Consider the following 115,343-nt stretch of genomic DNA (forward strand, 5'->3'; position numbering starts at 1 on the left):
ATCAGGTTGATAGGTCTGAGGTGGAAGCGTGGTGACACGTGGAGCTGACAGATACTAATAGATCGAGGACTTAACCTATATTCTAATGTGAAGCATGAACATTGTTATCTAGTTTTGAGAGAACATTTTTAAAATATCTCTTGATTTATTTTCAATACATAGTATAATATCTTTTGTCACTAAATTGTCTGGTGATGATGGCGAAGAGGTCACACCCGTTCCCATGCCGAACACGGAAGTTAAGCTCTTCAGCGCCGATGGTAGTTGGGGGTCTCCCCCTGTGAGAGTAGGACATCGCCAGGCTTTCTTCATTCCGCAGTAGCTCAGTGGTAGAGCTATCGGCTGTTAACCGATCGGTCGTAGGTTCGAATCCTACCTGCGGAGCCAATTTGGAGAGCTGTCCGAGTGGCCGAAGGAGCACGATTGGAAATCGTGTAGGCGGTAACCCCGTCTCAAGGGTTCGAATCCCTTGCTCTCCGCCACAATTTACATAATAAAGGGCCCGTTGGTCAAGCGGTTAAGACACCGCCCTTTCACGGCGGTAACACGGGTTCGAATCCCGTACGGGTCACCATTTTATAGAATATACACCAGTATTTTTATTCGGAGGATTAGCTCAGCTGGGAGAGCATCTGCCTTACAAGCAGAGGGTCGGCGGTTCGAGCCCGTCATCCTCCACCATATCTTTTATATCGTCGCGGGGTGGAGCAGTTCGGTAGCTCGTCGGGCTCATAACCCGAAGGTCGCAGGTTCAAATCCTGCCCCCGCAACCAAAATGGTCCGGTAGTTCAGTTGGTTAGAATGCCTGCCTGTCACGCAGGAGGTCGCGGGTTCGAGTCCCGTCCGGACCGCCATTTTTAAAAAGAATACTTGGCTCGGTAGCTCAGTTGGTAGAGCAACGGACTGAAAATCCGTGTGTCGGCGGTTCGATTCCGTCCCGAGCCACCACTATTTGCCGGTGTAGCTCAATTGGTAGAGCAACTGACTTGTAATCAGTAGGTTGGGGGTTCAAGTCCTCTTGCCGGCACTGTTTTTCAAATGTGGAGGGGTAGCGAAGTGGCTAAACGCGGCGGACTGTAAATCCGCTCCCTCCGGGTTCGGCGGTTCGAATCCGCCCCCCTCCACCATTTTTGTTTTCATAGGGGCATAGTTTAAAGGTAGAACAGAGGTCTCCAAAACCTCCGGTGTGGGTTCGATTCCTACTGCCCCTGCCAATTTTCTTAATATGATTCATAACATCTATGGCGGTTGTGGCGAAGTGGTTAACGCACCAGATTGTGGCTCTGGCACTCGTGGGTTCGATTCCCATCAATCGCCCCATTTTATTATTGGGCTATAGCCAAGCGGTAAGGCAACGGACTTTGACTCCGTCATGCGTTGGTTCGAATCCAGCTAGCCCAGTTGATTTGCGGAAGTAGTTCAGTGGTAGAACACCACCTTGCCAAGGTGGGGGTCGCGGGTTCGAATCCCGTCTTCCGCTCCAATAATGGCGGCATAGCCAAGTGGTAAGGCAGAGGTCTGCAAAACCTTTATCCCCGGTTCAAATCCGGGTGTCGCCTTTTTTGAAAAGACTGCCGGGGTGGTGGAATTGGCAGACACACAGGACTTAAAATCCTGCGGTAGGTGACTACCGTGCCGGTTCAAGTCCGGCCCTCGGCACCATTATTTTTTATCATAAGTTGCGTTCTTTAATGATCATGCCGGTGTGGCGGAATTGGCAGACGCGCACGACTCAAAATCGTGTTCCTCACGGAGTGCCGGTTCGACCCCGGCCACCGGTATCTATTAAAAGTTTCATGATCGGTTTTTACCGTCAACCTAACGTTTCACCACAATGGTGAAACGTTTTTTTGTGGTTAAAACGAGTTATTTAGATGAAAATATAAACTTATTAGAAAATTTTGCAACAGCAGTTAGGCGTTATACCACTCTTATCAAGCAGATCGTGTAGCTGCCTCCCTTGAAATAAGAAGGACCAATAGAATATGCTAAATGCTGAAGGAAATGAATTCGCCTAGGATTATCTCGATTTTGAACATGGCTTGTGTTTAGATGACTACGGGGAGACATTCTCAGCAGCTGAAAGCGTGTATTATGTTGAAGATCGTTGGGAGAACTACGATAAAATCAAAAAAGTGATTCAAAAGCGTTATATAGATTGGGTGAATCAACGTTAAGGAATCTAGTTTTGTTTCAATAAATAAGAGCTTCTCATCTTTGTACTGTTTCATGTGGACGTTACAATTGGCTATAGGAGATAAATAGAATGAATTTAGAGGGGCGGAGTTGTTATCTTGCAAACGAAGACGATATTACAGACCATCATTGAAGACGAGGGATCACGAGATTATCCGCTTTTTAGACAGTACTGTGAGAGAAAAGAGCAGGGTCTGCGTAAAGATGCGCTTAAAGTTCTTCAGTCCTTTATTGCGGAGATGAAGGAGAACGAGGTTGAAGCAAAGCGTGTATTTGTTGCTTGGCTGTTTGAGTGGATTGAACGGTTTGAGGATGGTCATCATTTGCTTGTGTTTCCATTGGTAAATGAGGTGATTCAGCCCGTTCTGCAAGAGTGGGAGAATGTTGATCCAATGGATGTGAGACCATATCGCTGGCAAGGCTTGTTCGTGCATCAGGGAGAAGGGCTGCCTTACTTATTGAAGGCACTAGAGCTTGGAGGCAGCAAGGAGCAGCGTGTGATAGTTCAAATTTGTGAAACCTATCTATCGGCCTTATGGTATTCGTTTCATCATATACATGAAGATCTTTATTTAAGCACCTATGAGAAAGATGAAGAGCGAATTCAGGGCATTGAAGATGTCATGACACTGATTGAAGATAAGAGGATTCGTACCAATGTTGAAAAACATTCGGTCTACTATAACCAGCTTTTATCGGATTGGAAGGAATTTCAGCAGACGGAGACAAGAGGCTTTATGAAATGGTGTGCGGAGCGTAAGAAGCCCTATGAGTGGGTAGAGGCATTTTATTATCATCAATAGATGAGGAAACGGCAGAATTCATTCTGCCGTTTTTTTACTTATGCCATATTCGCTCTATTTCTACATGATCTGGTCTAAAATATTGCAGAACATAGACATCTGGATTGCTTAGCTGATCCCACTCCTTGAATCCAATCGTGGGATCGGCGTGTTTTAGAAGCAGGCTCATAATATTGCCATGTGTGGCGAATAAGGTATGATCTTTTCCTAATTTTATTTGTTCATAGAGTGCCTCTACAATACGGTTCATCGCTTCTTGGCTCGATTCTCCGCCTTCACAGGTCATATGTAAGTCCGAAAAACTGAGCTTTAGTTTCTCATACCAATCGTCCATTGGTTTGCTGCTTAACACACGTTCAGAAAGACGCTGATCAATTTGTACCTCGAGCTGTTTCACATGAGCAAGGGGCTCAGTGGTTTGGATCGCTCGTTTATAAGGACTTGAGATGATCTGATTGAGGTGGATACCGGAAAAGAACTGTGCTAGTTCGTGAGATTGTGCGATGCCTTGAGGCGTTAAAGACGCATCCTCGGATTGTCCATTTGCTTGGCAATGTCTGACGATATAATATGTTTTCATGGGGCACACCTCTCATCGAGTATAAAAAAATCATCCAGGATTGGATGAGGATTCATGAAGGTCTAGGTTCATTTGTTCGGATCTGTTTCTTTATAGGGATCTGTTAGCTTCGAGGTTAGGTCTAAGTTGAACAAAAAATCGTCTACGGTGTCTGTGCCAAAGGGAAGTGTGGAGAAGTTGATTGGGATGCTGCCTTCTTGCTTTTCTGAAGTGACCTGCTGTTTAGGCTGCTTTTTTCTCCAGTACTTAAACAAGCGCATGTAAAGCCCCCTTTTCTATGAAAAAGATGGATTTATACATAATATACGGGGAGAGTTGTCCAGGCGTCAAATGTTTTCTTAGAGAACGATGAAAAGAGCCACAGGAAAGTGCAGCTCTTTTTGTACATTTACATAGCACGACGTAATGCTTTCAGCACTTTACGTTCGCATTTTAAGTTATATCGCTTGTGATGGAGTTTATCCGTGTTACATCTGCCAATGACTTGTCTGACATCTGGATGATAAATGATGAGATTCCTGAAAGTTGGATCATTTAATAACGTGTGAAACCAGCTGAATTTTTTGAGATGCGCTGCATTTCTAGAGATATCCTCTTCATCTACCTGTAGAAAAGGGATATACACAGCAAGTGAAAAGATATCGAAAATGAATCCCATTTTGGTTCCTCCCCCCATATTATTTCCTACGCTTAGAAGAAGGAAAGGTTTCATTCAATAAACCTTTAAAAACAATCCCAGTGCATCAACCATTCTTTTTTGTCTTTGTCGTAATAGAAATACATCGTGCCGTTATCACCAATCATAAACCGAGGTTTTTCTTCTGGGGCGATTTGCAGCATGAATTCTCCTGGTTGATGACGGGGTGGGGATTGAATATATGCGCCATATCCATCGATTTTTGTGAATGAATAATTTGTGTATTGCTTAAAGAAGTGTTCTGTCGCTTCCTCACTTTCATTTACTTCTGATAAATCAACATATGACCACGCTTTTTCCCAGCAAGGGAAGTCCTTTTGCTCACTTTCATTCCATTGAATTTGAAAGGGTTTGAGTCCTCTCACTTCTTCTGGAGTCTCAACTACTTCGAATCCTTCCATAGTTGCGTATTCAATAAGCTTCCAGCCTTCGCCGTTTTTGGTGATATCAATCGGAAGTGCTTTCTGATTAAGAAAGATTTGAATCATCTTACATTCATTGAATCCGTTCATTCCTCCTGGCACTTCAGGTAAATAAATTTGTAAGATCGGAATCATGACACCATCTTGATCTGCTGGCCAGCCTTGATCGGGGTGGATGAAGAAATGACCGGCAAACCAGCTGTGTGCTGCTGGATCAGGACGAAAACCGCCAATCTTAGCCACGATGGGTGTTTTTCCTAGTTGTTCTAATTCGTGAAAAGCCTTTATCTCCATTACTTATCCCTCAATCTTTAGCCAGCAATGTGGGCATCTTGAAACGTGCCATTGATATTGCCTGAGACAATGATGACATGTCCCCAAAATAAATCACCGTCATGACAGTACACTTCAAACTCTCCATCTGGGTAAGCATGAAGGCTTTCGAGTGAGATGCGGCTCATAAATTGATCCAGTGTGAGCTCTTCTTGTTTTTCAGCGGAGTCATCTTGTGCCTGCCAGTCTTTAGCTAGTTCAATCAGTTGATTTGCTGCAAATGATTTAATGGAAGAGTTCCATGTGGTCTGCTCTTCCATGAGTTGTCTAGCGGTTCGAAGAGAGTCGTTTACTTTTTCATCTTCTTCGAGGTTGAAGTAGAGCAGGCAATCTTGATTGCTCCATTGGATCGTTGTTTCAAATAAGTCTAGTCCTTTCACTAATTCAAAGGTGCCCAGCATGTCATCATGGTAAAAGACAGGTTTTTGAGCTTCTTCTCGTATCTCTTGAAGCTCTTGATCCTGTGTATCTGTATCGATGAGTGATACAAGCATGAACTCACCTTCACCTTTTCGGACCTGAAGTGTCACGATTGATTCTTTATGTAATTGTGCCTGCTTTTCCCGCAAGCCCTCTTCATCTGTTAACCAGCAGAGCCTTATGTTTTCGGTTGTGATGAGGTCTTTTTCCTTCCATGCAATCAGTGGAATAGAAGCGGTCCAAAGAGATTCCTGTCCGGTTTTTCCTGCGCCTACTCCTGAAGGTCCTGTGACAGCAATGATGTGATCTATTTCTTCTGAAAATCTTTCTTTAAATGCGCTTATTTGTTTGTTATTCTTCATGTGATGTCCTCCAGCCTGCTTTTTGAAAATCTATATCTTTATCACACCGCACATCAGGAGGAGAAATCAAGCTTTTTTTTGCTTAAAACTTTTTTAGATTGACAGAGGGAGAGAAAATACATGGATTGCTGGAGGGTGAGTCACAATAAAAAACAAATGGATTATGTATCGAATTTTGTATAAATTTAGGTGAAAGAGTCGAAAGGCCTAGGTGATTCTTCCTTTTCTTTATAATTACTTTGACACGAATAGATGAAAAAAGTAAAGTAGTACTGAGTGATTTACAAACCCTTCTTCATCCACTAAAACATGAAGTGTGTGTAAATGAAGTGTAAATGGATATTTTTCCTTTTATTTACTCGTATTTTTTTTGAAACCTTTGAAGCTTCTCATACGTTATATTAAAGGAGCACATATATCCGGCGGAAACAGAGCATCGGAATGCTTGGTGAAGAAGATTTACATTTGCAAAATCAATGTAAATTTTTTATGATTTCATTTAAATCAGAACGATAACTAAGAAAGAAGAGGTTTTATGAAAAAAATATTTGCGAACAAATATAGCTTTTTTGTATTGGCTGTCCTTTTATTTTGGGCGAAATCGTACGCTGCCTACAAAATGGACTTTAATTTAGGAGTGAAAGGTTCTTTTCAAGAGGGGCTTCTCTTATTAAATCCATTTAGTTCAGCCATTGTGTTTTTGGGACTGGCTCTCTTTTTGAAGGGTCGTAAATCTGCCATTGTTTTAATTGTTATTGACTTTATTATGACCGCACTTTTATATGCGAATGTAGCGTACTACCGTTTCTTTGATGACTTTTTGACTTTCTCCACAATGAAGCAAGCAGGCAATCTTGGAGGAGGCATGACTGGCGGTGTATTATCTAGTATTAAGCCGCATGACCTTTTGTATTTCCTTGATATCATTATCTTGATTGCGATTGTGATTTGGAGACCAGAAGTGAAGAAATTCCAAATGAAAAAGACATTTGCACTGCTGATTGTGGCTGCAGGTGTAGGACTGTTTTTTGTAAACCTTCATTTAGCTGAAAAGGACCGTCCAGAATTATTAACAAGAACATTTGATCACAAATATGTTGTCAAATACTTAGGTGTTTATAATTATACGATTTATGACGGAGTACAATCAGCACAAAATGCAACACAGGTAGCAAATGCGAGCAGTGAAGATTTAACGGATGTTGTAAACTATACGGCTTCTCACTATGCGAAGCCAAACGCAGAGTATTTTGGTAAAGCAAAAGGGAAAAACATCATTAAAATCCATTTAGAAAGCTTCCAGTCTTTCTTAATTGACTACAAACTAAATGGAGAAGAAGTGACGCCGTTTTTAAACAAACTAGCTCATGGTAAAGAGGATTTTACGTATTTCGACAACTTCTTCCATCAGACAGGTCAAGGAAAGACAGCTGATGCTGAGCTAATGATGGATAATAGTATGTTCGGCTTGCCAGAGGGAGCAGCGTTTGTGACAAAAGGTGAAAATACTTACCAATCACTCCCTGCCATCCTAGATCAAAAAGCAGGCTATACGAGCGCAGTGCTTCACGGGGACTATAAATCTTTCTGGAACCGTGACACGATTTATAAGCATATGGGATATGATCAATTCTTCGATGCTTCATATTACAACATGGATGAAGAAAATCTTGTGAATATGGGTCTGAAGGATAAACCATTCTTCAAAGAATCAATCCCGATGCTACAATCAATGAAAAAGCCATTTTATGCACATTTAATGACATTGACTAATCACTATCCATTTAATTTAGATGAAAAAGATGCGACAATTGCTAAGGCAACAACTGGTGACAAAACAGTAGATAACTACTTCCAAACAGCAAGATATCTAGATGAGTCATTAGAGCAATTCTTTAAAGACTTGAAAAAATCAGGTATGTATAAAGACTCTGTCATTTTATTATATGGTGATCACAACGGTATTTCTGAAAACCATAACCGTGCAATGAGCGAAATTCAAGGGAAAGAAATTACACCTTATCAAAACGCACAAAACCAGCGTGTACCACTCATGATTCGTATTCCTGGCAAACAGGGCGGCGTGAACCATACGTATGGTGGTGAAGTAGACGTGATGCCTACGCTTCTTCACTTACAAGGTATTGATTCAAATGAGTATGTGAATTTTGGAACAGATCTATTCTCTAAGAAGCATGATCAAACTGTTGCATTCCGTAACGGAAACTATGTGACACCAAAATATACACTCGTAGATAACACTGTCTACGATACAAAAACAGGTAAAGTTGTGAAACAAAATAAAAAGACAGAGGCGATTAAAGCCCGTGTCGATAATCAGTTAAGCCTTTCAGATAAAGTGCTTTATAGGGATCTTCTTCGATTCCATAAGCTGTCTGACTTTAAACCAGTGAATCCATCTGATTATTTCTATGGTAAATCAAAAGAAAAAGAAGAGGATTCTTCTGCTAAGTAACTGAGTTTTGGGCAAGCACAGAAGGGTGCTTGCCTTTTTCTCTCTCACCGCTTGATTTGTTGGCAAAATATGTTTATATTTAGGGTGATACAAGCGTGATGCTGGCGTGCAGCTGGCGGAACTCATTTCGTCCTAGGGGATTTCAGGAGGAGCTTATGACAACAAATACAAAAACACAAAAAAAGAAATCAGAAGTATGGGGCTGGCTCAAAGCGATCTTAATCGCATTCATCGCTGTTTTTATCATTCGTAACTTTTTATTCGCACCGTATATTGTAAAAGGGACCTCTATGGATCCAACATTGCATAATACAGAGCGGGTTTTTGTGAATAAAACGGTTGATTACTTCGGCGATTACAAACGGGGACAGATCATTGTTCTTGATGGGGAAGATCGCAGCACTCATTATGTAAAACGATTAATTGGTTTACCCGGTGATAAAATTGAAATGAAAAATGACCAGCTATATGTCAATGGACAAAAAGTGGCGGAGCCTTACTTAGCGTCAAACAAAAAGAAAGCAGCCGCAGATGGGACCTTGCTGACACCTGATTTTGGTCCTCTTACTGTTCCAAAAGGAAAGTATTTTGTCATGGGTGACAATCGTCAAAACTCAATGGACAGCCGCAATGGCTTAGGTCTTTTTACAAAGAGTGATATTCAAGGAACCACTTCATTTGTGTTTTACCCTTTCCAAGACATTCGACTTCTCAATGATTAATGACTCATAAAAAAAGCACACAGAGGTGTGCTTTTTCTATTTCATTCAGCATGGCTTTTTGTGATCGCCTGTTCAAGATCTGCAAGGATGTCTTCAATCGCTTCTGTTCCAACAGATAAACGAATGAGTTCTGGTGTGACGCCTGTCGCTTTTTGTTCTGCTTCACTTAATTGTTGATGTGTTGTGCTGGCAGGATGAATGATCAGTGATTTAGAATCGCCGACATTTGCGAGGTGTGAGAAAAGCTTAACGGAATCAATGAGCTTTTTACCAGCAGCTCGCCCACCTTTAATACCGAATGTGAGAATGGCGCCTTGTCCTTTTGGCAAATAGGTTTGAGCAAGCTCATAAGATTCATGGCTTTCAAGACCTGGGTAGCTTACCCAATCTACAAGAGGGTGATCTTGTAAAAATTGCGCTGTTTTTAACGCATTTTCACTATGACGCTCGAGACGCAAATGCAAAGTTTCTAGGCCTTGCAGAAGTAAAAATGAGTTGAAAGGTGACAAGGCTGCTCCTAAATCCCGTAAGAGCTGCACACGTGCTTTTGTGATATAAGCGGCTTCTCCAATTGCTTCGGTATACGTCAGGCCGTGGTAACTTGGATCTGGTTCAGTCAGCCCTTTGAACTTATCACTGTCAGCCCAAGGAAACTGGCCGCTATCGACAATGACACCGCCGATTGATGTACCATGACCGCCAATGAATTTCGTAGCGGAATGGACGACAATGTCTGCACCAAACTCGATCGGTCTTAATAAATAGGGGCTTGCGAGCGTATTGTCCACAATAAGCGGAATATGGTGCTTGTGTGCAATGGCTGAGACGGCTTCAATATGTAGAATGTCGCCTTTAGGATTCCCAATGCTTTCTGCATACACTGCCTTCGTTTTGTCTGTAATCGCTGCTTCGAGTTCTTCCAAGTTGGATGAATCAACAAATTTCACTGTAATGCCGAGCTTTTTGAGTGTATGGGCAAATAAATTGTACGTGCCTCCATAAAGGCTGCTGGAGGATACAATTTCGTCACCAGCTCCTGCAATGTTTAAAATAGAATAAGTTGTCGCTGCTTGTCCAGAAGAGACAGCAAGTGCACCAATGCCGCCCTCAAGCTCAGCGATCCGTTTTTCAAAGACGTCATTTGTAGGGTTCATAATGCGAGAATAAATATTTCCGGGTTCCTGCAGTCCAAATAAATTCGCCGCATGCTCACTATCTCTAAAACCGAAAGAGCTTGTTTGGTAAATAGGCACGGCTCTTGAATAGGTTGCTGAATCAAGCTCCTGACCTGCGTGAATGGCTTTTGTTTCTAAACGGAATGGACGTTCTTCTGACATGTGTGTATCCTCCTTTTGTTAGATAAAACCAACTACTTTGATAAGAAATATTTAATAAGACTATAAATCTTGTTTCATGCCTGGTCAATCATTTTTTAGATAAATCTGAAAAAATAATCAATAAAGTTGATGAACTTTTTTATTTCAATTGGAAGGGTGTATATGTTGGTGAAAAGAGAGATTGTTTCCTTAGAGAGTGCGGATCAGTTTTTTTAGAAAGCAGCAAATCATTCAAGTGTTGTTTGAAAAGATCATGCTCGCCATCGTTTTAGATGAATTCTATAAGCGATTAATCTAATTTGAAGCACAAAGAATGCCAGCTGGTGGAATCATGGGGAAAGCCTATGCTGTAGGTTGCTTTTTCATAGAAAGGAGCGTGTCATATGTTGGATGTTACTCAAGAAGGCAAGGGCTTTTTTCCCAATGATCTCTCTTGTATATACATATTTTAAGTGACAAGAGAAGAAGGAAAATATGCTCACTTTTTTGTCGGAATTATCAGTAAATATTTCATAAATGGAGTTATAACGACATATAATCAGGACTTTTATATCTGATATATCGGGGGAATTCTTTCTATCTCACAAAAAAGAAAGAATATATAAAGGAGATGATAAAAATGGCCTATTTCAAAAAAAGAAGAAAAAAGAGGGTTTAATTGCCATTATATGGGTTTGGTGGTTCTTATGGAGTGAAAAAACCTAGTTAATAAGAGAGGGGTTATACACTTAAAAGTGAATAATTGAATAAAAAGTCACATTTTACCCAAAAGTATGTTCGGTCAAAAATGGGATCTTCTGTTGATGTTTGGAGAGTGACGCCTATGATACGATCATCATAAGCTGGGAGGTGAAAAGTATGACTTATGCAGCGCCGCAAGTTGACTATTCCACTATGGAACCTGCTATTATGGACCAAGCTTGGTTCTTAGTATTTGTTGCTGTCCTTCTTGGATTGGGAGCAACAGTTGTTCTAGGAGCAGCAGTTTGGTGTTTAGCAAACGGCAAGGGTAGCTTTACAGGAGCCGTTCAGTGGGAAAGTGGCTTAAAAGTCCAAATTGAATGTAAGTAGCTATACTTAGGATTCATCTTTTTACTTCTATGAAATGACACCAGGGCTAAACCGTCTGTGGCGGGCGGTTTAGCCTGATCTGTTTTTAAAGAATATGCAGACACTTGGAGGTTATATGTTTACGATCGAGAATTTAACTAAGACGTATAAAAATAACGTGACTGCTGTCAATGATTTTCATCTACAGATCGACCCTCATCAAATCGTTGCTGTTGCTGGACCGAATGGTTCCGGTAAAACAACGATGATTAACTGTATACTCGGCATCATTAAGCATACAGAAGGAACGATTCTCTTGCAGGACGTCACAAATGACGAACCATCCTTTAAAAAACAAGTAGCCTATGTTCCAGATGATCTGCTACTCCCTGAAGCTTTGACTGGTGCTGAATATTTAGATTTTGTTTCTTCTATGTATGAATGTAAAACAATTCATAGAAGAAATCAACTAATTGAACTGTTTGATATGGACTCGGCTTTATCAAGACCGATCGAAACCTATTCACATGGTATGAAAAAAAAGACACAGCTGATTGCCGCCTTTATGCTTGATAGTCAATTGGTGATCATGGATGAGCCCTTTAGAGGACTTGATATTGAAGCGGTTATAAACACAAAGAAACTGATGAAGCGTTATGCCGAGCACCATGGTGCGATCTTGCTTTCAACGCATGATATGCTTTCAGCGGAAGAGCTGTGCCACAAAATCGCCATTATTTCTAAGGGAAATAAAATGGATGAAGGAACGGTCTCAGCCTTAAAGGAGAAGTATCAATCAAGCACATTGGAACAGGTGTTTCTGAAAGCTTCAATGTTAAGTGATAGGGGTGCACATTTTGATGAAATCATTAATCATTTCTAGAATGATGCTTAAAATGTGGCAGCAGGAGATGTATAAGCTCTTTGATACTCAGACGAAGCGGATCATTGTGATCTTATTCTTTTTGTTTGCCGTCACAATGGGCGCCATCATCGGATACAGTTTTACGGGTGTCTTTATGAAGGCTTTCTTAAATGGAGATGAACGTTCACTTGGATTACTCGTTGTGTCAATGGCGATCAATGCATCCATATTTACAAGCTTGTTATTCATTTTGATCAAGGTCAGAACGCCTGAGCAAGACCGTTTTTCTATGCAGCTCAGCTGGTTCCCGCTTTCTACCTTTCAGAAAAGCCTTGGATACTTTATTCCGATGGTGACAGTGGTGGCAGGACTTGTGTTATTTTTTATCGGTATCCTGCTTTTACCTAACTTTATTGCCCAGGGAATAGGTATTTTCTTTATCTTTACGTTCTTTTTAATGGTGATTTTGCAATCGCTTTTTGTCTTAATGCTTCTGCAACTCATTTATAATATTACCTATTTGGTCGTTCTGAAATTAAAATTACCGTTGCAAAAATTTGCAGCGATCTTTGTTTTATTAGCACTGGTTGTGGCGTATGGAATGACGCATTTTGATATCAGTCAAATTCAGCAATCATATATACAGTTTGATTATCATTTGATGTATTTTACAGCACCGTTTTTCTTAGCGGCTCAAGGAATGTCTCCTGAAGGGGTAAATTATGCAATCTTGATCCTGTTCATCCTTTTATCGGCGGGCGGCGCATTTCTTTCTCTTGCGATGATGCCAATTATGGCAGAGAAAAAAGCGTTAACCTTTTTAAACAAACTGCCGTTCTCTTCTTCAAAAAAATGGTCACTTATTGTAAAGGAAATGAAATCACAGGTGCGAAATGAAGAAAACATTTTAAACTTTCTCATTCTCCTCATTGTGATCTTATTCGTCCGTTATCAGTTTGGATTCCGCTTTGAAGAAGAAGCGTTTTTTGTTCTCTGCGCTCTTGCTGGATTAACCGCCTTCAATTCATTTGGCAATGATAAACGAATGCTGGGGATGTACAAAACATTTGGTCTAAGATCGTGGGAAGTGGCTCTGTATAAGTTTATCGGGCTTTTGCTTGTTGGTATACTGCAAATTGCGTTATTCATGCTGACAACGCTGACGCTTCCTGATCAGATTTGGAACGTATTGATTGGGGCTGCTGTTTTATGCAATGCCACTGCGCTTTTTTATGTGGTAGGTATTTTACTTCCGCTTGACCGAAACAATCCCTACACAGGTATTTTTTCATTTGGAGCACTTATTTTACTCATGATTCCGATTGTTTTTATTGGAAACTATGTCATAGGGGAGTCGAGTCAAACACTTCAGTGGCTGCTTGTAGCTGCATTTGAAGGTCTGCTCATCTTTGCCATATACAAAGGTTTTTCATGGAGGTATTCACATGATTCAACTTCTTAACAATAAGCTAAAGATTGAGCGGGTACCGGCACTCGCGCCGTATGTGACCTTACAAAAGAGGCATCTCACTGATACGCAGTATGGAAGCACACTCCCGATTAATGAAAGTGCCTATCATATGTTAACGAAAGTAGATGGCAAAAGGACAGAAGCAAGTATTACCGCAGAGCTCGCCGATTTGTTTCAGGTCGATGAATCTGTGATTTCTCGTGACTTTTATCAACTGATAATGGGGTTAAATCAGCATCACTTGCTGTCTATTCATTATCAATCACCATATCGGATTGTGACAGCCTGTTGTCAATTTTTCAAACAGTATCAAGTGAAAATGAAGGAACGATTTGATTGCACTGGTCACTCGTTCCTGCACATTTTGGGGACGGCTTTGCTCATGGTGACGCGTAAAATCATCTTTTTCTGGATGCTTTTTATGGTCATGGCAGGGATCGCTTTTTTATTCATTCCTGATCAGTCGATTGCAGCCATTGCGATTTATTTTACTATTATTTATTTTGGATTAATTACCGGGACCGCCTTACATGAGGCAGCACACGGCTATGCGCATCGGAAATTTGCGGGACGGGATGGTCCTCAAGGCTTTTTTGCGAGTGATATGATGTCTGTGAAATTTGTGAGACCTGTATTAGATCCGTTTCAGAAAAAGCAAGTATGGATTACTCTGCTTGGGCCGCTTGTCCCGGGTGTGATCGGGGCAGCAGGGATCATTGTGACCGTATTATTTCTGAAAGAAAATCCAATTTCGACAGGTTTCTTTATTTTTTCAATCACGTATTTTATTCAATTACTCTATCTTCTTCCATTTATGGGGGATGGTAAATCCATTATGAAGCAGCTATTGCTTGGGGGAATGGGAGGACAACGATCATGAACGTACAGGCGATGAAACAAGGCGCTATTGTTGGTGGCTTTCTAGGATTTTTAGGCTTTCCGATGCTGACAATTGGTGTATTGTTCTATCATTTATTTCAATCAAAAACGAATGATGCCTTATTATTTAACAGTCTCGCTTTTGAGATGGAAGGTTCATCCGCATTTACTTTTCAGATCAAGCCAAACTTTTTTATTTATATGATTGTGATTTTTGCCGCGAGTTTTCTCATTGTGGCTTTCTTATCAGCAATGAAGCAGAAAAAAGCAAAAGATTAGGAGAATCCTCCTAATCTTTTTTTGTATAATCAACCAAATTTTAGTATAATAGAAAATGAAAAACAACATTAAAGGGGATCTCAATGTTAAAAAAATGGAGTGTTCTTATATTCACTGTTTTTCTATTAGCAGGATGCGGCGAGAAGGCCGAAGAAACCACGACAACCGAGAAGATGGTATCTACAATAAACACGGAGTCTGCTACTAAGAAGCAAGTAATCATCGAACAAATGAAACTAACAAAAAAAGAAAAGAACTTACTAGAAGCATCAACCACTAATGAAATGGTGGCTTTGACAATAAAAGGATTAACGAAGAAGGATCAGAGTATTACGTTTATCGGGAGTCATTACAAAAATGGTCGATTAGCTAATCAGGAAGCATCATCTGCAACCTTTACTTTACATCAGGATGGAACCGACCAAACGATGAATGTGCTCTTGCAATTAAAGCATGAGAAAGATACATATGAATCACAATTTAGTATTTGGTCAGATAAAAAGAATGATGGGATGACGAAAGCGACATCAAGCTTCCCGTTCAAAGTAAGTGACTATGTTTTTTCTGCACAATCTGAAACTGTCAAAGTCTCTTCTGGAGGGAAGGCATTGATTGCGTATACAGCGGCAATGGGGAAAGACGGGAATTCACCTATGCTTGAAGTGATTGAGAAGAATCCAAAGCAAGCGCTGAAGAATAAGTCACAAGCATACTTATTTTATATCCAGCTAGATAAATAACTATCGTAATATATACGGAGAATATGAAGTTTTTTGACGAAAAATCTTCATATTCTCTTGACGAATTGTTAAGAAAGTTGTAACATAATAAAAGTCAACGCGATGACGTTGCTTTTTAAAAATTGATGCGGGTGTAGTTTAGTGGTAAAACCTCAGCCTTCCAAGCTGATGTCGTGAGTTCGATTCTCATCACCCGCTCCAATACATAATTTTGTTTATAACGCAGTATTTCGTTTCATAGATAAACGAAGTGTTGCGTTTTTTATTATGTCAGTATAATGTGAAAAAGCACTGTCAAGCTACAGTGCTTTTTCAATAAGTTCATATTTACTTTCTCCACCATGTATTTGTACAAACATCTTCGTCAAGGATTGGATTAGAGCTTCACTCTTTTCCCGGGAAATAGATGGCGGAAAGAGGATGATTTGCAGAATGTTTTTTGTGTCTTGAGAAATTTGTGCTTTACTTGCATGAGAAAATAATCCCTTAAGTCCCGCGTCGTCCTGCCATTCAATGTGGCCAGTCTCATGTTTTGCTAGTGAAAGCGGCTCTTCTATGCGATCAGCATCGAATGTCAGGATGGGCAAGAAATATTTTAAAGAGAAAAATATCGACAAATCCTGTACGGAATTGGTCGAGTCAATAAATTGTTCCTTTTGGATATCAGCAAGAATTGGCAGGAAAGGAACGTCTTTTAAAAGATCCGTCCATTCTTTGATTGCTGGTACTTCTTCTAAGACTTTATCTTCGTATTCAAAGAATAAAGATTCTTGAAACAGGCGTAGTCGGCCTTTTAACATTTGAGGGGATGTATCAACTTCAATATGCGAATATTCAATCTGTCCAACATGGATAGACGGGTTGTCAGGATGAGAAATTTCCATATGTATCTTCACAGTGACTCACTCCAATCGGTCATGATACACTCGTATTATACTGAAAACAACAGAAGAAACAAAGAAAGGAGGTTTGCAAGGTGATTCATGTTGGAGAATTAAAAGAAGAATTGATTCAATATGCGAAAGAAATTGGTGTCGATAAAATCCGATTTGCAAGTGCTGATACATTTGATTCATTAAAGGACCGCCTCATCTTACATGAATCGTTAGGGTATTTGTCAGGCTTTGAAGAGCCTGACATCGAAAAACGAACAAACCCTTCTTTGCTGCTTCCGAAGGCCAAATCAATTGTTGCGATAGCGCTCGCGTATCCTTCCAAAATGAAAGATGCTCCTCGAAGTACAAAGGATGCAAGAAGAGGGATCTTTTGCCGGGCTTCTTGGGGAACGGACTATCATGTTGTGCTGAAAAAAAAGCTCGATATGCTCGAGGAATTCTTGCGAAGCAAACATATCGATATACGGACAAAATCAATGGTGGATACAGGGGAACTGTCTGATCGTGCAGTAGCGGAACGCGCTGGCATAGGTTTTAGTGCAAAGAACTGTATGATTATCACGCCGGAGTTTGGATCTTATGTGTATTTGGCTGAAATGATCACAAATGTCCCATTTGAACCGGATGAAAAAATTGAAGACCAGTGCGGAACGTGCAATAAATGTGTAGATTCGTGCCCAACTGGTGCACTTGTGAATCCAGGACAGCTGAATTCTCAACGATGTATTTCATTTTTAACGCAGACAAAAGGATTTTTGCCTGACGAATTTCGTTCGAAAATAGGAAATCGATTGTATGGGTGTGATACGTGCCAAATCGTCTGCCCGATCAATAAAGGAAAAGACTTTCATTTGCATCCTGAAATGGAGCCGGACCCTGAAATTGCGAAGCCGCTCTTAAAGCCGCTTCTTACGATCAGTAATCGTGAGTTTAAGGAAAAATACGGTCATGTTTCAGGTTCTTGGCGGGGGAAAAAGCCGATTCAGCGAAATGCGATTTTGGCACTTGCTCACTTTAAAGATACATCTGCCTTACCAGTGTTGATTGATTTGATGCACAAGGATCCACGGCCTGTTATTCGAGGCACGGCTGCTTGGGCAATAGGGAAAATTGGCGACGAGCAGCTGCTCCCAGAGTTGGAAAAAGCTCTTGAGCGGGAAAGTGATGAGGAAGCGAAACAAGAAATTGTCAAAGGGATTGAGTTTTTACAGACACCTTTAAATACTAAATAACATCCCTATGAACATAGAATGAACCAAACAGAGATTTTAAAAAAAGTTTGGTGGTGTCTGTGTGAAACAATTATTAGAGCAAACATTAGAAGACAGGCTTGGTTATTTATTAAATGGGAGTGCAATTAAACAGCCGCAGCTCATGTCTGATGTGGAAGCAGTTGAACGGAAAAAAGAGCTTTTTGCTAGAAGACAGGTGGAGATTGTCAAGGCGAAAGCCAAAGCAAAACTTCTTGATTCATCGATTCAGGATGACGGGGCTCAGCATGTGCAGTATCTCGCTCATCTCACTTATGTATGCAAGGATGCAGACGACTCTTTTTATTTAGAGGAGCAGGTAGAAAAAAGAGAAGCGTTCCTTTACAACGACATGCTTGTCAAAGATCGGATGATGCTAGAAAAACGGCAAATGGAAGAGCAGGTGGATGAGCGCTTTCACACCGAAGAACAGTTTGGGAGAGCCTTTCACTATGACCGGCGGGCAGCTGTGCAATATGCGGAGACGTACTGGAATAAACGAAATCCCGCCTATAAAAATTTTGAAGATAACTGCACAAATTTTATTTCACAATGCTTGAAAGCAGGGAATGCACCAACGAGAGGGTATCCGAACCGCGGATCTGGCTGGTGGGTGCGTCCTCATACGTGGAGCTATAGCTGGACGGTGGCTCATTCGATGAAAAATTATTTAGCGAATTCAAAAGCGGGTTTAAGAGCAAAGAAACTCAAAGAAGCGCAGGAGCTTCAAATTGGTGATGTCATTTGCTACGATTTTGAGGGAGATGGCAGGTATAATCATACAACCATTGTCGTCGATCATGATAAAGGCGGAATGCCTCTTGTGAATGCACAGACATATGACAGCCGTATGCGTTATTGGTCGTATGAGGATTCGACCGCCTATACACCTGCTATTCGTTATACGTTTTTTCACATTTTGGACGATGCCGCGAAGGATAGTTAATGGTATAATGTTGAGCGGAAAAGAAAATTAGAGGTGAACTTTTTTGGGACTTCATGTCGTTTTATATCAACCAGAGATTCCAGCTAATACTGGAAATATTGCGCGTACATGTGCAGCAACAAATACAACTCTTCATCTGATTCGTCCGCTTGGTTTTTCGACAGATGACAAAATGCTGAAGCGTGCAGGACTCGATTATTGGAAATATGCCAATGTGGTCTATCATGACTCGCTTGATGAATTGTTTGAGGCTCATCCGAAGGGACAATTCTTCTATATCACAAAATTTGGCCAAAAGCCGCATACGACATTTGATTACTCTCAGTTAGATGAAGACTACTTCTTCGTTTTTGGCAGAGAGACAAGTGGATTGCCGAAAGATTTGATCGAACAGAATATGGACCGCTGCCTTCGTTTACCGATGACAGAGCATGTTCGTTCTCTGAATCTATCGAATACGGCAGCAATTCTTGTGTATGAGGCACTTCGCCAGCAGCAATACCGAGATCTGATTTAAGGTCATAATGAAAGCCGGGATACCTATCTTGGCTTTTTTTATATGAGATAAGAAATATAAAGAAGGAAAATACGACTTTTTTTATACTTTTTTTACATGTAAAAAAATAGGTAGTATGATAGATTGTAATCGCGTTTTCAAAAAATAATGAATCCATTAAATGAGATGAAAAAGCTACTGATCACTAGTGCCATTAGCTCTGCTATTTTAATGGGGACGATTCCAGTCAGTATCCCAGGTCTCTCTCAGACGCAGGAAATAGAAGCAGCGCAATTATCGAAAGGTATCGGCGGGCGTACTTATATCAATAGCAATGGATCAATATTGGTCACAAAGATTCAACTCCCTCCCGCAATGAGTGTGTCAAATGGGACAGCTTATATTTATTCTGGATTCACAGGTTTAAAAGAAGCAGACATCGGTCTTCAATACAGTCCAACCTATAATGTGTGGAAACCTACGATGAAAGTAGGAACAAATAATCAAGAGACATATATCGAAGGAAAAAATGATTTTACGTATACAAATGGATTTAAGCCTGGAAGTACTGTGCAAATGACCATTTATAAAAACTTGAATGGACATACAAGAGCGACGTTCTGGGGGACAAATAATGTTGGTTATACCGGGCGTATCATCACAGAAATTCAAAACTCAAACATTGGCTCTGTGACTAAGTGGAAATTACTGTCGACAGTAGCAGTGACTGACGATATCTACCGGAAAGATATTCGGGCAAACTTCTCTACTCGTTTTACTGACATCACATTAGACAGTCGTGCCGTCACACCTGTGATTGATACGCAAGACTTTACGTCCATTCATGTATCAGGGAATACAGTGAATATGCAGGTGCTAAAAACAACGAATTAAATGAAAAAAGGATGTTCCGCTAATGGAACATCCTTTTTTTCATTTACCAGGCTTGCCTTCGTAGCCAGCTGTGAAAATGGATACTAAAAACGTAATGATGACGCCCATCATAATGACCGTTCTCATATAAGCTTCCCCCTTATCCCTTTGTTTCTATCGCTGCCTGTTTCATATGGTGTGAAGTTCGCCTTGAAAAGCAAGAGAAGAAGATCATTTTTCTCCTGTTTTTCCTTTATTATGAAGGGTCTTGCGGATGGTTGTCAATTCAGTTTGCCAATTCGTCATTTTGAAGAACGAAAGCATGTAATAGGACGCCTCCGCATAGATTGTAAAACAGTATCTGATTACTTGCTTCAATCTTGAAAGAGGAGGTTCATATGGATATTTTAAAGAAAATCGAACAGCACAGAGAAGAAGAGCAGCGTCTCAAATGGGAAGGCACATTCAGCGATTATTTAGACATTATAAAGGAAAATCCACTTGTCGCTCAATCTGCTCATTCTCGCGTTTATCATATGATTAAAGACAGCGGGATTGAAGAGGAGAATGGGGTCAGAACGTACAAATTTTTTGATCAGGAACTTTTTGGGTTAGAGGAATCATTGGAAAGATTAGTAGAGGAATATTTTCACCCTGCTGCCAAGCGGCTCGATGTGAGGAAGCGTATTTTGTTATTGATGGGACCAGTAAGCGGCGGGAAATCTACGCTTGTTACTAGGCTGAAAAGAGGACTAGAAGAATATTCACTGACAGATCATGGCGCAGTCTATGCGATCAAAGGCTGCCCGATGCATGAAGACCCGCTTCATCTTATTCCGCAAAATCTGCGGGAGGATTTCTATAGAGAATATGGCATTCGTGTGCAGGGGAATTTGTCCCCTCTGAATATGATGAGGCTAGAAGAGGAATATGGCGGACGAATTGAGGATGTAAGGGTTGAACGGATCTTTTTCTCAGAGGATAAACGAACTGGTATTGGTACCTTTAGTCCATCTGATCCGAAATCTCAGGACATTGCTGATTTAACAGGAAGCATCGATTTTTCAACCATTGCTGAATTTGGATCAGAGTCAGATCCAAGGGCCTACCGCTTTGATGGAGAACTCAATAAAGCAAACCGAGGGATGATGGAGTTTCAGGAGATGTTAAAGTGTGATGAGAAATTTCTATGGCACCTTCTGTCATTAACGCAGGAAGGAAATTTTAAAGCAGGCCGTTTTGCCTTGATTAGTGCAGATGAATTGATTGTCGCTCATACGAATGAAACCGAGTACCGGTCGTTTATTTCAAATAAAAAGAACGAGGCCTTGCACTCAAGAATTATTGTGATGCCGATTCCTTATAACTTGAAGGTGACAGAGGAGGAACGCATTTATCATAAAATGATTTCAGAAAGTGATGTTTCTGATGTGCATATTGCCCCGCATACGCTGAAGGTGGCAGCGATGTTCTCCATTTTGACAAGACTCAAAGAGCCGAAGCGTTCTGATATTGATTTGGTGAAAAAAATGCGTCTGTATGATGGAGAGAGTGTCGAAGGCTTCCAATCTGCTGATATTGATGAGATGAAAAAGGAATTTCATGATGAAGGGATGAGCGGAATTGATCCGCGGTATGTGATTAACCGAATTTCCTCCACTATTATTCGAAAGAATATGGAATCGATCAATGCGCTGGATGTCCTTCGTTCGTTAAAAGAAGGACTCGATCAGCATCCGTCTATCTCCAGCGAGGACCGGGAGCGCTATTTGAATTTTATTTCTGTTGCGCGAAAAGAGTACGACGATATTGCGAAGAAGGAAGTTCAAAAGGCATTTGTGTATTCCTATGAGGAGTCTGCGAAAACACTGATGGATAATTACTTAGATAATGTCGAGGCGTACTGTAATAAAAACAAGCTGCGTGATCCGTTAACTGGTGAAGAAATGAATCCTGATGAAAAGCTTATGCGTTCAATTGAGGAGCAGATCGGTATTTCTGAAAATGCCAAAAAGGCATTCAGAGAAGAAATTCTGATTCGTATTTCGGCTTATGCGAGAAAGGGCAAACGCTTTGATTATAATTCTCATGAGAGATTGCGAGAGGCGATTCAGAAGAAGCTGTTTGCTGATCTAAAAGATGTGGTGAAAATTACGACGTCAACGAAGACACCGGATGAACAGCAGCTGAAGAAGGTCAATGAAGTAGTGGCTAGATTGATTGATGAACATGGCTATAATTCAACAAGTGCAAATGAACTTTTAAAATATGTAGGCAGTCTTCTCAATCGTTAATAAATGAAGGAGGCATTATTGGCGCACCTGCACCGGTAATGTCTTTTTTAGAAATGATCGTCAACTTGGGTGACGAGCAGCATAGGATAAAGGAATCGGTAGTTAGAAGAATTGTGCAAACAGGTGAGGAGGGGGATGGATGTCCCGGCAAGAAAAAAGTCAGTTTATTGTATCTCAGGAAGACTGGTCCCTCCATCGAAAAGGCTATGACGACCAGCAGCGTCATCAGAAAAAAATCAAAGAAGCGATTAAAAATAATTTGCCGGATCTTGTCACAGAAGAAAGCATCATCATGTCTAATGGAAAAGATGTTGTCAAAATTCCGATTCGTTCGTTAGATGAATATAAAATTCGGTATAATTACGACAAAAATAAGCATGTGGGTCAAGGCGATGGAGACAGCGAGGTTGGAGATATTGTCGCGCGCGATGGATCAGACAGTAAGCAAGGGCAAGGAAAGGGGCAGGGCGCTGGAGATCAGGCTGGTGAGGATTATTACGAAGCAGAGGTCTCATTAATCGATCTTGAGGAAGCGCTGTTTCGGGAGCTAAAGCTGCCAAACCTTAAACAAAAGGAGCTTGACGACATCATTGTCGAGCAAATTGAGTTTAACGATATTCGCAAAACCGGGTTAACAGGCAATATCCATAAAAAACGAACGATGCTGTCGGCATTTAAACGAAATGCGATGACAGGCAGTCCTTCCTTTTATCCAATCTACCCAGAGGATATCAAATATAAGACGTGGAATGAAGTGACCAAACCAGAGTCGAAAGCCGTCGTTTTGGCGATGATGGATACGAGCGGAAGTATGGGGCTTTGGGAAAAATATATGGCGAGAAGTTTTTTCTTTTGGATGACACGTTTCTTACGGACAAAGTATGAGACGGTCGATATTGAATTTATTGCCCACCATACGGAGGCGAAGGTTGTAGATGAAGAGCATTTCTTCTCGCGGGGCGAGAGCGGAGGGACCATTTGCTCTTCTGTCTATCGAAAGGCACTAGAGCTCATAGACGAACGATACCCGCCGTCGCAATATAATATTTATCCTTTTCATTTTTCTGATGGAGACAATTTGACCTCAGACAATGCACGGTGCGTGAAGCTTGTTTCTGAAATTATGAAAAAAGCCAATTTATTCTGTTATGGTGAAGTGAATCAATACAACCGGCATTCTACATTAATGTCAGCATATAAGCATATACAGGATGAGAAATTTAAGCATTATATTTTGAAGCAAAAATCAGATGTTTTTCTCGCACTAAAAAAATTTTTTCAGCAGGAAGAAGTTCTTTCGTAAATAGCACATTTGAAAAAACCTTTCAGCATAAGGGCTGAAGGGTTTTTTGTATGGAGAAGGAAGGGATCACCAGAAAAAAAGTAAAACTTTCTCTTTGACATTTCAATTTTCATTTATTAATATTTAATCTTGTTAAATATAAGTTTTTCAAAAAAGATGCCGATCGTCTTTTCTTCTTTTTCTACTCTTTGCTCATGAGTGAACAATAAGTATAAATGGGCTGCACACCATTTTTCAGGCGGAGTAGATGAAGGAGAAATAACAGCTTTATGAGCTTGTTTCATATTCTGTCAGATGATGGGCATTCTAAGTTTGCTAAAGCAGATGACACTATATTTTTATACATGAAAGGAGAAACAAAACATGAACAGAGGGCGTTTATTGCTAACGAACATTATTGGCCTTATTGTGATTCTTGCCATTATTGCCGGAGGTGCTTATTACTACTACGAAAGCACAAATTTTGTCAAAACTGACGAGGCGAAAGTGACAGGTGACATGTATCAAATCACAGCACCAGCAGCTGGACAAATCAAAGGCTGGGATATCAATGAAGGTGACGAAGTGCAAAAAGACAGCACAGTTGCAAAAGTTGAAGGAGAAACAAAAACAAACATTAAATCAGTGGCTGATGGCACATTAGTCAAAAAAGAAGTACAAAACAATCAACAAGTGCAGCCTGGTACAGTTCTTGGTGAAACCATTGATTTAAGCAAGCTTTACATCACAGCGAATATCAAAGAAACAGATATTAAAAGTATTGAAAAAGGCGACAAAGTCGACATCGTGGTAGATGGTGATCCTGATACAACATTTGAAGGAACAGTTGAACAAATTGGTTATGCGACAAACTCAACATTCAATATGCTGCCAGCAACAAATTCAAGTGGTAACTATACAAAAGTCACACAAAAAGTAGCAGTGAAAATTTCAATTAAAAATCCATCAGACAAAGTACTTCCTGGTATGAATGCTTCTGTCAAAATTTCATCTTAATGATGTTTGATATCAAAAAATGAAAGGAGGTTGTCTGAGATGGCAAATCAACCTGCAGCAACAAAACAGGGAGCAGGCTCCTTGTCTTTACTGATCATTTTAATGGCCGGCTTGTTCGTAGCGATTTTGAACCAAACGCTTCTGAACGTAGCCATGCCCCATTTAATGACTGAATTTAATGTGAGTGCAACGACGATTCAGTGGCTTACAACAGGTTATATGCTTGTCAACGGTGTGCTGATTCCGTTATCTGCGTTTTTAATCACACGCTTTGGACAGCGCAGCTTATTTCTAGTCGCCATGATCTCGTTTACACTAGGGACCTTTATTTGCGGGATTGCGCCGAACTTTTCAACGATGCTCATCGGTCGTTTGATTCAGGCAATCGGCGGCGGTATCCTGCAGCCGCTCGTGATGACAACAATCCTTTTTATTTTCCCTCCGGAAAACAGAGGGAAAGGAATGGGGATTTTCGGTCTTGCGATGATGTTTGCTCCTGCGGTAGGACCAACATTATCTGGTTATATTATTGAACATTATTCTTGGCGTATTATGTTTTATGGACTTGTACCAATCGGAGCGATTGTCATTATCGCGGCTTTCTTTATGTTTAGAAATATTGTAGAGCCTAAAAAAATCAAGCTGGACAGCCTTGGTGCGATTCTTTCCATCGTTGGTTTTGCTTCGCTTCTATACGGAGTGAGTGAAGCGGGAAGTGATGGCTGGACAGATCCGATCGTCTTATCGACGATTATTGTTGGTGCGATTGCGATCATTCTCTTTATTTTCCAACAGCTGAAAGCTGATAATCCGATGCTTGATTTCCGCGTGTTTAAATACAGCATCTTCTCATTATCAAGTGTCATTAATATTATTATTACAGTTGCCTTATACACTGGGATGTTCTTACTTCCGATTTATCTGCAGAACCTCGTTGGGTTTACGGCATTGCAATCCGGGCTATTAATGCTTCCAGGGGCACTTGCGATGCTGATTATGTCCCCGATTTCAGGGATTTTGTTTGATAAATTTGGACCTCGTCCGCTTGCGATTGTGGGGATGCTCATTACCGTTGTCACCACATTCGAGTTTACAAGGCTGACCATTGATACATCGTATAGTCACATTGTGCTCATGTATGCAGTTCGTGCATTCGGTATGTCACTCCTTATGATGCCGGTGATGACAGCTGGGATGAACCAATTACCACAGCACTTAAACAGCCATGGTACAGCGATGTCTAATACATTAAGACAAATTAGCGGTTCGATCGGTACGAGTTTGATCACAACGATTTATACGAATCGGACAACATTCCATTATTCCAATATGGCGGATCAAACAAATACAGCGGACCCGTTCTTTATGAATTCATTCCAGGCGGCTGTGTCGAATGTGATGCATCATATGGGCATGACAGCTGAAGCTGCTCAAAAATATGTATCCACCCAGCTCTTTACGAAAGCACAGGTCGATTCAAACGTAATGGGCATCAATGATGCTTACATGTGGGTAACGTTATTCTGTGCCGCTGGTGTCATTCTCAGCTTGTTCCTGCGTGATGTACGTAAGGATAAAAAGCGAAAAGATCAGCAGCATAAAAAACAAGAAATGACACTGCTTCCAGCACCTAAGGAAGCAAACCAAGATGCAAGATAAGTGTGGAGGGACCGTACATGAAAATTTATGTCGTATACGATAGTGAAGGTGACCATACAAAAGCACTGGCAGAAGCAATTGCAGCAGGCGCAGGTGAAACAGAGCAAGCTGAAGTATTCGTCGATCACGTGAAAGATGCGGATATTCGCAAGCTGGATCAAATGGATGCGATCATTTGGGGCTGCCCTGGTCACTTTGGTACCATTAGTTCTGGGTTAAAGACATGGATTGACCGTCTTGGCTACCTATGGGCAGAGGGAAAACTGATCGATAAAGTCGGTGCCGTTTTCTGTACAACTGCTACAACGCACGGCGGTTTAGAAATGACGATGCATAATTTGATTACACCAATGTTCCATCAAGGGATGCTTGTCGTTGGCCTTCCTGGAAATGTGCCAGAGAATGCTTTATACGGCTCTTACTATGGAGCAGGTGTGACATGTCCGATTGATTCTGATGAAGTGATTTCTACAGAAGGCATTGAACTCGGCAAAGCATTAGGAAGACGTGTAGCATCAGTCACTGCGTCATTTAAGCGATAAGGAGAGGGTTCTTTTGGCGACGATTATTGTAGCGTTAGTAGCTGCTGTTCTAGTCATTATCGGATTAGTAGCGTTCAATGTCAGACACGCTTCGGTCGAGAAGAAAGAGATCAAAGAAGATGTGCCCAATCAGCCTGACGTGCCACACAGCGAGTCAGAAGTTGCGGCGAGACCTGTAGAGCCTGAAGAAGAAGAGGAAGCGTCAAAGCCTTCTCAAACGGATGAACGAGTGTCTGGCGATGATTTTTATAGACAGGCGCTTCAAAAGTTTAAGCAGCCAGAACCACCTGTCAAAGAAGAAGAACCAGAGACAAAAATGAATGATGATATGTATCGTTCTGCTTTACAGAAGCTAAAGCAGAAGGACAAATAAAAAAGAGAACCTCTCGTCAGGTTCTCTTTTTTTTATGGCACAAAAAAACCGCCGGCAGAAGCCGGACGGTTTTCCTTCACTCTATAAAGTGCTAAAGAGCAGATGCTCTTAAATTACGCTTTGTTAACGTTAGCAGCTTGTGGTCCACGGTTACCTTCAACGATTTCGAAAGAAACTGCTTGACCTTCTTCTAAAGTTTTGAAGCCTTCGCCTTGGATAGCAGAGAAGTGAACGAATACATCGTCTTGACCTTCTACTTCGATGAATCCGAAACCTTTTTCAGAGTTGAACCATTTTACTTTACCTTCTAACATGAAATTTCCTCCTAAAGCGATCTTAACGCTTAAATTCACTATTCTTGCTCTTACACAAACTTCAAAGACGAAAACTCTTTCAAAACTTTCTTCTTAAAGATGATACGAACAAAAATAATTACCTTTACTTTACCAGTGTTTGCGGGAAAAAACAACTGTTATCCGAAAACTTTTTTAAAAATAATTAGCGCTAACAAATTGAGGAAAAAGCCTATATTAATTGGCCTCTTTTTCTCTCTGAGAAGCTCACTTGATTTCGGCCAGACTGCTTCGCTTTATAGAGCTCCTGATCAGCCATAATCGGTAATTGTTTGATGTCTGCACTTGTTCCGGGGTAATAAGCACACCCAAGTGATACTGTGATATGAATGGACATGCCATTTTGTAAATAAATCGGCTGATCTGCTATTTTTCTCCGTAAGCGTTCTGCAATCTGCCATGTTTTTTCAACTGTACAATTTGGTAGAAGGACAGCAAATTCCTCACCGCCGATCCGGCCAATATAATCAGAGCTTCTTGTGTTTTTCATCAGCCTTTTTCCGATTTCTTTTAAAACCATATCTCCCTCATGATGTCCATATTGGTCATTGATGGATTTGAAGTAATCGATGTCTAAGTAAATAAGGGACATTTGATGGATAGGCTGCTTAAATTTCATAGAAAAAGCATCACTTAAGACCTCATCGAACTTCCGTTTATTTAAAACACCTGTTAAAAAGTCATAATGAGCTTGGAATTTATACAAATTTAACAGCTGATATGCTTTTGTTTGATGCTCAATGACGTAAAAGTTAAACAGTCCTGCAACATATGAGAACATCCAATAGGCAGAATGGACTTCAATAGAGGTCTCATGTGCAATCGTAATAAACAAAAAAGTTGCAATCACATTGCTGATCGTAATGGACAAAAGCATTTTCGCAACTTGATTCATATGGCGCTCAGCAATTAAAAAAGAGGCTGTTGCAATGATCATCATGGAAAAAATATTGATGAAAGAACCGACGTTGGCATCAATTAATAATCGGCCAATGATCACAACACAGGCTGCAATGATGGTTTGGACGATGCCTCCATAAAAGGCCGTTAAAATAAGGGGGATATGTCTTAAATCGATGATGGCTGGACCTGCTTTGATAGAGAAGAACATTAAAAGGACACCGAGTAATCCAGAAAGAATGCCTTTGCATAGCTGTCTGAGCAGGGTATCTTCTTTCTTCAGAAAATTCTCTTTAAACACAAGCATAAATAAATAATGGAAAGTGACAAGAATTGTTAAATTAATAAAGAGGTCTCTTAGCAAAATAAAATCACCTTTTTAAAATTACTAAAATTTGTTGCAAAAGAAAAGGGGAAAAAGGATAATTAATAAAAATTTCACTTATGAGGGGATCGAAACACATGCGAGGAAAACGCTTCCCAGATGAAACGGACTGGCTTTCTTTTTTTGAAACGGAGCCTGATGAAAGGTTCGAGAGAGGTATGCCTATTGAATATCAAAACCTAAAGAGCTCTTAATCATAGTAGAAGCTTATGACGATTTTATCACAACAGTTGAAATCACCTTTTTACCTTTCTTCTCTGTGATGGTGAAAGAACATTTTTCAGGAGAATAAACAGGAGCCTCTATGTATGAAGGCTCCTGTTTTCTTATTTGTGCTCGATGTCATTGATTACTTGCTGGATTGATTCATCATCCATCACATTCATGACACTTTCATCAATATGGAGAGACTGTGCATAAGACTCTCTTGGCTGATGGTTTCTTGATGTCGATTGGTGCTGATTCGTATGATTTGGCTGTACAGCAGTGAATGCCTGCTTCATCATTTGTCCGATTTCCGCAGTTCCCTTTGATTCATTCTGTGCGTGTGACTCGTGACGAGATGAGTCATGGTGCTGATGGCTTTTTCCTTTCATCATTGAAGACATATTCATTTGCGTCATGCTTTTCAGCCTTCTTCGTAAAACCGGAGAAAATAATGCAATGATGGCTGTTGATACTGCAATCATTGCGCCAGTGCTCATGCCTTTTCTTTTCTTAAACAAACGAATCCCTCCATTTGATCATGATGATACTTCTTCATCATGTTTAGGATGACCAAAGCAGGCTGAATTATGAATTCATTTTATGAAATAGAAATGTGTGCATAAAAAGCCGGCTGGATGAAAAACCTATGAGCAAAAGGAGGGAATAATTGATGAATAAGAAATGGATGCTATCTTTACTACTCGTTCCAACATTGATCACCACTGGATGTGGCATGAACAACCAGGGCGATGAGCGAAGAGGAACAATGAAACGACAGTATGAAAATGTCACATATAAGAATGACAATATGAGACAGGACGAACCAAATGTTCAAACACCTCAGAAGGTCAAAGTGGCAGATAAAGCGTCAGAGCTTGTAGCCAACATGTCTGAAGTGAAAACAGCGAACGTGCTTGTCACAGGAAAAAATGCATTTGTTGCCGTTATGCTTGAAGGCGATAAAAGCGGTAATGTGACGGACGATCTGAAAAAGAAAATTTCAGACAAAGTCAAATCAACGGATCAACAAATCGACAACGTGTATGTATCTGCGAATCCAGACTTTATCGATCGTATGGAAGGATACGGAAAACGTATTAGAAGCGGAGAGCCAATTTCAGGATTTTTCGATGAATTTACTGAAACGGTTCGGCGTGTCTTCCCTGAATCAAAATAGCTACGACAAAAGCCGTATGTCATATGCGGCTTTTTTGTTTGGAACCGCACCTTGCACACCTGACTGCATAAAGTAAAAAATATATCACCTCTTGTTGATCTTTGTTTCTTCATAGAAAGAGAAAGAGGCTGCAGGATGAATTCAGGTGGGGAGCAAATGAAAGCCAAGCCGTCATTGATTCATAAAAAGCTTGTAGGCGGAATGATTGCAGCAGGTCTCATTTTTTATGCTTTCACCGCGTACTTGATTTATGTTGCGTTTCAGCTGACAGGACAATATTTAGAGCAGCAGTCTTCTCCTAAAACCATATTAACGGAGGGACTCAATAAGCAAGTTTATGAACATATTAGAATATACTATGCAGAGGAAGAGGACGCTTTTGTTGACCTGACAATCGAGGCCATGGATCAGGCAAAGAAGAGGACAGCGTCAGTGTTTCAGTTTGAAACTGACAAACCTTTAGACATTATTTATTTTGATGATAAAGAGACGATCGAGCAATTTGCCGGAATCAAGCATATTACGGGTTTTTACTCCGATCATGATCAAATGATTGGATTATATCCAGATAAACGGGAAGCATTATTGAAGAAAGAGACACTGCCTTTATACTTTTTCAACACGTTATTTATTCATGAATATGCTCACTTTGTTTTCTATGAAAAAGCTCATTCTTATGAAGTGTCTCCAGTGATCTTTCCGCTTTGGTTCCATGAAGGAACAGCAGAATGGACGGCCTATGACGTGTTAAATGCCACGTCTGAACGGTTCGACGTCATTCCCTTTCAATCTCTTCATTCCGATCAAGATTGGCAGGACGCCCGGATGACGTATGAGACAGATGTCTATTTGCAAAGCTACTATATGGTCTATGAGCTGGTGCAGCTTTACGGACGAGACATCATACATGAGATCATGCAGGAAACGGCGAAAACAGGTCAATTTGCTAAAGGCTTTGAACAGGCGACAGGGGAGCGGCTCGCAGATTTTGAAGATCAGTTTAACAAGATGTATCAAAGAAAAAACGGCTGACCAGAGAAAAGGGGTCAGCCGTTTTTTTAATGAAGGGGCTTTTGCTGATTGGCTTTGCTTGGCGGCATTTGAACCTGCCCCTGAAGCGGCGCGAAAGCTGACGTCATGGCTGTCATGTCTTGTCTGGAAAGCTGGGGAACTTGATAGTAGCCATGCTTGTTTTGATACAAGAAAATTTCATACGCCATTTCAATAAAGTTCGGGATTTGCGCAGCAAGCACACGTCTGACAACTGGATTTGTTACTTCTAATGCAGACATGGAAAGTAATCCAGCATGTGATTTGACCAGGCTGAGCATATGCCCTGTGATGCCCAAGTCTTTTACATCCTGTAATGACTGATTCGGCTTCTTCGGCTGAGAAGGCTTGATCCCATACGTCACTTGTGTGTGCTCTTTCATCATATAAGTAGCGGTTTCTTCACTAGGCTTTTGTCCAGTAGAAAAACAATCTACAGTGACATTGTACTGAGATAAAACGAATTGGTATTGTCGATCCAAGATGTCGGATAATGCAGGATCTTGAATAAACTGCCGCAGGATCATATACTGATCCAAAATATTAATCGTGCCGGCTAAAATTTCATGTAAATCGAATAACTCATGTCCGCCATGATTGAGCTCGGGCTGGGGAGCGCTTCCTTGAAACATTGGTTGCTGATCGTTTTGCATTGAGATTCCTCCTTCTGTTTATACAATCTGTTTTAATGTGAGGATGTTTTCCTTCTTTCATGCAAAAACATTATTTACAATTAGAGGGTTTTCTTCCTTTTTGTCGAAAAAAAGTATCAGACGAATGAACATGGGGGTACCAGATGCAGGACAAAATCATTAATCGTTTGATAGAAGACGAACATGTGCAGGCACCAGTGATTGGCATCGGTGTTTCGCCGTTTGAACAGCATCATCTTGAGGCTTTTTTTCAATCATTTCCACATGAATTAAATGCCTCTTTTATTGTTGTGCAAAATCATGTGACGGACGATTGTATAACTGATTTGGAAGCACTTGTTTTACCGATTGGCTACCGGGCAAAAACGATTAAACATGGTGAGAAAGTCATGAAGAAGACGATTTATTTTTGTCCACAGCATGCGGTTGTGACGTTAACAGAAGATCAGCGGCTGCACCTATCAGAGCAGCTGCCGGCGTGCATGGCTTGCTCTGTGGACTTGCTTTTTCAGTCTCTTGCCAGCGTTCAAAAGGAAGAGGCTTTTGCGATTTTCTTTCAAAAAGGTCATTGTGTGGGAAGTGGCTTGCTTCAGTTGGTTGAGCAAGGCGGTACAGCTTTATCGTGCAGTGAGGTAGAAAGCGGTTTTGACACCTTGTATCAACAAACATTCAAAGACCCTTCAACCCTTGCGGCATATATCGCCAATATCATCAACGTCCCGCATGTCGATGAGGCAGATCCTGTTTTACTGAGAATTATTGAACGTCTTGAAATGTATAAAGGCATTGCCTTTTCAACCTATCAAAAGAAAAGGCTGCTATCTGTCATTCAAAAACGAATGAGGATTGCAAAAAAACGGATTTCATTATTATCAGAGTACGACTGCTTATTAGAAAGAGAACCAGATGAGCTTGATCGCCTGCACGCGCAGCTTTTAAGCGGCATGACGTCTTTTTTTAGGGATATGGAGGCTTTTCGTGTATGTGAACATCAGATCATTCCGTCGATCATTGAAAATGCGGTGAAAAACGGGAAATCTCGATGCCGTATTTGGATTGCGGGATGTTCGACAGGAGAGGAGGCCTATTCTTTTACGATCTTATTTTTAGAAGAAATGAAGCGAAGACAAGTGACCATTGAACTTCAAGTATTTGCAACAGATATCAACCGGAAAGCCATTCAAACAGCTAGTAAAGGTCTTTACTCAGTAGAGTCTATGGCAAGGATGCCGGAAAAATGGCGGGCGCGATATTTCGAAAGGAAAGGTGACGCTTTTATTGTGAAGCAGTCGCTTAGAAAACATATTGTCTTTGCACCTCACAATTTATTGATCGATTCACCTTTTATCCACCTCGATTTTATCAGCTGCCGAAATGTTCTGATGTACTTCCAGCCTGAAGTGCAAAAACGAATATTGTCCCGATTCCAATATGCTTTAAAAGATCAAGGGATGTTGATATTAGGGCCAAATGAAACTGTACCCAATATCCCTCGTTTGTTTCATTTGTTCAATGAAAAATGGAACATTTACACCCATTCAAACGTTTCTAAACCACATGTCCCTTGGGCACCAGACGCTCGTGATATCGAGTTGAAAGCGCGAGCCGCACAATATATGCAAGAAGTAAGCGAGGATTATGATGCATGTATGATTATCAACGATAGTGACGAAATCCTGGCATTATCAAATGGTGCGTATTCTTTTTTAGACCATACAGAAGTGTCAGATCAAGCATGTGAATATGTAACACCTGATTATATGAAAGAGATGTTGAGTCAAACCTTTCAAAAGGTGTGGACAGACGAGACAGAGGTTGTGTTTCAACATGTTCTCATTTCGGAAAAAGGTAGCAAGCAGTATGCAGATTTTACCGTGAAAAGTTTTGACCGCCGTTTTAAGGGAGTTTACGTCATTCTCATTCGAATGAATGAGAGAGGAAAAAATCAAAATAACGGCAGGGGCAAAGGAATGTCAGATCAGAATTCAGTCTATCAACAGCGTATTGTCGATTTAGAAAATGAACTCAATGAAGTCAAACAAAAGGAGCAGGAGGCAAGGGCTCAATTAAAAGCGAAACACACGCAATTAGAGGAGTTTGAGAAAAAACACGAGCATTTTATTAATATCATAAACAACTTAAGGGTGACAAGAGAAAAACTGTACAGACCCTCTGTCAAGCCGGAGCTTGCGACGTTGTTTGTGGACAGGGACATGAATATTCGCTATTACACTCCTACAGCTGCCTCTTTATTTACTTCAGCGAAAACCAGGCATCAGCAATCCTTTCAGTCGATGGCTAAAAAGCTTACGCAGGAAACGCTCTATCATGATATCCAATCCGTCATTTCGGATAGGCGCGCGATCGAACGTGAAATTGAAACGAACGAAGGAGAGCAATTCACCGTTCACATCACACCTATCTTTGATCAAGAGCATGAAGGAGCGGTGATGACTTGGATTAAAATGACCGAAGTAACGAAAATCAAACAGTCGCTTCATCTAGCGGTGACGGCGCTTGATAACAGCCACATTCATATTGTTGTTGCAACTGAGGAAGGGGTCATCCAATGCGTGAATCAGCGTTTCTGTCAGTTCGTCCAGCAGCATGAATATGACCTGATCGGCAAAGATATTTTTTCTGTCTACCATTCGCTATGTCAATGTGATGATTTAGAGAAGCAATGGAAGGTTTGTTTAAAAGAGGGCAGCTGGACAGGTGAGCTGTACTTTCAAGATTTATCTGGGTGCGAACGATGGGAGAGAGTCTCTTTACATCGAATCGATGATCCTGACAAAATGCAGTCAACCGTGATGCGGATTTCAGAGGATATCACCAATCAAAAGCAGTCAGAGAAGATGCTGATGAAATCAGAGATGCTGTCGGCAGTAGGGCAGCTTGCAGCAGGTATCGCTCATGAGATACGGAACCCGCTGACATCGTTAAAAGGATTTTTACAGCTGATGATTCAAAGTAAGAAGTATCAGAAAGATTATGCAGATGTGATGATGTCAGAGTTTAATCGGCTCGAGTCAATTATTAATGAATTCCTTGTTCTTTCTAGAAGCAAATCGGTGAAATTTGAACCGGTACATGTCAATCTTCTGCTCGAAGAAGTGATCATGGTTGTTGAATCCCAGGCGGTCTTAAAAGGCGTGTCCATTCAGAAAAATCTGTCTCCATCTCTCCCTAACATTCAAGGCATTCCGAATGAATTAAAACAAGTCTTCCTGAACATCCTTAAAAACGGAATTGAAGCGATGGATGGTGTGACAGGTGTCATCAAGGTGACCTCTCTCATGAAAGATCATCAAATGATGTTGATATTTGAAGACCAAGGAAAGGGAATACCAGAGGACGAAATAGGGAAGCTCGGTGAACCTTTTTATACTACAAAAGAAAAGGGGACAGGCCTTGGTTTAATGATGACCATTAAAATCATTGAAAGCCATGGCGGCACCATTCGTTTTGAAAGTAAAAGCTTTGAGGGAACACGTGTGATTATTACCTTTCCGATGAGTTAAAAAAGACAAGTTTTACATGAAATCCATTCAACATCAATATTTACTTTGTACACTATGAGAGATGAAGCGCAAAGGGGAGAGGTCTAATGAAACGAATGCTATCTATTCGAATGATTTGTTGTTTGGTTTTGATGATCTTTAGTCTGCAATCCTTACTGCCTGGCATGATCACAGGAGGCGAGGTCAGTGCATCTGAAAAGAAGGAAATGGTGTGGAAGCAAAAAAAGATCGTGCAGATCAAAAAAGCCCTTCAGCTAATAGGAGAGACCGTGACGGTGAGCGGAATTGTGACAGCAGATCAATCCGCTGTAGGCAATGGGAAATTGTCCACATACATTCAAGACAAATCAGCTGGAATCAATATTTATTCAGCGCAGCCCAATCACTTCCCGGAACTAAAAGCAGGCATGAAGGTGACAGTGACTGGTAAGATCACGTCTTATAAAGGAATGATTGAAATTGTGCCAGATCAAGGCCGCCTGAAGATAGATGCTGTGAATCAAACCTTGCCAAAGGCGAAGCGAGTGTCCGTTAAACAACTAGAAACGGATCAAGCCGGTAAACATGAAGGAAGACTAGTGAAGATTAAAGGCTATGTTGAGGCAAAACCAGCGCAGCCGGCTGGCGGTGGATACAATGTGGAGATCATTGATAAAAAATACCACAGCACCATCCTGAGAGTGATGGTCGATACAAATGCTATTGATAAAGTAAAGACAGGGAAATGGTACGAGTTTACAGGGGTGTTAAGCAGGTATGATACGCTGCAGGTGCTTCCAAGACATAAGGATGATATCAAACTGCTGAAACGCCAGCCAAAGCCGCCAAAGATGAAGAAGGAATACAAAGCAACGGTTGACCGTGTGGTGGATGGAGATACGATTCATCTAAAGAAGCCTGTTCTAGGTACAACAAAGGTGCGTTTTGTGAATATGGACACACCGGAAACGTATCATAAGCCAAAAAATGAATTAGACCAAAACCAATTGCGTTTTGGACAGCAGGCGACTGACTATTTAAAAACACTTCTTTCGAGCGGTGACCAAGTCACATTAAAGATTGGTCCTGAAGCGAAGGACAGCTATGGACGTCTTTTAGCTCAAGTGAAAACCAAAAAAGGGCTAAATACAAATCTAGAGCTTGTGAAAAAAGGATATGCCCCTACTTACTTCATCTGGCCAGTTGGAGATGATAAGGACTATCATACGTTTCAAAAAGCAGTAAAAGAAGCAAAAGAAAAAGGACAGGGCATATGGAACGAAGCGGACCCTCTGCTGGAACAGCCGTTTGAATTTAGAGCACGTGAGCAGAAAAAAGGACTGGCACGTTATGTTGGCGACTCAGCTGTAAAAACCTACGTCTCCCCTGACAACTGGAAAGAAATCGATGTGGAAAAACGGATCTTTTTTGCTTCCAAAGAAGAAGCAGAGCAGGCTGGCTATCAGCCGGCAAAGGATGCAAGCGAAGTACCATTAACGATTTTAAGTATGAATGATTTACACGGTAAAATTGATCAAGAATACGAGCTGGATCTCAAAGGTGATGGCAATAAAGGCATGTACGGCCGGATGGATTATGTCGCCGCCTATATGAAACAAAAACAAGCAGCGCACAAAAATACGATCACGGTCCATGCTGGAGATATGATTGGCGGGAGCTCTCCAATATCTTCTCTACTGCAAGATGAACCAACCGTTGAACTCATGGAGAACATTGGCTTTGATGTGGGCACGGTCGGCAACCATGAATTTGATGAAGGGGTAGACGAGCTATTGCGTATCTTAAATGGCGGAGAACATCCTAAAGGCACAAAGGGGTATGACGGACAGAACTTCCCGCTCGTTTGTGCGAACTGTGAATACAAGGATACAGGTAAGCCACTTTTACCGGCTTATGAAATCATCGATGTCCAAGGAATCCCAGTCGCATTTATCGGTGTTGTGACCAAGTCAGCCGCAGGAATGGTCATGCCAGAAGGGATTAAAGACATTCAGTTTACAGATGAAGTCAAAGCCGTGAATGAAGCCGCGAAGGAACTAAAACAAAAAGGGGTTAAAGCCATTGCGGTTTTAGCTCATATGACAGCCTCTCAAAATGGCGATACGATCACTGGAGAGAGTGCAAAGCTTGCCAAAGAAGGTGATGATGAAATTGACGTCATCTTTGCAGGGCATAATCACGAAGTGGTCAATGGAGAGGTCAATGGGAAATTAATTGTGCAAGCCTTTGAATATGGGAAGGCGATTGGCGAAGTCAATGTGACACTTGACCGCAAAACGAAGGATATCGTCAAAAAGAGTGCAAATATCCAGTATGTAGATCAAGCTGGTATAGAAAAGGACAAGGAAGCAGCAGACATCTTGGCTCATTACGGGAAAGAAGTGGAGCCGATTATTAGTGAGGTTGTTGGAGAAGCTGGGGTTAAAATGGAAGGCGGCTATTCAAATGATGGGGACACGCCGCTCGGTAATTTGATTGCGGATGGTATGAGATATTCAATGAAAAGTGACTTTGCCATGATGAATGGAGGGGGCATTAGGCAAAACCTTGAGAAAGGGCCGATAACGTGGGGAGATCTGTTTAATATTCAGCCATTCGGCAACGTTTTAGTCAAACTGGAGATCAAGGGGAAAGACTTGGTTGAAATCATAGAAGCTCAAATTTCTCCACAATTTGGACCAGATTATAGCATTTCAGGCTTTTCATATTCCTATGATCCGGTAACATATAAAGTAGTCGACTTGAAGCTGACGGATGGTTCAGCCGTAGCTTTCGATCAAACGTATACACTCACTGTGAATAACTTCATGGCAACTGCAACTGGCAGTAAATATGCACCAATAGGCAGGCTTGGTAAAAACCCTGAAACAGGTCCAGAAGACTTAGAAGCCACTGTCGATTTTGTCAAAAGCTTTGAGGGAGCTTCCATTGTGTATCAAAAAGAGGGGCGAATTCAAAAAGCAAAACAAGAAGAAAAAGCAGCAAGCTAAAGAGCGAATCATCTAAGAGAAATGTAACAGGCAAAGGAGTTTAAGCATGAAAAAGTGGCTTGCATTGACTGTGATGACAGCCGGGATTGTTCTGCTCGGCTGGGGAATTTGGCAAATCGCCTCTACTCATCTTCAAACAGCCCAATCATTAGACGAAGCGAAGAAGGCCGTAGCGGACGATCAAGGGATGTCCAAGAAGCAGTTTGCTCCAGTAGTGGGGAAAGCTTCTGGCATCCTGACGATTCCAAAATTAAAAGCAGACCTTCCCATTGTCGAAGGGACGGATGCGGATGACCTTGCAAAGGGAGTAGGACACTACAAAGGCAGTTATTATCCTGATCAGAATGGACAAATCGTCCTATCTGGCCACCGTGACACGGTGTTTCGCCGGACAGGTGAACTGGATATTGGAGATCAACTGAGAATCACTGTGCCATATGGTGAGTTTGTGTATGAAATCACGCATACGAAAATTGTCGATCAGCATGATACATCCATTATTACGTTGCAGAATGAAAAGGAAGAGCTGGTGTTAACCACATGCTATCCTTTTCATTTTGTCGGCAATGCACCAGAGCGGTACATTATTTATGCAAAAAGAGCGTCTGTCTAAAGAAAAAGAGCCTGCTGATCATATGCAGGCTCCCAGCGTGTAGACAAACCCTTGCATTCGTTGTCAGATCTGCGTTCCGGTGCTCGTCCTTCCTAGAACTGCAAAGGTTTTCTATCACGCTGAAAAGAAGAAAGGGCTAAAATAAGATTATTTTAGCCCTTTGTCAACAATCTGAGATCCTGCTAATCAAATGCAGGCTCTTTATTTTAATGGATGATTTTATTCATGAGCTGGTCCATATCAGGTGGTAGAGGTGCTTCTATGATCAGATGCTCGCCTGTAAAAGGGTGTTTCATGTCTACTTGCTTGGCGTGAAGAGCACACCTGTTGATGTAATCATGAACTCCGTCATATAAAGTATCCCCAGCTAGTGGATGCCCGAGACTGCTAAGGTGGACACGAATTTGATGTGTTCTACCCGTCTCTAATTGCAGTTTAACGGCTGTCATTTGCAGACGTTTATTCATGTCTATGACCTGAAAATGAGTCACAGCTTTTTGTCCAGTAGGGGAGATTCTTCGTCTGACTGCATGGTGTTTGTCACGCCCGATTGCTGCATCAATGGTGCCTTTCTTTTTTTTGAAAAGCCCCTCTGCGATGGCGATGTATGTGCGTCTGATTGTTTTTTTAGAAAGCATTTGATCAAGAGCCGCATGGGCTAATCTATGCTTTGCAAAAATGACGGTGCCGCTTGTGTCTTGATCAAGCCTGTGGATATGTCTCACCCGTTTTTCTTCTCCATTTGCTTGAAAATGGAAGGCCACAAGGTTAGCCAGTGTGCCTGTTTGCCCTTTTTCATTCGGATGAGTTGGCCGTCCGGCAGGTTTTTGCACAATTAATAAATGCTCGTCCTCAAAGAGCACCTCTAATTCACCGTATTCCGGTGTCACATCACTTTCTTCTGTTTCAAATAAATCAATGATGATCTGGTCGCCTTTACTGACTTTAGCCGCGTGATGGGCAAGCTTTTGATTTAAACGAACTTTTTGATGCTCCATCCAAAAATGGATAATCGGTTTTGATGCAGATACGGCTGTTTTTAAAAAATGACTGAGTGAAGTGTTATGGTGATGCTCGTCTACTTTAAGTGAGAGCGTGTGTCCTTTTATGATCATGATATCCGTTCCTCTCTTTGGGTATATATAGGAAACACTTACCTTGGCGAACGCCTTTTTTTCTGTGCTATTCTGAATGGAGAAATAACGACAGAGAGGTAGATGTCACGTGAGATTAATGAAAGCTGCTACAGACCTGCAAGAGCAGGCAATTGAAGAAATATCAAAGGAAGTTGAAGATCTTCTTACTCATGCTGTCAATGGAAAGCAGCTGGATATGCGTCAAAAAGACCGATCCCTTACCTTTATTGATGGAGTATATAACGGGACGATGGATGATGCTTTTCGTATTTTATCGGGTCTTCAGCTATTACATACCATAATTGTAAAACCGAAACGTCATATCACCAAACGGGATCGTGAGCTATTCGAGCGAAACCGTGAGCAGGTCAATGCCTGCGGCTTTTCTTTTCCGTTTGATCTAGATGATTTTGTCAGCCGTCACCTTCAAAATGCGTAAAAGATGGTGTGAACTTCCTTTTTAACTTACAAGGCCCTCGCACATACTATTTTTAAGGGAACGGAGAAACCTTTAAGGTCTGTAATACCAAACCCGCTCTTTTTCAACATTGCCTATTTCTCCACGAATCGGAGCGCTTGGATCTCTTGCAGAATAAACCGAACACGGGTAGGAGCCTGACAAAATGGTGCAGGCTCCTTTTATACATAATCATTTTAGCAGACATTCATCTTTGAAAGTCAATTTTATTCACGATATGATAGCATGGAGTATATGTTTAAGACTTTTGTAAAAAAAGGAGTGGCCTCGTTGGTAAAGGCGATTATATTTGATTTTGACGGATTAATTTTAGATACAGAAACACATGAATATGAGGTTTTACAAGAAATGTTTGCGGAGCATGAGTCAGATCTGCCTCTTTCCGTATGGGGCAAGGTCATTGGCACGCAGGCAGGCTTTAAGCCATTTGAATATTTGGAAAAACAGCTAGGGAAGACGCTGGATCATGAGACACTCACAGCAGATCGGCGTTCTCGTTTTCAAAAAAGAATGAAGGACGAATCAGCAAGACCTGGCGTAGAAGCTTATTTAGAAGCAGCAAAGGAGCTCGGGATCAAGATTGGACTTGCTTCCAGCTCAGACTATAAATGGGTGTCAGATCACCTAAAGCAGATTGGTCTTTTCGACTACTTTGAATGTATCCGCACGTCAGATGATGTGGAAGAAGTCAAACCAAATCCAGAGCTCTATTTGCAAACCGCACGCTGCTTAGGGGTAGAGCCAAAAGATTGCGTGGCATTTGAGGATTCTGTGAATGGATCAGTAGCTGCCAAACGGGCAGGTATGAAATGTGTCATCGTCCCAAACAAAGTGACGAGCACGCTGCAATTTGAAGAATATGATGTCAGATTAGAATCCATGGCTGAAATCGAATTGCTCCAGCTATTCCATCAGCTTGAAAAAGAGGATCAGTAAGGGGGCAAAAACATCATGGCAGAAAAACTAGACTTAACGCGGTTTGAAAAAAGAATGGTGATCCGTAATATCCGTGAAGAGGATATTGACCGAATCATTGCCTTGCAAGAGGTATGCTTTCCAGGCATGGACCCTTGGAAACGAGAGCATCTTGAAAGCCACCTTGAGCATTTCCCAGAAGGACAGTTTTGTGCTGAATTCGAGGGAGAAATCATTGGCTCTTGTTCAAGTTTATTAATTAACTTTGATGAATACGATGATCGCCACACGTGGCAGGACATTACAGATGATGGGTACATCACAAACCATAATCCTGATGGGATGAATATGTACGGAATCGAAGTCATGGTGGGTCCTGAGTACCGCCGCATGAAAATTGGGCATCGTTTGTATGAAGCAAGAAAAGACTTAGCGAGAAGATTAAATTTAAAAAGCATCATCATTGGCGGACGCATTCCGAATTATCATAAATACCAAGAGGAAATGACGCCTCGCCAGTATGTGGAGCAGGTGATGCTTCACCAAATCTATGATCCCGTTTTATCTTTTCAGCTGTTAAATGAATTTAGTCTCATGCGGATCAATCCGAATTACCTGCCGGATGATAAAGCATCCAGCACATATGCGACGTTAATGGAATGGAACAATGTCGACTATCGCCCGCAATCGAAAAGATATTATAAATCGGCGTTCCCCGTTCGAATTTGTGTGATTCAATATGCGATGAAACAAATTCATTCCTTTGAGGAATTTATGAATCAGGTGGAGTATTATGTGGATGTCGCATCAGATGCATCAGCTGACTTTGCCGTATTCCCAGAAATTTTTACGACGCAGCTCATGTCTTATTTAGAAGAGCGTTCACCAAGTCTTGCCGTACAGCGGATTACGGAATATACCGAGGACTACATTAATTTGTTCACAGACCTTTCTGTGAAATATAACATTAATATCATCGGCGGGTCCCACTTTGTAGAAGAGGAAGGGAAAATCTACAATATCGCCTATTTATTTAGACGTGATGGAACGATTGAAAAGCAATATAAACTTCACATCACGCCGAATGAAAGAAAATGGTGGGGGATTTCAGCTGGTGACCAGGTCCGGGTATTTGATACAGACTGCGGCAAAATTGCGATCCAAATTTGCTACGATATTGAATTTCCTGAGCTTGCACGGATCGCGGCTGACAAAGGAGCGAAAATTATTTTCACTCCGTTCTGTACAGAAGACCGCCAAGGCTATTTAAGAGTACGTTACTGTGCACAGGCGAGAGCGGTTGAAAATCAGATTTATACCGTCATCTCGGGAACAGTTGGCAACCTTCCGCAAACCGAAAATATGGATGTTCAATATGCACAATCGGCTATATTTGCCCCATCAGACTTTGAATTTGCAAGAGATGGGATTGTAGGAGAGTGTAATCCAAACATTGAGATGGTTGTCGTTGGTGATGTCGATTTAGAAATTTTAAGAAGACAAAGGCAAGACGGGACCGTACGTCAGCTGAAAGACCGAAGAAGAGACGTGTACCATATTGAATATAAGAAATAATGAAAGGAAGCGCCTATTGTTGAGGCGCTTCTTTTTGATGACATTTTTTAAAGAGACAATGTGGCGCCATGAGCGATCGCTTTCACTGCTAAAAAAGGGACATCTGATTGGATAAGATTTTTTCGATTGACAAAGGGATGCTGGAGCAAAAGCAGAATATACTGAAAGGAGATCATGTGTTCAAAAAGGAGAGGAATATGGGGCGACAATCTAAACATCTGTATATCAATTTGCCGGTAAAGCACGTGAAGGAATCTATCGCTTTTTTTGAGCAGCTGGGTTTTGACTTTGAGCAGCAGTTCACGAATGATCAGGCGGCCTGTTTGGTCATTGATGACACGATCACCGTCATGCTGTTATCTCTTAGGCATTTTCAATCCATCTCAGAGAAACAATTAGTGGACGCAAAAGAGGCATCAGAGGTGATTATCTCTATTCGTGTCAATTCACGAGAAGAGGTCGATGAGCTTGTCGAGCAGGCAATGGCAGCAGGCGGTTCACCGTTTAAGGAGAAGCAGGATCATGAGTTCATGTATGGATGGAGCTTTCAGGATCTTGATGGTCATTTGTGGGAAGTGTTTTATATGGATGAGGAAAGAAGCGGCCTTTCATAAGGGTGCTTCTTTTTTATTGTTTATCAGTGGTATGATAATGAGGAAGCAGAAGGAATCTGGAATTCAACTAGAGAAAAGTAGGTGCAGCATGGAGTTTTTACTTGTCTTACTGCCAGTGTTCGGCATATTTCTGATTGGGTATATCGGGCAGAAGGCGATTGGTTTTGACATACATACGCTCTCATCAATGTCTTTATATTTAATGTCACCATTTCTTGCGTTTGAAACCTTTTATCAAAACAAAGTGTCGATGGACTATGTGTATTTATCCATTTTTGTTGTCGGGCTTTGTCTTGCACTTATTTTATGTGTCTTTAATTTATCTCGTATCTATGGGTATTCGAATGAAACGTATTGTGCCATGATTCTGTCGTCAGCCTTTATGAACAATGGAAACTACGGCACGCCCGTTGTGCTGCTTGTCTTCGGAGCAGCAGGTTTGGATATTGCGATCGTATTGATGGTGCTGCAGCAGCTTGTCATGAGTACAATCGGTATGTATTATGCAGCAAAGGGCGGAGAGGATGCGGGAGATGGAAAGGTCGTGCTGAAAAAAGTGCTTCGTATGCCGGTTGCTTACGGGGCGCTCATCGGTCTATTATTTCAGCTGATTGACCTTTCATTACCTAAAGAGCTGATGACGGGTATTCAGCTTGTAGGGAATGCTGCCATACCGACGATTATGCTTATTTTAGGTATGCAGCTTGCCGTGATCTCTTTTAAGCAAGTGGATTATCGAAATATTTCTTATGCTGTATTGCTGAAGCTGTTTATCTCCCCACTCATCGCATTTGGCTTTACGGTTATTTTACCGGTAGATGATATGGTGAAACAAATTATGATCTTAGTGGCAGCCATGCCGACAGCAGCAAATACCACGCTGATGGCTGTACAATTTCGAACGAAGCCTGAGTTTGTCTCAAGCACGACATTTCTCAGTACAATCTTAAGTATCGTGACATTACCAGTTTTATTATGGATTTTATCCATGCACCCTCTGGGATAGGGGATAGGCGGCAAACAAAGGGGGACATATGAATGAATGTAGATGTTCATTTCCAAGTGAGTGACGTGTTGAAAACGAAGCATTTTGCGCATGCAAAAGTGTTAGCAGGGGAAAAAGGATTGTTTCGGCAGGTCAAATGGATCCATGTGTTAGAAGTGCCTGATGTAGAGGATTTGTTAAATGGAGGCGAGCTTATATTAACGACAGCCGCAGGCTTCCATGATCAACTGGATGTGTTTCAAGCGTTTTTACGGCAGCTGATTGATTCAGGGGCAGCCGGCTTGTGTATTGAATTTGTTCCGCTAAGATTCGATGTGCCGGAAGAATTGCTGACCTATGCAGAAGAAAGAGATTTTCCGCTTATTCTGTTTACAAAAGAAGTGAAGTTCGTCAACATCACGCAGCATCTTCATACAATGATGATCGAGCGTCAGTATCAAATGATGGCAGATTTAGAAGCACTATCATCAAAGCTGAATGAGCTTTTACTGACCCCGCATCCGCAGATGGATATTTTGGATCAAGTGTATCAGCACGTAAGGGGGATTCTTTTACTCCTCCCTGTTCAGGGCGAGCCGATTATTTTATGTGATTCTTCCAAACCAACCGAAGAACTGGTCATGAATTATTTGCAGTTTGCTTCCGTGCCAAAAGGATACGAAGTGACGCAAAAACAAGTGCTTGCACTCAAACAAACATTTGCAGATCTTGTGCTCATTCATCAAGCGGACACGCTCTCTGAATTTGAACTGCTCGTGATGGATAAAGGAGCGAATGCTCTTGCCCAGCAAACATTAAGAGAGCTTTATACAGAAGAGCTGAAGAAAACAAAAGAGAATGAATGGCTGCAAAAATGGTTCCAAGAAGAGCATACAGAACGAGAGATCATAGAGCGCCTTGAAGAAACAGAAGGGTTGAAAAAGCCAACTGGCTGCGTAGTCTTGCTCTTTCAAAAACATCATCAAATCGAAGAAATCGCAGGAAATCTTTACTTTCTTGTATCTTGCCGCTCCATTTTTCAGCGTGCGGGTTTCCATCTGATTGCATATGAGCATCAAGGACAAACCTTGTTTATTTTATTAAACACGAGAAAGAAAGAGGACTGGAAAGAGCGTGCAGAAAAGGCTGCAAACGACATCAAACAATTGTATGACCGGGAGCAGCCCCGAGGGGCCGAGATCAATTTTGGTATCGGTCAATATTGTGAACAGTTTCAGCACATGAGAAAAAGCTTTCAAGCAGCCAAAGAAGTGCTGCATTTAAAAAAAGTGATGCCTCAGCGGGTGGAAAGTCCATTTTACCAAGATCTACATATGCTTCGTCTCATGCCTATGATGAAGGAAAGCGGTCTGCTTGAATGCATGGTGAAAGAGTATTTAGAGCCCGTGATTGTATACGATAATCAAAATAGCGGGAGACTCTATCAAACGCTGAATATCTTTTTACAGACAAACGGTTCTAAAAAAGAAACCGCAAGCCAGCTCTATATTGTTAGGCAAACCCTTTATCATAGACTGGATAAACTGCATGCCTTACTTGGTGAGGATATGATGCAAGCGCCGAAACGCCAGGCACTTGAATTTGCGATTCTTGCTTATGAATTCCTGCAAGGAAATCGACGTTAGCGGAGTGTGTTCAATTTGCCAAGGCATCAAGAAAAGTGTCTTATGATGGTGTTCAATCAGTTGACGATCTGTCTAATGTAATCGGCCTGCCCCCTTTTTTATAATGAAAGAAACTGTCAAGTTCCAGTTTCATATGCCTCACGTTTCATCCATATAATGAATGGAGAGGCAATGTGCTGCTTGAACTGGTCTAAGCTTTTTTAATGATGAAAACGGATACATGGGGGCGGGAAGATGAAAATACATGAGCAGGCGCAAAATCTTCAGGCGAAAGATGATCAGTTGATCTGGCATCATATGAAAGGGACAAACAAGGAAAATGAAAGTATGGTTATTCACGAGGCAGAAGGCGCATGGGTGACAGATATTCATGGAAATCGCTATTTAGACGGGATGTCAGGCCTTTGGTGTGTAAATGCCGGATATGGCCGCAAAGAGCTTGCAGAAGCGGCGTATAAGCAATTAAAGACAATGCCTTACTATCCGCTTACACAAAGCCACGTGCCGGCGATTCAGCTGGCTGAAAAGCTAAATGAGTGGCTTGGCGGGGACTATGTCATCTTCTTTTCTAACAGCGGTTCTGAAGCCAATGAAGCCGCATTTAAAATTGTCAAACAATATCATGCGCAAAAAGGAGAGAGTACAAGGACAAAGTTCATCTCCCGGTACCGGTCGTATCACGGCAATACAGCAGCTGCTCTTGCCGCAACCGGTCAAGCGCAGCGTAAATATAAATATGAACCATTAGGTCAGGGCTTTATCCACGTTGCACCTCCTGATGTGTATCGTCATCCTGAGGACCAAGAGAATTTGGCGAGTGCTGCGGCGATTGATCAGGCTATGACGTGGGAACTAAGCGAGACCATTGCTGGGGTCATTATGGAGCCGATCATTACGGGCGGAGGTATCTTAATGCCGCCAAAAGGGTATTTGAAGAAGGTCAAAGACATCTGTGAAGCTCATGGGGCGCTTCTTATCGTAGATGAAGTCATCTGCGGCTTTGGCCGGACAGGGAAGCGGTTTGGTTTTATGCATGAGGAAGTAAAACCGGATATTATCACCATGGCAAAAGGGATTACAAGCGGCTATTTACCGCTTTCTGCAACGTGCGTGAAACGAGAAATCTATGAAGCTTATGCAGGGGAAGATACGTATGACCGGCTGCGCCATGTGAATACATTTGGCGGTCACCCTGCTTCCTGTGCGGTGGCACTTGCCAACCTAGAGATTATGGAAAACGAGCAATTAGTGGAACGGTCAGATGCGCTGGGGCGAGATATGCTTGAACGTTTGCAAGAGTTAAAAGAGCACCCATTTGTCGGAGATGTCAGAGGAAAAGGCTTGCTGTTTGGCATTGAGCTTGTTCAGGATCAGCAGTCCAAAAAACCAGCTGAGCTACATGTTGTCGGTCAATTGATCGCAGAATGTAAAAAACGCGGGCTGATCATCGGGAAAAATGGTGATACAGTTGCCGGCTATAATAACGTTGCCCAGCTTGCACCGCCGCTTAATATCACAGATGATGACGCCTCATTTATCATCAATACCTTAAAAGAAAGCATGGCACAGCTATAGCAGAGAGACTTCTCTGCTTTTTTCTATGGAATAAAAGCATGCTTTCCAGCATTGATGATGTGAGGTGAAATCGGTATTGGACATACTAGGTGTATTGAAAAATAGAAGAGTTTCTATTACTGTTAGGAGAAGACTGATCCAATACACTTTTGAAGGAGACGGCATATGAGTTTTCATGATCAACCTATTCTACCTGCTGTTCGCAATATGAAGCAATTTGAGGAATTTTTAAAAAGTCCATTTACATATGGTGTCTTACTTGATGTTCACTTAGGCCGGCTAAAGGGCATCATGAATGAGGCAAATGCTCATCACAAAAAAATGTTTGTACATGTCGATCTCATTCACGGGATTAAACATGATGAGTATGGAACGGAATTTATTTGTCAGGAAATGAAGCCTGCAGGAATTATTTCTACTAGGTCTTCTGTCATAGTAAAAGCTAAGCAAAAAAAGGTATATGCCATTCAGCGAATGTTTTTACTTGATACGAGTGCCATGGAAAAAAGCATGGAGTTCGTCGGGAAACATCGTCCAGATTTTATTGAAGTGTTGCCGGGAGTCGTACCAGATTTAATTACAGAAGTGCGCGAGCGAGCTGGGATCCCAATATTTGCAGGCGGATTTATCCGTACAAAAGAAGATGTAGAAAGAGCGCTTGAAGCAGGGGCTACAGCTGTGACGACCTCGAATACCACCCTTTGGAAAGCGTTCCAAAAGTGAAGAAGAGAAAATGTGAATATTTATTGACAACGTTTTCATCCTCTGATACTATTGCACTAAGTTAATATCATGTGATGGAGAAACGGAGATCCACAACAGCGCTTTACTAGGTGACAAATGACCCTGATGTAAAGTATGTTTGTTGTGGATCTTTTTCTTTATCTTTTCTACACATTCATAGGGGATGGCAACTGAACCAGAGGAGGAATTTTTCATGACACCATTTTGGGGAGAAGTCGTAGGTACAATGCTGCTCATCATTTTTGGAGGCGGTGTGTGTGCGGCAGTTAATTTAAAGAAATCGCTCGCATATCAATCCGGATGGATTGTAATCGCTTTCGGATGGGGATTTGCAGTGGCCATTGCAGCATATGCAACGGGTGGAATCAGTGGAGCGCATTTAAATCCCGCACTAACAATTGGGCTTGCGCTAGAAGGAAGTTTTCCTTGGGCTGATGTTCCAATGTATATTATTGGTCAAATGCTTGGCGCATTAATAGGGGCTATTATCGTCTTTTTACATTACTTACCGCACTGGAAAGCAACAGATGATCCAGGTGCAAAGCTAGGTGTATTCTCAACTGGTCCTGCGATTCCGCATACTTTTGCAAACGTACTTAGTGAAGTCATCGGTACATTTGTATTGGTTCTAGGAATCTTAGCGATTGGTGCAAATAAATTTGCAGACGGAGTCAATCCGCTGATTGTTGGTTTCTTAATTGTTGCAATTGGTCTTTCTTTAGGTGGAACAACTGGTTATGCAATTAACCCTGCACGTGATTTAGGTCCGAGAATTGCACATGCGATCCTGCCGATTCCAGGGAAAGGCCCATCGAATTGGAAGTATGCTTGGGTGCCAGTTATTGGTCCAATTTTAGGCGGCGCATTTGGCGGTGTTTTCTACAATGCAGCTTTTAAAGCGAACGTCACTCCAGCCTTTTGGATTGTAAGCGTTATTTTAGTTGTGGTATTGTTAGGACTCTATGTCTCTACGAAAAACCAAACAAATGCTGTAAATGAAAGTATGTAAGGGGAGGAAAACATCATGACAAAAGAAAAATATATTCTTGCATTAGATCAAGGGACCACAAGCTCAAGAGCGATCTTATTTGATCAAGAAGGCAAAATTGTACATACAGCTCAGAAGGAATTTAATCAATATTTTCCGAACCCAGGCTGGGTAGAACACAATGCAAATGAAATTTGGAGCTCTGTTCTATCGGTCATTTCAACAGCTTTAATTGAATCAGGAATTGAAGCAGACCAAATCGCTGGTATCGGAATTACGAACCAGCGTGAGACAGCTGTTGTTTGGGATAAACATACAGGCGCACCTATTTACAATGCAATTGTTTGGCAGTCAAGACAAACGTCTGGCATTTGTGAAGATTTAAAAGCGCAAGGACACAATGAAACATTTAGAAATAAAACAGGTCTTCTCATCGATGCTTATTTCTCAGGTACAAAGGTCAAATGGATTTTAGACAATGTAGAAGGTGCCCGTGAGAAAGCAGAAAATGGCGACTTACTGTTTGGCACAATCGATACTTGGCTTATTTGGAAGATGACAGGCGGTAAATCACACGTCACAGATTATTCCAATGCGTCAAGAACGTTAATGTTCAACATTTACGATCTGAAATGGGATGAAGAATTACTTGATATCCTTGGCGTACCTGCATCTATGCTTCCGGAGGTGAAACCATCTTCACACATTTATGGTGAAACAACAGACTATCACTTCTTCGGCAGAAATATTCCGATAGCAGGAGCGGCGGGAGATCAGCAGGCTGCTTTATTCGGTCAGGCTTGCTTTGAAGAAGGAATGGCGAAGAACACATATGGTACAGGATGTTTCATGTTGATGAATACAGGGGAAAAAGCCATTAAGTCGGATCATGGTTTATTAACGACGATTGCATGGGGCATTGACGGCAAAGTTGAATATGCTTTAGAAGGAAGTATTTTCGTTGCTGGCTCAGCGATTCAGTGGCTGCGTGACGGACTGAGAATGTTTAAAGACTCGAAAGACAGCGAAGCATATGCAGAGCGCGTTGAGTCAACAGAGGGCGTATATGTCGTTCCGGCATTCGTTGGTCTAGGCACACCATACTGGGATAGTGATGTCAGAGGCGCTGTTTTCGGGTTAACACGCGGTACTTCTAAAGAGCACTTTGTCCGAGCAACGTTAGAATCACTTGCTTATCAAACGAAAGATGTGTTAGATGCGATGGAAAAGGATTCAAACATTTCATTAAAAACATTGCGTGTTGATGGCGGAGCTGTGAAGAATGATTTCTTAATGGGCTTCCAAAGTGATCTGTTGGATGTGCCTGTAGAGCGTCCAGAAATTAATGAAACGACGGCACTCGGTGCGGCCTATCTTGCGGGAATAGCAGTTGGCTTCTGGAACGACCGTTCAGACATTGCAAAACAATGGAACCTTGACAAGCGCTTTGACCCTAAGATGGAAGAGGACAGCCGTGACTCGTTATACAGCGGGTGGAAAAAGGCTGTAAAAGCAGCTCAAGCTTTCAAATAAACCAAAAGTATGGTATACTTCAAGTAAGTTAATAGAACGGTTGGAGAACTGGAGAGACCGCAGGCACCGAAGTGTAGAAATACGCTTTGGGTGTTTGCGGTCTCTTTTTCTTTACCGTACAACATGGGAGGAACAAGAGATGACTTTTTCTAGCTTAGAAAGGGAACAAATGCTGCAGGAAATGACAAAAAAACCATATGATGTGTTTATCATTGGCGGGGGTATTACAGGCGCTGGTACAGCACTTGATGCGGCTTCACGCGGGATGCGCGTTGGTCTTGCAGAAATGCAGGATTTCGCAGCAGGTACGTCTAGCCGCTCAACGAAACTAGTGCACGGTGGACTTCGTTATTTAAAACAATTCGAAGTGAAGATGGTCGCAGAGGTCGGTAAAGAGCGTGCCATTGTATACGAAAACGGTCCTCATGTGACAACACCAGAATGGATGCTTCTTCCGATGCATAAAGGCGGGACATTCGGTAAGTTTTCAACATCCATTGGGCTTAGAGTGTATGACTTTTTAGCTGGTGTAAAGCATAGCGAACGCAGAAGCATGCTAAGTGCGAAGGAAACACTTGCAAAAGAACCGCTTGTTAAAAAGGACGGCTTAAAAGGCGGCGGCTACTATGTTGAATACCGTACAGATGATGCACGCCTGACAATCGAAGTCATGAAAGAAGCTGTGAAATTCGGGGCAGAAGCGGTCAACTATGCGAAAGTAAAAGAATTTATTTATGATAAAGGCAAAGTTGTCGGTGTTGTCATTGAAGATGTCATGACGCAGAAAACCTACGATGTGTATGCGAAGAAAATCGTCAATGCGACAGGTCCATGGGTCGATCAGCTAAGAGACAAGGATCACTCAAAAGAAGGGAAGCACTTACAGCATACAAAAGGTATTCACTTAGTATTCGACCAATCAGTCTTCCCATTAAAACAAGCGATCTACTTTGACACACCTGATAAACGTATGGTCTTTGCGATTCCAAGAGAAGGCAAAACGTACGTTGGAACAACAGATACAGTGTACAAAAAGCAGCTGGAACATCCGCGTATGACAAAAGCAGATCGTGATTATGTCATCAAAGCGATTCAATACATGTTCCCTGATCTCAATATTACAGAAAAAGATGTTGAATCTAACTGGGCTGGTCTTCGTCCACTCATTCATGAAGAGGGCAAAGACCCTTCAGAAATTTCTCGTAAGGATGAAGTATGGACATCATCTTCAGGCTTAATTACCATTGCTGGCGGTAAATTAACAGGCTACCGCAAAATGGCTGAGCACATTGTGAATCTCGTACGTGATGGACTGAAAGAAGAAACGGGCAAAGACTTCGGGCCATGTAAAACAAAGCATATGCCAATTTCAGGCGGTCATGTAGGCGGGTCTAAAAATATGGCATCCTTTGTCCAAGCGAAAACAGCAGAAGGAGTATCTGTTGGTTTAACAGAACCGATTGCTCAAAAACTCGCTGAAAAATATGGCTCAAACGTCAGCAGTCTCTTCAAGCGTGTAGAGCAGCTTCAAGGTGAAGCAGACAAACGAAACATTCCAGCGTATGTACTGGCAGAGCTTGTCTATGCAATCGAAGAAGAATTAGCTGTTACCCCTGTTGATTTCTTCTTAAGAAGAACAGGAAGCCTATTATTTAATATCAACTGGGCGAAAAAATATGCACAGCCTGTCGTTGACTATATGGCAGAGCGTTTTGGCTGGGATGAAGCAGCAAAACAGAAACATCAAACAGAATTAGATCAACTATTCCATGAAGCAGTTGTACCACTTGATGCTGAATAAAAGAAAAGCCGATCATGTATCGGCTTTTTTATTTGTTCAGCATTTTCTTCATCTGCCAATGATATAGCATGACATAAAGGATGATTCCATATAAAATAACAGTAGATGTATTTTATTGATGATAAGAGCTGGGAGGACGACCATGAGTTGGAAGACGAATTATGAGCGATGGATCAATGAGAAGCACCTGGATACTGAGCTAAGGGAATGGCTGGAGGCACATCAAGATGATCAATTAGCACTTGAAGACTGTTTCTACAAAAACCTTGAGTTCGGCACTGGAGGAATGCGCGGAGAGATTGGTGCCGGCACGAACCGAATGAATGTGTACACGGTTCGTAAAGCATCTGCAGGCCTTGCTGCGTATATTGCGAAACATGGAGAGGATGCAAAAAGAAGAGGCGTCGCCATTGCATATGATTCACGCCATAAATCGCCTGAATTTGCGATGGAAGCAGCCAAAACTCTTGCTTCACAGGGCATTCAAACATACGTATTTGACGAACTGCGTCCAACACCAGAGCTCTCCTTTGCTGTTCGAGAGCTGAATGCATTTGCTGGGATTGTCGTGACAGCAAGTCATAATCCACCAGAATATAATGGCTATAAAGTATATGGAGAAGACGGCGGACAGCTGCCTCCACTTCAAGCAGATCAAGTCATTCAAGAAGTAGATGCAATAGAAAATGAACTGTCGATTTCAGTTGATTCAGAAGAAACGTTAAAACAACAAGGGCTGATCAAGATGATCGGAGAAGAAATCGATCATGCGTATATTGAAAAATTAAAAACCATCATTGTCCACCCTGAGCTGGCAGGTGAGGTCGATGTCAAAGTCGTTTTTACCCCGCTTCATGGTACGGCCAACCAGCCTGTCCGAAAAGGGCTTCAGGCTTTAGGCTATCAGCATGTGACCGTTGTGCCTGAACAGGAAAAACCAGATCCGCAATTTTCAACAGTGACATCGCCAAATCCAGAGGAGCATGCAGCATTTGAGTATGCCATCAAGCTTGGCGAAAAGCAGAATGCTGATATCCTCATTGCAACAGACCCAGATGCGGATAGGTTAGGCATTGCGGTCAGAGATCATGATGGAGAGTTTACCGTCTTAACAGGCAACCAAACAGGAGCCCTGCTGCTCCATTATTTATTGTCTGAAAAACAAAAGCTTGGTCAGCTGCCGCCTCGTCCCGTTGTGATGAAAACGATTGTCACAAGTGAGCTTGGGCGTGCTGTTGCTTCAGCATTTGGTGCCCATACAATTGACACGCTTACTGGTTTTAAATTTATTGGAGAAAAAATCAAGCAATTCGAAGAGAGCGGAGAATACACGTTTCAATTCGGGTACGAAGAAAGCTATGGCTATTTGATCGGTGACTTTGCCCGAGATAAAGATGCGGTGCAAGCGGCGCTGTTAGCTGTCGAAGTCGCTGCTTTCTATAAAAAACAAGGCAAGTCCTTGTACGACGCGCTTGTCGATATGTTCAAGGAGTTTGGATTTTACCGGGAAGGGTTAAAGTCGTTAACCTTAAAAGGAAAAGAAGGAGCAGAGCAAATTTCAGCGATCCTTCATACCTTTAGAACAAATCCACCAGCTGCTATCGCGGGTCAGCGCATCACTGTCATCGAGGATTACCAATCAAGTCAAAGACACCTCGTTGCCGAAAAGAAAGAAGAAACCATTCACCTGCCAGCTTCAAACGTGCTGAAATATTTCCTTGAGGATGGCTCGTGGTTCTGCTTAAGACCTTCCGGCACTGAGCCTAAAGTGAAATTTTATATTGCAGTCAAAGGTACATCTTTAACAGATAGCGAAGAAAAGCTGAAGCATCTGTCAGAAGAAGTGATGAAAGTCGTTTATGAGATTGTGGAAGAAACAGCTAAATAAACAAACAAGGCCATCGTGTGAATGCATGATGGCTTTTTCTCAGTCAAAAGGATGAGAAAAAATCATCCTTTTAGCGAAAGAACCGGCAGAATGCTCATGATATAATGAGCGTAATGAAAAGAGAAGGCAGCAAATGCCGGGGGTAAACAGTATGGGAGAATATCAAGAGAAGGTTGAAACATTAAAAACGTTAAAAGAAATTGCTGAAAAGCTAAATGAAGGCACGGAAATGAAAGATACGCTTCATGAAGTGCTCCATATGCTGATGGATGTCACAGGCTTTCATTCAGCATGGATTTATTTTATAGAAAAAGACGGTTCGTACGAATTGATGGCAGAGGTCTCCTTACCCGAAGCGCTGGCAAAGCATCAAAAACAGCTCATGTGCCAAAACGATTGCTATTGCATCAATCGATACACAAAAGGTTCACTTCAATCTGCCACAAACATTATGAATTGTAAACGCATCGAAACGGCGATGAAAAAGCAGCTTGGGGATACTGAAGGAATTACGCATCATGCGACGGTTCCCCTCAAAGCATGTAAGCGTACGTTCGGATTATTGAATGTGGCGGCAAAAGGAAAAGTCACATTTACGCAAGAAGAATTGAACTTGCTTGAAAGCATTGCGCTTCAAATTGGTACCGCCATTCAACGGATGAAGCTTGTGCAAAACGAACATCAACATGCTCTTTTGGAAGAAAGAAACCGGCTTGCACAGGATTTACATGATTCCGTCAACCAGATGCTATTTTCAGTCAGTCTGACTGCTAAAGCTGCTCGTCAAATGACTAATGATCAAAATCTAGGGGAAATGATTGATTTTATTCAGCATTTGTCACAAGATGCACTGGTTGAAATGCGGTCACTCATTTGGCAGCTAAGGCCAAGAGGACTTGAAAAAGGATTCACTACAGGAATTCAAGAGTATGCAAAGCTTTTAGGATTACGCTGTACATTATCGTTATCAGGCTGTATGGAGATGGATCATTCGCAGCATGAAACGTTGTTTCGGGTATGCCAAGAAGCGCTGAATAATTGTCAAAAACATGCGGGAGTAGAGGAAGTCAAGGTCCAGCTTGAACAATCAAAAGACACGTTTGAGATGAAAATCATTGACCGCGGAAAAGGGTTTCAGTATGACGAGCAAATGAGCCTCCCTTCACTTGGTCTGAAAGGCATGTCTGACCGTATCAAAAGAGCTGGTGGAACATTTTGTATAGAGTCTGAGCTCGGTAAAGGAACCACCATTCAAGTGAAGGTGCCATTTTCTCAAGAAAGGAAGGGGTCGTCATGAGAGTCGTGATTGCAGATGATCATCATATTGTAAGAAAAGGGCTTGTGTTTTTCTTGCAGACACAGCCTGACGTCGAAATCGTTGGTGAGGCTTCTAATGGAGAAGAAGCATTAGAAGTTGTCAGACAAACGCGGCCTGACATCGTTCTAATGGATCTATCGATGCCTGTGATGAATGGTATTGAAGCCACGAAACAAATGATGCTGGAAATGCCCGATACCCGCATTGTGATTCTGACAAGCTATGCGGATAAAGATTATGTTATTCCCGCTATTCAAGCAGGGGCAAAAGCCTATCAGCTCAAGGATGTAGCGCCAGAAAAGCTCCTTACGACAATGATTGACGTACAAAAGGGCACCTATCAATTAGATGCTCATATCACCAACTTTCTTGTGCAGCATTTGACTGAGCCAAAAGAGCAAAAATGGAAGTTAATGAAAGAGCTGACCAATAGAGAGCGAGATGTCTTATTCGAAATTGCAAAGGGGAAAAGCAATAAAGAAATTGCCTCATCACTGTTTATTTCTGAAAAGACTGTCAAAACACACGTATCTCATGTATTATCAAAACTAGAGCTGGCAGATCGTACACAAGCGGCTCTGTATGCAGTGGATTATCAAAAAAATCAGCCGAAAGAGCTGCTATGACAGAAGGGAATTTAGTCGTTATGCTAAAACTTTTAAGCGCACATTCAATTCAATGAATTGAATAAAAAAGAGCACAGATGTTGGTTTATTTGACGTGCCCTTTTGCGTAAAAAGAGAAGCATGTCCAGTCTAATTTCTAATAATGAAACGATAAAAGGCTTGATGAGTATATGCTCATCAAGTCTTTTTTTATTTTGAGGGAGGTGATGAACCGGCTGACTAAAGGTGAATTTAAAAAAGGAGGGAACAAAGTGGAGACATATGAATTAGTGAATGGTTATCGCCATGATGACAAATTGAAAGAAAGCTTTAATGCGTTAGCGATCAATACATTTGATTTGGATTTTAGTGACTGGTATAAAAGAGGGTACTGGGATGAAAAATATATTCCTTATTCCTTTGTCCATCACGGGAAAGTGATCTCAAACGCTTCCGTCTACCTCATGTCCCTGATCATTGATGGCCAAACGTATCGAGCTGTTCAAATTGGAACGGTGATGACGGATCAAGCCTACCGCCATAAAGGATTAGCGACAAAGTTAATGCAGCATATTATGGATACGTACGAAAATGACTATGATATGATTTTTCTTTTTGCCAATGAAACTGTACTGGATTTTTATCCAAGATTCGGCTTTACCCGTTACCACGAAAGCGAATTTAGTCTAAATATCGGCAAAAGCGCCATTCAAATGAAAAAGGACATGCGCAAAAAGCAGCTGACGTTGGAACATGACTTGCCATTACTTGAACAGTTCGCAGAAAAACGTCAAACGGGATCAATGAAATTAGATGCTGAGGACCATGGCAGCTTATTGATGTTTTATTTTACATTCGTTTGGCCGGATGCCATTTTCTATATTGAAGCGTTGGATACCATTGTCCTGATGAATGAAGAAAATGAAACCATACATGTCTTTGATATCATTTCTCTCCAGCCGCAAAATATAGAAGAAGTTGTTGCACATATTGTGAATGAAACGACGGAAAAAGTGATATTCTATTTTACACCTGATACGTCAATTGACGGCTTACATGTGGTTATGGCGCCAAATGACGAGGATGCGCTGTTTATTTATACAAAAAAAGAATGGGTAAAAGACCACTTTATGCTTCCAATCACTGCGCACTGCTAAGTGTATGTAAAAAGGCTGATAATCAGCCTTTTTCTTTATGTGTACATCGGTTGTGAATAAACTTCAGAAGCAGCAGCCTCTGAAGCATGGTCAATGTACTGCAGGAGCCCATATAAACATTTTTCAACATCAGCATCGTTCCGGTTAAATTGATACGCGTGTAAGAAATGCTCAATACGTTTCGAGAGCAAGTCATCTTGCGTACGTACCATAAGAATAAGTAAATTATCCCATTGCGAGCGATGCGTATAATAAAGTGCTTTATCATAATCCGCCACATTCATCAAACCTTCTCCTTTCCCTTGAGAAGTCCTCATTAGTTTGCTCGGAACATATCGACATTTTCAGGGGAAAAGTTGGTGTCCGCATTAATCATGTACCGGGAATTTTAGGCTGAATAAATGCTTCATGTATGAAAAAGGATCGACCAGCAAAACATAAACAAAATATACATGAAAGTGAGATCAATGATATTATGCAGCCGAAATGGTGGATGCCTTTTGCAGCAGGAATGGTTTTGTATGGCATTTTCATGATCCATCCTGCAGCAAATGCAGCGATGCAGCCTGTTGAAAATTGGGAAAGACTTGCGTACACAGCGTTGCAAGAGGAATTTGAAGGCGCCGCTTTAAACGATTATCAATATATCGGGCGTACACAAGTAAATGAAGATCAGACAAAAGATGTGTTTCGCGTCACCGTGAAGGAAGGCTCAACGCTTTTTGCCGCACATGCAGAAATCTATTTTCACCCGGTGACCGGTCATTTGATTAGTATTAACGTATTCCGGCTATAAAAAAAGCACCTCTAATAAAGAGGTGCTCCAGCGTGTAGACAAACCCTCGCATTCGGTGTCAGTCCTTGCGTGCCGGTGCTCACGAATGTCAAATTCGCTCCGCACCAGTACTCGTCCTTCCTAGACTGCAAAGGTTTTCTATCACGCTGAAAAGAAGACAAAGGGCCAAAATAAAGCTCATTTTAGCCCTTTGTCAATCTGAAGCACCTCTAATAAAGAGGTGCTCATTACGGATCAATTATTTCATGCTTCCTTGAAGGTATGAGCGAATATCCACACCAAGTGAATCGGCTAATCGTTGTCCGTAGTCTTCGTCTGCACGATAGAAGTTGCAGATCGCAAGTAATTTTGTTTTGTCATTTACATCTTTCAGGTCAGCTGTTAGGTTTTTGATCAATGCTTGCTTCTCTTCTTCAGAGTAGCTTCGATATTTTTCCCCAGCTTGTTTGAAATCGTTCGGTTTTTCAATTTTTTGTCTCACCATACGGTCACCATGAAGAACTTGCTCACTTTCTTTGTAGTGAGGATTTTCTTTTGGCTGATCATCGTAACGGTTTGGTTCATAGTTAATATGACCGCTTGGACGAGTCGTTGTCATAAAGCCATCCTGCTGATTATTGTGTACTGGTGCATAAGGACAGTTCACCGGAATGCGCATGTAGTTTGCACCAAGACGATGACGCTGCGTATCAGGATATGAGAACAGACGGCCTTGAAGCAGTTTATCTTCAGATGCTTCGATTCCTGGAACAAGTGCACTTGGCGTGAAAGCAGATTGCTCTGTTTCAGCAAAGAAGTTCTCAGGATTGCGGTTGAGTGTCATGCGTCCTACTTTTTGAAGCGGATAATCTTCCTCGCTCCATGTCTTTGTTGGATCACATGGATCATAGTCAAGGTCATCATAATCGCTAAGAGGCATCAGCTGGACATATAAGTCCCATGCTGGGTAATGGCCATTTTCAATGCGGTCATATAAGTCTCTTGTCGCATGCTGGAAATCATTCGCTTGGATTTCTGCTGCTTCTTCCATAGATAAATTGCGAATACCTTCTGAAGGTCTCCAGTGATATTTCACATATTTTGTTTCTCCATATTTGTTGACCCATCTAAATGTATGCACACCAGAACCGCGCATTTCAGCGTAACTCGCAGGGATTCCTTCATCAGAGAAGAGCCATGTGAGCATATGAGTGGATTCAGGTGTTAAGGTCATAAAATCCCAATAACGGTCAGGATCTTGGATATTGGTTACAGGATCTGGCTTGAGAGAGTGAACCATATCAGGGAATTTCAATGCATCACGTATAAAGAAGATCGGCAAGTTGTTACCAACTAGATCATAGTTACCTTCTTCTGTGTAAAATTTGACAGCAAAGCCGCGCGGGTCACGCAATGTTTCAGGTGAACCTTTAGGATGAATAACTGTTGAGAAGCGAACAAAAACGTCTGTCTGTTTTCCTTCTTCACTTAAGAAGTCAGCTTTTGTATGTTTCTCCATGCTATTTTCAACTTCAAACACACCATAAGCGCCGGCGCCTCTTGCATGAACGACACGCTCTGGAATACGTTCACGATCGAAGTGTGCAAGTTTTTCAATCAAATGGTAATCATCAAGAAATGTAGGTCCGCGGTGACCAGCTGTTCTTGAGTTTTGGTTATCGCCAACAGGCACGCCTTGATTCGTTGTCAAATTTTTATGATTTGAATTTGTCATTCTTTTCTCCTCCTGTAAACAAAAAAATGATTTCTAGTAATCTATATACCCTAATTATATTAAATCAAACCTGATAGTCAATATTTATTTATAATAATTTTAAATTAATTATTATTACAAGAAGGTAAAGAAAAAGACGAAAGAAAAGAATTCTTTCGCCTAAAGGAGGAGCTCTCTAAGAGCATCTTTGTTTTGAGTTAAATCTTTTAATGTGTATTGATCAAGAACGCGTAAGTAAGCAGTAAGTGCTTCATGAAGTACATGCTTTAATGAACAAATCGGAGAGATGATACAGCTGTTTTTCTTTGAATCAAAGCATTCAACCATGACTAAATCATCCTCAGTATAACGGACAACTTCTCCAATATTAATGCTTTCTGGGCTTTTCCCAAGCCTAATCCCGCCATTTCTTCCACGGATCGTTTCCACATACCCGCGTTTTCCAAGATGATAAATCACCTTAGTCAGATGATTTTTAGAAATGCCATAAACATCGGCGATCTGCTGAATATTTGACAGTTCATTGTTTTCTCTTGATGCTAAATAAATGAGTACTCTTAATGAGAAATCTGTATAATTCGTTAGTTTCATTTTGACGACCTCTAAACCTGATAGAGTTTTGTATCATCGTAACACATTTTAGACAAAAACTGTTCGAGAAAGTGTTAAATGTGACAACATTTAAAACATGTATTATAAATATTGCTTTTATAAGCTGTCATCTATTACGATAAAGATGTATTTAAAATACACCTTTTTGAAAGAAGGAATGACGATGTTATCTAAAGATCAAATGAATGCCATTAAACAATCAGCCCCTCTATTAAAAGCTGAGGGAACCAAACTTGTGACTGTTTTTTATCAAAATATGATTCGGCAGCACCCAGAACTACTCAATCAATTTAATAAAACAAACCTCATGAACGGAAGTCAGCCAGAGGCGCTTGCTGCGACACTATATCAAGCAGCATTGCACATCGATCGATTAGAAGAATTACTTCCTGCGGTCAAACAGATTGCCCATAAGCATGTCAGTGTGATGGTCAAAAAAGAGCAATATCCAATCGTCGGATATCACCTCATTGAAGCGATGAAAGAAGTGTTTGGTTTAACGGAAAAAGATGACACGCTTTTAGCTTGGAAGGCCGCATATGACATTATTGCAAATATTTTTATCACGATTGAAGCAGAAATGATGGAGGAGAATGTAAAGCAAACTGGCGGATGGGCAGATGTGAAGCCGTTTGTGATTAAGAAAAAGGTACAGGAATCTCCATCGCTGATCTCCTTTTACTTAGTACCAGAAGATGAATCAGAGCTGCCAATGTATGAAGCAGGCCAATATGTTACGGTACAGGCCGATATGCCGGGTGAAGCTTATATGTGCAGCAGACAATATAGCTTATCAGATCAGCATCATCCTTCTTATTACCGCATTACAGTAAAGCGTGATGGTCATGTGTCTACATTTTTGCATGATGAAATGGAAGAAGGGGACGTTCTTCAAGTGAGTATGCCGCAGGGAATGTTCTGTTTGCAAGAAGACACTAAAGAGCCTGTTTATTTTATTAGTGCTGGTTCTGGTGTCACACCAATGATCGGTTTAATGAAAACAGCAGCGCAAAACAGCCAGCCGTTTACAATGATTCATGCAGATCGATTAGAGGATGTAACTGCTTTTGAAAATGAATTTGAAAGCGTTCTAGCTGCAGCTTCTCATGGTCGCATCATCTTATGTAATGAACAATTTGTACAGCCTGGTAAGGGTGAGCTTGTTGAGAAGGCAGTTTCCCGCATTGACCGTCCATTCCTTCAATCAGTGATTGGAGAAGGAAAAGGCCAATTTTATCTATGCGGTTCCCCGGTGTTTACACAGGAGATGATTCATATACTAAAAAAGCTGGGAATTCCAGAACAGAATATTCATTTCGAGTCATTCGGCGGGCAATCCACGAAAGAAATGGAAGTCGTCTAAACGAATGGCGGAACATCATGTTTTTTTAGGTGCGCTCATATAGTAGGGATAAGTCCGATGAGGAGGGATGGTTTCCTTGAGCGTATCTGAAAAACGTCTTTTACAAAGAGCCATTGATGAAATTACAGAAATTGCAGATGGATTTGGTCTAGATTTTTATCCGATGAGGTATGAAATCTGTCCCGCGGAAATTATTTATACGTTCGGTGCATACGGAATGCCAACACGATTCAGCCACTGGAGCTTTGGGAAGCAATTTCATAAAATGAAGCTTCATTATGATTTAGGGTTAAGCAAAATTTATGAGCTGGTCATCAATTCAAATCCTTGCTACGCCTTTCTACTTGATAACAACACGCTTGTTCAAAATAAATTAATTGTGGCTCATGTACTGGCACACTGTGATTTCTTCAAAAATAATTGCCGTTTCCAAAACACAAAACGAGACATGGTAGAAAGCATGTCAGCAGCGGCAGAGCGGATCAAAGAATATGAGCATCTTCATGGAACAAAAGAAGTGGAATCCTTTTTAGACGCCGTATTGGCTCTACAGGAGCATATTGATCCGTCTCTTGTTCGTTCAAAACTAAGCTGGAATATGGACGATGAAGAAGAATGTGAAGATGATAAACCAAAACGTCAGACGCCGTATGATGATTTGTGGGGAATGGATGAGCCGAAGACGCATGAGAAAAAGAAAATCGTCAAGCAATTTCCACCAAAGCCGGAAAAAGATATTTTGCTCTTTATTGAGGCGCACTCCCGGGAGCTAGAGCCGTGGCAGCGGGACGTCCTCACCATGCTGAGGGAGGAAATGCTCTATTTTTGGCCGCAGCTGGAAACAAAGATTATGAATGAAGGCTGGGCATCGTATTGGCATCAGCGGATTATGCGTGAGCTTGATTTAGATTCAAGTGAATCGATTGAGTTTGCCAAATTAAATGCAGGCGTGGTGCAGCCATCTAAAACAGGCATCAATCCTTACTATTTAGGTCTGAAGATTTTTGAAGATATCGAAGAGCGCTATGACAACCCATGTGAAGAATTAAAAAAAGCAGGGGTGACAGAAGGATCGGGCCGCAGCAAAATGTTTGAAGTCAGGGAAATTGAATCAGATATTTCCTTTATTCGAAATTACTTAACAAAAGACCTTGTGATGAGAGAAGATTTGTACTTGTTTCAAAAACAAGGGAGAGACTATAAAGTCATCGATAAAGAATGGAAGGCTGTTCGTGATCAGCTAGTCAGCATGAGGGTCAATGGCGGCTTTCCTTATTTGACCGTGATGGATGGCGACTATTTAAAAAACAATGAACTCTATATTAAACATTGGTATGAAGGCATTGAACTAGATCTGAAATACTTAGAAAAAGTACTCCCTTATTTGCATCAGCTATGGGGAAGAAGTGTGCATATCGAATCAGTTCTTGAAGGAAAAGAAGTCATGTTTTCGTATGATGGAAAAGGGGTTCATAGGAAATATCTCGCTTAAAAAAGACCAAAAAAAGATGTCTCTTAGCAGACATCTTTTTTGCCCGTTTTATTGGTTTTTCAGCAGTTTGAAAATGTGTTTTGCTTGATCGGTGTTTTCCATCAGCCCTTTTAGCTTTTGGCTTGTTGGGCCATATGCAAAGAATGGAACTTCATCACCCGTATGACCTGATGTTGTCCAGCCTGTATGTGATCTCATGTTGATCACTTCTTCAATCGCATCATCAATCTTAACAGCATCCTTTGTTTCAGCGGCCTTTTGAATGGAGGCCATTTCTTCTTTTGTAAATTCAAGATCGATATATTGTTTCAGCGCTGATTCAACAGTCATGCCGCTGACGATTTTGTTTGCGATAAAATCAGGTGTCTTTTTCGCTGCTTTTACCGGTTTGTAATCCCAGCTGCCCGAGCCGTCTGCTCCGAAGGAAAGTCCGCCAGTTGAATGATCGGCAGTGGTGATGACTAACGTATTTTTATCCTTTTTTGCAAAACGAATGGCTTCTTCAAATGCTTTTTCAAAATCCTTCATTTCACTCATTGCACTGACAATATCATGATCATGTCCAGCCCAGTCAATTTGGCTGCCTTCAACCATAAGGAAAAATCCTTTTTTGTTTTTAGTCAGCTGTTTAATGGCTGAGGACGTCATGTCTTGCAGGGAAGGGGTCTTTTTATCACGATCAATCGCTTTATCAAGACCACCGTCAGCAAAAATGCCTAGCACCTTTTGATTTTTGTTTTTTTGTAAGGCATCTTTATTGGTGACATAATCATATCCGGCTTGCTTGAATTCTTTCGTCAAATCACGATCCTTCCGGACAAAATCGACAAGACCTCCGCCAAGCATGACATCGACTGTATGCTGTTTTCCGATTTTTTCATCGAAGAAATCATCAGCGATGGCTGCTGTGTTTTTTCTCGATACATCGTGAGCCGCATACGCAGCAGGAGTGGCATTTGTTAATTCAGAGGTCACGACAAGACCTGTAGATTTTCCCTTCCGTTTTGCTTCTTCTAGAACTGTTTTTAATTTTTTGCCGTTTTTATTTACACCGATCGCATTGTTGTAAGTCTTTTTACCAGTTGCCATAGCTGTACCAGCTGCGGCAGAATCGGTGATATTGCTTTTAGAGTCGTTAGGGTATGTTTTGTGCATGCCAGTGAGGTAAGGGTCAAACGCTGTTTGTTTTGAAAGGTCTCCGTTGTGTTTAAATGAACGGTAAGTTGAAAGATAAGGAGTTCCCATGCCATCCCCGATCAGCACGATCACATTTTGCACGTCATTTTTTGGCTTCTTTTTAGCCTCTGCTTTGTCAGCCTGTCCAAATTCAATCCCTGAAAAAATGCCAATCGATAGCACAGATGCTGCCGCTACTGCAGCGATTTTCGTTTTCGAGCTTTTCAACACACTCATTCATTTTGCCTCCTCATTGTTTATGTATCGCTCTTACGTTTACAATGGTAGAGCAGAATTGTGGATTCCCATTTACAGGATCGTAAAGTTCACTTTAAAATTGTAAAGGTCCACTTTACATAGAATGGACCAAAAAGAGAAATGAATGTATCATTTATCCATGACAAGATGCGTTTATTTTGTCATGATTGTGTAATGAAAATGAAATATAAAGAACCCTAAAAAAAAATAAATTTTGCCGAATTAATAAGCATAATGTCGTAGGAAGTCAAGACTATTTCTTCTGGTATTTGATCCTTATAATAGTAAGTAGATAAAATTCGGATCACGATAGATACATACAGGAGGAACAAATGAAAAAACAATTGATCACAGCTGCAAGTGCAGTTCTACTTGGGACGACATTATTTGCCGGAGCTGCCTCAGCACAATCAGTAAAAGTTCAAAAAGGTGACTCTCTTTCTGTTCTAGCGAAAAAATACAAAACAAGTGTGAGCAAGATTAAATCAGATAATAAGCTGAAATCTAACACGATTTATGTTGGACAAACTTTAAAAGTAAATGGTACTACCTCAAAAAAAACTACGAAAACATCAAAAACAACAACAAAAGTAAAAGCGGCGTCAGCGACAGCTACTCATAAAGTTGTTAAAGGTGATACATTATCTAAAATCGGCAAAAAGTACGGCATGACTGTAAAAGAGCTGAAATCGTTAAATAAACTCAAAACAAACCTGATCAAAATTGGGCAAAAGCTAAAGGTCAAAAAGACATCTAAAAAAGTGAAGACAACACCTGTTAAAGAAAAAACAGTTTCTGCTTCTTCTTTAAACACGTCTAAGCTTGTAGCAGATGCTAAAGCGCACAATGGCACACCATATAGATGGGGTGGAACGACACCAAAAGGCTTTGATTGCAGCGGGTTTATGTGGTATATCATTAACAAACAAAAAAAGATTTCAAGACAAACAACTGAAGGTTTCTGGGGATCAATGAAAAGCGTATCAACACCAAAGGTTGGCGATTTTGTGTTCTTTACAACATATAAATCGGGTCCATCTCACATGGGTGTCTACATTGGGAACAACAAGTTTATTCATGCTGCTTCTGATGGTGTGACGATCAGTAATATGAATTCAAGCTACTGGAAGCCGATTTACCTTGGAGCGAAAACATTTGTGAACTAATTTATTCTAAGAGACTGCTTATGAAGCAGTCTCTTTTTATTTGCGCTGTAGACTTACCGTTGGGTATATTTAAGAAAATACCAAAAAGCCAGTGCTGCTTGGCGTTAGTCAAGTAACACTGGCTATTCATCTAATGAGATTTAAAAACCTAATTGAAGATCGACATCGATCGATACGATGGTGTAGACACAAACAATAACAAAGATATTCAGTACGACACCGAGGAACCCTGGGCCTGTACGGCCTTTTTTAATGAACAGTTCAATAATGCCAAATGGAACTGCGGCCATTGCAAAAGGAAGCATCTGAAAAGAATAAAATGTCACGTTGCTGATAATGGCGAGGTTCAGCATGAGCAGGGATAATATCGCTGTACCGACGGAAATCCAGCCAAATACATTATGCTCTTTAAAAATTCTTACCAATTCCATAATTCCACCTCGCTCACTTTTGCCGTTTTAATGCGTTTTGTCTTCACAAATTTCTCGATTTCTTTCGAAGGACCTGTGATCACAGAGCCATAAATCGTGACACCATTTTGGTTGATATAGCGTATTCGGTTTGACAGATCCAGTTCAGGTCTGCCAGAGATCGTTTTTGCCCAGGTTGGGTGCTGATCGACATAAGCAAGGGCATCTTTAAATTGATCTACCTCTGTTTTTGATGTGTGCTGAAGCTCTTTTAAGAATTCAGAGTCTTTCCCAGGGAAGCCGATTGGCCGCTGATTCCCGCTTAATGAATCCTCTGTTTTAATCGCATTCCAGAGCACTTTCATATCATATTTTTTAGCAAAGGAATAAACGTCCTTTGGTGTATAAGCTTTGTCATAGGATACATACACTTCACTGACTGTTCCTTCAGGAAGCTTGTCTAAAGTAGTGAGTGTTTGTTTTTTTGATGCATCTGGCTGCGCCGAAGGATGGGTAAAGAAATCCTCCGTATCGCGTGCGCTGTCACCATAATAAGAGATGGTAGGCTGCTTTAATTTATCGAAAAACATCTCGATTTGTTCACTGCCAATGGCTTCTGTTTTATTGCCAATTTGTTTTTGCAGCTTCAATTCGGTGTTCATCCCAAAAAGCTTGACCTGGCCTTTTAAATCCTTCATATCAATCGCCACGTTTGGTTTCGTCAAAGCGACTGTTACAGCGGCTGTTTCCATGAAGTGATTCCCTTTGCTCTCTGCTCCGCCAACACCGTAGTATAGATAACTTCCTAATGTACAAAGCGGTAAAATAATGAGTGTCGATATGACAGCAAGCACGGAAATACGTAAATAAGACTTTCTTTTTCCGTATTGTAAGATGGCTTTTTGCTTTTCAGGACTGATGGAAAAATCTGTCCAATCCGAGTCGTTCAGTTCCTGACTTAAGCGTTTTTCGTTTTCTTCAAGTTCTTCTTCAAACGCCATCATTTCTTCCTCGTTCATCTCACCATTATTATATTGTTCCCATCGCTTGTTAAACTCTTCATTCATCATTAACACCTCTGTTGTAAAGTGCTTTTAGGCGCTGCCTTGCACGAAATAAAACACTTTTAAAATTTGCTTCAGTAATATTCATGACCTTGGATGCTTCCTTGTAGTTCAGTTCTTTTAAATAATACAATGTCAACGCTTCCTTGTAGTTATCTGGAAGCTGCTCTAAATACATGTTGAGGACTTCTTTTATTTCAACCTGTTCAGCAGGGCTTTGTACAGACGTTTGTAAAAGGCCGCCAATTAGATCATCCGATATGGTCACTTCTTTTTTATGTTTCCTGACATAATCAATAAAAGCATTTCGTGCCACCTGAAATAACCAAGGTTTCACTTTGCTATGGTCGTAGGAATGAATATGTATATAAGCACGCATAAAGGTTTCCTGCAATAAGTCTTCTGCCAAATGTTTGTCTTTTGTCATGGAGAGCAGAAACCTGTAAACATCGTTCATATACATTTGATAAATTTCATCGATCGTCACTGATTTTTCTCCCCTCTATGTTATACACGCATAAGAAAGGCATAAAGTTGCACGAAACTTCTCAATACCGTACATTACTCATCTCTTTCGCCGAATCAAAATCATTTCTCCTTATCATAGCGAAATTTACGCCATTTATAAAGCATTTTCAATAGAACAAATCAGGAAAAAACCTTAAAAAACGACAAAATTGGACACAATTCCTCTTCTATTCTCTCCTAAAACCATGGACCTGGATACAGAAAGAACGGTGATTCTTAACGAAAAATGATGTGATGGTTTGGCTGTTTCATGAAATTTTTAGTACCAGGTAATAAAAAATTTGTTATAATAGAAACAAATCCTTCATTCTTCAAACAAAGGAAGTGCACTATGTATAAATTTTCAGGCTATACCATCAAAGTATTATTTTCTCTCCGAGGCGGAATCAAAGTATATCAAAAAGAGAATCTGCCAACGGATCGGGGGTTTGTCATTGCATGTACACATGAGGGTTTTGTGGATGTTCTTGCATTAGGCGCAGGGATTCTTCCGTTTGAGATCCACTACATGTCGAAAAAAGAATTGTTTGCAAATAAATGGATCGGTGGATTTTTAAAGAAGATTCATGCCTTTCCAGTTGATCGAGAGAATCCTGGGCCAAGCAGTATTAAAACGCCCATTAAATTATTAAAAGAGGGAAAGATCGTCGGGATTTTTCCAAGCGGAACACGTACAACAGAGGATGTACCTTTAAAAAGAGGTGCGGTCACCATTGCCCAGCTCGGTAAAGCGCCAATCGTTCCAGCAGCGTACAAAGGACCGTCCAATGCGAAAAGTCTTTTCAAAAAGGGGAAAATGCGCTTAATTATCGGTGAACCGATTGAGCAGTCAGAATTTGAGCATCTGCCGCCAAAAGAACGGTTAGGTGCCATGACGGAAGTATTAAACACGAGAATTAAAGAACTTGAAGCTCAATTAATGGAAAAGGCATAAGAAAAACGACCGCTTGCTTTGGCAAGGGTCGTTTTTTTTCTTAAGAAGCGCCTTCTTCAGCGGCTTCTGCTAATTGTTCATTTAACTTTTTGACTTCGATGTATGCCACGTGGTGTCCATCGACTTCATTAATGATAAATTCATAGCCTTGTTCACGAATAGCGTCATTTTTCTCAACTTCATATTTCTGAGTAAGGAACCATCCGCCGATCGTATCGACCTCTTCGTTATCAAGCTGCGTACCTAAGAGCAGGTTGACTTGGTCAACTAGAACCTTTCCATCAAAGATGTAATGGTCTTCTCCAAGTTTACGCACTTCGTTGATTTCATCAATATCGAATTCATCACGAATTTCACCGACGATTTCTTCAAGAATGTCTTCTACAGTCACAAGACCTGCTGTACCGCCGTATTCATCTGATAAAATCGCCATGTGTACACGTTCACGCTGCATTTTGAGCAATAAATCATGTACAGGAACTGTTTCAATCACATGAATAATCGGGTTGACAAACTTTTCGATTGTATCACTTGTAGAACACTCACCGCTAATGCAGGCAGTGAGAACCTCTTTAATGTTCAGAACACCAATCATGTTATCTTTATCGCCATCTTCAATTGGATAACGTGTATATTTTTCTACCTTGGTCACCTTCAGCATTTCCTCAATGGTAATATCATGAGGGAAGCTGACAACTTCGGTACGAGGAATCATAATTTCTTTCGCCAGACGGTCATCAAATTCAAAAATTTTATTTACATATTTGAATTCAGACTGGTTAATTTCGCCGCTTTTATAGCTCTCTGATAAAATAATCCGCAATTCTTCTTCAGAGTGCGCCATGTCATGCTCAGAAACTTGCTGAAGACCGAACGCTTTTGTTAACAAACGAGCAGATCCATTTAATACCCAGATAAACGGGAACATCACTTTGTAAAAAATCATGAGCGGTCTAGCAAAAAGAAGAGATACTTGCTCCGCCTTTTGAATGGCGAGTGTTTTTGGTGCAAGTTCTCCAACCACAACGTGTAAAAACGTCATAATACTAAACGCAATAATAAAAGTGACAATAGAACTAGCTGATTGAGGAATGGACAGCTCTACAAATAGTGGAGCAAGCATGTGCGCAATTGTTTCTTCCCCTAACCAACCAATACCAAGGGCGGTAATGGTAATACCGAGCTGACAGGCCGACAGATACTCATCAAGGTGAGTCGTGACATGCTTGACAGCAACTGCTGTTTTATTACCTTCTGCGATTAACTGATCAATTCTTGAGCTTCTTAAGCGAATGATCGCAAACTCTGATGCTACGAAAAATGCGGTTAAAGCTATAAGCAAAGCAACTATAAGTAAATTAACTATGTCCAATTAAGGCCTTCGTTCTGACTTTGAGAACGAAGGTAACACCTCCTGTTTAGTAAAAATTTTAACTTAACAGCAGTAAAAATGATTGGACAGCCGTCATCTTTTCAGGTGTAAGCTGCTCTTTTAATTTTTCACGTTGTTCTGGCTGAAGCTGCTTACAACGTACCAAAATGCGGTCCATATGCTCGTTCATCCGATCGATATCAGAGGTTAAATGGACAAGTTCATCAGGATCTTCCTTTTGAGAAGGGAATTGTTCATCTAATCTGGATTTGATGTCAGAAAGAGCCAATCTCTGCTGTTTGCAAAGAACGATTAATTGTAATCGTTTTAAAGCATGTTCATCGTAATAACGATAATTTGAGCAAGATCTAACAGGCGCAAGCAAACCTAGATTTGTATAATAATCTACAGTTCGTTTCGTCACCTGTGCAATCTGTGCTAGTTCACCAATACGATACTTTTTCTCAGCCCCATCTGAACATCTCCTCCTAACCGTCACGTTATAGTTTATGAAAATAGTTTAATATAATTCGAGTCTGAAATACAAGTTAATTGTTCATATTTCCTGCCGATATGAACATTAGAGAGGGATTTCTCAGTCTAGATTGTCCTGTCAAATTTAACATGGTGATACAGGAATTTTCAGATTATTTATGGTAAGATAAAATGAATACCGTTTCATATATATGTAGAGAGGCGGATTTATACGTGAACCGGAGGTGGTTAAGTGGGGCCCTCAATGTAGTCTTATTTAATCAGTTAACCGTTTTGCAAAATATAACATCATCAATCAGGAGGTGACTCCTTGTTCTTCTAAGAAAGAGCAAGGTTAAATGGACGATATTGTTAATCTGAGTATAGTCGGTGTTTTGATTGCTTTAACAGCTTTCTTTGTTGCATCTGAATTTGCCATAGTAAAGGTGAGAAGTTCAAGAATTAATCAGCTTGTTGCCGAAGGGTCCAAAAAGGCCATCGTGGCGAAAAAGGTGACATCAAGGCTAGATGAATATTTGTCAGCCTGTCAGCTCGGTATTACAGTGACATCCCTTGGTTTAGGGTGGATTGGTAAGCCGGCTGTAAAAGAACTTTTGGTTCGAGGTTTTGGTTTGACAAACATTCCTGATTCAGCAATCAGCCTGATCTCAGCAACACTTGCGTTCTCTATTATTACCTTTTTGCATGTAGTCGTCGGTGAGCTTGCACCAAAAACGCTTGCGATTCAAAAGGCGGAAAAAATGACGCTCTGGCTGTCAGGCCCGCTGCATGCATTTTATATCCTGATGTTCCCTTTCATTTATGTGTTAAACGGGTCAGCCCGTGTTCTAACCAAAATGATGGGCATCGATATGGGGTCTGAAAAAGAACATTCCCATTCTGAAGAGGAATTGAAGATTTTATTATCTGAGAGCTTAAAAAATGGGGAAATCAACCCATCAGAATATAATTATATGAACAAGATTTTCGACTTTGATAATCGAATTGCCAGAGAGATCATGGTACCGCGGAGAGAAATTTGTGCCATTCCAGAAGATATGCCGCTAGATGATATCCTCTCCATCATGACGCAGGAAAAGTATACACGCTTTCCCGTGTTTTCAGGGGATAAAGACCATGTCATCGGCATGCTGAACAAAAAGCAGCTCTTTGCAGATCTTGTGTATCAAGGAGAAAAAGATCAACTGAAGATTCAAGATTATATATATCCAGTGATTGAGGTCATTGACACGATTCCTATTCAGGAGCTTCTCGTCAAGATGCAGCGCGATAGAATGCATTTGGCGATTTTAACCGACGAATATGGCGGAACGTCTGGACTTGTCACAACAGAAGATATTTTAGAAGAGATTGTTGGAGATATTCGAGATGAATTCGATGAAGATGAGCAGCCGGTTATTCAAAAAAGAGCCGATCATCATTATGTTTTAGATGGCAAAGTAAGATTAGATGAAGTTCAAGATTTGATCGAAATGTCATATCATGATGAAGAAATTGATACAATAGGCGGGTTAATCTTAAAAGAGAATATTGATATCCGAGAAGGACAATCCATTTATCTTGATGATATTCGGATGAAGGTCTTGGAGATGGATGGACGCTATGTTAAAAAGATCGACCTGAAGAAAGGCGTCATATCATCAGAAAAAGGAAATGCACGCACTGGGCTTGATATAAAAGAGCCGCTGTTAGTAAATGAAATGACCTTGAGCGAAAAATAAGCTCAAGGTTTTTTTAGGTATTTAGTCTCTTTTTACGAATGTTTGTTCGAGTTATAATAAGAACAAATGTTCGATAGAGGGGGATGGACATGCTTTGGTATGAAACAGCAAGTATCACAGAGAAAAAAACCTCAATGAAACGTATTGAGTTTCATTTGAAGAATTTCAAAAATTACCAGGCAGCGATTTTAAATATCGAAAGACAGCTTGAAAAAAGAAGCCCGCATCATCTGGATCACATGACACGGAAGAAGTTAGAAGAGCAAAAAAATCAGTATGAACTCATCGTTGCATGTATTAAAACAGCATTAAAAGAGTTGGATGAAATAGAGCAGCAGCTCATCGATTACAAATATTTTCGAGATTGGCGGATGGCCAAATGTGCGATGGAAATCGGCTACAGTGAAAAAACACTCTTTTTAATGAAGCGCCAGCTCATGGATCAACTGCTCATCAGCTTAGCCGCCATTACCAATATTTAAAAAAGGTGATGTCCTATTTGATAGAACGCAGCAAAGAGACAGAAAGACCCGATGATCGTCATCAATAAGTAGACAGCAAGTTTTCCGATTTGCCGCTGCTCTAGCATGGTCGCAGACTCTACACTAAACGTAGAGAATGTTGTAAAGCCACCGAAAAAACCTGTTCCAATGATCATAAGCAGCGGATGATTGGCAGTCACGGCACCTGTCAGTATACCTAAACCGGCAGCACCTAATAAGTTGATGAGAATAATACTATACGGGAAACGAGCATGAGACTTGGTTTTCTGTATTAATTGGCTAATGAAAAAACGAAGGGCGCTGCCAATCCCGCCGGCAACAGCTGTATATAAAACGATCATTTATCTGCCTCCTCTCTGCTGCTTATTTTGATGAAAGAGCCGCTGAGCAAGCATCAGTCCACATAAGGCAGCGGCTACTCCGGCAATGACTGAGAGCAGGATGTAGATCACACTTGAGGTGAATTGCCCAGTCTGTAATAAAAGAACCGTTTCTTTAGAAAAAGTGGACATTGTCGTAAAACCTCCGCAAAATCCTGTTCCGATCAAAGCGGCAAGATATTTTTTTCCCTTCTGGAACATAAAATATCCTGTTGAAAAACCAAGAAGCAGACTGCCTGTTACGTTTTCGATTAGCGTTGCATAAGGGAATGTTTGGCTGACAATCGATTGGCTTAGTTCATATCTGCAAAGTGTCCCAAGCAGTCCGCCTATAAATACAGCAAGATACGCTTTCATTTACATCATTTCTCCTTTAGAAAAAATGGCGGGTGATCCGTCACCACTCCATCAACGGGATATTTTTTGATCCGATCGGCTGTTTTTTGGTCTTTCACAGTCCATATAAACACATCCATCCCGAATGAGTGGATGCGGTCTATCCACCATCTGTTGATCAGCGTTTTCTTCATATTAAGACAATCAGCAAACGAGCTGTATGCAGTTAACTTTCTTTTCGCCAGTTTATATGCAGTAGGCTTTATAATCAAAGCTGTTCGAAGAGAAGGGGCGAAAGCTTTGATTCTTTGAAGTGCATGATCATCAAAAGATTGAATCATGATATGACGAGAATAGGCAAACCGATTGATGATGTCGACAACTGCCTTTTCAATTCCTATCTGCCGTCTTGGGTGTTTGATCTCGATCAATATCCCGATCCGCTGACTGTATCTCTCAAGAACTTCTTGTAATGTTGGAATTCGTTCATTCGTGTACTGCTGGTCAAACCAGCTTCCTGCGTCCAGTTTTTTCAGCTGATCAAGTGTATAGCTTTTGACTAAACCGTTTCCGTTCGTCGTTCGGTCAACTGTATCATCATGGATCACGACTACGTGCTGATCCAATGTGAGCTGTACATCTAATTCAATATAATCTGCACCCTGCTGAACAGCTAAATCAAACGCGGCAATTGTATTTTCTGGGGCAGCACTTGATGACCCTCTATGCGCGATAATATACACATGCTCCAGCTCCCTGACATAAGTTCTGGTCTTATCATATCAAATGCTTTACCGTTTTTCCTTCTTTACTATATGGAGGGAAGAAGAGCTGTATGTAATGGTGAATCGCATTGCTAAGAAAGTATGATGATTCAAATGTGAAAAGTTGCAGGAATATCCCAAGCCATGATTGAGTAAATCTGAAGTACATCAATTTTTCTTCGATCAATTTTGTCCAAATCGTCAGCGTTCGCCAAAATATTAGTGCTTTCGTCATGTTGACTGAAAATTCTGATGTTTTATAATGATGAAAAGGAGGCGAGATGATTGGGTAAAGGGAGAATTAGAGTGGAAGAACGTATTAAGGCCGAAACGGATGCTGAAATGTTTAAAGCGACTCTCCTTGATCAGGCTCAGAAGAAAAAGTAGTTTGCTGCCCGTCGATATGTCTCTAGCCAAAATTTCATAATTGAACATCATGCCTCGGGACTGGTCCCGAGGCTTTTTATATAGAGGTCAGACATTTATGAGAGGACATAAACGAAGGTTATATTATAAACTAGAGAGGATTGTTTTAAAGGAGAGAGACAAACATGATTACACAAAAATGGATGGATACATATTTTACAGTAGATGTTGCGATCCAAATCGGTATTAGCCTTTGTATTTTATTGCTTTTTTTATTGCTTCGGAAAGTATTTACGAAGTACTTATTTCATCTTCTCTTTAGGCTGACCAATCGGTCTAAAACGGAGGTCATTAACCAAATTGTTGTGGCTTTCGAAAAGCCAGCCAGACTGTTTTTTGTCGCACTTGGGTTATATTTTGCGTTAAGACAGGCACCATACTTTGAGCATCATATGGATGTCATCGTCAAATTATATAGATCCTCCATTATATTGATGCTGACATGGGGGCTTTGTAATTTAACCGCAGCTTCTTCTTTCTTATTTCAAAAAGTAAATTCGAAATTTGAATTGGAAATGGATGATATTTTAGCACCGTTTTTATCAAAGGTACTTCGCTTCATTATCATTGCACTAAGTATTAGTGTCATTGCACAAGAATTTAATTATGATGTAAATGGACTTGTGGCAGGTCTTGGTCTAGGTGGTCTAGCCTTTGCGCTTGCTGCCCAGGATACGGTGGCGAACTTTTTTGGAGGGATCGTCATCATTACAGAGAAGCCTTTTACAATGGGTGACTTTGTGGAGACGCCAAGTGTTCTTGGAACTGTCGAGGACATTACATTTCGAAGCACAAAGTTTAGAACACCTGCTGAAGCTGTTGTGACAGTTCCGAATTCTACGCTTTCAAAGGAACCTATCACGAACTGGACGAGAATGAATAAACGCCAAATTACGTTTTCCGTACGTGTATCCTATAATACACCAAAGGAAAATCTTGACCGATGCATCAAACGTCTCAAACAAATGCTTTATGAACATGATGGGGTGCACAAGGAGACGATCATGGTAAATCTCGATGTACTGGCAGACAGTTATTTGAATTTATTTTTCAACTTTTACACAAACACGACGGCCTGGGCTGAAAACCTTGATATTAAACAGGACATTAACTACCGTATCATGGATATCTTCCATCAAGAAGGTGTAGAATTTGCCTTCCCTGGACAGACCATTTATATGAAACAAAAAGGCGAAAAACAGCTGGGTGAATAAAGGAGGAATGGTGAGTGGATCAAACAAAGGTGGCAGCGCTAAGCGAGAAATTAACGCAGGCTTCACATATTATGGTACTTTCAGGTGCGGGTATGAGCACGGAATCAGGTATCCCCGATTTTAGATCAACGGGCGGCTTATGGACTGAAGACACCGCCCGCATGGAGGCGATGAGCCGGTCCTACTTTTTATCACACCCTCAGCAATTCTGGCCGAAATTCAAGGAATTGTTTCAGATGAAAATGAGCGGAGAGTACGAGCCCAATAGTGGACATACCTTTTTAGCCAGCCTTGAGAAACAAGGAAAACATGTGGATATTTTCACCCAAAATATTGATGGCTTGCATAAAAAAGCAGGAAGCCAGCATGTATATGAACTCCACGGCTCCATTCAAACAGCTACTTGCCCATCGTGTCATGCGACATATGAACTGCCTTATTTATTACAAGAAGAAGTGCCTGTATGTCTAAAGGTTTCCTCAGACGGACGGACATGTGGGCGTGTGCTGAAAACAGATGTTGTCCTTTTTGGAGACAGGATCAAACATTTTGATCAAGTAGAGAAATCACTTCAGCGAGCGGACCTTCTGCTCGTCATGGGGACTTCCCTAGAAGTGGCGCCAGCAAGATATATTCCAGAAGATGCCGCTCAAAATCCTTCCATCTTCAAGGTGATGATGAATTTGAGTGAAACAGAATACGATCCACTGTTTGATCTTGTCTTTCATGAGCGAATTGGCGATCTCGTGAAAGCTTTATAAATCATCAAAGACCCCGCATCCAAAAAAGGTGCGGGGTCTTTCTTTATTGTTGCAGCGGCTTCATCGATTCATCAAGGACTTCAAATGTATAGCCCTTCGCTTTTAGCTGTGTGATTAAACTGTTTAAGTATTTTGCTGTCGCTGGCTGATCGTGCATTAAGATGATTTTTGGTTCTTTTGGATGTTTTGTCTCAAGCACTTGCAGCTGATTTAATACCTCTGGTACATATTTTGAGCTTTTATATTTCCAGTCAAGACTGTCAATTGTCCAATCCCAGTATACAAAGCCTTTTTGTTTTAAACGTGCCTTTTGCTGATCCGTTAAATTTGGGGCGCTGCCATAAGGTGTTCTCACAAGATGTGTATACTCACCTGTGACAGAAGCCAAAATGCGCTGATCTTCCTTCATCTCATTGACGGGAGAATCACTTTTTTGATAAAAGCGTTTCACATCATGTGTGATACCATGAAGCCCTAACTGATGACCTTCTTGATGAAGTCTTTTCACAGCTGCCGGGTGTTCCTTAATCTGCGGCCCAAGCATAAAGAATGTGGCCTTTACTTGATGCGCTTTGAGCACATCTAAAAGCTGATTTGATGTCGCTGACGGACCATCATCAAAGGTTAAAAAGATCGTTTGATCCGTTACATGTTTGTTTGGGTTGATCTTAAAATGTGCATCTAATGTTTTCGTAGAATCATCTTTTGCTTTCAGACTTGCGCTTGTGTCTCGGAATTGACTGCTCGCAGACATTTTAGCCGGCTGATCTGCTGCCTGCATATTGGTTTTAGATATATCCCAAATAAAAAAGAGGATCAGTGACAGAATAACTAAACCAATCGCCTTTGAGAGCAGCATCGTGTTTGAAGGTGTCTGTTTTTTCGTAACCCGTTGCATTACAATCGCTCCAATAAATCAAAAATTTGTGTCGAATCATGTAGTAGATTCTGTCTTTTTCCGCTGTTTTTTGTCGTGCTCATATCGATTAAGTATACAGGAAAAAAGAGCCTATGAATATAGAAGATGCTAAAAAATTGGAATCTTTTTGGTTATGAGTCTATGTTTGTTACAATAGAAAGTTGACCATTTATCATGATGTGAAATAATTCTGAATAATCATTGAAACGTACTCATTTATCCGCTAAGATAGCATCAGACTCAACCATTAATGCGAAGCGAAGGGGAGATTCCGTATGAAAGTATTGTATAATGGCGATTTCATTGAAAAAAAGGATGCACATGTTGATATTGAAGACAGAGGCTATCAATTTGGTGACGGCGTCTATGAGGTCATCCGTGTATACAATGGGACTTTGTTTACATTAAAAGAGCATACAGAGCGTCTGTTCAAGAGTGCAAAAGAAATCGGCATTCATCTTCAAGGTGCAGTATCAGATATGGAAGAAAAGTTAAAACAGCTCGTCGCCCACAACCAATTAACAGATGGAGGTGTGTATATTCAAGTCACGCGGGGCGTCGCACCTCGTAAACATCAATATGGCGATTCTCTCACTCCTCAAATCACAGCATATACGTTCCAGGTGAAAAAGCCTGTTCATGAGCAGACAGCTGGTGCAAAGGCCATATTATCTGAGGACCTTCGCTGGTTAAGATGTGATATTAAAAGCTTAAATCTCTTATATAACGTCATGGAAAAGCAGAAGGCATCTGAAGCTGGTGCATTTGAAGCCATTCTCATTAGAGATGGTTTTGTGACTGAGGGAACCTCCTCGAATGTATATGCCGTCATTGATGGCGTGATTCGCACACATCCAGCAAACAATCTTATTCTAAACGGTATTACCCGTAGAAAGCTTCTTGAGGTATGTAAAGAAGAGGGATGCAGTGTTGAAGAAACTTGTATAAGTAAAGAAGAGCTGCTGCGCGCGCAGGAAATCTTCATCAGCTCGACGACGGCTGAAGTCATTCCGATTGTTGAAATTGATGGCCAGCCAGTAGGGGAAGGCGTTCCAGGAGAGTTGACAAAGCGTGTACAGGAAGGCTTCCAGCAAAAAATTAAACATGAAAGTGAAGCATCTATTTCTTCATAAATAAAGAGAGGCTGTAAACCAATGTTTACAGCCTTTTGTGATTCTTTTATTTTACAATAAGCACAGGTATATCTGATTTTGATGATAACTTTTCACTTACACTGCCAAAGAGCATTTTTTTCAATCTGCTTTGGTCACGTGCTCCCATGACGATGAGGTCTGCTGATATGTCTTCAGCATATTCGATAATCGCTTCCGCTGGTTCCCCCTCAACAATTTCAATGGCAGCTTCAAACTGCTCCTCATTTAAAAGCATTCTTGCTTCTGCAACGACTTCTTCTGTATGATCTTCAAAAATCAAGGGACTTTGCTGTTCATCATGAGGTACATACACAGGGGGTGTTTGAAGGTCTGCCATGCCGCCGCCGATATAAGCTCCGCCAGTCATTGGGCGTGGTGCATCAAACACCTGTCTGCTTGATTTGCCATCATGTGCATAGGCAACAGTCAGCTTGGCATTCAAGGTTTTGGCTAGAGCGATTGCCTTTTTTAATGCTTTCTTACTGTCTTCATGTCCATCAAACGCAACGACCATCCGATCAGCTTGAAACAATGTCCTCATTCCTTTCAAAAGGAGTCTTTACACTCATGGTATACCCGTTATCTGAAAAAGATACACATGAAGGCGGTGAACTTTTTGTTAGAAAATTTCATTTATTGAAAAATATTTATTGACAAAATGGTGACAGCCACTATAAGATAAAAAAAGATTCAAGAGCCAAAAGGAGGAAATGTCATGTGCAACATTGGAAGAATGAAATCAAACTGCATGAATGGGTTGATTCACGTGACAATTACACCTTCATTGGTCATTGAAAAGGGACTCGTATGTTCCAATTGATCGGATGAATCAAGGCGTATGTTGCGTATTTGTCAACATGCGCCTTTTTACATGACTAAAAGAGGCGTACCAGACAGCTGGTTGCCTCTTTTTTTGTTGTATTCATTTCGCATTTCGAAGTAAAGGGATGGAGATCAACAAGTAAATGAAGAGGAGTGAAAGCATGTGAACATGCCAAAAGCAAGACAAATGACAAAAACCAAAAAAACGAAACAAGGTGACAGCCAGGAAAATCTAGAAAGCGGCTAGCTTTAAAAGGAGAGACAAACATGTTTTCAGTATTTGCGAAATTAGGCTGGTTCTTCAAACAAGAGTGGAGGCGTTATACGATCGCCATTACGCTTCTGCTCATTGTGAATGTGCTTGAAATGCTGCCGCCAAGATATCTTGGGCAGGCAGTTGATGACATTCGTTCTGGTCAATTTACAACATCCAGTATTGTGTTTTATGTAACCATTTTTTGCTTGCTAGGTGTCGTCGTCTATACGCTGACATATTTTTGGATGTATCAGTTATTTGGCGGCGCAAATGTCATGGAGCGTGTGATGCGCGGGAAGCTCATGCGTCACTTACTTAAGATGACACCCACCTTTTATGAAAAGAAAAAAACCGGTAATTTAATGGCATTAGGTACAAACGATTTAAATGCTGTGGCTTTAACGACAGGTTTTGGCGTTCTGACATTGGTTGATTCCACTGCTTATATGCTGATGATCTTCTTTACGATGGGGCTGACGATTAGCTGGAAATTAACCTTAATGGCGATCATCCCTATGCCGCTGATGGCGCTCTTGATTGCGTATTATGGCAGCAAGATTCATGATCGCTTTACAGTTGCTCAAGATGCATTTGGTGATATGAACGATCGCGTCCTTGAATCAGTCGCAGGTGTCCGGGTTATTCGGTCTTTTGTACAGGAGAAACAAGATGTCGAACGCTTTCGCCAAATGACAGATGATGTATTTCAAAAAAATATGAGAGTGGCGATCATTGATTCATTGTTTGAGCCGACAGTGAAATTACTTGTCGGTGTCAGCTACTTAATTGGAATCGGCTACGGAGCCTATCTTGTGTTCCAAAGTGATTTAACCATTGGTGAGCTTGTCGCATTTAACGTCTATCTTGGAATGATGATCTGGCCAATGTTTGCGATAGGCGAATTGATTAATATTATGCAAAGGGGAAATGCGTCGTTAGACCGGTTGAATCATACACTCAGCTACAAGCCGGATGTCACAGACGCTTCTCAGCCAAAAACGTTACAAGAGCCTGGCGATATTCAGTTTGACCGCGTGACATTCAGGTATCCAACTTCCCCTAAAGATAATTTAATTGATGTGTCCTTTACGGTTCGAAAAGGGCAGACAATCGGAATTACAGGCAAAACAGGAAGCGGTAAAACGACTATCGTAAAACAGCTTCTGCGCCAGTATCCAACAGGTGATGGTCAAATCCTGCTATCAGGAGTCCCAATCCAAGAGATCGAATTGGATCAGCTATTTCAATGGATCGGATACGTACCGCAGGATCATATCCTTTTTTCAAAAAGTGTAGAAGAGAATATGCGCTTTGGTCATCGGGACGCAAAACAAAATGAATTAGCACAAGCGATCAAAGATGCTTACTTTGAAAAAGATTTACGTCTTTTGCCAGAGGGTCTCGAAACCATGGTGGGGGAAAAAGGTGTGGCACTGTCAGGTGGACAAAAGCAGCGAATTTCCATTGCACGCGCTTTATTAATAGACCCCGCCATTTTGATACTGGATGACTCGCTTTCTGCGGTAGATGCAAAAACAGAAACCGCTATTTTAGAAAATTTAAGGCAAAATCGTCATGGGAAAACGACGTTTATTACGACTCATCGTCTATCAGCTGTTGAGCATGCGGATCTCATACTTGTCATGGAAGAAGGACGCATTGTCCAAAAGGGCACCCACGAAGAGCTCATTCAGCAAGATGGGTGGTACAAAGAACAATTTCTGCGTCAGCAGCTGACAAACCAGCTGGAAGGAGGGGATGAGGCATGACAACAGGAAGAAGACTCCTTGCCTACGCACTCCTTTATAAGAAAGTACTGTCTGTTGCCTTGATCTTTCTCATCATTGCAGTAGGTGCTGAACTGACAGGACCATTTATTGGGAAGAAAATGATTGATGATCATATTTTAGGTGTAGAAAAACCATATGTCGAGGTCAATGAAAAAACAGACAAAACCGTTTATTACCAGGGAAATAACTATATACGAAGCGATCGATTAGACAGTGATATGAAATCCGGAAAACAAATCAATGTGGTGCAAGTCGGATTCGGTTACTATTTTGTAAATGAGCCGATTCGTTTTGATGGAAACCGAAAGATATCCGGAGATCAGCTTACCATTGAAAATGGGAACGAGCGCGAGACATATCAAGTACAGCGTTTATCAAAAGAGGAAATTTTCTCTTTTTATGAGCCGGAAATCAGTGGTTTGGTGCAGCTTGTTCTATTTTATCTAGGGCTTCTCGTCATTGCGATTTTCTTTCAGTATGCGCAGCATTATCTGCTACAGCGGATAGCCAATCGAATTATTCAAAAAATGAGGGTTGATGTATTTGAGCATATTCAAACGTTGCCTATCCGGTATTTTGATAATTTACCGGCTGGAAAGGTCGTAGCGAGGATTACCAATGACACAGAAACCATTCGTGATTTATATGTGACAGTCCTCGCTAATTTCGTGACGAGTGCTATTTACATGATTGGAATTTATATTGCCATGTTTTTATTAAATGTGAAGCTGGCACTCATTTGTTTGGTGGCGGTACCGATTATTTTCCTATGGTCAATGACCTACAGAAAGTTTGCATCAGTGTACAACCACCGCATTCGTTCGATCATTAGTGACATCAATGCCAAGCTAAATGAAGCCATTCAAGGGATGACCATTATTCAAGCGTTTCGTCATGAAAAAGTGACGAAAGAGGAATTTGATGAACTGAACAACAATCACTTTCGATATCAGCGAAAGATGCTGCATTTAAATTCACTTCTGTCGCATAACTTGGTTAACCTGCTTCGGAATTTAGCATATGTGGCACTCATTTGGTATTTTGGCGGTGCGTCCTTAAGTGCGACGGGCATTGTGTCAATTGGTGTGCTCTATGCGTTTGTCGATTATTTAAATCGATTATTTCAGCCGATTACAGGCATTGTGAACCAGTTCTCGAGATTGGAATTAGCAAGGGTTTCATCGGAAAGGGTTTTCCGATTATTGGATGAGCCAGGAACAACAGTGGAAGAACCTGTTCAAAAGAAAATGGAGGGACACGTTCAGTTCCAAGATGTCACCTTTGCTTATAATGAAGGAAATAATGTATTAAAGAACATTACGTTCGAGGCCAAAAAAGGCCAAACAGTTGCACTTGTGGGGCATACCGGTTCTGGGAAAAGCTCGATCATGAACTTGCTGCTGCGTTTTTATGACATTCAGCAAGGAGACATTCTCATAGATGGGGAAAGCATTTATCACCAGTCACGCCAAACGTTGCGTAAACAAATGGGCATTGTGCTTCAAGACCCGTATTTATTTTCCGGAACGATTGCATCCAATGTCAGCTTAGGAAATGAAGACATTAAAAGAGAAACGATTGAATCATCATTAAAGCAAGTAGGAACAGTAGAGTTATTGAAGCACCTGCCAAAAGGATTTGATGAACCAGTCGTTGAAAAGGGAAGTACTCTTTCCTCAGGAGAACGTCAGTTAATCTCATTTGCCCGTGCATTAGCGTACGATCCAGCGATCTTAATTTTAGATGAAGCCACCGCAAACATTGATACAGAAACAGAAGCGATCATTCAGCGGGCGCTTGATGTCGTCAAAGAAGGACGAACGACTTTTGTCATTGCTCACCGATTATCCACCATTAAGAAAGCCGATATGATTTTGGTATTAGAAAAAGGTGAAATTGTCGAGCGAGGCAGTCATGATCAACTCATGCAGCAAGAAGGGCTGTATGCGCAAATGTACGAACTGCAAAAGGGTGCTGTTGCAAACAGCTGATGAATAACAAAAAAGAGCCTATTCACTTTGAATGAGGCTCTTTTTATTTGCATAAAAAGTCGAGGATTCGTTTTTGACCTCGACCTTTACTAGTTATATCGTTTACACGAGCTGCATCATCAGTAGGCAATGCCGACGCGTTGATGTACAAATTCCTTCGAATTTAACTGCTGATATAAAAAGTGTGCGGTATCTTCAACTGAAATTTTCTTTCCATCTATAGGGAGAAAATCTTTCTCATAGCGATATGACCGTGTCACTTCTCCATCTGGTAAATAGGTTGGACAAATAATGGTCCAATCTAGATCAGTCGATTGAAGGATTTCAAACGCTTTGGCATGCTCTTTAGCTGCTCGGGAAGTAGTCCGCCTTGATTCATTTGTTTCAAAACGGTAAAGCTCCGGCTGCTGCCTTGCCTTTAAAATACCTGCCGTACCAATTGTAATAATTCTTGAAGTATTTGATTGCTTCATGGCTTGTACGATATGCTCCATTGAAACAGATAATGTATCATCACCATCTGTTGATAGACAGCTCACAACAATATCTGCTCCTTTGATCGTCTCAAGCACATCTTCTCGATTTCTTGAATTGCCGGTGACTTGAAACATACCCGCAAGCATTTCTTCTCGGTTTGTCCGAATCAATGAACGAACTATGTAACGATCATCTACTTGAACGAAACGAAGAAATGCTTGTCCTACACGTCCATGAGCACCGAAAAGAGCTATTTTCATCTGTTCGATCCCTCCACTACATACTATAAGTGAAAAGAACCCAAAATGGTACAACTTTTATGTGATGCATTTTTTATAAAGGTGAAAGGACCGAATACTATGAGCATATTCACATAATAGAGAGATCCCTACAAATTGTAGAAGTTCAAAGTTCATACCGGAAATAATGTCCATGAAGATCCGCTCCTTTCTACTACATGATATGAGCTGGAAAGGAGATTGGTGAGGGATAAAAATAAAAAAAGAAGACACCTTAAGAGGTGCCTTCTATGATCCAAATATGAAATTAAGCTTGTGTTCCACCCATGTGTTGTTGAGCGTAAGATACAAGACGCTTAGTGATTTCTCCACCAACTGATCCGTTAGCGCGAGATGTTGTTTCTGCACCAAGGTTTACACCGAATTCAGAAGCGATTTCGTACTTCATTTGGTCGATTGCTTGCTCTGCTCCAGGAACTAGTAATTGATTTGAACTATTAGAATTTGCCATGATGTGAATCTCCTTTTTGTATATGATTTGGTTTTTGGTTGGGTTTGCTGGAATCGCACCAGCGAAATGAGCAAGTCATTTGCCACTTGGCGAAACCCAATGCAGTAACTGCTTTGTACTAAGTATTATGGTGATTTCTGAAAAAAACATACGAGAAAAGAACATGGTAAATGTTGTTCAACATGCAAAAAAACCATCACTCAATCATGAGTGATGGTGCTGCTTAGATCTCTTTAATCAGCAGAGCGAATGCGAAGTTCTGTATCCGAATCAAAGAAGTGGGCCTTGTTCATATCAATAGCAAGAGGGATAGACTGTCCAGCCTGAACATCAGTACGAGAATCAACACGTGCAATAAAAGACTGACCATCGAGAGAAGAGTAAAGCATCGTTTCTGCTCCCATTAATTCAGCAACTTCTACACTGGCATCGATCTTTGTGCCCTCAGATGCCTCTATAAACACGGGTTCATCATGAAAATCTTCTGGTCTGATACCAAGGATGATATCTTTTCCGATATAACCTTGGCTGCGTAATACCTTCATCTTTCCTTCTGGTACACGAATATGCGTTTTTCCAACTGCAATAGCACCGTCAGAGAGTTTTCCTGTGAAAAAATTCATCGCAGGAGAGCCAATGAATCCGCCTACAAATACATTCTCTGGATTTTCATATACATCCTTCGGCGCTCCAACCTGCTGAATAAAGCCATCTTTCATCACAACAAGGCGAGTAGCCATTGTCATAGCTTCAGTCTGATCATGTGTGACATAGATAAATGTCGTTTGCAGACGCTGATGAAGCTTAGATATTTCAGCACGCATCTGAACGCGAAGTTTTGCATCTAAATTAGAAAGCGGCTCATCCAAAAGAAAGACCTTTGCATCACGCACAATTGCTCTCCCAAGTGCAACGCGTTGTCTTTGACCGCCAGACAGAGCTTTTGGTTTTCTGTCTAAATATTGCTCAAGCCCCAATATTTTCGCAGCATTTCGAACCCGCTCATCAATTTCTGATTTCGGGAACTTCCGCAGCTTTAATCCAAAAGCCATATTATCGTATACATTCATGTGAGGGTACAAAGCATAGTTTTGGAAAACCATTGCGATATCCCGGTCTTTTGGTGCTACATCATTCATCCGTTTTCCGTCTAACAGAAAATCCCCTTGTGAAATCTCTTCAAGTCCTGCAATCATGCGAAGGGTTGTTGATTTTCCGCACCCAGATGGACCAACAAACACAATAAATTCTTTATCTTCTATATGTAGATTAAAGTTGTCTACTGCTGTTACCTTGTTATCATACACTTTATAAATTTGATTGAGCATCATTTCAGCCATAGATGATAACCTCCCCATCCTCTTATTGAAAGCGCTTTACTTGTAAATAAAGTGTATAAAATGGGGAAGCGTCTGTAAATGGACAACGTGCACAACATCTCATTTTCACTTTTGGGCAGGATGCTCATGTCATTGATTGTTATGAAAGGTCGAGAAGATTCATCATAAAATAAACAGCAGATGCTTCTGGAAAATGCCGTATATCGATTCCTGTGCGCTCAATAAATTTATCGATTCGATATTGAAGGCTGTTTCTGTGAACATATAAAGCTTTTGCTGCCTTGGATGCATTTAAGTTACATTGCATATAGGTCATGAGGGTGCGGTAAACGTCCCGATCAAAGACCGCCTCTTTAAAAGCATCTGAAATAGCATGAGAGAGCGCGGATTCATCATAACGTATGAGTGATGGCAGACATTCATAAAATGTGGAAATCCCTGATCTAAGCTTGCCTCGCTGCACATGGTCCAAGAAAAGCTGCTGTTCATTTAACAATTTCTTCTGTAAATGTTCATTTGGCAAATGGAGCTGTCCTTGTAAAAAGACTGAGTCTGTTAAAAAGTCACTTGTAATGGCTAGAGACAAATCGTTTAGCAGATCTAATTGACCATTTTCTGATGTAGCGTTTGTTTGAATCAGCATCGCTGTATCAGCGCCTGTCCAAATGAAATGAGTATGTTCGAGGCTGTGAACCACAGCCTCTTTTATTTGCTGCCTTTGTTCTGCTTGATGGGACATTTTAAAATAATATACACGGACGGGGTGCTGAACGGTTAGTGGTTTGTTATCAAAAAGATAGCTGTACCATTTTTGTTCATCCTCAGTCTGCTTTGTATGAGAAAGATCAATTGGTGTAAGGAAAGTATTGAGAAGAAGTGTTTCTCTCGCTGTAAGCTCTGATTTGTCTACTCCAAATAATTCGCCTTCGTCTGTTTGATACCAAAGAATTTGATGATCATTTGTAGGTGAGCTGATGATATGCTCTCCGTAAACAAGCTTTAATTTTTCTAACATGGCGAAGCTCCTTAAACAGTTTAATCATAGACATGGAATAGCATTAATTCGTGGATTTCTTCTTTTAAGGTTGGTTCGACTTCATGAGGTGGAAGCTGAGAGCCCCATTCAATATCACCTGTTTTGTGGTAGATGCCTTCGTAGTGCGCACCATTGTGAAAAAAGGATATTTTCCAGCCTGGCAACTGTGCTTTCTTAAAGAGAGGTTTCCATTGAAAATGAGAAATCATATCATCATTGCCTCCTTGCTTTTATTGATGAAACAATAAATAAACACGACAATACGGAAACAACCTTGAACTTGATTTTATTGTATCTCATCTGATGAAAAGAGCATAGGAAAAGCATAGATTTCATAACACCATCAATTTAAAACGAAAAACAGTTAGTAGACGTTCGTGTGGTCTGTAGTTGTTGAGGTCGTTCGTGAAAGATAAGATGCATAATCCATGATTCTTTTCCCAATCAGCCTTTCTGAGTTTCGCAATGAAACATGCTGGAAAATCTCGCGGCCAGGGCGAGAATTGGCTTCAAACATCCAGATAGCTCCTGTCTGATCAATGCCTAAATCAAAACCGATTTCACCAATATGGCCGGACATTTTTTCATCTATCACCTGACTAAGCGTGATGGCAGTATAAGAAAGCTGCTCTAAAGTTTTCAAACGCTTCTTCTTTTCTGGAAAAACATCATAAAGTGTTTTTACTAAGCCACCATGTAAATGGTGAGTCGTTACTGTGTGATTGCCAGAGACTTTTGCTGCTGCTGCCGTGACTGTCCAATGGCCGTACTTATTTTTATTCGTATGAACTCTGAAATCCATTGGTTGATTGTCTATTTGAAGAAGTGCAATGCCTTGTTGAGCCATAAAGTCTTGAATTGCGTGATCTTTCCGGAGCTTGGTCACGAAATGCTCTATTGAGTCATATGGAACAGCGCTTCCGTGATTTGAGCATACAGTGATTCCATGAGCCGTCTTCTTTAATTGATAAATACCGTCGCCGTGACTTCCGTTCGATGGTTTTACGTATATGACCTGATGTAGATGGAGGAGTGTTTCTATTTTATTTAGAGCGTCCACCGGATCCAATTGTATGGAATGTGGAAGAAAAGGACATGTTTTTTCATCTGTTAACAGTTGTTCATGAATATCCCATTTATTGAAAAAATAAGGGTTGAACCAAGGAATATCATAGTCTTGTGTGAGTTTACGCTTTGTTTCTTGAATGAATGCCGACTGAGCAGCCTTTCTATTTGGAAGACGGTCGTAAATGACTGACGGCAGGGGCATCTGTTTTTTAACCCATGTTTGCTGTTGGTACAACAATCCTTCTACTATTCCTTTATCCCAATCAATAGAATGTGTACCAAAAAGGTAGGCAAATCCAGCATGCTGCCTGAAAGAGTGCAGCAGTTTGATAAAAAAGTCTGATCTCGTTCCTAGTGGCTGCGTGCTTTGCCCAAAACCTGCTGTGAAAATGCCAAGCAGCGGCCCTATAAACAGTGTATGATCAACGGCGATTACATCAGCTTTTGATTGATAAGGAATTAGTAAATTTCTATATAGATTTTCTGATAATAAAATTTTATTTGGATGTTGATGATAGGAAACGGTGAAGTCATCTACTAAACGGGATCCTAAAGCAAGAGAATAGATCGCATCCTGCTGTTTAAAATGGGCGGGAAGATGAACTGTTTTTTCACTTGTGAGATGAGGGGCGATGAAGAAGCGATTTTTGTTCATAAGAAACCTCCTTCGGTTGAGACGTCATCGATTGAGCATGTGCAAGAATGGTACGAATCAATTGATCTTCCTTGTCAGGATAAGCTTTTAAAAAAGCGGATCGCCCTGGCTTTGATCTTATATTTGATATGAAAAGCCTGCCTTCACTTGTATGGAGTAAGTCTACAGCGAATTCAAAGCAAGGGGAGAAGGTTTTATCTATATATGCTGGGAGAGATGCTTGAATGGATGCAATATCATCTAAAAGAAGCTCTTTGATGTGCGGCTGCAATGTGTTTAGATAGTGATCAAAGCCTATCATGGGAGCTGATTTTTGTGTAATGTTTAAATGACTATTTTCTGTAGGTGATTTTGTGTGAATCCCTATGCGACTCCATTGATTTTGTGAATCTTTCATAAGGAAAATCCTTATTTCATTGAATAAAAAGTCTTTTTGATCACTCGTCTGAAAAAATTGAAGGAAATATCGGCCTACGTACTTTTTGCACCAGCGCTCTATATCTGATGGACGCGAAAATGTGATGACTTGCTCGGGACTTAGCTGAACAGTGAAAGTGTTGTCTTTTAAGAAAATGAAGTAAGTAGATGCTGCATGCTGTTGAGAGAGCGGCTGCATTTTACAATAACCGTCTTTCCTTACCATGTTGAGAAGTTCTGATGGCTCTTTTAATAATGAGCAGACAGGTAAATATGGCTGTAAAGAAGGGAGGAGACGGAGCTGCTCAAATAGCATCATTTTATTTGAAATACCTGTATTCAAAAAATCTGTTTTCGGATACTTTTTCAGCCATTCCATGATTGGTTTTGCTTTTTTAGATTGTGCGTCATGCTTGTAAAGGCATCGATCGTAAATCAAGTCAGGAATCTCAAATTCTGCTGCGGCAAATCCTTGACCATTCGTATAAGTTTGACCTTGTATCAAATTTGAAGCCGGCTTTAAATCAAATGGTGTAAAACGAACAACCTTTAAACCATAAGAAGGGGCAGCTTTGGCTAACCCACGAGTGAATGCCTCTTCATACTTTGAAGAAAGGGTCACAATACCTAATGTTGATGTCATTAAAAAACACCTTCTTTTCAACTTCTTTTTTTACCAGCACAAAAACACTTTTTCATGATTTTACATAAAGATTGCGCTCCTTTATCATTACGACAGATCGATTGATCATATGTCTAGCAACATGCTTCATTTGCTTGGGGACTTGACAACAACTATAATACGTATAGATTAAACCAATAAACATCGGGTGTTGTTTGAAAGGTAGATGACGACTTTGAATATATTCACAACGTTTATCTTTATGATTGTTATAGGCGCAGTCATAGGAGCAGCGACAAACCATCTTGCAATTAAAATGCTTTTTCGCCCTTATAAGCCGTATTACTTATTCGGGAAACAGCTTCCTTTTACACCAGGGCTCATTCCTAAAAGAAGAGACGAAGTAGCCAAGCAGGTTGGTGTCATGGTTATGGAGCATTTGCTCACGCCAGAAGGAATTCAAAAGCGATTTGAATCATCGGAGGCAAAGCAAGAGATCTTGCATACAGTCCATCGATATATTGACAAAGGCGCTGAAATGGAGATAACAGTGCTATCTTTGCTTGAAAGAGTCGGCGTATCACAGGCTGACGTCAAAGCAGATGAATGGATCCATCAGTGGTCTGATCAGAAGCTCAATTCACTGCTTGAAAAATATAATGAGCAAACTTTATCTGAATTGCTTCCGCTAGATGTGGAAAACAAAATATCTTCAAAAATTCCAGATGCAGCTGATTATATTTTAAAGAGGGGCATTCATTATTTTGAAAGCGAGGAAGGTAAAGCAAGGCTTGGTAATATGATTGATGATTTCTTAAAGGAACGAGGCATGCTTGGCAGTATGGTTCAAATGTTTCTAGGGAATTCAAGCTTAATTGATCGGGTACATCCTGAAATCATCAAATTTTTAAGAAACGCAGAAACAAAAAGATTTTTATCAGATTTGCTTGTTCAAGAATGGGACAAGGTGAAGCAGTTTTCTCTTCAGGAGCTAGATGAAAAATGGAATGTGAAGGAGCTTGCTTATAGTGTGAAAAAGCAATTGCTTTCACACTTCTCTACAAAGCTGATATTAGACAAGCCAGTTGGATATTATGTCAGTGCAGTAGCGCTTGATCTCAAAACACACTTTGCACCAGTGCTTGTCGACAAGGGGATTAAAGCAGCATCGAATGCTTTAGAGGGACTGCTCGCAAAGCTCAAATTTGAAGATATCATTCGTGAGCAGATTGAACATTTTCCGCTTAAAAAAATGGAGGAGCTTGTGGTTAGCATTTCCAACAATGAACTTAAAATGATCACGTTTTTAGGCGGTTTTTTAGGCGGATTAATCGGCGCAATTCAAGCAATCTTTGTCACGCTATTTTAAGACAAGCTAGAGAAATTTTGATGAATTCATTGTATATATGTGAAACGAAAGCCATAGTTTGTTATAGTGGAGTGGTGTCCGCCGATCATATCGGTGATAACGGATAGAAAGGAGACATAACATGTCTGTAAATGTTTATGATGTTGCATATGACCTTGAAAAAGCTCTGCGTCATAGCGAAGAATATTCAACTTTAAAAAATCTTTATGATGAGGTAAACGCGGATGAGTCCTCTAAAAGAATGTTCGAGAACTTCCGAGACATTCAAGTAAACCTTCAACAAAAACAAATGACTGGTCAAGAGATCACACAAGAAGAAGTGGAGCAAGCTCAAAAAACAGTGGCACTTGTTCAACAGCACGATAAAATCTCTCAGTTGATGGAAGCAGAACAACGTGTGAGTGTTCTCATCGGAGAATTAAATAAAGTGATCATGAAGCCTCTTGAAGAGCTTTATGGGAATCCAGAAGAAAATGAATGAAAAGGGCGATGATATTCGCCCTTTTTTTATTTCACATGTTCCCTGTCCAACTTTTCAAAAAAAGGTTGTCGAAGCTCATAAATTCTGCGATAATACTTATATTGAAAGTGCTTTCAAATGAGCGCTCTCATGGGACAATTGGGTGCGTTTCACTTGGGATTTACGGCGATTAGCCAAACGAGAGAGAAGCGCTTCTGGGAGAAACGCAAAGCATAAGGGGATCTGATATAAGCAATGCTTTGGTGTGTGAAAGATAAGGGGATCATGGGGAGCTTCATCACCTCATTGTGACGCATCCAAACCATACATAAAAAAAAAGCCTAGGGGTAGGCTTTTTTTATTTACAAAAGATTCATAACACAGGGCTCTTTCAACTGCATGTTCTAAAGCACCAAGCTAGGGCATATCCTCATCGTAAGTACAGTCATCAAGAAGGGGGATGCCTCAGTGTCAAAAAAACTACTTGCACTCAATATAGATGGAACGTTACTTCGTTCCAATGGAAAAATCCATTCCGCTACAAAAGAAGCTGTGGAATACGTGAAGAAAAAAGGGGTTTACGTGACGCTTGTCACCAACCGGCATTTTCGTTCCGCACAAAAAATTGCCAAGGCGTTGAAGATTCCAACTTCAACCCTTGTGACGCATAGTGGTGCATTTATCGCGAATAAACTCGATGAGCCGCTTCATGTGAAGAAATTAACGGAAGAAAAAACATTTAATCTTGTGCAAATTCTTGAAAGCTTTGATTGTAATGTTCGCTTACTGCATGAAAAATTCTCAATTGGCAACCGGAAAAAAACGCAGTCACAGCTGATGGGAAAGACGTTGATTCATCCGTCTGATCCAATTTTCTATCCTGTGCAATTTGTTGAATCGCTAAGTGATATGCTGATGGATGAACCGGTCAGTACACCGGTGATTGAAGTATATTCAACCGCAGAGCTTCAGCCTGAAATTCACCGAACCATTCAACAAGCTTTTCCATCTGTCGATCTCATTCGGATCAGTGATGAGAAAATGAATATTGTATGCAAAGGCGTATCGAAAGAAGCGGGGCTTTCTCTTTTGACCTCAGCATTAGGTTTGACTTTAGAAGATACTGTGGTCATTGGACAGGGGACAGATGACATCCCAATGCTCGAATTGGCTGGCTTAGGCGTTGCAATGGGAAATGCCCCTCATTCTGTTAAGCGTAAAGCCGATTGGGTGACACGTTCGCAAGATGAACAGGGAGTCGCTTATATGATCAAAGAATACTTTAGAATGCAGCAAAGAGAAGGATTTTTACATCAATTCGATATTAAACGATAATATAGACGAAGGCCCTGTCAATCAAGAAATGGCAGGGCCTTCAACTGTTCCAGTCATTGCTTTTCCTACATAGATTTTGTAAAATGAAACAAGTTTGAAGATAAAGGTGATACGATGCGAATTTTAATTAAAGGGCTGTCAGATGAACGATTTCATCGCCCGCTTGTCAATATAGCCAATTTATTTGAAGAAGATAGTGAAGTGCTGTTTGATACAGGTGAATTGGAAGATGGCTTAACCATGGTGTTTAGCTGGAAAGAAGAAAATGGAACGGTGGAAGCATCTGGCCATATCGCTGGATCAGACATCACTAGTCGTTTTTCGCGAGACGTCCCAGAGGGCTTGAATGACAAGGAGCGCTGGAAACAAATCAAAAACACAGTGCTGTCTGTTTATTTACATCTGCTTCAGGAGCACACAGGAATGACGCAAAAGTGGGGGATTCTCACAGGGATACGTCCTACAAAATTACTCCATAAGATGCTGAGAGAAGGAATGACAAAGGAAGGTGCGCATGCCGCACTAAAGCGTGATTATTTGATTCATGATGAAAAAATCGATTTGATGCAGGAGATTGTCGACCGTCAGCTTCAAGCGATTCCTGACCTGTATGACCTTCAGCAGGAAGTAAGTATTTATATTGGTATTCCTTTCTGCCCAACAAAATGCGCTTATTGCACGTTCCCTGCTTATGCGATTAAAGGACAAGCTGGAAGAGTGGGAACATTTTTGTTTGGTCTGCATTATGAGATGCAAAAAATCGGTACTTGGCTAAAAGAACATGGTATCAAAGTGACGACTGTTTATTTTGGCGGGGGTACGCCGACGAGTATCACTGCGGAGGAAATGGATTTGCTGTATGAAGAAATGTATCGCTCGTTCCCTGATGTGAAACATATACGGGAAGTGACTGTCGAAGCAGGGCGTCCTGATACGATTTCGCCTGATAAGCTAGAAGTGCTAAACCAATATCATATTGACCGGATTAGCATCAATCCACAATCGTATGAGAATGAAACACTGAAAGCCATTGGCCGGCACCATAGTGTAGAAGAAACGATTGAAAAGTATCACTTATCAAGACAGTATGGCATGAATAATATTAATATGGACTTAATTATTGGTTTGCCGGGAGAAGGGCTAAAGGAATTCCAGCATTCCTTGCAGCAGACTGAAGAACTTAAGCCTGAATCTTTAACCGTGCATACGCTCTCCTTTAAAAGAGCTTCTGAGATGACGCGCAATAAGGACAAATATCAAGTAGCAGACCGAGAAGAAATCACACGTATGATGGATGAAGCGGTCGCTTGGACGAAAGCACATGACTATCATCCCTATTATTTATATAGACAAAAAAACATCTTAGGGAACCTTGAAAATGTCGGGTATTCATTGGATGGGCAGGAAAGTTTGTATAATATCATTATTATGGAAGAAGTGCAGACAATTATAGGGATTGGATGCGGTGCTGCTAGTAAATTCATTGATCCGCGTTCAGGAAAAATTACGCAGTACGCCAATCCAAAAGATCCAAAATCGTATAATGACCGCTATGAACACTATACCGAAGAGAAAATTGAATTTCTTGAGTCATTATTTGTTCCTCACGTTTAAACACTGCGGTGACGCAGTGTTTTTTTCATTTGTAAAAGGGTATATAAGTGATAAAAAGTTAAAGCAGGTGTACATATGATTGATGTGATCGGAATTGGGATTGGGCCCGCCAATTTAGGTTTGGCGGCTTTGTTAGAGGAGTATGAAGATGTTTCATGCTGTTTTTTTGAACAGGAGTCCGAGTTTGCGTGGCATCCTGGTATGCTGATCAAAGGAACGGATTTACAAGTCTCCTTTTTAGCTGATCTTGTGACGATGGCGAATCCAAGGAGCAGGTATACATTTTTAAATTATTTACATGAATCAAATAGACTTCACCGGTTCTATACATTTGAACAGTTTGACATTCCGCGAAGAGAATTCAATGAGTATTTATCATGGGTCGCAGGTGAATTAGATAGCTGTCAATTTGGGATGAAGGTAGAGGAAGTGACGGACTGCCAAGGTGGTTATCTTGTGAAAGTCCGGCGATTGAAGGATGGATCGCTCTCTGAGTATCGGGCAAAGCATGTCGTGCTTGGAACAGGGAGCAAACCGATGATTCCTGTCGATGTGCCTGATGCTGCACTGCCATATGTGACACATAGCAGCCGTTATTTAGACCAGCAGGAAGAACTTCATGAAGCTGAGTCGGTGACGGTGATTGGCTCTGGGCAGAGTGCAGCCGAAATCTTCTTAGACCTGCTTCAGCATCAAAAGAAAGGACAGCAGCTTTCGTGGTTTACGCGATCTAGTGAATTTAGAGAGCTGGAGACGGCAGAGCTTGGCCAGGAGCTATTTACACCGAAGTACGTCGAATATTTCCATTCGCTTCCTTATGAAGAACGAATGAACACATTGCCTAGGCTGACTGGATTAAGAAATGGTATAGATGCATCGACGCTCTCGCGTATTTATCAGGAATTGTATCATCGGTCTGTTACAGGTGAAGAGCCATCTGTGGTGATTCAGCCAATGACCGAGCTTGAAGCGATTCAGGTGGAGGAGAATCAGTCCCTGAAGCTGCACCTAAAGCAGTGGCAGCTAAAGAAAGAAAAGAGCATAACAGCTGATCGTGCCCTATTGGCTACAGGGTACACTCCGAATATCCCGGCGTGGTTTAGTGCGTATGAACCTTTAATTGAATGGGAAAGTGAAGAGCATTTTAAAGTGACAGAAGACTTCAGGCTTGTGTTCAAAGACAAGCGTCCGCATCATTTCTTTACATTTACGAACTTAGATCACTCTCATGGAACAGCGGCGACCAATTTAAAACTATCCATCTACCGCAATCAGAAAGTGATTCAAACCATTCGCGGGGTCAAAGAAGCGCCAGTCAAGCAAGAAACAGCCTTTCAGCAATTTGAATAAGAGATAAAAAGGGCCCAAGTATAGGGCCCTTTTTCATTAGATTGTCGTTTCTTTTTTCACTTTTGGTTTTTCTGTTTGCCATTTGAACATTTTGTTCAGAATTTGATAAATTCGCTTAGATTCCTTCGTCACAAGCGGTCCTAAAATCGCAAGGATTAAGACGTACAATGCAGCAAATGGCTTCAAGGTAGCGGCAAGTCCGCCCGCAATACCGAGCTCGGCTACAATGATTGAAAACTCTCCTCGTGATACGATGGTTAATCCAATATTAGAAGAGGCTTTATGAGAAAATCCAGCTCTTCTTCCAGCGAACATTCCAGCAGTGAAGTTCCCAATGAAGGTGAGAATCACAGCGCCGATCGCAAGCCAGAAGGCATCACCTAATGTAAATGGATCAATGCTGAGACCGAAGCTGAAGAAGAACATGGCCCCGAAGAAATCTCTAAATGGAACCACAAGATGTTCGATGCGGTCAGAGTGCTCTGTTTCTGAGAAAACAAGACCAAGTAAGAGTGCCCCAATGGCCTCTGCTACATGGATTGTCTCTGAGAAACCAGCGACAAAGAATAAAGCCGCAAAAATCACAATGATGAACACTTCGTTCGAACGGATATCGAACAACTTGTTTAATCGTTTTGGCAGCTTACGTGCGATGATAAAGAAAAGCATCATATAACCAAAAGCAATGAAAATGGATAATAAGGCACCGCTAACCGTTGTGGCATCTCCAAGGACAAGACCAGATACGACGGATAAATAAACAGCGAGGAAAATATCCTCAAACATAATGATCCCAAGAATTAACTCAGTTTCAGGGTTCGCAGTCCGTTTCAAATCAACAAGGACTTTGGCCACAATGGCACTGGATGAAATCGTGATAACTCCTGCCATAATGAGAACCTCAAGGAACCCAAACCCTGTGATAAAACCGTAAAGCAGTCCTAAGCTGAAGTTAATCAAAATATAAATAGATCCGCCGACAGCAATGGATTTGCCCGATTTAATAAGCTTTCCGACAGAGAACTCAAGTCCAAGATAGAAAAGAAGGAACAAGACGCCCATTCTGCCAAAAAACGAAATAATTTCGGTGCTTTCGATAAATTTTAGATCAATGATCCCGATGGTTGGAGCATGCGGCCCAACGATCATACCGAGGACAATGAGAAAAGGGATGATAGAGAATTTCATTTTATTGGCGATTAAGCTGGCGATGGCGATGAGAATCAGCGCCGTCCCAACTTCAAAGACTAAATGATCCATTCATCACTCTCCCCCTCTAGAAAGAAAATCACGTATCAATCGCTTTAAGTGTTTTCTTTCGCCTGAAATGACCATCGTATCATTTGCTTCAATAATCGAATCGGCACCAGGGTTCAGTAATTTTTCATTTGTATGTTTAATGATCGCAATGACGGTGACTTCATAGTTTTGTCGCACATCTAAATCACCGAGTGTATGTCCAACCGCTTTTGCGCCTTTTTCCACCTTAAACCATTCAATCATCAAGTCATTGAAGGCCATTTCAATGGTTTCAAGTGCCTGCGGTTTATACACCATGCCGCCGATAATCGCAGCGATTTGCCTTGATTCAGTATCATCGAGAGAAATGGTGGACAGCACTTCATCTGGATCATCATCGTCAAAACGATAAATCTCCCGTCTGCCATCATCATGAATCACTATCGTCATTTTTTCTCTATTTCTCGTTTCAATTTCAAATTTCTTTCCGATCCCAGGAAGATCATTTTCTTTAATATTCATTTTATCCCTCCGAATATGATAGGTTGTGTTTTTCATATAGTAATACGGATGAAATAAAATGAATCAGTAGAGGTAATTTGATTGACACATAATGGGGATCGCACACTTCATTTCCAAAAAACATAGATCAATGGATAACGCAGCTGATGGAGCAGGCTTGAGTAGAAAAACCTTTGAATCAGCCAGTGATAATCTGTTCTTTAACAGAATAGAGAAGGCATGTTTTTTTGAAAATGGAGGTGTCTTCACAGCTTGAATTTCTTCATCGTAGATGGATGGAGAAATAAGACTAGGTGCACTCGCTTCTGCCTGTGGAGCAAAAACGACATTTGAAAAAGGAGAAAACATGACGATGAAACTAACCAATATGAATATGGAACACCTTATCAATCATCCTCCCCCTTTCAAAATCATTTCTTTCTTCATTTACTATATAAAAATATATTTCTTGTTTCAACAATTATGCTTATTTTAGTATCAATTGATCTTGAAATTTTTCATGCAGAGGAAAAGGAATTATTCGGGTTGAAATGGAATTAAGTCATGAGTTTAAAAGAAAAGGGGGATGGATGATGACATATATCAATTGTCAGTTAAACGGGGATATTTTTGAAATCGTTTTCAACAGGCCTGATGCTTATAATTCATTTCATGTGGACATGTTTGCTGAATTCAAAGAGGCATGTGATGCAGCGGAAGAAAGCAGTGCAAAAGTCGTTGTGATCAAGGGAGCGGGGAAAGGGTTTTCTGCAGGCGGAGATATTGGCATGATGCTTAAGCAGGAAAGTGAAGAAGATTTCCATCGTGTGATGGATTTGATCGAGGGAATTACACTTTCTCTAGCCGGTATGAAAAAAGTGACGATTGCCCTTGTCCACGGGTCAGCGGCAGGCCTTGCTTTTAGCTTTGCTTTAAGCTGTGACTACTTGTTTATGCATCAGGATGCACAGCTCGCCATGAATTTTAATGGAGTAGGATTAATTCCAGATGGCGGAGGGCATTTTTTTCTCACAAAAAGAGTCAGTGAACAAACCGCGAAACAATTGATTTGGAGCGGACAAAAGCTGCCGGCTGAAGAAGCGTTAAAACTGCGCCTTGCAGACGGGGTGTTTCAGGATGAAGTCGATGCGTATCAAAAAGTATGTGTGAAGCCGTTTATGAACATGCCGCTTCAAGCATTTGTCGAAACAAAGCTGATCTATTTTCAGCAGTCAGAACCTGAGCTGCTAGCCGTTCTTCAAAAGGAGAGGGCAGCACAGGCAAGACTGAGGCAAAGTCATGATCATAAGGAAGGCATTCAGGCCTTTTTAGAAAAAAGACGACCTGTGTTTCAGAACGTATAAACGAATGTGAGACCGGCGAATGCCGGTTTTTTTAACGTTCAAATAAAAGAAGCTTGCCTGCATCATCAACGAGCCGGTGGGAATGCTTCGTGTATTGCTGTTCGATTAAGCGATGGCGCCCTAATTCCTTTGCCTTTTCATCACTATCCGTTGTGATTTTTTCATTTAATAAGGTCTCACCCGACCGGTCAAATACAGTTAAAAAGTATGTCTTCTCCATTCCTCATCTCCCTTTCCTCTGCTTTTCTATGTAATTAAACAATGAATAAGACAAAACCTCTTTTTTAACTGTTAAAAATGTGTTTTTTAGAATGAAAGCGATAGAACGTGCATTCGTAAAAATGGCATGATAAAATATGGACAATGACAGTATCGGACAAGGAGATAGACGTTTGACTAAGCTTACCTTTATTCATGCCGCAGATTTACATTTAGACAGTCCATTTGCAGGAATGTCGAATATCCCTAGCTTACCATTTAAGCGGCTCAAAGAAAGTACATTTCAAAGTGCGAAGAATATGTTTGATCTCGCCATTGCTCGATCAGTAGACTTTGTGCTGCTGAGCGGAGATTTATTTGACGAATCAAATCGCAGTCTGAAAGCACAGCTGTTTTTAAGAAATCAGTTTCTAAGACTGCAAACTCAAGGGATTGACGTCTTTATTATTTATGGTAATCATGATCATTTAGGCGGTGAATGGACACCGATTGAGTGGCCTGAGAATGTGCACGTTTTTTCAAGCAGTACACCAAGTGAGCAATCCTACTATAGAGGGGGGCAGCTTGTTGCAAGTATTTATGGGTTTAGCTACAAAGAGCGGGCTGTCTATGAAAATATGACATCTCATTATGTCAAAACGACAGATGCTGCCTATCACATTGCGATGCTTCACGGTACATTAGCCGGACAAGAAGGGCATGATGCGTATGCACCATTTCAGCTTGAGCAGCTTCTTTCACGGGATTTCGATTATTGGGCGCTTGGACATATACATAAGAGAGCCCTTCTGCATGAAGACCCGTTGATTATTTACCCTGGTAACATGCAGGGCAGACATATAAAAGAAACAGGAGAGAAAGGCTGTTACGTTATTCAACTCTCCGAGGATTCTGAGACAGCGGAATTTATTAGCTGTGCGGATGTGATGTTTGAGACACTTGCAATAGACATGACAGAAACGGTTCATATGACGGATCTTGTGACACTTGTGGATAGCAAAATCAGTGAGCTGAAAGAGGAGGGCGTCCCTCATTTTGTGAAAATTGAATTGACGGGTGATGCTCCTCCTTACTTTGAGCGTACTCAGCTTGAGGTTCTTGAGGAGCTGTTGACCGTTCTTCATGAACAGGAAGAAGATGAAGAGGTATTCGTTTGGGTGATATCGATTGACTGCCGAACAAACGAGGATGTGATCTATTTAGAAGATTCTTTTTTGAAGGAACTCACTGCTGAAATTTCACAGTTTGAGGCATATGAAGAGCTGTTATCACCGATCAAGCGTCACCCAACCTATAGAAAATCAGGAAAAGCTCTCACAAAAGAGGATGAAGTGGATATAAAAGAAGAAGCACAAAGGCTGCTGACAGAACAGCTAAAGCAATTATGAGAAAAGGAGAGGCACAATGAAAATACGTTCACTCCATATCGCCCATTTCGGGAAATTTTCAAATCGGACCTTTCACTTTTCTGATGACGGTTTTCAGCTAGTTTACGGCTTGAATGAATCGGGGAAAACGACATTGAAAACGTTTATTGAATCGATGTTATTTGGTTTTCCGAAAAACAAGATGTACAAGACGAAACAGGGTTCTTTTTATGGTGGTTCCCTCACTTGCCAAGATGACGAGTTAGGCGTTATTCATATTGAAAGAACGTCCGATCGAGGTGGTCAAGCGCAGGTGTTTTTACCGAAGGGTGAAGTGAAAGACGAAGTTTTTCTACAGACACTTTTAAAGGGAACGGATCGCAGGTTATATCAATCAATCTATTCATTTGATGTGTTTGGACTGCAAAATGTCCAAGCCTTAAACCAGGACCAAATAGGCGAATTTCTACTTTTCTCAAGTTTATTTGGCTCGGATGCAGCCACCAAGATGGATAGCAGGCTGCTAAAGCAGCAGGAGCAGCTGTTTAAACCAAATGGACGCAAGCCGGAATTAAATCAGCAGCTTGATCGTTTAAAAGAGCTGACAGGTCAGCTGAAACAAGCCAAATTGGTAGAAGGCCGTTATACCGAAAAGAAACGGGAGCAATCTGAATTAACGGAGACGATCGAAATGCTTCAAAATGAAATGAAGCAAGCTGAGGAACACATTCAGAAACTGGCTGAATCCATTCAAGTTTATCCCATGATCGAGAGAAAAGTGGAATTAAAAAAGGGATTAGCCCGCTATCCAGACCGAGTCAAACGTTTTAGAGCAGAAACAGAGCATGAGCTGGATAAACTAGAATCACACCTTCACCCGAAAAAGGCTCAATTGACTGCACTGAAGCAGAAGTTAGACCATTTGCAAACCTCACTTGTACAAGTTCAACCGCTCTATGACAAGGATACCATAATGGAGATGAAACGAGTCGTAGATGAAGCATCTGATGCTGAGCTTGTGAAAAAGCGCATAGCAGAGTGTCGAGCAAACCGTGATTCATTGAAACAAAAAATAGACGAAGCGGTAGCAAAGCTAAAGTGGGAGTACCCGATAAAGTTCGAACAAATCGACGATTCGCTTGAATTTGAGTGGGAATTAAAGGAGACTGTCACTCAATACGTTCGTCTCATGGATAGAAAAGCGCAGTTAGATGAACGATTTGATCACGCAAGACATGAGCTGGACGAAGCAGAAGCCGCTCTAAAAGGATTAAAGGAACAGCAAGTCAGACAGCACGGAGCAGAAGACGATGCGAAGGGGACAAGATCGAAAAAGAAACCGATTCATTCCCGGGCGTTGTTATTCCGAGGCTTGATCGCATTTGATGTGGTGCTTCTGCTTGTTCTATTCTTTTTAACAGAGTGGTGGATCACGCTCTTGTTTGCGGGATTTTCTGTTTTTCTCTTCTTTCTCATTTACCCATTCAGTCAAATGAGCCCGATGAAACAAAGAAGCGGCGAAGGGGCCTTTGATTCATTTCAAGTGCAGGCAGCTTCAGCTGAAACACTTATGAGGCAGAAGGAGCTTCTGTACGAAAGAATCATCCGGCAATATGAAGACTGGGAGCTAGAGCTGGAACCTGTCCAGCAGCAAGTAGAGGAAAAGAAGAGACAGCTTGGCTTGTCGTCTGAGCTTACTTTCCTAGTAGAGGCCTTCCATATCCTAAAACAATTAAAAATGAATACAGCGGCATATGAGGAGCTTCATCGTGAAATAGGCGTGCTTTCCGATCAGCAATCGATTTATGAGCGCAGGGTTTCAGCGTTAAGGAGTATCCTTCAAAAAAAGGAAGGAACCATTCAGGAGAATATCTCAGCTTTTCAAGAGATATTGAAAGATGAGGCGAGAAGAGAAAAAGAACGCCAGACATTGTACGTATCCATTCAACATGCGATCCAGCAGCTCACGACACTAGAAGGGGAAATTCAATATTACGAAAAACAAACTGACGAGCTTTTTCGTCAAGTAGAAGCAGAGTCCAAAGAAGATTACCAAGTGCTTTCTCATCTATCTAAAGAATACCGGGAACGGCTTTCCCATTTGCAGCAGCTGAATCAAGAGCTTCATAGAAGCGGTTGTTTTGATGAGGAGGAATGGATTGTTCGCAAAGGATTACCTCTCCTTGAAGAGGAGTGTGCAGAAGCAAAGCAGCACCTTCATGACGTTCAATTGAATGCGGAGAATATGGAAAAACGTTTAGCAGAACTAGCGGTGGAAATCCGGCAAATAGAAGCTTCTGGAACGGTGTCTGATTTGACTCATCAGCTTGCCGCAGAGCAGGAGCATGCGAAGCACCTCGCAAAAAAATGGGCGGCAATTCAGCTTGTCCGCTCCGTCATACGAGAAAAATTGAATGAGCATAAAGAAACAAGGCTGCCTGCATTGCTTCAAACAGCCTCAAGTTTTATTCAGCCGTTAACAAATGATCGTTATGAAGCGATTTTATTTTCACCTGAAGATGACTTGCTGATGGTGAAAAGAATGGATGGACGAATATTCCGTCCAGAGGAGCTTTCACAGGCAACGTGTGAACAGATCTATCTGGCGATTCGTTTTGCGCTCGCTTTGTCTCATCAGCAAGATTGTCAGCTTCCGTTTATGATGGATGACAGCTTCGTTCATTTCGATCACGTTCGTCTAGGAAGAGTGCTGGAGATGATGAACGAGCTCACACGTTTTGAAACACAGCTGTTTTATTTCACCTGTCATGAGCATATGAAGCAAGCAGCAGAAGATGGACAGATTACGAGTTTAGCAGTTGAATGATTGACAAATAATGACTTATGTTATACTTATATGAGCAGAAACATGGAAGGAGCTTTTATTGAATGGCTAAAGGGATCATGACCTATGATGTCGGCGAACAAGTTGACCTGCATTTATTAATTAAATCATCTACTAAAGGGATTGCGAGTAATGGCAAACCATTTTTAACGTTAATTCTTCAAGATCAAAGTGGAGATATTGAGGCGAAACTATGGGATGCAAAGCAGAATGATGAACAAACCTATGCCGCGCAAACCATTGTGAAGGTAGTAGGCGATATTCATCATTATCGCGGGAGGAATCAGCTGAAACTTAGGAATATACGCCCTGTTGCTGAAAATGAGCAAATTCGAATTGATGATTTTCTCGAAACAGCTCCTATTCCAAAACATGATATGATGGATACGATTATGCAATATATCTTTGATATGAAAAACCCTAATATACAGCGTGTTACAAGGCATTTGCTGAAAAAATATGGACAGGAATTCGCTGACTATCCAGCAGCGACAAAAAACCATCACGAATTTGTCTCTGGTCTTGCTTATCACGTGGTGTCCATGCTGCATTTGGCTAAATCAATTGTTGACCTATATCCATCATTAGATCGAGATCTTTTATATTCAGGCATCATTCTTCATGATTTAGGGAAAGTCAAAGAGCTTTCGGGCCCAGTCTCAACCACCTATACGGTGGAAGGGAATTTAATTGGTCATATTTCGATTATGGTGACAGAAATTGCGAAAGCTGCAGAAGAGCTTGGCATTGATTCAGAAGAAATTCTGATTTTACAGCACTTAGTACTGAGTCATCACGGAAAAGGAGAGTGGGGCAGCCCGAAACCACCAATGGTGAAGGAAGCCGAAATACTCCACTATATTGATAATTTAGATGCGAAGATGAATATGATGGATCGTGCGCTTGAGCATGTGAAGCCAGGAGAATATACAGAACGTATTTTTGCGCTAGAGAATCGTTCATTTTATAAACCAACCTTTCATCACGAATAACCATGTCAAAACGTCCGTTTATTGCGGGCGTTTTTTTCATAACTTGTCTTCTTTTCGCATAAGCATGTAACACAAAGGAAGAGAGAGCTGTTCTGAAAAAAGGAGGCGATGAAAAAATGTTGTTTTTTCCATGGTGGGTGTATGCATGTATCATTGGCATTATTTTCTGTGCGTATAAATTAATGACAACGGCCAAAGAGGAGCAAGAGATTGATCAATCCTTTATTGAAAAGGAAGGAGAAATTTTTATCGAGCGAATGGAACAAGAAAGAGAGCGACGACGTCAGGATCAGCAAGTGAAAAGATCACATGATACGGCGGCACATGAAGACTCGATTGCTTAATCAGGTCATATAAAAACCCCTCTGCACGAGCACGGCAGAGGGGTTTTTTGTGATTACTGGTTTTGTTGAGGTTGTTGATTTTGTGCGGGTTGTTGAGACTTTTCTTTGAATGTGTTTTCAAGTTCTTTATCTTTTACTTTCACATCGGCATCTTTCACCAATTTGTTTAAGATCGTTTGGATTTCATTTGTGTCTGCTTGTTTTTGATTAAGCAGTTCTTTTTTCAAGTCTGCTTTCATGTCATCGTATTTACCGCGTTCTTCGGTCTTTTTAATGATATGGTAGCCGAATTGTGATTTCACTGGTTTGCTGATTTCATTCACTTTTAGTTTGAAAGCTGCTTTACTGAAGTTCTCGTCCATTTGGCCTTCTTTTGCGAACCAGCCTACATCGCCGCCTTGTGCTGCTGAAGCGGTATCAGTTGAATATTCAGACACAACGGCATCCCATTTTTCACCTTTATCTAATTTCTTTTCCACTTCGTCAGCTGTTTTCTTATCAGCTACTAAAATGTGGCTTGCGCGGATTTTCCCTTTTAGGTCATCGTAATACGCTTTTACTTCTTTATCAGTGATTTTGATGTTAGCTTTGGCAGCCTTTTGAGTCAGCAGCTCATATTTCACTTGATCTTTGATGTAATCTTTTCCGAATTCATCTTGAAGTTGTTTTAAACGATCTTCACCAAGTGTCTTTTTATATTCTTCCATTTTCTTATCAATTTCTTTATCAGATACTTTGTATTTGTCAGCAAGAACCTTTTGTTGAACAAGTAGATTTAAAGCATCTCCACCTGCTTGTTTCTTAAGAGTTGTATAAAGCTCTTCTTTTGTGACATCTCCTGATTTTGTTGTTGCGATGACATCTTTATCACCGCTACTGCATGCGCCAAGAGTTAAAACACTAACTGCTGTTACAGCTGCTAAAGCCATTTTTTTCATTCAAAAAACACTCCTAATCTTTCCAATTTATTTATCATTGCTTGTATCATAACATATTGTGACACGCTGTAAAAAGAAATGCAAATGGGAGGGCATTCGTCTAGTCAAAAATTTGCGCGCGACATACACATATAGTGATCACAAAAAGGAGGCTGAATTATATGGGAGCAGGATATTCTAATGGGTTTGCTTTATTGGTCGTGCTATTCATTTTGCTGATCATCGTTGGTGCAGCATATCTTTACTAATTAAATCGCTGTGACAGAAAGGAGCCGTCCTGCCATGCGTGCGGGCGGTTCTTTTTTCAAACGATGACAGGTGCCTAAACGTTTTCATTTTTTTTGCATACACTGAGCTTAGAACAGAGCAAGAACTGGCAGGAGGTGTTTTACATGGGAGGAGAAGTCTTTGCTGGCGGTTTTGCACTAGTCGTCGTGTTATTCATCTTATTGATCATTATCGGTGCATCTTGGATTTGCTAATCAATCAATATACACAAAAAGCTGCCCTCAAACTGGCAGCTTTTGCTTTGATCTTAAATAGAAATGGTAATTTCAACAAATGATGAGATCAGTAAGATCAGTATCGATACATTGATAAAGCGAAACACCTTATCTTGCCGTTCTTCAGGAATCTCTCTGACAAGGCATAATGTATTAGTAAGCCTGTTTATTGAATACACAATAAACGCGGCAAAGACGATGAAGTAAAATAAAACTATCGGAGATCCCCCCTCTCTATGCTATTCCCATACTACATTACCAAATTTTTTATGAAAAAGATAGAAGTTGGCTTTAAAAACCTCATGATGAGGAAGTTTGGTCAACTAAAATATCAAACTCGTCTTGGGCTTGATCGATGATGCAGGATTTAGGTGCTTTGAGCAGTTTCCATGCAAATAAAAAGTCAGGCAAACAATAGCCTGCATGAATACTTGCGATGATGATAAAATAGTGTGCATACATTGGAAACGCCACGCCTAACACAAAGTAAAGCAGTGAAATCAAACAAAATGGACTGAGAAGTGAATAAAGCATTACTTTCTTTGGCACACGCTTCCAGCAATTTCGTTTAAATAGCGTCATTTTTTTCTTGTTTTTCATCACTGGGATCAAGTGAACCACACGGTGGACAAGCAATGTCACAAGTAAAAGCACAGCAAAAAGCGGTGCGTTGTGGCTGCTTAGTCTCGTTTCAGGATGAGTCAGTTGAAAACATAAAAAAGCCATAATGAAAAAAAGTATAGCAAGACTTATGGCTGAAATCAGCAGTCTCGTATAACCATAATCCTTTTCAAGATTAATGGTCTTCCAACAATTCATTTTTCATCCTTCCAATCTTAAAAAACTAATTGAATATCTCAAGATAATTTACTCTTCCTGAGGATAAAAATCAATGGTTTTGTTGAAAAAAAATAAAATGTTGCCTTCATATGGAATAAAGAGAGGAAACTTTGGGTTTTTCAAGAAAAAAAGACAGAAGAGGGAGGTTCGTCTCTTTCGTCAATGAGTAATTTCGGCTAAAATAGAAAGACTAAGAGAAAGAGGGAACGTACATGAGTATTGAGGAACGAATGAGCCAGCTCGAATATTATATGGAACTTTTGCTGACGGCGACCGATATGAGCCGTTATCCATATTATGCATTATTGATCAGGCAGCGGGTATCGAAAGAAGAGGCGAAGGAAATTGAGCGTATTTGTGCTGAGCTTTCAGAGGAAATGGACAAGCAAAAAGCACAAGGCTACGTCATGTTTGACGATATGCTTGCGCTTTTTGCAGGACAGTTAATTGAAAAGCTGGATGTGCATGAGACGATATTTGCATTGCATGATCAAGGGCTGTTTCAGCCGTTAATGAATGAATTTATAAAGATCATTAAACAATTTGATTTGCTTTAGCCGCTTTTTCTGCTGCATCAGCTGAGTCTTCAAGTTCCTCAGGCTTTTTCGTGACTTTTCCTCGCTCATTCAAAAAGTCCTTCTCAATGTTTGAAAACGATTTCTCAAAAATCTCCATGAAATCCTCACCATAGATGTTTCGGATAATACACATCATTTCTAAAATCTCAGGGAACTTTCCGTAAATGTCATGAAGCGGCTGTGCGCCTTTGACAATACCAGTTCGTGCCGGGTCATAATCTTCAAGTAGTTTATGGAATGTCTCTTCGCCTTTTGGCGTTAGCTCAATATACGTATTGCGTTTATCGTTTAACTTTTTAGAAAATTTTAAAAATCCTCGTTCCTCCAGTTTCTTGGAGAAGTTAAACGCCGTTGATACATGCATGACGCCAAACTTTGCAATTTCTGATATTGAAGCTCCTTTTAATTGATACGCAATCCACAAAATATGATGTTCATTGATATTTAGGTTATACGGTTTGATCCACTGCTGCCAGTCCTTTTCAATGGATTTCCAAAGAGCTTTGCTCAATTGGGCCATTCTTTGACTGAATAAAAGTGCTTCTTTTACATCGAAAGGCTGTTCCGAATGATTCATCCATTTCACCTACTTCTCTTTTTCTTGTAATTCTATTATGCCAATAAAATAAAGATTAATAAAGCTGAAAATTCAAGAATTTTTAAAACTCATGAAAAACATTGACAAAATAACCTTTTTTCAACAAAAAAAGTGCGGGATACGCACCCCGCACACTTTTGTAAACGAATATTTTTTCGTGAGTATATTAGTTTTGTAAGGTTTTCTCCAGTTGTTTGAGCTTTTCCTCAATTTCCTGAATTTCCTTTTGCAAGTCCTGCTGGTGAGGTTTGATTTCTTCGCGCCATTGCTGAATCGATGCTTGTAATTCAGTTCCGACTTCTTTAATGACCTCTGCGCTTTCTTTTGCTGTTTCAACAATTTGCTCTTTTAAAGCTTGTCCATCTCTTTTTAATCTTGTCAGCGTATCTTCGAATTTGTCATAGCCGTCTTTCATCTTTCCGCGCACATCTCTGCCAGAAGAGGGAGTCGTCAGGAGCACTGCCGCACCTCCGAGGAGACCGCCTACAAATAATCCTGTTAATAAAGAACGTCCACTAGCCATTCAAATCACCTCTAGTCAAATTTTACACATTCGCATGTTCTCTCTGAGCTGACGATCAGCTTCATTGAACTTCCATACATAGCTTGCTTTATTTTAGCATACTTTTGAAGAAAAGGGAGGGGAGAAGGTTGTCTGTCTTTCTGTTCGTTTTTACGTGTATCGGTGTCGTTTTTACAGGTGGTTCTATTCATTATGCAAGACAGCTGGGGTATGCAGGGTCTTATCCGCCAAAACATGTATTAAAGCAAAAAGCACTTGTGTGTGCGGCAGGTGCAGGGATTTCGCTCCTCATTTTGCTGCTGACCCTTTTTCTTTTATAAAAGCATGAAAAAACCTCTTCATCTATTATGAAGAGGTTCGATTATTCGTTAAGCAACTTCTATCATTCTTGCACGCCTTAGAATGGACTGAGCAATTGGGAAGACAAATACCATGGCAATGGTATTAATCACGGCTGCTGGAAGGACAACGCCCACAAGAAGTGCCGGTAATGCAGCTGGCAGTCCAGTAATCAGTAAAGCGGCAGATAGGAAAATCACGCCGGATACGATGGTTCCAATCGCAGTTAACACAGCGGTCAGCACCACTTTGTTCTTTATCTTCAAGCAAGATAAGAAAAGGGCTAGGAAGATAAAGGCTGTCACTGGTTTATCAATCATATTTGGAATTTGTCCGCCTGGGAAACCCGTTGTTAATGCAGAAATGACGCCAGTCACTAGGGCAATAACCACTACATGCTGTACCTTTGGGAAAAGGATGATGCTTAAAAACATCATGACCAGCATCATATCAGGTTTCATTCCGAAAAAGATGGGCGGGAAAATCGTATGCAAAACAGCTCCCATTGCTGCAAGCAATGACATAATCACTAATTCTTTTGTTTTCATTTCTATGCTCTCCTCTGCTAAGCTCTTAGGACTCTTCAATAATATGGCTCATCATTTATTGCAAGAGTCATCACTTTATATTTCTCGTTATTATAACAAATTTATTTCTCTATAGAAAAGCTTTTTTACTCATTTTCTTGCTGGAACTTTTTCATAAAGTCCGCAAGCTTTTGGCAGTCTTCAATCGATACCGCATTGTAAATAGATGCTCTGCATCCACCGACAGAACGGTGACCGGCAAGTCCAACCATTTGTTCCTGCTTTGCTTTCTCTACAAAGGAAGCAGTGAGCGCATCATCACGAAGGGTAAACGTGACATTCATATGCGAACGGCTGTCAGTGCGTGCGTGTCCTTTGTAAAAACCGCCGCTTTGATCAATTGTGTCGTAGAGAATGCCTGCTTTTTGTTCATTGCGTTTTTCCGCTGCTTCTACGCCGCCAGCCTGTTTGACATGCTCAAGGACAAGAGACAGCATATAAATCGCAAAAGTCGGTGGTGTGTGATAAAGAGAGTTGGCTTTTGCGTGTGTTGAATATTTTAATATTTTCGGTGTGCTGCTTTTCTCTTTCTCTAATAAACGTTTGCGCGCGATCACAATCGTGATACCAGAAGGCCCTAAGTTTTTTTGTGCCCCAGCATAAATGAAATCAAATTGAGAAACATCGATTTTTTTGCTGAGAATATCACTGGACATATCTGCAATAAGCGGTAATGATGTACCAGGGAACGTTTTCCACTGAGTGCCGAAGATCGTATTGTTTGATGTGATGTGTAAATAAGCGCCATCTGTTAAACCGGAGGCATCTACTTCTGGAATATACGAGTAGTTGTCGTCTTCACTTGAAGCAAACACAGATGTTTCACCAAACCCTTGTGCTTCTGATAATGCTTTTTCTGACCAAGCGCCTGTTTGAATGAAATGAGCCGTTTCGCCTTCATGTAAGAAGTTCATAGGAATCATCGCAAATTGAAGACTAGCTCCGCCCTGTAAAAAGAGGACTTCGTAATCTTCAGGAATGTCCATCAGTTCCACCAACAGTGCTTTTGCCTTATTGTGGACTTCTTCATATTCACCGCTGCGATGAGACAGCTCCATCACAGACATCCCAGTTTGTTTAAAATCAACAAGTTCATCCTGTGCTTTTTGAAGCACTTCTAGCGGCAGTGCCGCCGGACCAGCATTAAAATTCGTCGTTCGCTTCATCACAATCTCTCCCTATTTCTCGCGTTAATGGATCAAAAGATAAAACCATCCTATCACAAATTTGAAGCAATTGGACGAAAAATTTGAATCGTTTTAAATATCTTACTATTAAGAGTTGAAAGCGATAAAAAGGGGCAGAAATAAGAAAAACCTCATCTATTAAGATGAGGTAAGCCGCGTGTGGATGGCAGAAGAAATATCTTTTAAATCCTCTGACGTGTATTGCTCTTGATGTGATTTCCATACAGCACCAAAGCCATCGCCTTTTCCGTAGCGCGGAATGATATGCATATGGTAATGGAACACAGATTGTCCGGCTTTTTCGCCGTTGTTGTTTAGAAGGTTTAACCCAATTGGTTCAAATTCCTGTTTGATTGCTCTTGCAATTTTCGGAATCGCTTGGAAGTAGTGATTAGACACTTCTGGTGTCATCTCGTAGATATTTTCTTTATGTATTTTCGGGATTACAAGGGTATGTCCTTTTGTTACTTGGCTAATATCTAGAAAAGCCAATACATGCTCGTCTTCATATACTTTTGCACATGGAATGTCTCCATCAATGATCTTGCAAAAAATACAATCGCTCACGTCATGTCACTCCTCATTCATTTTCCTTCATCGTATCACAAAAAGAAGCAAAAAAGAAAACAGGACAAGCGAACTCCTTTGGTCGCTCATCCTGCTCCTGCAGAAGAAATGCTGATGCTTTCATTCGATATGCCTTTTGAATTCTCTATTTACTGAAATAAAGAATTCGTATGCCTGCTATTTCTGCCGTAAACACCTCATTTGACGTTTTGGTTTGTCGTATACATATTGTATAGGACACAAAAATCAAGAATCAGTGAAGCAAAACAGAAGCTAAGGTTTTTAGATGAAAAACCAACTTGTCATGCGGTTCTTTGCCTTTAACAAACACCTCATTTACTTATTGGTCATCAAGTTCATTTCTTCTACATACATTATGATGACCAAAGCGCCTATTTTTTATTCATGCCGCGATTAAGGTAAACATTTCAAATTACCTTTCGTTTTTGTTACTATAAAGGAAAAAAGAAAGAAAGGAACGAATTCATGTCCCTTCTCACTGTAAAAGATGTAACGGGTGGATATACGAAGAATCCCGTTCTAAAAAATATCTCATTTGAATTAGAAAGAAATCAAATCGTCGGTCTCATCGGCTTAAACGGGGCGGGGAAAAGCACAACCATTCGCCATATCATCGGGCTCATGAAACCGCATAAAGGTGTCATTGAATTGAATGGACGAACTCTTCAAGACGATCAAGAGGCGTATCGTTCGCAATTTACGTTTATTCCAGAAACACCTGTATTATATGAAGAATTAACCTTAAAAGAGCATTTAGAGCTGACAGCGATGGCTTACGGTCTGTCAAAGGAACAATTAGATGAACGTCTGCCGTCATTGCTGAAAGAATTTCGAATGGAGAAACGTTTGAAATGGTTCCCTGCTCATTTTTCAAAAGGAATGAAACAGAAGGTCATGATTATGTGTGCATTCCTTGTTGAACCAGAACTGTATATCATCGATGAACCGTTTTTAGGGCTTGATCCTCTTGCGATTAATGCACTCCTTGAACGGATGAATGCTGCGAAGAAAAACGGCGCAAGTGTCCTGATGTCGACGCATATTTTGGCGACAGCTGAGCGCTATTGTGATTCCTTTATTATTTTGCACGAAGGGGAAATCAGAGCGAAAGGAACACTGACAGAGCTGAGAGAACAGTTCAATATGAGAGATGCGACACTCGATGATCTTTATTTGGAATTAACAAAGGAAGAAAGCTATGAGTAAAATGACGCAAACCATTTGGAAATCCCGATTAGAGGAACACATGCAAGATACAAGAAAATATTTAAAATACATGTTCAATGATCATCTTGTCATTGTGCTCATTTTTTTCCTTGCAGGCGGAGCGAGCTGGTATAGTAACTGGCTCAAACAGATTCCGGCTCACTTCCCATCCTACTGGGTCATGGCAGTTGTTTTTTCATTGGTGCTGACAAGCTCTTACGTGCGTACGTTGATCAAAGAAGCAGATCTCGTGTTTTTGCTTCCCTTGGAAGGGAAGATGGAGCCTTATTTAAAACAAGCTTTTAATTTTAGCTTCATTTCTCAGCTGTTTCCTCTTATTGCCGTATCCATTGTTGCACTTCCGCTTTATTCTGCGGTGTCTTCAGGCGGCCTCAAGATGTATGTGCTGATATTGGCGCAAATGATTTTGATCAAGGGTGTGAATACAGCAATTCAATGGAGGATCACTTATTTTCAAGGAAAACAGATCAGATGGCTTGATGCAGTCCTTCGTTTTCTATTGAATATGATTTTGGTATATACCGTTTTACAGGCATCCTATGCAATCGCAATCGTTTTTTATCTGATCTATGGTGTCTATCTCGTTTACTTAACCAATGCAGTAAAAAAACAGCCTTTTCAATGGGAATTGCATATTTCTGACGAATTAAAACGAAAACAGCGCTTTTATCGTCTGGCAAACTTATTTACAGATGTGCCTCATTTAAAGAAACAGGTGAAAAGAAGAGCATACATGGACTGGCTCTTGCAGTTTGTTCCGTATGACCAGCGTAAAACTTTTTCTTACATGTATGTGAGGGCGTTTTTACGTTCAAATGACTATTTTGGTCTCGTGTTTAGGCTAACCGCCGTGTTTGTGCTGATTATTTTGTATACAGGTGCAGCAGGCTGGGTGGGTGCGCTGCTTGTCTTGTTCACCGTGTTTATCACAGGTGTACAGCTTGTGCCGTTAACGAAGCACTTTTCCCATCTTTCATTACAGGCACTTTATCCAGTTGCTCAGCAAGAAAAGGATCGGAGCTTTTTTGTTCTCGTTCGTAATGTGCTTATTATTCAATCGATATTGCTGAGCTGTGCAGTACTCCCGGCAGGAGGATGGCAGGGAAGTGGACTTGCCCTTCTGATTTCGCTGGCATTTGTACTTGTCCTCTTCAAGCCTTACGTACTCAGTCGATTAAAAAAGATGAGATAAGCGGAGATATGTTTCTGACAGCAAGCGTATGATGACATCAAGGAGGGGTCCGGATGAATGCAGCTGAACGGGAGTTGTATGAAGAAGCCATTTTTTTTCAAACGCGTTTTTTAAGAAAACCTTCGAAGATCGAACGGTTTTCAAAAGGAGTTCAGCAGCAGGTGAACCGCCGAATCCCTGCTCGATTTCATCAAGTCATCACAAGTGCGGTCAAAACAATGGTTGAATCCACCGTATCAGGATCGCACTTCACTTCATTTTCGGTGATTGATGAGCAATTATCTATCATCGAGCGAAATGAACTGGCAAAGGAGAAAGTGAAGTACTATCAAAAGGCAGCTGCGATCGAAGGAATTGGAACAGGTGCAGGTGGTATATTGCTCGGTATGGCA

113 protein-coding genes, 17 tRNA genes and 1 rRNA gene (1 of these 131 running past the window's edge) are annotated in these 115,343 nt (G+C 41.0%); 87 read left to right on the forward strand and 44 right to left on the reverse strand.

Annotation, left to right across the window (positions count from 1 at the left end):
• The first annotated feature begins 187 nt into the window (after positions 1-187).
• The 18 genes from rrf (at position 188) to C6Y02_RS14870 (ending at position 2,999) form a co-directional block, all read left to right on the forward strand.
• A 5S ribosomal RNA gene (rrf, locus tag C6Y02_RS14785) occupies positions 188-303 on the forward strand.
• A gap of 9 nt (positions 304-312) precedes the next feature.
• Positions 313-387: transfer RNA gene (locus tag C6Y02_RS14790), tRNA-Asn, on the forward strand.
• Between the two features lie 4 nt (positions 388-391).
• Positions 392-482, forward strand: a tRNA-Ser gene (locus C6Y02_RS14795).
• Between the two features lie 17 nt (positions 483-499).
• Positions 500-574 (forward strand) — tRNA-Glu (locus C6Y02_RS14800).
• 31 nt (positions 575-605) lie between these two features.
• Positions 606-681 (forward strand) — tRNA-Val (locus tag C6Y02_RS14805).
• 15 nt (positions 682-696) lie between these two features.
• Positions 697-773: transfer RNA gene (locus tag C6Y02_RS14810), tRNA-Met, on the forward strand.
• 4 nt (positions 774-777) lie between these two features.
• Positions 778-854 (forward strand) — tRNA-Asp (locus C6Y02_RS14815).
• Positions 855-872: 18 nt separating this feature from the next.
• Positions 873-948, forward strand: a tRNA-Phe gene (locus tag C6Y02_RS14820).
• A gap of 6 nt (positions 949-954) precedes the next feature.
• Positions 955-1,027: transfer RNA gene (locus C6Y02_RS14825), tRNA-Thr, on the forward strand.
• A 15-nt stretch (positions 1,028-1,042) separates the two neighbouring features.
• Positions 1,043-1,127, forward strand: a tRNA-Tyr gene (locus C6Y02_RS14830).
• Between the two features lie 13 nt (positions 1,128-1,140).
• A tRNA-Trp gene (locus C6Y02_RS14835) sits at positions 1,141-1,214 on the forward strand.
• A gap of 30 nt (positions 1,215-1,244) precedes the next feature.
• A tRNA-His gene (locus C6Y02_RS14840) sits at positions 1,245-1,320 on the forward strand.
• Positions 1,321-1,329: 9 nt separating this feature from the next.
• Positions 1,330-1,401 (forward strand) — tRNA-Gln (locus C6Y02_RS14845).
• Positions 1,402-1,408: 7 nt separating this feature from the next.
• Positions 1,409-1,483, forward strand: a tRNA-Gly gene (locus tag C6Y02_RS14850).
• 5 nt (positions 1,484-1,488) lie between these two features.
• Positions 1,489-1,559 (forward strand) — tRNA-Cys (locus C6Y02_RS14855).
• 14 nt (positions 1,560-1,573) lie between these two features.
• Positions 1,574-1,662 (forward strand) — tRNA-Leu (locus C6Y02_RS14860).
• 37 nt (positions 1,663-1,699) lie between these two features.
• Positions 1,700-1,781 (forward strand) — tRNA-Leu (locus tag C6Y02_RS14865).
• A gap of 513 nt (positions 1,782-2,294) precedes the next feature.
• Entirely contained in the window at positions 2,295-2,999 is a 705-nt protein-coding gene (locus C6Y02_RS14870) for a hypothetical protein (protein ID WP_106031601.1), read from the forward strand.
• A gap of 34 nt (positions 3,000-3,033) precedes the next feature.
• Here the strand turns inward: C6Y02_RS14870 and C6Y02_RS14875 are convergent, their stop codons facing one another.
• The 5 genes from C6Y02_RS14875 to C6Y02_RS14895 all read right to left on the reverse strand — a co-directional run bounded on the left by C6Y02_RS14875 (position 3,034) and on the right by C6Y02_RS14895 (position 5,813).
• Positions 3,034-3,579, reverse strand: coding sequence for a histidine phosphatase family protein (locus C6Y02_RS14875; protein ID WP_106031602.1), 546 nt, complete (start codon positions 3,577-3,579; stop codon positions 3,034-3,036).
• Between the two features lie 68 nt (positions 3,580-3,647).
• Positions 3,648-3,839, reverse strand: a complete 192-nt coding sequence (locus C6Y02_RS14880) for a hypothetical protein (protein WP_106031603.1) — start codon at positions 3,837-3,839, stop codon at positions 3,648-3,650.
• Positions 3,840-3,967: 128 nt separating this feature from the next.
• Positions 3,968-4,237 carry a hypothetical protein gene (locus C6Y02_RS14885; protein WP_034663836.1) on the reverse strand — a complete coding sequence of 90 codons (270 nt, stop codon included), beginning with the start codon at positions 4,235-4,237 and terminating at the stop codon, positions 3,968-3,970.
• Positions 4,238-4,302: 65 nt separating this feature from the next.
• Positions 4,303-4,992, reverse strand: a complete 690-nt coding sequence (locus C6Y02_RS14890; protein ID WP_106031604.1) for a DUF1963 domain-containing protein — start codon at positions 4,990-4,992, stop codon at positions 4,303-4,305.
• 17 nt (positions 4,993-5,009) lie between these two features.
• Positions 5,010-5,813 carry a DUF2262 domain-containing protein gene (locus C6Y02_RS14895; RefSeq protein ID WP_106031605.1) on the reverse strand — a complete coding sequence of 268 codons (804 nt, stop codon included), beginning with the start codon at positions 5,811-5,813 and terminating at the stop codon, positions 5,010-5,012.
• A 535-nt stretch (positions 5,814-6,348) separates the two neighbouring features.
• On the opposite strand from C6Y02_RS14895, the gene ltaS reads away from it, so the two are divergent.
• Positions 6,349-8,289 carry a lipoteichoic acid synthase gene (ltaS, locus tag C6Y02_RS14900; protein WP_106031606.1) on the forward strand — a complete coding sequence of 647 codons (1,941 nt, stop codon included), beginning with the start codon at positions 6,349-6,351 and terminating at the stop codon, positions 8,287-8,289.
• A 155-nt stretch (positions 8,290-8,444) separates the two neighbouring features.
• The gene (lepB, locus tag C6Y02_RS14905; protein ID WP_060595832.1) at positions 8,445-9,011 is read left to right on the forward strand and encodes a signal peptidase I; all 567 of its coding nucleotides are present in this window, start codon (positions 8,445-8,447) and stop codon (positions 9,009-9,011) included.
• Between the two features lie 41 nt (positions 9,012-9,052).
• On the opposite strand, the gene C6Y02_RS14910 is transcribed toward lepB, so the two are convergent.
• Entirely contained in the window at positions 9,053-10,348 is a 1,296-nt protein-coding gene (locus C6Y02_RS14910; RefSeq protein ID WP_060595833.1) for a homocysteine synthase, read from the reverse strand.
• 858 nt (positions 10,349-11,206) lie between these two features.
• Here C6Y02_RS14910 and C6Y02_RS14915 point away from each other — a divergent pair.
• From C6Y02_RS14915 to C6Y02_RS14945, 7 genes are all read left to right on the forward strand, one after another.
• Entirely contained in the window at positions 11,207-11,419 is a 213-nt protein-coding gene (locus tag C6Y02_RS14915) for a hypothetical protein (protein ID WP_003211695.1), read from the forward strand.
• A 115-nt stretch (positions 11,420-11,534) separates the two neighbouring features.
• Entirely contained in the window at positions 11,535-12,281 is a 747-nt protein-coding gene (locus C6Y02_RS14920) for an ABC transporter ATP-binding protein (protein WP_034663820.1), read from the forward strand.
• The gene (locus tag C6Y02_RS14925; protein ID WP_060595834.1) at positions 12,259-13,725 is read left to right on the forward strand and encodes a hypothetical protein; all 1,467 of its coding nucleotides are present in this window, start codon (positions 12,259-12,261) and stop codon (positions 13,723-13,725) included. Before C6Y02_RS14920 ends, C6Y02_RS14925 begins: the two co-directional genes overlap by 23 nt.
• Positions 13,709-14,614, forward strand: a complete 906-nt coding sequence (locus C6Y02_RS14930) for a PqqD family protein (RefSeq protein ID WP_060595835.1) — start codon at positions 13,709-13,711, stop codon at positions 14,612-14,614. Before C6Y02_RS14925 ends, C6Y02_RS14930 begins: the two co-directional genes overlap by 17 nt.
• A complete protein-coding gene (locus tag C6Y02_RS14935) occupies positions 14,611-14,892 on the forward strand; it encodes a hypothetical protein (protein ID WP_060595836.1) in 282 nt (93 codons plus the stop codon). Before C6Y02_RS14930 ends, C6Y02_RS14935 begins: the two co-directional genes overlap by 4 nt.
• 83 nt (positions 14,893-14,975) lie before the next feature.
• Positions 14,976-15,632: a hypothetical protein gene (locus C6Y02_RS14940; protein ID WP_106031607.1), complete on the forward strand. Its 657-nt coding sequence runs from the start codon at positions 14,976-14,978 to the stop codon at positions 15,630-15,632.
• Positions 15,633-15,759: 127 nt separating this feature from the next.
• Positions 15,760-15,833: transfer RNA gene (locus C6Y02_RS14945), tRNA-Gly, on the forward strand.
• 98 nt (positions 15,834-15,931) lie between these two features.
• Here the strand turns inward: C6Y02_RS14945 and C6Y02_RS14950 are convergent.
• Positions 15,932-16,528, reverse strand: coding sequence for a hypothetical protein (locus C6Y02_RS14950; protein WP_223250500.1), 597 nt, complete (start codon positions 16,526-16,528; stop codon positions 15,932-15,934).
• An 83-nt stretch (positions 16,529-16,611) separates the two neighbouring features.
• Between C6Y02_RS14950 and queG the strand changes: the two genes are divergently transcribed.
• The 10 genes from queG (at position 16,612) to C6Y02_RS15000 (ending at position 27,260) form a co-directional block, all read left to right on the forward strand.
• The gene (gene queG / locus C6Y02_RS14955; protein ID WP_060596035.1) at positions 16,612-17,760 is read left to right on the forward strand and encodes a tRNA epoxyqueuosine(34) reductase QueG; all 1,149 of its coding nucleotides are present in this window, start codon (positions 16,612-16,614) and stop codon (positions 17,758-17,760) included.
• A gap of 61 nt (positions 17,761-17,821) precedes the next feature.
• Positions 17,822-18,724 carry an amidase domain-containing protein gene (locus C6Y02_RS14960; protein WP_106031608.1) on the forward strand — a complete coding sequence of 301 codons (903 nt, stop codon included), beginning with the start codon at positions 17,822-17,824 and terminating at the stop codon, positions 18,722-18,724.
• Between the two features lie 43 nt (positions 18,725-18,767).
• Positions 18,768-19,241, forward strand: a complete 474-nt coding sequence (gene trmL / locus C6Y02_RS14965; RefSeq protein WP_034282301.1) for a tRNA (uridine(34)/cytosine(34)/5-carboxymethylaminomethyluridine(34)-2'-O)-methyltransferase TrmL — start codon at positions 18,768-18,770, stop codon at positions 19,239-19,241.
• A gap of 165 nt (positions 19,242-19,406) precedes the next feature.
• The gene (locus tag C6Y02_RS14970) at positions 19,407-20,114 is read left to right on the forward strand and encodes a YrpD family protein (protein WP_106031644.1); all 708 of its coding nucleotides are present in this window, start codon (positions 19,407-19,409) and stop codon (positions 20,112-20,114) included.
• Between the two features lie 377 nt (positions 20,115-20,491).
• The gene (locus C6Y02_RS14975; protein WP_034663803.1) at positions 20,492-22,387 is read left to right on the forward strand and encodes a PrkA family serine protein kinase; all 1,896 of its coding nucleotides are present in this window, start codon (positions 20,492-20,494) and stop codon (positions 22,385-22,387) included.
• Positions 22,388-22,526: 139 nt separating this feature from the next.
• The gene (gene yhbH, locus C6Y02_RS14980) at positions 22,527-23,690 is read left to right on the forward strand and encodes a sporulation protein YhbH (RefSeq protein WP_106031609.1); all 1,164 of its coding nucleotides are present in this window, start codon (positions 22,527-22,529) and stop codon (positions 23,688-23,690) included.
• A 363-nt stretch (positions 23,691-24,053) separates the two neighbouring features.
• Positions 24,054-24,686 carry a biotin/lipoyl-containing protein gene (locus C6Y02_RS14985; RefSeq protein WP_034663794.1) on the forward strand — a complete coding sequence of 211 codons (633 nt, stop codon included), beginning with the start codon at positions 24,054-24,056 and terminating at the stop codon, positions 24,684-24,686.
• Positions 24,687-24,725: 39 nt separating this feature from the next.
• Positions 24,726-26,345, forward strand: a complete 1,620-nt coding sequence (locus C6Y02_RS14990; protein ID WP_034663790.1) for a DHA2 family efflux MFS transporter permease subunit — start codon at positions 24,726-24,728, stop codon at positions 26,343-26,345.
• Positions 26,346-26,362: 17 nt separating this feature from the next.
• Positions 26,363-26,887, forward strand: coding sequence for a flavodoxin family protein (locus C6Y02_RS14995; RefSeq protein ID WP_034663787.1), 525 nt, complete (start codon positions 26,363-26,365; stop codon positions 26,885-26,887).
• A 13-nt stretch (positions 26,888-26,900) separates the two neighbouring features.
• Positions 26,901-27,260, forward strand: a complete 360-nt coding sequence (locus tag C6Y02_RS15000) for a hypothetical protein (protein ID WP_060595840.1) — start codon at positions 26,901-26,903, stop codon at positions 27,258-27,260.
• Positions 27,261-27,373: 113 nt separating this feature from the next.
• Here the strand turns inward: C6Y02_RS15000 and cspB are convergent, their stop codons facing one another.
• The 3 genes from cspB to C6Y02_RS15025 all read right to left on the reverse strand — a co-directional run bounded on the left by cspB (position 27,374) and on the right by C6Y02_RS15025 (position 29,623).
• Positions 27,374-27,574, reverse strand: a complete 201-nt coding sequence (gene cspB / locus C6Y02_RS15005) for a cold shock-like protein CspB (protein ID WP_003212277.1) — start codon at positions 27,572-27,574, stop codon at positions 27,374-27,376.
• A gap of 211 nt (positions 27,575-27,785) precedes the next feature.
• Positions 27,786-28,877, reverse strand: a complete 1,092-nt coding sequence (locus tag C6Y02_RS15015; RefSeq protein ID WP_034663781.1) for a diguanylate cyclase — start codon at positions 28,875-28,877, stop codon at positions 27,786-27,788.
• A gap of 347 nt (positions 28,878-29,224) precedes the next feature.
• Positions 29,225-29,623, reverse strand: coding sequence for a hypothetical protein (locus C6Y02_RS15025; RefSeq protein ID WP_034663775.1), 399 nt, complete (start codon positions 29,621-29,623; stop codon positions 29,225-29,227).
• 152 nt (positions 29,624-29,775) lie between these two features.
• On the opposite strand from C6Y02_RS15025, the gene C6Y02_RS15030 reads away from it, so the two are divergent.
• Complete coding sequence (locus tag C6Y02_RS15030) at positions 29,776-30,282, forward strand: YhcN/YlaJ family sporulation lipoprotein (RefSeq protein ID WP_034663773.1); 507 nt, start codon at positions 29,776-29,778, stop codon at positions 30,280-30,282.
• Between the two features lie 156 nt (positions 30,283-30,438).
• Positions 30,439-31,314 carry a hypothetical protein gene (locus tag C6Y02_RS15035; RefSeq protein WP_106031645.1) on the forward strand — a complete coding sequence of 292 codons (876 nt, stop codon included), beginning with the start codon at positions 30,439-30,441 and terminating at the stop codon, positions 31,312-31,314.
• 26 nt (positions 31,315-31,340) lie between these two features.
• Here the strand turns inward: C6Y02_RS15035 and C6Y02_RS15040 are convergent, their stop codons facing one another.
• The gene (locus tag C6Y02_RS15040; RefSeq protein WP_012009386.1) at positions 31,341-31,985 is read right to left on the reverse strand and encodes a spore coat protein; all 645 of its coding nucleotides are present in this window, start codon (positions 31,983-31,985) and stop codon (positions 31,341-31,343) included.
• Positions 31,986-32,128: 143 nt separating this feature from the next.
• On the opposite strand from C6Y02_RS15040, the gene C6Y02_RS15045 reads away from it, so the two are divergent.
• The 3 genes from C6Y02_RS15045 (at position 32,129) to C6Y02_RS15055 (ending at position 39,112) form a co-directional block, all read left to right on the forward strand.
• Positions 32,129-35,509, forward strand: a complete 3,381-nt coding sequence (locus C6Y02_RS15045; RefSeq protein ID WP_106031610.1) for a CheR family methyltransferase — start codon at positions 32,129-32,131, stop codon at positions 35,507-35,509.
• 86 nt (positions 35,510-35,595) lie between these two features.
• Positions 35,596-38,499, forward strand: a complete 2,904-nt coding sequence (locus C6Y02_RS15050; protein WP_106031611.1) for a 5'-nucleotidase C-terminal domain-containing protein — start codon at positions 35,596-35,598, stop codon at positions 38,497-38,499.
• A 46-nt stretch (positions 38,500-38,545) separates the two neighbouring features.
• Positions 38,546-39,112, forward strand: a complete 567-nt coding sequence (locus tag C6Y02_RS15055; RefSeq protein ID WP_106031612.1) for a class D sortase — start codon at positions 38,546-38,548, stop codon at positions 39,110-39,112.
• 206 nt (positions 39,113-39,318) lie between these two features.
• On the opposite strand, the gene C6Y02_RS15060 is transcribed toward C6Y02_RS15055, so the two are convergent.
• Positions 39,319-40,227 carry an RluA family pseudouridine synthase gene (locus C6Y02_RS15060; RefSeq protein WP_106031613.1) on the reverse strand — a complete coding sequence of 303 codons (909 nt, stop codon included), beginning with the start codon at positions 40,225-40,227 and terminating at the stop codon, positions 39,319-39,321.
• 109 nt (positions 40,228-40,336) lie between these two features.
• Here C6Y02_RS15060 and C6Y02_RS15065 point away from each other — a divergent pair, with 109 nt between their 5' ends.
• The 15 genes from C6Y02_RS15065 (at position 40,337) to C6Y02_RS15140 (ending at position 58,070) form a co-directional block, all read left to right on the forward strand.
• On the forward strand, positions 40,337-40,687 hold the full coding sequence (locus C6Y02_RS15065; protein WP_106031614.1) for a DUF5365 family protein: 351 nt from the start codon (positions 40,337-40,339) through the stop codon (positions 40,685-40,687).
• A gap of 309 nt (positions 40,688-40,996) precedes the next feature.
• Positions 40,997-41,662 carry an HAD family hydrolase gene (locus C6Y02_RS15070; protein ID WP_003211898.1) on the forward strand — a complete coding sequence of 222 codons (666 nt, stop codon included), beginning with the start codon at positions 40,997-40,999 and terminating at the stop codon, positions 41,660-41,662.
• Between the two features lie 15 nt (positions 41,663-41,677).
• Positions 41,678-43,216 carry a bifunctional GNAT family N-acetyltransferase/carbon-nitrogen hydrolase family protein gene (locus C6Y02_RS15075; RefSeq protein WP_066031113.1) on the forward strand — a complete coding sequence of 513 codons (1,539 nt, stop codon included), beginning with the start codon at positions 41,678-41,680 and terminating at the stop codon, positions 43,214-43,216.
• Positions 43,217-43,413: 197 nt separating this feature from the next.
• Complete coding sequence (locus tag C6Y02_RS15080; RefSeq protein ID WP_066031112.1) at positions 43,414-43,830, forward strand: VOC family protein; 417 nt, start codon at positions 43,414-43,416, stop codon at positions 43,828-43,830.
• Between the two features lie 88 nt (positions 43,831-43,918).
• Positions 43,919-44,836, forward strand: a complete 918-nt coding sequence (locus C6Y02_RS15085; RefSeq protein WP_106031646.1) for an AEC family transporter — start codon at positions 43,919-43,921, stop codon at positions 44,834-44,836.
• 32 nt (positions 44,837-44,868) lie between these two features.
• Positions 44,869-46,461 carry a PucR family transcriptional regulator gene (locus tag C6Y02_RS15090; protein ID WP_106031615.1) on the forward strand — a complete coding sequence of 531 codons (1,593 nt, stop codon included), beginning with the start codon at positions 44,869-44,871 and terminating at the stop codon, positions 46,459-46,461.
• 234 nt (positions 46,462-46,695) lie between these two features.
• On the forward strand, positions 46,696-48,036 hold the full coding sequence (locus C6Y02_RS15095) for an aspartate aminotransferase family protein (RefSeq protein ID WP_066031110.1): 1,341 nt from the start codon (positions 46,696-46,698) through the stop codon (positions 48,034-48,036).
• A gap of 165 nt (positions 48,037-48,201) precedes the next feature.
• Positions 48,202-48,759: a glycerol-3-phosphate responsive antiterminator gene (locus C6Y02_RS15100; RefSeq protein ID WP_034663739.1), complete on the forward strand. Its 558-nt coding sequence runs from the start codon at positions 48,202-48,204 to the stop codon at positions 48,757-48,759.
• A 214-nt stretch (positions 48,760-48,973) separates the two neighbouring features.
• Positions 48,974-49,789, forward strand: a complete 816-nt coding sequence (locus tag C6Y02_RS15105; protein ID WP_060595849.1) for an MIP/aquaporin family protein — start codon at positions 48,974-48,976, stop codon at positions 49,787-49,789.
• 15 nt (positions 49,790-49,804) lie between these two features.
• A complete protein-coding gene (gene glpK / locus C6Y02_RS15110) occupies positions 49,805-51,301 on the forward strand; it encodes a glycerol kinase GlpK (RefSeq protein ID WP_106031616.1) in 1,497 nt (498 codons plus the stop codon).
• A 139-nt stretch (positions 51,302-51,440) separates the two neighbouring features.
• Positions 51,441-53,102, forward strand: coding sequence for a glycerol-3-phosphate dehydrogenase (gene glpD, locus C6Y02_RS15115; protein WP_060595851.1), 1,662 nt, complete (start codon positions 51,441-51,443; stop codon positions 53,100-53,102).
• A 142-nt stretch (positions 53,103-53,244) separates the two neighbouring features.
• The gene (locus C6Y02_RS15120) at positions 53,245-54,990 is read left to right on the forward strand and encodes a phospho-sugar mutase (RefSeq protein ID WP_106031617.1); all 1,746 of its coding nucleotides are present in this window, start codon (positions 53,245-53,247) and stop codon (positions 54,988-54,990) included.
• 151 nt (positions 54,991-55,141) lie between these two features.
• Positions 55,142-56,287: a GAF domain-containing sensor histidine kinase gene (locus C6Y02_RS15125; RefSeq protein WP_060595853.1), complete on the forward strand. Its 1,146-nt coding sequence runs from the start codon at positions 55,142-55,144 to the stop codon at positions 56,285-56,287.
• Positions 56,284-56,934 (forward strand): response regulator, encoded by a 651-nt coding sequence (locus C6Y02_RS15130; protein WP_106031618.1) that lies wholly within the window; start codon positions 56,284-56,286, stop codon positions 56,932-56,934. Before C6Y02_RS15125 ends, C6Y02_RS15130 begins: the two co-directional genes overlap by 4 nt.
• 251 nt (positions 56,935-57,185) lie before the next feature.
• Complete coding sequence (locus C6Y02_RS15140; protein WP_060595855.1) at positions 57,186-58,070, forward strand: GNAT family N-acetyltransferase; 885 nt, start codon at positions 57,186-57,188, stop codon at positions 58,068-58,070.
• Positions 58,071-58,105: 35 nt separating this feature from the next.
• Here the strand turns inward: C6Y02_RS15140 and C6Y02_RS15145 are convergent, their stop codons facing one another.
• Positions 58,106-58,354, reverse strand: a complete 249-nt coding sequence (locus C6Y02_RS15145) for a YhdB family protein (RefSeq protein ID WP_024426598.1) — start codon at positions 58,352-58,354, stop codon at positions 58,106-58,108.
• 128 nt (positions 58,355-58,482) lie between these two features.
• Here C6Y02_RS15145 and C6Y02_RS15150 point away from each other — a divergent pair, with 128 nt between their 5' ends.
• The gene (locus C6Y02_RS15150) at positions 58,483-58,866 is read left to right on the forward strand and encodes a YqzG/YhdC family protein (RefSeq protein ID WP_106031619.1); all 384 of its coding nucleotides are present in this window, start codon (positions 58,483-58,485) and stop codon (positions 58,864-58,866) included.
• A gap of 238 nt (positions 58,867-59,104) precedes the next feature.
• Here the strand turns inward: C6Y02_RS15150 and C6Y02_RS15155 are convergent, their stop codons facing one another.
• On the reverse strand, positions 59,105-60,580 hold the full coding sequence (locus C6Y02_RS15155) for a catalase (RefSeq protein WP_066031106.1): 1,476 nt from the start codon (positions 60,578-60,580) through the stop codon (positions 59,105-59,107).
• A gap of 159 nt (positions 60,581-60,739) precedes the next feature.
• The gene (locus tag C6Y02_RS15160) at positions 60,740-61,171 is read right to left on the reverse strand and encodes an Rrf2 family transcriptional regulator (RefSeq protein WP_034663719.1); all 432 of its coding nucleotides are present in this window, start codon (positions 61,169-61,171) and stop codon (positions 60,740-60,742) included.
• A 184-nt stretch (positions 61,172-61,355) separates the two neighbouring features.
• Here C6Y02_RS15160 and C6Y02_RS15165 point away from each other — a divergent pair, with 184 nt between their 5' ends.
• Both C6Y02_RS15165 and C6Y02_RS15170 read left to right on the forward strand, forming a co-directional pair.
• Entirely contained in the window at positions 61,356-62,555 is a 1,200-nt protein-coding gene (locus tag C6Y02_RS15165; RefSeq protein WP_106031620.1) for a globin domain-containing protein, read from the forward strand.
• Between the two features lie 67 nt (positions 62,556-62,622).
• A complete protein-coding gene (locus C6Y02_RS15170) occupies positions 62,623-64,047 on the forward strand; it encodes a SpoVR family protein (RefSeq protein WP_374955730.1) in 1,425 nt (474 codons plus the stop codon).
• Between the two features lie 48 nt (positions 64,048-64,095).
• Here C6Y02_RS15170 and C6Y02_RS15175 read toward each other — a convergent pair whose 3' ends face one another.
• Positions 64,096-65,460 carry an alkaline phosphatase gene (locus C6Y02_RS15175; RefSeq protein ID WP_106031621.1) on the reverse strand — a complete coding sequence of 455 codons (1,365 nt, stop codon included), beginning with the start codon at positions 65,458-65,460 and terminating at the stop codon, positions 64,096-64,098.
• A 353-nt stretch (positions 65,461-65,813) separates the two neighbouring features.
• Between C6Y02_RS15175 and C6Y02_RS15180 the strand changes: the two genes are divergently transcribed.
• Positions 65,814-66,647, forward strand: coding sequence for a C40 family peptidase (locus C6Y02_RS15180; RefSeq protein WP_106031622.1), 834 nt, complete (start codon positions 65,814-65,816; stop codon positions 66,645-66,647).
• A gap of 140 nt (positions 66,648-66,787) precedes the next feature.
• On the opposite strand, the gene C6Y02_RS15185 is transcribed toward C6Y02_RS15180, so the two are convergent.
• The 3 genes from C6Y02_RS15185 to C6Y02_RS15195 are packed head-to-tail and all read right to left on the reverse strand — an operon-like array spanning position 66,788 to position 68,608.
• Complete coding sequence (locus C6Y02_RS15185; RefSeq protein ID WP_034663689.1) at positions 66,788-67,078, reverse strand: hypothetical protein; 291 nt, start codon at positions 67,076-67,078, stop codon at positions 66,788-66,790.
• Entirely contained in the window at positions 67,066-68,124 is a 1,059-nt protein-coding gene (locus tag C6Y02_RS15190) for an anti-sigma factor (protein WP_034663685.1), read from the reverse strand. Before C6Y02_RS15190 ends, C6Y02_RS15185 begins: the two co-directional genes overlap by 13 nt.
• A complete protein-coding gene (locus C6Y02_RS15195; protein WP_003211938.1) occupies positions 68,117-68,608 on the reverse strand; it encodes a sigma-70 family RNA polymerase sigma factor in 492 nt (163 codons plus the stop codon). Before C6Y02_RS15195 ends, C6Y02_RS15190 begins: the two co-directional genes overlap by 8 nt.
• A 372-nt stretch (positions 68,609-68,980) precedes the next feature.
• On the opposite strand from C6Y02_RS15195, the gene C6Y02_RS15200 reads away from it, so the two are divergent.
• On the forward strand, positions 68,981-69,583 hold the full coding sequence (locus C6Y02_RS15200) for a lysophospholipid acyltransferase family protein (RefSeq protein ID WP_034663683.1): 603 nt from the start codon (positions 68,981-68,983) through the stop codon (positions 69,581-69,583).
• A gap of 40 nt (positions 69,584-69,623) precedes the next feature.
• Here the strand turns inward: C6Y02_RS15200 and C6Y02_RS15205 are convergent, their stop codons facing one another.
• Positions 69,624-70,955 carry a hemolysin family protein gene (locus tag C6Y02_RS15205; RefSeq protein ID WP_106031623.1) on the reverse strand — a complete coding sequence of 444 codons (1,332 nt, stop codon included), beginning with the start codon at positions 70,953-70,955 and terminating at the stop codon, positions 69,624-69,626.
• A gap of 58 nt (positions 70,956-71,013) precedes the next feature.
• A complete protein-coding gene (locus C6Y02_RS15210) occupies positions 71,014-71,454 on the reverse strand; it encodes a MerR family transcriptional regulator (protein ID WP_034620022.1) in 441 nt (146 codons plus the stop codon).
• Positions 71,455-71,788: 334 nt separating this feature from the next.
• Between C6Y02_RS15210 and C6Y02_RS15215 the strand changes: the two genes are divergently transcribed.
• Both C6Y02_RS15215 and C6Y02_RS15220 read left to right on the forward strand, forming a co-directional pair.
• Entirely contained in the window at positions 71,789-73,171 is a 1,383-nt protein-coding gene (locus C6Y02_RS15215; RefSeq protein ID WP_060595863.1) for a hemolysin family protein, read from the forward strand.
• A gap of 89 nt (positions 73,172-73,260) precedes the next feature.
• A complete protein-coding gene (locus C6Y02_RS15220; protein ID WP_060595866.1) occupies positions 73,261-73,653 on the forward strand; it encodes a hypothetical protein in 393 nt (130 codons plus the stop codon).
• Here the strand turns inward: C6Y02_RS15220 and crcB (C6Y02_RS15225) are convergent.
• From crcB (C6Y02_RS15225) to C6Y02_RS15235, 3 genes are read right to left on the reverse strand one after another with little or no spacing between them, the layout of a single operon-like run.
• The gene (gene crcB / locus C6Y02_RS15225; RefSeq protein ID WP_060595868.1) at positions 73,650-74,015 is read right to left on the reverse strand and encodes a fluoride efflux transporter CrcB; all 366 of its coding nucleotides are present in this window, start codon (positions 74,013-74,015) and stop codon (positions 73,650-73,652) included. The genes C6Y02_RS15220 and crcB (C6Y02_RS15225) overlap by 4 nt on opposite strands.
• Positions 74,016-74,411 (reverse strand): fluoride efflux transporter CrcB, encoded by a 396-nt coding sequence (gene crcB, locus C6Y02_RS15230; RefSeq protein ID WP_060595870.1) that lies wholly within the window; start codon positions 74,409-74,411, stop codon positions 74,016-74,018. It lies immediately after the preceding gene.
• Between the two features lie 5 nt (positions 74,412-74,416).
• A complete protein-coding gene (locus C6Y02_RS15235; protein ID WP_066031101.1) occupies positions 74,417-75,133 on the reverse strand; it encodes a glycerophosphodiester phosphodiesterase in 717 nt (238 codons plus the stop codon).
• Positions 75,134-75,439: 306 nt separating this feature from the next.
• Here C6Y02_RS15235 and C6Y02_RS15240 point away from each other — a divergent pair, with 306 nt between their 5' ends.
• From C6Y02_RS15240 to C6Y02_RS15250, 3 genes are all read left to right on the forward strand, one after another.
• On the forward strand, positions 75,440-75,541 hold the full coding sequence (locus C6Y02_RS15240) for a YhdX family protein (RefSeq protein ID WP_017360338.1): 102 nt from the start codon (positions 75,440-75,442) through the stop codon (positions 75,539-75,541).
• 164 nt (positions 75,542-75,705) lie between these two features.
• Complete coding sequence (locus tag C6Y02_RS15245; RefSeq protein ID WP_060595874.1) at positions 75,706-76,794, forward strand: mechanosensitive ion channel family protein; 1,089 nt, start codon at positions 75,706-75,708, stop codon at positions 76,792-76,794.
• 29 nt (positions 76,795-76,823) lie between these two features.
• Positions 76,824-77,555 (forward strand): NAD-dependent protein deacylase, encoded by a 732-nt coding sequence (locus tag C6Y02_RS15250; RefSeq protein WP_375567667.1) that lies wholly within the window; start codon positions 76,824-76,826, stop codon positions 77,553-77,555.
• A 43-nt stretch (positions 77,556-77,598) separates the two neighbouring features.
• Here C6Y02_RS15250 and C6Y02_RS15255 read toward each other — a convergent pair whose 3' ends face one another.
• Complete coding sequence (locus C6Y02_RS15255) at positions 77,599-78,453, reverse strand: polysaccharide deacetylase family protein (RefSeq protein ID WP_066031100.1); 855 nt, start codon at positions 78,451-78,453, stop codon at positions 77,599-77,601.
• Between the two features lie 296 nt (positions 78,454-78,749).
• On the opposite strand from C6Y02_RS15255, the gene dat reads away from it, so the two are divergent.
• The gene (dat, locus tag C6Y02_RS15260; protein WP_106031624.1) at positions 78,750-79,607 is read left to right on the forward strand and encodes a D-amino-acid transaminase; all 858 of its coding nucleotides are present in this window, start codon (positions 78,750-78,752) and stop codon (positions 79,605-79,607) included.
• A 46-nt stretch (positions 79,608-79,653) separates the two neighbouring features.
• Here dat and C6Y02_RS15265 read toward each other — a convergent pair whose 3' ends face one another.
• On the reverse strand, positions 79,654-80,160 hold the full coding sequence (locus C6Y02_RS15265) for a universal stress protein (protein ID WP_003210990.1): 507 nt from the start codon (positions 80,158-80,160) through the stop codon (positions 79,654-79,656).
• Positions 80,161-80,717: 557 nt separating this feature from the next.
• Between C6Y02_RS15265 and bmrC the strand changes: the two genes are divergently transcribed.
• Both bmrC and C6Y02_RS15275 read left to right on the forward strand, forming a co-directional pair.
• Positions 80,718-82,475 carry a multidrug ABC transporter ATP-binding protein BmrC gene (bmrC, locus tag C6Y02_RS15270; protein WP_106031625.1) on the forward strand — a complete coding sequence of 586 codons (1,758 nt, stop codon included), beginning with the start codon at positions 80,718-80,720 and terminating at the stop codon, positions 82,473-82,475.
• Positions 82,472-84,487: an ABC transporter ATP-binding protein gene (locus tag C6Y02_RS15275; RefSeq protein WP_106031626.1), complete on the forward strand. Its 2,016-nt coding sequence runs from the start codon at positions 82,472-82,474 to the stop codon at positions 84,485-84,487. The genes bmrC and C6Y02_RS15275 overlap by 4 nt, the downstream gene beginning before the upstream one ends.
• 119 nt (positions 84,488-84,606) lie before the next feature.
• Here the strand turns inward: C6Y02_RS15275 and C6Y02_RS15280 are convergent, their stop codons facing one another.
• The 7 genes from C6Y02_RS15280 to C6Y02_RS15310 all read right to left on the reverse strand — a co-directional run bounded on the left by C6Y02_RS15280 (position 84,607) and on the right by C6Y02_RS15310 (position 90,873).
• Positions 84,607-85,224 carry an NAD(P)-dependent oxidoreductase gene (locus C6Y02_RS15280; protein WP_060595886.1) on the reverse strand — a complete coding sequence of 206 codons (618 nt, stop codon included), beginning with the start codon at positions 85,222-85,224 and terminating at the stop codon, positions 84,607-84,609.
• Between the two features lie 286 nt (positions 85,225-85,510).
• Positions 85,511-85,714, reverse strand: a complete 204-nt coding sequence (locus C6Y02_RS15285) for an alpha/beta-type small acid-soluble spore protein (protein ID WP_034663637.1) — start codon at positions 85,712-85,714, stop codon at positions 85,511-85,513.
• Between the two features lie 233 nt (positions 85,715-85,947).
• Entirely contained in the window at positions 85,948-87,054 is a 1,107-nt protein-coding gene (locus tag C6Y02_RS15290) for an ABC transporter ATP-binding protein (protein WP_060595888.1), read from the reverse strand.
• Between the two features lie 139 nt (positions 87,055-87,193).
• On the reverse strand, positions 87,194-88,069 hold the full coding sequence (locus C6Y02_RS15295) for a helix-turn-helix domain-containing protein (protein ID WP_106031627.1): 876 nt from the start codon (positions 88,067-88,069) through the stop codon (positions 87,194-87,196).
• 20 nt (positions 88,070-88,089) lie between these two features.
• On the reverse strand, positions 88,090-88,299 hold the full coding sequence (locus C6Y02_RS15300) for a YheE family protein (RefSeq protein ID WP_003211787.1): 210 nt from the start codon (positions 88,297-88,299) through the stop codon (positions 88,090-88,092).
• 155 nt (positions 88,300-88,454) lie between these two features.
• Positions 88,455-89,813, reverse strand: a complete 1,359-nt coding sequence (locus tag C6Y02_RS15305) for a YheC/YheD family endospore coat-associated protein (protein ID WP_106031628.1) — start codon at positions 89,811-89,813, stop codon at positions 88,455-88,457.
• Complete coding sequence (locus C6Y02_RS15310; RefSeq protein ID WP_106031629.1) at positions 89,770-90,873, reverse strand: YheC/YheD family protein; 1,104 nt, start codon at positions 90,871-90,873, stop codon at positions 89,770-89,772. The genes C6Y02_RS15305 and C6Y02_RS15310 overlap by 44 nt, the downstream gene beginning before the upstream one ends.
• Before the next feature lie 214 nt (positions 90,874-91,087).
• Here C6Y02_RS15310 and C6Y02_RS15315 point away from each other — a divergent pair, with 214 nt between their 5' ends.
• From C6Y02_RS15315 to C6Y02_RS15335, 5 genes are all read left to right on the forward strand, one after another.
• Positions 91,088-92,221: a DUF445 domain-containing protein gene (locus C6Y02_RS15315; RefSeq protein ID WP_106031630.1), complete on the forward strand. Its 1,134-nt coding sequence runs from the start codon at positions 91,088-91,090 to the stop codon at positions 92,219-92,221.
• Between the two features lie 121 nt (positions 92,222-92,342).
• The gene (locus C6Y02_RS15320) at positions 92,343-92,702 is read left to right on the forward strand and encodes a YlbF/YmcA family competence regulator (RefSeq protein WP_034663625.1); all 360 of its coding nucleotides are present in this window, start codon (positions 92,343-92,345) and stop codon (positions 92,700-92,702) included.
• A 447-nt stretch (positions 92,703-93,149) separates the two neighbouring features.
• On the forward strand, positions 93,150-94,016 hold the full coding sequence (locus C6Y02_RS15325; RefSeq protein WP_060595898.1) for a Cof-type HAD-IIB family hydrolase: 867 nt from the start codon (positions 93,150-93,152) through the stop codon (positions 94,014-94,016).
• A gap of 114 nt (positions 94,017-94,130) precedes the next feature.
• Positions 94,131-95,630: a coproporphyrinogen III oxidase gene (locus C6Y02_RS15330; RefSeq protein ID WP_060595900.1), complete on the forward strand. Its 1,500-nt coding sequence runs from the start codon at positions 94,131-94,133 to the stop codon at positions 95,628-95,630.
• Positions 95,631-95,705: 75 nt separating this feature from the next.
• Positions 95,706-96,980: a lysine N(6)-hydroxylase/L-ornithine N(5)-oxygenase family protein gene (locus C6Y02_RS15335; protein WP_106031631.1), complete on the forward strand. Its 1,275-nt coding sequence runs from the start codon at positions 95,706-95,708 to the stop codon at positions 96,978-96,980.
• A 36-nt stretch (positions 96,981-97,016) separates the two neighbouring features.
• Here the strand turns inward: C6Y02_RS15335 and C6Y02_RS15340 are convergent, their stop codons facing one another.
• Positions 97,017-98,240, reverse strand: coding sequence for a cation:proton antiporter (locus tag C6Y02_RS15340; protein ID WP_066031091.1), 1,224 nt, complete (start codon positions 98,238-98,240; stop codon positions 97,017-97,019).
• A gap of 3 nt (positions 98,241-98,243) precedes the next feature.
• Positions 98,244-98,741, reverse strand: coding sequence for a cation:proton antiporter regulatory subunit (locus C6Y02_RS15345; RefSeq protein ID WP_066031090.1), 498 nt, complete (start codon positions 98,739-98,741; stop codon positions 98,244-98,246).
• 569 nt (positions 98,742-99,310) lie between these two features.
• On the opposite strand from C6Y02_RS15345, the gene C6Y02_RS15355 reads away from it, so the two are divergent.
• Complete coding sequence (locus tag C6Y02_RS15355) at positions 99,311-100,084, forward strand: enoyl-CoA hydratase (protein ID WP_081311426.1); 774 nt, start codon at positions 99,311-99,313, stop codon at positions 100,082-100,084.
• A gap of 31 nt (positions 100,085-100,115) precedes the next feature.
• Here C6Y02_RS15355 and C6Y02_RS15360 read toward each other — a convergent pair whose 3' ends face one another.
• The gene (locus C6Y02_RS15360) at positions 100,116-100,304 is read right to left on the reverse strand and encodes a YhzD family protein (protein ID WP_034663606.1); all 189 of its coding nucleotides are present in this window, start codon (positions 100,302-100,304) and stop codon (positions 100,116-100,118) included.
• A gap of 172 nt (positions 100,305-100,476) precedes the next feature.
• Between C6Y02_RS15360 and C6Y02_RS15365 the strand changes: the two genes are divergently transcribed.
• From C6Y02_RS15365 to C6Y02_RS15380, 4 genes are all read left to right on the forward strand, one after another.
• Entirely contained in the window at positions 100,477-101,691 is a 1,215-nt protein-coding gene (locus C6Y02_RS15365) for a metallophosphoesterase family protein (RefSeq protein WP_066031087.1), read from the forward strand.
• Between the two features lie 16 nt (positions 101,692-101,707).
• A complete protein-coding gene (locus C6Y02_RS15370; RefSeq protein ID WP_106031632.1) occupies positions 101,708-104,497 on the forward strand; it encodes an ATP-binding protein in 2,790 nt (929 codons plus the stop codon).
• A gap of 62 nt (positions 104,498-104,559) precedes the next feature.
• The gene (yhaM, locus tag C6Y02_RS15375) at positions 104,560-105,507 is read left to right on the forward strand and encodes a 3'-5' exoribonuclease YhaM (RefSeq protein ID WP_034663598.1); all 948 of its coding nucleotides are present in this window, start codon (positions 104,560-104,562) and stop codon (positions 105,505-105,507) included.
• Between the two features lie 116 nt (positions 105,508-105,623).
• The gene (locus tag C6Y02_RS15380) at positions 105,624-105,851 is read left to right on the forward strand and encodes a sporulation YhaL family protein (RefSeq protein ID WP_034663596.1); all 228 of its coding nucleotides are present in this window, start codon (positions 105,624-105,626) and stop codon (positions 105,849-105,851) included.
• Positions 105,852-105,904: 53 nt separating this feature from the next.
• On the opposite strand, the gene C6Y02_RS15385 is transcribed toward C6Y02_RS15380, so the two are convergent.
• Complete coding sequence (locus tag C6Y02_RS15385; RefSeq protein WP_003211354.1) at positions 105,905-106,789, reverse strand: peptidylprolyl isomerase; 885 nt, start codon at positions 106,787-106,789, stop codon at positions 105,905-105,907.
• Between the two features lie 161 nt (positions 106,790-106,950).
• On the opposite strand from C6Y02_RS15385, the gene C6Y02_RS15390 reads away from it, so the two are divergent.
• Complete coding sequence (locus C6Y02_RS15390) at positions 106,951-107,037, forward strand: YjcZ family sporulation protein (protein ID WP_008361129.1); 87 nt, start codon at positions 106,951-106,953, stop codon at positions 107,035-107,037.
• A gap of 144 nt (positions 107,038-107,181) precedes the next feature.
• Positions 107,182-107,271 carry a YjcZ family sporulation protein gene (locus C6Y02_RS15395; RefSeq protein ID WP_017360317.1) on the forward strand — a complete coding sequence of 30 codons (90 nt, stop codon included), beginning with the start codon at positions 107,182-107,184 and terminating at the stop codon, positions 107,269-107,271.
• A gap of 53 nt (positions 107,272-107,324) precedes the next feature.
• Here the strand turns inward: C6Y02_RS15395 and C6Y02_RS19530 are convergent, their stop codons facing one another.
• Positions 107,325-107,510 carry a hypothetical protein gene (locus tag C6Y02_RS19530; RefSeq protein ID WP_072368131.1) on the reverse strand — a complete coding sequence of 62 codons (186 nt, stop codon included), beginning with the start codon at positions 107,508-107,510 and terminating at the stop codon, positions 107,325-107,327.
• 82 nt (positions 107,511-107,592) lie between these two features.
• Positions 107,593-108,111, reverse strand: a complete 519-nt coding sequence (locus C6Y02_RS15405; RefSeq protein WP_060595916.1) for a DUF3267 domain-containing protein — start codon at positions 108,109-108,111, stop codon at positions 107,593-107,595.
• A 233-nt stretch (positions 108,112-108,344) separates the two neighbouring features.
• Here C6Y02_RS15405 and C6Y02_RS15410 point away from each other — a divergent pair, with 233 nt between their 5' ends.
• Positions 108,345-108,689 (forward strand): YhaI family protein, encoded by a 345-nt coding sequence (locus C6Y02_RS15410; protein WP_034663590.1) that lies wholly within the window; start codon positions 108,345-108,347, stop codon positions 108,687-108,689.
• Here the strand turns inward: C6Y02_RS15410 and C6Y02_RS15415 are convergent.
• Positions 108,667-109,287 carry an HTH-type transcriptional regulator Hpr gene (locus tag C6Y02_RS15415; RefSeq protein WP_034663587.1) on the reverse strand — a complete coding sequence of 207 codons (621 nt, stop codon included), beginning with the start codon at positions 109,285-109,287 and terminating at the stop codon, positions 108,667-108,669. The genes C6Y02_RS15410 and C6Y02_RS15415 overlap by 23 nt on opposite strands.
• 187 nt (positions 109,288-109,474) lie before the next feature.
• Complete coding sequence (locus C6Y02_RS15420; protein ID WP_034663584.1) at positions 109,475-109,831, reverse strand: YtxH domain-containing protein; 357 nt, start codon at positions 109,829-109,831, stop codon at positions 109,475-109,477.
• Between the two features lie 128 nt (positions 109,832-109,959).
• Between C6Y02_RS15420 and yhzF the strand changes: the two genes are divergently transcribed.
• A complete protein-coding gene (yhzF, locus tag C6Y02_RS15425; protein ID WP_003211362.1) occupies positions 109,960-110,151 on the forward strand; it encodes a membrane protein YhzF in 192 nt (63 codons plus the stop codon).
• Between the two features lie 48 nt (positions 110,152-110,199).
• Here yhzF and C6Y02_RS15430 read toward each other — a convergent pair whose 3' ends face one another.
• From C6Y02_RS15430 to C6Y02_RS15440, 3 genes are all read right to left on the reverse strand, one after another.
• Positions 110,200-110,718: a tryptophan transporter gene (locus tag C6Y02_RS15430; protein ID WP_024425455.1), complete on the reverse strand. Its 519-nt coding sequence runs from the start codon at positions 110,716-110,718 to the stop codon at positions 110,200-110,202.
• Positions 110,719-110,843: 125 nt separating this feature from the next.
• Positions 110,844-111,923, reverse strand: a complete 1,080-nt coding sequence (gene serC / locus C6Y02_RS15435; RefSeq protein WP_106031633.1) for a 3-phosphoserine/phosphohydroxythreonine transaminase — start codon at positions 111,921-111,923, stop codon at positions 110,844-110,846.
• A 159-nt stretch (positions 111,924-112,082) separates the two neighbouring features.
• Positions 112,083-112,511: an HIT family protein gene (locus tag C6Y02_RS15440; protein WP_034663580.1), complete on the reverse strand. Its 429-nt coding sequence runs from the start codon at positions 112,509-112,511 to the stop codon at positions 112,083-112,085.
• 486 nt (positions 112,512-112,997) lie between these two features.
• Here C6Y02_RS15440 and C6Y02_RS15445 point away from each other — a divergent pair, with 486 nt between their 5' ends.
• The 3 genes in view from C6Y02_RS15445 to C6Y02_RS15455 are tightly spaced (at most 53 nt apart) and all read left to right on the forward strand, a layout consistent with a single transcriptional unit that may run on beyond the window.
• Positions 112,998-113,738, forward strand: coding sequence for an ABC transporter ATP-binding protein (locus C6Y02_RS15445; protein ID WP_003212171.1), 741 nt, complete (start codon positions 112,998-113,000; stop codon positions 113,736-113,738).
• The gene (locus tag C6Y02_RS15450) at positions 113,731-114,951 is read left to right on the forward strand and encodes an ABC transporter permease (protein WP_060595920.1); all 1,221 of its coding nucleotides are present in this window, start codon (positions 113,731-113,733) and stop codon (positions 114,949-114,951) included. The genes C6Y02_RS15445 and C6Y02_RS15450 overlap by 8 nt, the downstream gene beginning before the upstream one ends.
• 53 nt (positions 114,952-115,004) lie before the next feature.
• Positions 115,005-115,343 carry the 5' portion of an EcsC family protein gene (locus C6Y02_RS15455; RefSeq protein WP_060595922.1) on the forward strand. 369 nt of this gene lie beyond the right edge of the window, so 339 of the gene's 708 nt are visible here — the first part of the coding sequence; it begins with the start codon at positions 115,005-115,007; its stop codon lies off the right edge, out of view.

Origin of the sequence: Bacillus sp. NMCC4 (genome assembly GCF_002998555.1) — a bacterium.
Lineage (GTDB): Bacteria > Bacillota > Bacilli > Bacillales > Bacillaceae > Bacillus.

Coding starts and splice junctions, on each gene's coding strand:
- C6Y02_RS14975 (WP_034663803.1), top strand. CDS start 20,492: ATGGATATTTTAAAGAAAATCGAACAGCACAGAGAAGAAGAGCAGCGT.
- C6Y02_RS15320 (WP_034663625.1), top strand. CDS start 92,343: ATGTCTGTAAATGTTTATGATGTTGCATATGACCTTGAAAAAGCTCTG.
- C6Y02_RS15050 (WP_106031611.1), top strand. CDS start 35,596: ATGAAACGAATGCTATCTATTCGAATGATTTGTTGTTTGGTTTTGATG.
- C6Y02_RS15330 (WP_060595900.1), top strand. CDS start 94,131: ATGCGAATTTTAATTAAAGGGCTGTCAGATGAACGATTTCATCGCCCG.
- C6Y02_RS15145 (WP_024426598.1), bottom strand. CDS start 58,354: ATGAATGTGGCGGATTATGATAAAGCACTTTATTATACGCATCGCTCG.
- C6Y02_RS14915 (WP_003211695.1), top strand. CDS start 11,207: ATGACTTATGCAGCGCCGCAAGTTGACTATTCCACTATGGAACCTGCT.
- C6Y02_RS14920 (WP_034663820.1), top strand. CDS start 11,535: ATGTTTACGATCGAGAATTTAACTAAGACGTATAAAAATAACGTGACT.
- serC (WP_106031633.1), bottom strand. CDS start 111,923: ATGAAGCGAACGACGAATTTTAATGCTGGTCCGGCGGCACTGCCGCTA.
- lepB (WP_060595832.1), top strand. CDS start 8,445: ATGACAACAAATACAAAAACACAAAAAAAGAAATCAGAAGTATGGGGC.
- C6Y02_RS15390 (WP_008361129.1), top strand. CDS start 106,951: ATGGGAGCAGGATATTCTAATGGGTTTGCTTTATTGGTCGTGCTATTC.
- C6Y02_RS15410 (WP_034663590.1), top strand. CDS start 108,345: ATGAGTATTGAGGAACGAATGAGCCAGCTCGAATATTATATGGAACTT.
- crcB (WP_060595870.1), bottom strand. CDS start 74,411: ATGAAAGCGTATCTTGCTGTATTTATAGGCGGACTGCTTGGGACACTT.
- C6Y02_RS15370 (WP_106031632.1), top strand. CDS start 101,708: ATGAAAATACGTTCACTCCATATCGCCCATTTCGGGAAATTTTCAAAT.
- C6Y02_RS15100 (WP_034663739.1), top strand. CDS start 48,202: ATGAGTTTTCATGATCAACCTATTCTACCTGCTGTTCGCAATATGAAG.
- C6Y02_RS15180 (WP_106031622.1), top strand. CDS start 65,814: ATGAAAAAACAATTGATCACAGCTGCAAGTGCAGTTCTACTTGGGACG.
- C6Y02_RS15445 (WP_003212171.1), top strand. CDS start 112,998: ATGTCCCTTCTCACTGTAAAAGATGTAACGGGTGGATATACGAAGAAT.
- dat (WP_106031624.1), top strand. CDS start 78,750: ATGAAAGTATTGTATAATGGCGATTTCATTGAAAAAAAGGATGCACAT.
- C6Y02_RS15280 (WP_060595886.1), bottom strand. CDS start 85,224: ATGAAAATAGCTCTTTTCGGTGCTCATGGACGTGTAGGACAAGCATTT.
- C6Y02_RS15405 (WP_060595916.1), bottom strand. CDS start 108,111: ATGAATTGTTGGAAGACCATTAATCTTGAAAAGGATTATGGTTATACG.
- C6Y02_RS15155 (WP_066031106.1), bottom strand. CDS start 60,580: ATGACAAATTCAAATCATAAAAATTTGACAACGAATCAAGGCGTGCCT.
- C6Y02_RS15415 (WP_034663587.1), bottom strand. CDS start 109,287: ATGAATCATTCGGAACAGCCTTTCGATGTAAAAGAAGCACTTTTATTC.
- glpK (WP_106031616.1), top strand. CDS start 49,805: ATGACAAAAGAAAAATATATTCTTGCATTAGATCAAGGGACCACAAGC.
- C6Y02_RS15385 (WP_003211354.1), bottom strand. CDS start 106,789: ATGAAAAAAATGGCTTTAGCAGCTGTAACAGCAGTTAGTGTTTTAACT.
- C6Y02_RS15335 (WP_106031631.1), top strand. CDS start 95,706: ATGATTGATGTGATCGGAATTGGGATTGGGCCCGCCAATTTAGGTTTG.
- C6Y02_RS14995 (WP_034663787.1), top strand. CDS start 26,363: ATGAAAATTTATGTCGTATACGATAGTGAAGGTGACCATACAAAAGCA.
- C6Y02_RS15105 (WP_060595849.1), top strand. CDS start 48,974: ATGACACCATTTTGGGGAGAAGTCGTAGGTACAATGCTGCTCATCATT.
- C6Y02_RS15120 (WP_106031617.1), top strand. CDS start 53,245: ATGAGTTGGAAGACGAATTATGAGCGATGGATCAATGAGAAGCACCTG.
- C6Y02_RS15080 (WP_066031112.1), top strand. CDS start 43,414: ATGGGGCGACAATCTAAACATCTGTATATCAATTTGCCGGTAAAGCAC.
- C6Y02_RS14885 (WP_034663836.1), bottom strand. CDS start 4,237: ATGGGATTCATTTTCGATATCTTTTCACTTGCTGTGTATATCCCTTTT.
- C6Y02_RS15380 (WP_034663596.1), top strand. CDS start 105,624: ATGTTGTTTTTTCCATGGTGGGTGTATGCATGTATCATTGGCATTATT.
- C6Y02_RS14875 (WP_106031602.1), bottom strand. CDS start 3,579: ATGAAAACATATTATATCGTCAGACATTGCCAAGCAAATGGACAATCC.
- C6Y02_RS14935 (WP_060595836.1), top strand. CDS start 14,611: ATGAACGTACAGGCGATGAAACAAGGCGCTATTGTTGGTGGCTTTCTA.
- C6Y02_RS14910 (WP_060595833.1), bottom strand. CDS start 10,348: ATGTCAGAAGAACGTCCATTCCGTTTAGAAACAAAAGCCATTCACGCA.
- C6Y02_RS15275 (WP_106031626.1), top strand. CDS start 82,472: ATGACAACAGGAAGAAGACTCCTTGCCTACGCACTCCTTTATAAGAAA.
- C6Y02_RS15345 (WP_066031090.1), bottom strand. CDS start 98,741: ATGAATATTAAAGAAAATGATCTTCCTGGGATCGGAAAGAAATTTGAA.
- C6Y02_RS15430 (WP_024425455.1), bottom strand. CDS start 110,718: ATGAAAACAAAAGAATTAGTGATTATGTCATTGCTTGCAGCAATGGGA.
- C6Y02_RS15190 (WP_034663685.1), bottom strand. CDS start 68,124: ATGAATGAAGAGTTTAACAAGCGATGGGAACAATATAATAATGGTGAG.
- crcB (WP_060595868.1), bottom strand. CDS start 74,015: ATGATCGTTTTATATACAGCTGTTGCCGGCGGGATTGGCAGCGCCCTT.
- ltaS (WP_106031606.1), top strand. CDS start 6,349: ATGAAAAAAATATTTGCGAACAAATATAGCTTTTTTGTATTGGCTGTC.
- glpD (WP_060595851.1), top strand. CDS start 51,441: ATGACTTTTTCTAGCTTAGAAAGGGAACAAATGCTGCAGGAAATGACA.
- C6Y02_RS15285 (WP_034663637.1), bottom strand. CDS start 85,714: ATGGCAAATTCTAATAGTTCAAATCAATTACTAGTTCCTGGAGCAGAG.
- C6Y02_RS15160 (WP_034663719.1), bottom strand. CDS start 61,171: ATGAAACTAACGAATTATACAGATTTCTCATTAAGAGTACTCATTTAT.
- C6Y02_RS15360 (WP_034663606.1), bottom strand. CDS start 100,304: ATGGAGAAGACATACTTTTTAACTGTATTTGACCGGTCGGGTGAGACC.
- C6Y02_RS15170 (WP_374955730.1), top strand. CDS start 62,623: ATGGTTTCCTTGAGCGTATCTGAAAAACGTCTTTTACAAAGAGCCATT.
- C6Y02_RS15165 (WP_106031620.1), top strand. CDS start 61,356: ATGTTATCTAAAGATCAAATGAATGCCATTAAACAATCAGCCCCTCTA.
- C6Y02_RS15035 (WP_106031645.1), top strand. CDS start 30,439: ATGAAAGCCAAGCCGTCATTGATTCATAAAAAGCTTGTAGGCGGAATG.
- C6Y02_RS15305 (WP_106031628.1), bottom strand. CDS start 89,813: ATGAACAAAAATCGCTTCTTCATCGCCCCTCATCTCACAAGTGAAAAA.
- C6Y02_RS14895 (WP_106031605.1), bottom strand. CDS start 5,813: ATGAAGAATAACAAACAAATAAGCGCATTTAAAGAAAGATTTTCAGAA.
- C6Y02_RS14990 (WP_034663790.1), top strand. CDS start 24,726: ATGGCAAATCAACCTGCAGCAACAAAACAGGGAGCAGGCTCCTTGTCT.
- C6Y02_RS14985 (WP_034663794.1), top strand. CDS start 24,054: ATGAACAGAGGGCGTTTATTGCTAACGAACATTATTGGCCTTATTGTG.
- bmrC (WP_106031625.1), top strand. CDS start 80,718: ATGTTTTCAGTATTTGCGAAATTAGGCTGGTTCTTCAAACAAGAGTGG.
- C6Y02_RS15045 (WP_106031610.1), top strand. CDS start 32,129: ATGCAGGACAAAATCATTAATCGTTTGATAGAAGACGAACATGTGCAG.
- C6Y02_RS15395 (WP_017360317.1), top strand. CDS start 107,182: ATGGGAGGAGAAGTCTTTGCTGGCGGTTTTGCACTAGTCGTCGTGTTA.
- C6Y02_RS15095 (WP_066031110.1), top strand. CDS start 46,696: ATGAAAATACATGAGCAGGCGCAAAATCTTCAGGCGAAAGATGATCAG.
- C6Y02_RS15255 (WP_066031100.1), bottom strand. CDS start 78,453: ATGCAACGGGTTACGAAAAAACAGACACCTTCAAACACGATGCTGCTC.
- C6Y02_RS15245 (WP_060595874.1), top strand. CDS start 75,706: ATGATTACACAAAAATGGATGGATACATATTTTACAGTAGATGTTGCG.
- C6Y02_RS15175 (WP_106031621.1), bottom strand. CDS start 65,460: ATGAGTGTGTTGAAAAGCTCGAAAACGAAAATCGCTGCAGTAGCGGCA.
- C6Y02_RS15055 (WP_106031612.1), top strand. CDS start 38,546: ATGAAAAAGTGGCTTGCATTGACTGTGATGACAGCCGGGATTGTTCTG.
- C6Y02_RS15450 (WP_060595920.1), top strand. CDS start 113,731: ATGAGTAAAATGACGCAAACCATTTGGAAATCCCGATTAGAGGAACAC.
- C6Y02_RS15310 (WP_106031629.1), bottom strand. CDS start 90,873: ATGACATCAACATTAGGTATTGTGACCCTTTCTTCAAAGTATGAAGAG.
- cspB (WP_003212277.1), bottom strand. CDS start 27,574: ATGTTAGAAGGTAAAGTAAAATGGTTCAACTCTGAAAAAGGTTTCGGA.
- C6Y02_RS14930 (WP_060595835.1), top strand. CDS start 13,709: ATGATTCAACTTCTTAACAATAAGCTAAAGATTGAGCGGGTACCGGCA.
- C6Y02_RS15040 (WP_012009386.1), bottom strand. CDS start 31,985: ATGCAAAACGATCAGCAACCAATGTTTCAAGGAAGCGCTCCCCAGCCC.
- C6Y02_RS15075 (WP_066031113.1), top strand. CDS start 41,678: ATGGCAGAAAAACTAGACTTAACGCGGTTTGAAAAAAGAATGGTGATC.
- yhaM (WP_034663598.1), top strand. CDS start 104,560: ATGGCTAAAGGGATCATGACCTATGATGTCGGCGAACAAGTTGACCTG.
- C6Y02_RS15340 (WP_066031091.1), bottom strand. CDS start 98,240: ATGGATCATTTAGTCTTTGAAGTTGGGACGGCGCTGATTCTCATCGCC.
- C6Y02_RS15185 (WP_034663689.1), bottom strand. CDS start 67,078: ATGGAATTGGTAAGAATTTTTAAAGAGCATAATGTATTTGGCTGGATT.
- C6Y02_RS15130 (WP_106031618.1), top strand. CDS start 56,284: ATGAGAGTCGTGATTGCAGATGATCATCATATTGTAAGAAAAGGGCTT.
- C6Y02_RS15300 (WP_003211787.1), bottom strand. CDS start 88,299: ATGATTTCTCATTTTCAATGGAAACCTCTCTTTAAGAAAGCACAGTTG.
- C6Y02_RS15125 (WP_060595853.1), top strand. CDS start 55,142: ATGGGAGAATATCAAGAGAAGGTTGAAACATTAAAAACGTTAAAAGAA.
- C6Y02_RS15090 (WP_106031615.1), top strand. CDS start 44,869: ATGAATGTAGATGTTCATTTCCAAGTGAGTGACGTGTTGAAAACGAAG.
- C6Y02_RS15355 (WP_081311426.1), top strand. CDS start 99,311: ATGATGACATATATCAATTGTCAGTTAAACGGGGATATTTTTGAAATC.
- C6Y02_RS15295 (WP_106031627.1), bottom strand. CDS start 88,069: ATGTTAGAAAAATTAAAGCTTGTTTACGGAGAGCATATCATCAGCTCA.
- C6Y02_RS15085 (WP_106031646.1), top strand. CDS start 43,919: ATGGAGTTTTTACTTGTCTTACTGCCAGTGTTCGGCATATTTCTGATT.
- C6Y02_RS15420 (WP_034663584.1), bottom strand. CDS start 109,831: ATGGCTAGTGGACGTTCTTTATTAACAGGATTATTTGTAGGCGGTCTC.
- C6Y02_RS14880 (WP_106031603.1), bottom strand. CDS start 3,839: ATGCGCTTGTTTAAGTACTGGAGAAAAAAGCAGCCTAAACAGCAGGTC.
- C6Y02_RS14890 (WP_106031604.1), bottom strand. CDS start 4,992: ATGGAGATAAAGGCTTTTCACGAATTAGAACAACTAGGAAAAACACCC.
- C6Y02_RS14925 (WP_060595834.1), top strand. CDS start 12,259: ATGAAATCATTAATCATTTCTAGAATGATGCTTAAAATGTGGCAGCAG.
- C6Y02_RS15215 (WP_060595863.1), top strand. CDS start 71,789: ATGGACGATATTGTTAATCTGAGTATAGTCGGTGTTTTGATTGCTTTA.
- C6Y02_RS15030 (WP_034663773.1), top strand. CDS start 29,776: ATGAATAAGAAATGGATGCTATCTTTACTACTCGTTCCAACATTGATC.
- C6Y02_RS15200 (WP_034663683.1), top strand. CDS start 68,981: ATGTATAAATTTTCAGGCTATACCATCAAAGTATTATTTTCTCTCCGA.
- yhbH (WP_106031609.1), top strand. CDS start 22,527: ATGTCCCGGCAAGAAAAAAGTCAGTTTATTGTATCTCAGGAAGACTGG.
- C6Y02_RS15150 (WP_106031619.1), top strand. CDS start 58,483: ATGAAAAAGGATCGACCAGCAAAACATAAACAAAATATACATGAAAGT.
- C6Y02_RS14970 (WP_106031644.1), top strand. CDS start 19,407: ATGAAAAAGCTACTGATCACTAGTGCCATTAGCTCTGCTATTTTAATG.
- C6Y02_RS15220 (WP_060595866.1), top strand. CDS start 73,261: ATGCTTTGGTATGAAACAGCAAGTATCACAGAGAAAAAAACCTCAATG.
- C6Y02_RS14940 (WP_106031607.1), top strand. CDS start 14,976: ATGTTAAAAAAATGGAGTGTTCTTATATTCACTGTTTTTCTATTAGCA.
- C6Y02_RS15060 (WP_106031613.1), bottom strand. CDS start 40,227: ATGATCATAAAAGGACACACGCTCTCACTTAAAGTAGACGAGCATCAC.
- C6Y02_RS15290 (WP_060595888.1), bottom strand. CDS start 87,054: ATGGCTGAAATGATGCTCAATCAAATTTATAAAGTGTATGATAACAAG.